This is a genomic window from Streptomyces violaceusniger Tu 4113 (assembly GCF_000147815.2).
Taxonomy (GTDB): domain Bacteria; phylum Actinomycetota; class Actinomycetes; order Streptomycetales; family Streptomycetaceae; genus Streptomyces; species Streptomyces violaceusniger_A.
The window spans coordinates 7905546-8017412 of the sequence record NC_015957.1 but is presented as its reverse complement, the minus strand read 5'-3'; the positions used below and the strand labels follow the sequence as shown (position 1 = coordinate 8017412).

The following is a 111867-nucleotide window of genomic DNA, read 5'->3' as shown; positions in this document are numbered from 1 at the left end:
TTCCGTCTACGCTGGGGTCCGGGCCGTGCCGTGGCGCCCGTGCCCGTACACCCGCATATCCGTACCCCCATGGCTCCACAGCGGGGTCCTGAGACCCGTAGCCTCATAGCTCCATAGCCCCCGCACAGCCCCATAGCCCTATAGCCCCACAGCCCCGCGACTTCCGCGCCCCGAGGAGTGACGTCCGCCCATGCCAGAAGAGCGCCCCACCATGCCGCCCGTGCGGCTTCGCACCGACGCGGAACTCGCGCGGGACGCACTCGCCGCGCCGCTCCTCGCCCGCGCGGTCCGGCTCGCCCGCTGGGCCGAGCCGGGGAAGCCGGTGGCGTCGGGCGGCGTGCTGCCGGAGGGCGAGCTGCGGGCGGCGATCGAGCTGCTGGGGCTCGCGGGGGACGAGGACGGGCCCGAGCACACGGCGCAGGCGTGGCAGCTCGCCGTCGACACCGGGCTGGTCGAGATCGACGAATCCGAGGAGGCGTCGGGCGCCGCGGCGGCTACGGAGTCCGACGGCGACGGCGACGGTGACGGTAAGGGTGACGGCGACCGCGCGGACGGCGAGGCGCCGCTCGGGGACGAGTTCTCCGCCCTCGCGATCAGCGGCGAGGAACTGCGGCTGATCACCGAGGGCGGCCCCCGCGACATCCTGGACATCTGGCTCGACGGCTTCGAGACCGTGCTGGCCGACGCCGCCGCCCCCGACCTGGGCGACATCGCCGCCCAGATCAGCGAGGGCGCTGAACTCGACCTCGACTCGATCGACTGGAACCCGGAGGAGGAGGCCGAGTTCCTCGACGGGGTGCTGGGCAACCTCTATCTGCTCACCGCCCTGGACGAGGAGGCCGCCGCGGCCTCCGTACCGCTGCCCGCGCTGGCCGCCTCCATGATCGTCCCGGAGGACATGGACGAGCCCACCGACGACATCCTGGAAGAGGTCTCCGAGGCGATGGTGCGGCTGGACGACCAGTTCCGGCTGCTCGCCCCGACCGGCCTGATCGACTACCAGCCGGTGGACGAGGCGCTGATCCAGGAGGTCGACGGCGAGGGCCGGATCCAGGAGCCCGAGACGGCCGAGGAGCTCGAGGACGAGGACGTCTCCCGCTACGGCATGGTGCGGCTCACCCCGCTCGGCGTCTACGCCGTACGGGCCCGGATGATCGAGGCGGGCATCGACGCCCCGGCCGTCGGCGACCTGGCCGACAAGGGCGCCGACATCCTGCTCGACGCCCTCCCCAGCCACCCTGAGCCCGCCGCCCAGGCCGAGGCCGAGCAGTGGCTGGCCAGCCGCACGCCCGAGGAGGCCGCCCGCGAGCTGCTGGCCGCCGCCCGCGGCGACGACGAGGGCGCACCGCTGCGCCGCCTCACCTGCCAGCAGACCCTCTCGCTGGTCGGAACCGAGGCCGAGCCCGCGCTGCGCGAGGTGCTCGACGACCGCCACCTGGGCGGACTGGCCCGGGTCTGGCTGGCCGAGCACGAGGTGGCGGGCGTCCCGGAGCCGTCGGAGGCGATGGTCTTCTGGCTGACCGTGGACACCCTCGCGGCCCAGCTCGCCACCGAGGGCGACTCGGCGGAGCTACGGGATCTGGTGCGCGGCCTGGTCGACCAGTCCGGAAGCTTCTTCGACTCGGCCTGGCGAGTGGACCACCCGGCGACCGCGGAGGTGCTGGAGGCGATGGGCCGCCTGCACCCGGACAAGCAGGCCGCCAAGGAGGCCCGCAAGGCCGCCTTCAAGGCCCGCTCAAGGGCATAGCCACGCGGGTCTTGGCCCGACCCGCGGCCCGGGCCGACCCGTGGCCCGGGCCGACCCGTGGCCCGGGCCGACCCGTGGCCCGGGCCGACCCGTGGCGTTTTCCCGGAACGCCCGCCCGGCCCGGTGCGGATATCCGCCGGATCGTGCCGCTTGCGACGGGGCTGTTCCCCTCCCCGCCCCTTCCCGAAACTGGGGCTCCGCCCCAGACCCCAGACGCCGGGGTCCAGGGGCGAAGCCCTGGTAACGGGCGCGGTCGGGCAGGGTGTTCCCGTCCCTGTGCCTTCCTGCGGCATCGGTGTGCGGCTCCGCCGCGTGGTGGGGCTCTGTCCTGGACTCCGGGGTTCGGGGGCGGAGCCCTGGTGGCGGGCGGGGTCGGGTCGGCTGTTGCCGTCCCTGTGCCTTCCTGTGGCATCGGTGTGCGGCTCCGTCGTGTGGTGGGGCTCTGTCCTGGACTCCGGGGTTCGGGGGCGGAGCCCTGGTGGCGGGCGGGGTCGGGTCGGCTGTTGCCGTCCCTGTGCCTTCCTGTGGCATCGGTGTGCGGCTCCGTCGTGTGGTGGGGCTCTGTCCTGGACTCCGGGGTTCGGGGGCGGAGCCCTGGTGGCGGGCGGGGTCGGGTCGGCTGTTGCCGTCCCTGTGCCTTCCTGCGGCATCGGTGTGCGGCTCCGCCGCGTGGTGGGGCTTCGCCCCAGAGTCGGGGGTCCAGGGGCGGAGCCCTTGGTATCGGGAAGGGGCGGGGAGGGGAAAGATCCGTCGGGCGCACCCCGACGCGGGCGCGGACGTGGGCGGGGCTGGCCCCGTCCCGGGGCCCGCGTGGCGCTTGCGTGTCGCGGCCCGGTGCGGGCGTCTGCCCGCTGGACGGGCGTGCCGCCGGGCGGCACGCCCGTCCGCCGCGCCGGACCCCTCGTAGGGCGCCGGGCCCGCGAGGGGCCCGCCCCCGCCGCGTGGCCGGAAAGTTGAGCGCTGCCCAGAGCCGTATCGGCCTACGCTCCGTATAAGGGGTCGGCGGTCATTCGTCCCTTGATGTCGCGCTCCGTTCAACTGATGTTCGGGCTGGGACGGGAACGTATGGCCGCAGTCGGAGGACACCATCCTGCGTTCAGGAGAAGACATGTCGCTCAGCCGAAGAGACTTCGCGAAGCGTTCCGCGTCCGCCGGGGCCGGGGTAGCCCTGGTCGGAAGCGCGGGGGTGCTCGCCACCGCCCCCGGCGCGCTCGCCGCTGAGGCGACCGACGCGGGCGACGCGGGCGTCGCGGGCCACCATGGTCACGGCGGCGCGTCGCTCGGCTACGGTCCGCTCGTCGAGGACCCCAAGGGCATCCTGGCGCTGCCCAAGGGGTTCCGCTACAAGATCATCACCCGCACCGGTGAGACGAAGCTGGAGTCCGGCGAGTCCACCCCGTCCAACCACGACGGCACCGCCACCTTCGAGGGCTCGCGCGGTGCGACGCTGCTGGTCAACAACCACGAGCTGGCCGGTCCCCGCAGCGACTGGCCGCACCCGGTCCCGCTGATCGAGGGGCTGGTCTACGACCCGGCGGCCTCCGGTGGCTGCACCGTCGTCGAGGTCTCCAAGCACGGCGACCATGTCACCGAGTGGGTCGGCATCGCGGGCACCGCCACCAACTGCGCCGGTGGCCGCACCCCCTGGGGCACCTGGCTGACCTGCGAGGAGACCGAGGACAAGGCCGGCCAGCACGGCATGACCAAGGACCACGGCTACGTCTTCGAGGTCGACCCGCACGACCGTAAGGCCAACCGCGACCCGAAGCCGATCAAGGCTCTGGGCCGGTACGCCCACGAGGCCGTCGTCGTGGACCCCAAGCGCGGTCACCTCTACCTCACCGAGGACGCCTCCGGCCCGAACGGGCTCCTCTACCGCTGGGCGCCGCCGCACGGCTTCGAGCACGGCCGCGGCAAGCTCCACACGCTCAAGGACGACGCGGGCGTGCTCCAGGCGCCCAAGTGCTACGACTCGGGCGGCAACTTCGTGGACGACCTGTCCCGCGCCACCAAGACCGGCACGGTCTACGGCGTGGACTGGGAGCCGGTGCCGGACCGCGACGCGAAGTCCGTGTCGGTGCGCAAGCAGTTCAAGGACGGCGAGATCACCCGGGCGCGCAAGCTCGAGGGCATGTGGTGGGCCGACGGCGGCGCGTACATCGTCTCCTCGTTCGCCCGTGAGGAGAGCCCGGTCCAGCACGACGGCCAGGTCTGGTTCTACGACCCCAAGCGCCGCACCCTCACCCTCAAGGTGCTGCTCGGCGTCAACCCCGACCCGTCGAAGGACGGCGCCTTCGACGGCCCGGACAACATCACCGTCTCGCCGTACGGCGGTCTGGTCATCGCCGAGGACGGCGAGGGCATCCAGCACCTCTTCGGCGCCACCGAGGACGGCCGGACGTACCCGATCGCGCGCAACGACCTGAACATCGGCACGGCGGAGAAGCCGGAGTTCAGCGAGTTCACCGGCGTGGTCTTCTCGCCCGACGGATCGACGCTGTTCGCCAACATCCAGGTGCCGGGCATCATGCTCGCGATCACCGGCCCCTGGCGCCGCCAGCGCTGACGCAGGTCGATCAGGCCGAAGTGACGACAGGGCCGGGGGGAATCCTCCCGGCCGGGGGATGCGTTGACGTGAGGGTGACCTCACGCCTGCGCACCACCCCCTTCTCCATCCTGGACCGCTCCCGCACCCGCCAGGGCCGGGAGCGGTCGCAGGCGCTGCGCGACACCGTACGGTTCGCCCAGCAGGCCGAGGCTCTCGGCTATCACCGCTTCTGGGTCTCCGAGCACCACAGCGTGCCCGGCGTCGCCGGTTCGGCGCCCACGGTGCTGGCGTCCGCCGTCGCGGCGGCGACGGTCCGCATCCGGGTGGGCACGGGCGGCGTGATGCTGCCGAACCACCGCCCGCTGGTGGTGGCGGAGCAGTTCGGGGTGCTCGAATCCCTCTTCCCGGGCCGGATCGACATGGGCCTGGGCCGCTCCGTCGGCTTCACCGACGGCATCCGCCGCGCCCTGGGCACCGAGAAGGACGCCGCGCAGGACTTCGGCGCCCAACTGGACGAGCTGCTCGGCTGGTTCACCGGCGAGCAGGGCGCCTACCCCCAGGTCCACGCCCACCCGGCGGAGGGGCTGCGGCTGCCAGTCTTCGTCCTGGCCACCGGCGCGGGCGCGGAGCTGGCGGCGCGGGCCGGGCTGTCCCTGGTGATCGGCGATCTGCGGGGCCGGGACGAGATGCTGCGCGCGATCGACCGCTACCGCGCGGGCTTCCGCCCCTCGGCGTGGTCCTCCGCCCCGTACGTCGTCGTCTCGGGCAATGTCGCGGTCGCCGGCACGGCGGAAGAGGCCCGCAGGCTGCTGCTCCCCGAGGCATGGGCGATGGCCTACTCCCGCACCCACGGCGCCTTCCCGCCGCTGGCTCCCGCTTCGGAGATCGAGGCCCGGGAGATGACCGAGAAGGAGCGCGGCTTCTACGAGCGGGGCCTGCGCGGCCAGTTGTACGGCACGGAGGACGAGGTCGCCGCCGCGCTCGACGAGCTGATCGAGCGCAGCGACGCCGACGAGGTGCTGATCACGACGAGCACCTACGACCGCGAGGCCCTGCTGGATTCCTACCGGCGCCTGGCCCGCGTGATGGGGCTGTCCACCGCATCCACAGAGGCGGAGCCGTGCGCGGCGGGCTCAGACCTTGACGATGCGTACGCGGCCCTCGCAGAGCATGCGCATGTCCTCGGGATCCGAGGTGAGCATCACCTGAGGTGAGGGGGCGCGCCGTGTGGTGGCGGCCACCACCGCGTCGATGGCGTACTTGTGCCCGTGCAGACCTGCTTCCGCGAGGAGATCGATCGCTCCCCGGCCGATGTCCTCGGTGACCGGCTCGACCGTGAGCCGGGACACAACCCACCGGAAGCGCGCGCCGTTCACTCGGCGGTGGTGAGCTTCCACGAGAGTCAGGACGCTCACCACCACTCTCATGTCTTCTTCCTCGGCGCCACGGATGAGCGCCATCACGCGATCGTCGTTGAGGACGGCTTTGGACAGCCCCTCGCTGTCCAGTACCAGGGTGCCGCCTTGTCCCATCAGGCGGCGGTCTTGGAGGCGGGCTCATCCCCGCGGAGGAGTGCCCGCGCCGTGTCGACCTCGGCACGGCTCAGCGGCCCGTGTTCGGCCTCATATGCCGCAGTCAGCTCGGCGAGATTGTCCCTTTCAATCTGCCGTTGTACGGCTGCGTCGACGTAGGCGGAGAATCCGCGCTTGCCGACCCGCGCACGCACGGCCGCGATGTTGCCCGCGTGCAGACTCACCGAGACGTTCGAGGCCGGCCCTTCGCCGACTCCGTAAGTGGCTTCCTCGTTCATGTCTCCATTCTAATACAAGAACTAATAGAACAGTGGGTCGCCTTTCGGCGCTCCGAGCGATCCTCAGAGGGCCTTGCCAGCGGGCTTGGCCATGCCGCGCACGGTGCGTGAATCCACGTACTCACCCATCGCGGTCATCTCCCACTCGCCCGAGAACTGCTTGATCAGCTTCGCCATCATCACGCCCGTGCGCGGCTCGGCGTGGGTGAGGTCGAAGCGGACCAGCTCCTCGCCGGACTGGGCGTCGAGCAGGCGGCAGTACGCCTTGGCCACATCGGTGAACTTCTGGCCGGAGAAGGAGTTGACCGTGAAGACCAGGGCGGTGACCTCGGGCGGGAGGCCGCCGAGGTGGACGGTGATGGACTCGTCGTCGCCTCCGCCCTCACCGGTGAGGTTGTCGCCGGAGTGCTGAATGGCGCCGTTGAGGATGGCCAGCTTGCCGAAGAAGCAGGCGTCGATCTTCTTACGGTCGACACCGAAGGCGATCACGGACGCGTCCAGGTCGATGTCCTTGCCGCGGAAGGCGGGCTCCCAGCCCAGGCCCATCCTCACGGAGCTGAGCAACGGGCGGCCGCCCTTGACCAGGGACACCGTCTGGTTCTTCTGCAGGCTGACGCGGCCCTTGTCCAGGTTGATCTTCCCGGTGGCCGGGGCCGGGGCGGCGGCGGGCGGCGCGGCCGGTGCGGCGGCCGGCGGGGCGGTCGGCATGGGCGGCGGGGGCTGGAAACCGGCGGGCGGGCCGCTCGGCGGGGCCGGCGCCTGGGCGGCGGGGGCGGCAGGCGCGGCGGGCTCCTCGACCGACACCCCGAAGTCGGTGGCGATGCCCGCCAGACCGTTGGCATACCCCTGTCCGACCGCGCGCACCTTCCACGCCCCATTGCGCCGGTAGACCTCCACGATCACCAGCGCGGTCTCGTTGCCCAGCTGCGGCGGGGTGAAGGAGGCGATCACCGCGCCGTCGTCGGCGCCGCGCACGGTGGCGGTCGGCTCGGTGCCCGCGAACGTCGCTCCCGCGGCGTCCAGGCTCGCGGTCACCACGATCTTCTCGATGTCGGCGGGGACGGCGGCGGTGTCCACCGTGATGGTGTCGCCCGCGCCCGCCGCCCCGGCGCGATGGGTCACCCCGGGTCCTGCGGGCTGGTTGTAGAAGACGAAGTCGTCGTCGGAGCGCACCTTGCCGTTGGCGGTGAGCAGCAGGCCCGATACGTCGAGCCGCACCGGAGCGGTGACGTCAACCGCCACGCGCGCGACGGAGAGGGGGAGGTTCGAGCCGGGTGTCATAGCGGTCATGCCCGGGGTAACGAACGTCCCCGCTTTACGGTTCCTTGACCTGCGTCTGACTTCCGTCAAGACCTGCCCTGCCGCGATCGCCCGTGAGGTCTGCCGGACGCGTCGCGCCGCGCGCTACTCGGCCTGTTCGGCCTGTTCGGCCTATTCGGCCCATTCGGCCGGGACCCGCGGCACCGCCCGATCGCGGACCGGCTCCTCCGCGAGTCGCGCCGACCGATCGGGGCGGCGGCGCACGGTGGCGGCCGTCACGCCGATCACGCACACCGCCATGCCCGCGAGGGCGGTCCACCCGGGGGCGTCCCCGAACATCGCGTAGGCCCACACCAGAGTGGTCGGGGGCGTGAGGTAGATCAGCGCGCTGGTGCCGGTGACGCCGTTGCGGCGCAGGCTCAGCCAGTAGAAGCCGTACCCGCCGACCGTGGAGAGCAGCACCGTCCACGCCACCGCGGCCCAGAAGCCCCCGCCCGTCGGGGGCGCGGCATGGCCCCCGACGAGGGCGACCCCGGTGAACAGTACGGCGCTGACGAGGCAGTGGAGCGGTATGGCGTCCACGGGGGCGAGCGGCGCCCGCGCCCTGCGTTCGAGGAAGCTCGCGGCCAGCAGCGCCGCCATGGCGGCGAAGGGCAGCCCGTACGCCCAGGTCGGCGCGGCGGTCGGGCCCGCCGACAGATCGCCCTGGACGACCAGCGCGACCCCGCCGAGCCCGATGGTCAGCCCCGCCCACTGGCGCGGGCTGACCGTCTCCCCGAGCAGCCGCCCGGCCAGCGCGCCGGCCGCGAGCGGCTGCAACGCGGCGATCAGCGCGGCGGTGCCGGACGGCACGCCGAGCCCGACCGCCCAGACGATCCCGCCGAGATAGCCGCCCTGCGAGAGCGCCCCGATCGCCGCCTGCTCGGCCAGGGCGCGTGGGCGCAATCGGCGGCGCCTGAACAGCGCCCAGGCGCCCCCCAAGATCGCCGCCGCGGCGAGGAAGCGCCACATCAGCAGGGTGTCGGCGGGGGCCTCCCGGGTGCCGAGCTCGGCTCCGATGAAGCCGGAGCTCCACATGACGACGAGGCCGATGGCGGTGACGGCGGCGCTGACGGGCATGGGATGTCCTCGTTCCGGTTGGGGTCTGCTCCGGGTATACCGATCTGTTTAGTCCCTCATCCACTAGACTAAACAGATCGGTATATACGTCAACCCCGACCCGGAGGTGATCACGGCATGGAAGCGCCCACGGGAGTGCTCACCCCGGCCGCGCGCCGCATCCTCGACGCCGCCGCCGAGCTGTTCTACGGGCAGGGGATCAACGCGGTCGGCGTGGATCTCATCGCCAAGCGCTCCGGCGTCACGAAGAAGACGCTGTACGACCGGTTCGGCTCCAAGGAGGCCCTGGTCGCCGCGTATCTGCGGGAGCGCGATGAGCGGTGGCGGGCGTGGCTCACCGCCGAGGTCGAGAAGTCGCCCCCGGCGGACCGCGCCCTGGCCACGTTCGACGCGCTCGCGCTTTGGGTGGCCCGCGAGAACCCGCGCGGCTGCGGTTTCGTGAACGCGGCGGCCGAACTGCCGGACGCCGGGCATCCGGCCCGGCAGGTGATCGCCGACCAGAAACGATGGCTGCGCGGATATCTGCGGCAACTGTGCGAGGAGGCGGGCGTGACGGCCCCCGACGAACTTGCGGACGAGCTGCTGCTGCTCCACGAGGGCGCCACGGTGCTGAACGGGCTGTCGGTGGTCGCCGACGCGGTAGGCATCGCGCGGCGGCTAGCCGTGCGGGCGCTGGAGCGGGCCCGGGTCTGACCCGGGTTTGTGCTCGGTCGCGATCTCGGCCCACACGGTCTTCCCGGGCCCGCCGCCGGACCGGGGTCCGACCGCCCAGCGCTCGGCGAGCCGCGAGACGAGATACAGACCGCGTCCGGTTTCGGCGTCGGGTGCGGCGGCGGTGAGCGTGGGCCGCTTCTCGGTACGCGTGTCCGACACCTCGATACGGATCGTCCCGGGGGCGTCGTCCAAGGGTGCCGTCAGCCGTACGTGGAAGTCCCGCCCCGGGACGCGGCCGTGGCGTACGGCATTGGCGGCCAGCTCGCTGGCGATCAGGGTCGTGGTCTCGTTGGGGCCGGAATCGTACGGGTAGCCCCACTGGGCGAGCCGGTGCGACACGAGCCGCCGAGCGAGGCGCGCACCGCGCGGAGTCGAGGTGAAGCGCATGGCGAACTCACCGGGTGCGGGCGTTGGTTGTCCCTGCGGCGTACCTCGTGAGAGGGCATTTTCGCTCGTCATGGGCACGAGCCTTGCGGGGACGTGCCTAGCCTGACCAGGAAGCGCGCAACCACGGAGCGTGTCTGTAGGGGCGCGGCGGGTTTGGTGTCGGGGTTGTCGGCCGTGACCTGCGGTCGGCGCGGCGGAGGTGATGGGACATGGCGAGTGCGGGGCGGCCGGAGTTACCGGACGGTGAGGGGCTCGGGGGAGTTCATCAAGAGCTTCGGCGTGCAGGTCAAGCGGTAGCGGTCGCCGTCGGCGTTGCGCAGGGTCCAGCCTTCCAGGCTGATGCCGCGGCGGGACGTGTTGGTGACCTCGACCCACTCGGCGTTCAGCGAGCGGTTGGAGCCGTCGTCCCAGCCGGGGCTGTCGGCCTGCACGCCACTGATCACGACCGCGGAGTGGTGGGGCCAGTGGCGGTGACGGCCCAGGTGGTCGTCGGCTGAGGCGGAAACGCTGACGGCGCCGACCAGGGCGCCGGCGGCGAGCGCGGCGGCCGTCATGCGACGGGTGATGGCAGAAGCAGACATGTGACGCTCCCTCAAGACATGCAGGCCGCGCCCTTTTCCGGAATCGGCCGTGCGGTGCGGTTCCCGGCCCCAGCGGGCCGAGGACCATCACTGTGGAGCACTCCTGCGCCCGCACCCAGGACTGCCGCTTCATGTTACTAAAGGCGGATATTTCCGTAACTGTCCGCTGTGTATGGCATGCATCCGCGTTCGACGTGGCTCTGCCATTCGCTGACCGATACACCGACCCGTTGAACAAGTAGACAACAAGCCCTTACTGGCATCGACGCGCACTCCCCGCGCCAACCGGTGCACACCCCGTCGCGCCGGGGCCGAGTCCCTAACAGCAGTTCAGAGAGCGACTCCGCATAATACATGCTAATGGGATAGATGCTCGATAAGCGGCCACATCATCTCGTAGAGCTGTTTCGCCGCCACTTGGCGCGACCACAGGGCACCGGCAGCCCGGGCTTCGAGAGGGATTGCCGCAGCAGTACCAGTGCACGTTGCCGTGCTCGCAGTCGTGCCGTTGCTGGTGCTCCGGGCGGTGGACGTAGTCCTTCCGCAGACGCACGCATGTGGAACCGGCGGCCGCCCCCACGGCTCACTCGGCAGGACACGGTCCGAATCACCACGGCCGGACCGAGTCACGCCGAGTGCAACCTGACCGTCAGTCTGGAATCAGCCGCCGCTCTTGCGCCGGAACGATCGCTGACTCGCAGCCGGGCCGTGAGCGCCGTGGACCTTCGACGTTGTGTTCGCGGCGCCTGCGGCGACGTCCGTCTGCGTGCCGCGCTTGCGCGCCAGAGCTTCCCGGAACTTGCGCTTCAGGTCGTACTGGCCGTCATCGCCGGGCGCCAGGGAAGGGCTCTCGGCATCGGCCGGCTCAGAACCCTCGTGCGGTTGAGACTCTGCAGTCATGGTGACCTCCTGGACTCGAATGGTGGACACAGCTTGTCACGCCCAGCACAGCGAGGGACGGCCGTGGTGCGGGCATGTGCGCGGTGAAGATCAGGGCATTCACAGCAGGAGGACACTGACCGTATGTCCCTGCCCCAAGGGCATCGGTGCCCCGTTGACAGTCTTTTGCCCGGTGGCCCAGGCGGCTGGGAACTGAAACGGGACGGCGTGGCCGGATCCGGGGAAGCCTCGCTGGTCCTGCCGGTGCTGAGCAAGGACGGCACCCCCGCGGTTCGGAAACTCCAGATGCCCAGAGAGGAGACCACCGCCGCACTGATCGGGCTGCGCGCCTGAAACGGCAAGGGGATGGTGCGGTTACTCGACCACGATCCCGAGAGCAGCACCATGCTCATGGAGCGGCTGGGCGCTGCCCGCACGCCGGCCTCGGGCGAGGACGACGACGTCGCGATGGGCATCCTCGCCGAGCTCCAGGCGCGGCAGGTGTCCGTTCCCGCGCCGCAGGGGCTGCGGAGCCTCGGTGAGGTTGGCGACGGCGGTTTTGAGGGACGAGACGGGATCCGATGCTGGCGACAATGGTGTTCGGGATGCTGACTGAGAAGGAGCCGACGTGCTGGTCACAGAGTTCTCTACGAGCCACTTGCCTGCGGCGGAACGATTCGACCACTGGTGCGGTCTGACGGCCGACACGCTGATCCCCAATACACTGGGCAGTGATCACGCCTCGCATTTCGAGGCGGAGCTGAGGCTGCTGGACCTCGGCTTGGTGCAGATCTCCGCGCTGAGGTATCCGCCGCTGGAGACGCACCGACCCGCGAAGCTGATCCGGCGCTCCGATCCCGAGGTCTGCCAACTCATGCTGAACCTGCGCGGAGGCCACCGGCTCGTCCAGGCAGGCCTCGACACGACAAGCTCTGCGGGCGAGCTGATGCTCTACGACACCTCGCGGCCCTGGCACGGCTGGGCAACAGCGGCGACGGGCAGCGTGGAGGGCATCATGGTGCAGTTTCCCCGGCAACTCCTCCCGTTGCCGCAGGGCAAGATCCGCTCCCTGACCGCCGCCCGGTTGTCCGGCCGCGAGGGCATGGGCGCGCTGCTGGCCGGTTTCCTCAGGCAGATGGCCGCCGATGCAGCCTCGTACACCGTGGCGGACACCTCACGGTTGGCGACCATCACCATCGACCTGCTGGCCGCCGTGTGCGCTCACCATCTCGACACGGAACGACATCTGCCGCCCGAGACCCATCACCACGTCCTGCTTTTGCGCATCCGCGCGTTCATCGAACAGCACCTCGGCAAGCCCGGCCTCACCCCGGCTATGGTCGCCGCCGCCCACAACATCTCCACCCGTCACCTGCACCGCCTCTTCCAGACGCAGGGTCTGACTGTCGCCGGCTTGATACGCCAACGCCGACTGGAGAACTGCCACCGAGAGCTGACCGACCCCCACCACAACCACCGCACGATCCAGGCCATCGCCGCCGGCTGGGGTTTTGCTGACAAGGCCCATTTCAGCCGCCTATTCCTCGCCACCTTCGGCATGGCTCCCAGCCATTACCGGCACCTGCACAAGGCGAGTGGGACGGCGGCCATCGTCAACCGCAGGGCGCTGACGGACAACGACATCTCTTGAGGTTCCCGACATGCTCGCTGAGTCAGGATCACCACGGCATGCGAAGCGGGGCAGGCGTCTCGCAGCCGTGGACAGCAGCATGGCCCGGGGTGGTTCGCGCGCTCGAAATCTGTGCGAGGACCTGTGGCGACAAGGGCCCGGATCAAGATCGGAACAGCACGCAAGCACGCTGCGGTGGCCCGGAAGCCCGCGACCCTGGGCCACCGCACCGCCGCTGCACCCTGTGACGGTGTTCCCTGCACCGACAACTCTGATGCCGTGGAGAAATTGAGTCAGCCCGGAGGAGCGCCCCCAGGGCCTGTGCCCCAGGGGGGTGGTCGCCAGGCCGACCATCGCCTGACCTTCGACGCCGCATCAGTGGCACGACAAATGACCGTGTTCCAAGGAGAAATGACCCAATGTCAACAGACCTGGTCCGGCCGCGAGTGGCCGCCGCCGCGCAGGAACGGGGGCTGGGCCGCGAGATCGCAGCCCGGGAGGTCCCGGGGCGCCCCGTCTCCCTGGCCCGGGGGCTGATCCTCACGGGTCTGGCTGCCCTGCCCCTGAGTGGATTGCTGATGTGGGTCGTTGGGACGACCGGCCTGAGGTTCCTCATCATCGTCCCGCTGGCCGTGCTGGCCTACGGCTTCGTCGCGCCGGTGATCGGCGTGAGGACGCTGATCCGGCAGCCGCAGAGCTGGTACGTCTTCGATGGCGGCTTGGTGAGATACAAGGGGGACAAGTTGCTGGTACTGCCCTGGGGGGACATTGCCGCGCTCACGAGGCGGCGGGTGGGCCGGGAGGTCAAGCTTCTCGATGTGAAGGCCGACAACCTCAAGGGCTACCACGTCAGGACCCGCACCGGCGACAAGGCCGTGATAGATGCCTACGACCACGTGGAGGAGCAGGCCCGGTTCTGCGCCGCGCTGGAACAGACCGCGCAGCTGGCCCGTATCACGATCACGAGCTGACGGGCCGCGGGCCGCGTCGACTGGACGCCGGGCCGGAGCCGCGCGGGGCGCCCTTCTCGTTTCGGGCTCTCATGTGAGGACCGATTGCCGGGAGTGTGGTGGTCCGCGTGCCGATGAGGAGGGGGGGTCCGGTTCCTCCTCGCGGCGGGCGCGATCGGCATGTTCGTCAGGGAATGCTTCCATCTCCGGTGCCGAGGCCGGCTGCCGGGGCGAGGTCGGCTCCGCCTGCTCCATGGGCGCCGGCGGCCTCGCCGAGGTCCTGGGCGGCTCCCCGAACAGGTCGAGAACGCCGCCGAGCTCGGCATGGAGCACAACCTCGGCTCACCTGCGACCCGGCCGGCGGCCTCGTCCGGATTCCCTGTGGCGAGCGCAATGGCATGGCCTCGGTCAAGGCGGTCACGGCCGCTCGGATGGCCCCGCACGGCGACGGCCCCCACCGTGGCTCCCTCGAAGGTCATCAAGACCTGAAGGAGACGGGCGCCGATACGAAGGTCACGTACAAGACGGCCCGCGGCGGACACGTGGTCCGTCATTCAGTGCTGTGCGGATAGGCCCCTGAACCGCTCCGGGAGGTTCCCGGGGGGTGCACGCAAATGCCTTGGAGGTACGAAGATGAAAGCACGGACGATCGCGGGGAGTGTGCTGACGGCGGGGTCCTTGCTCCTCGTCAGCGCCTGCGGAGGCGGTTCGGACGGTGGCTCGGGAGGCTCTGCGGGCGGGGATGGCACGGGAAAGAGCCACAGCCCGGCCGCGTCGACGGCGTCCCCCTCGGTTTCGGCGTCGCCCGCTCGCCCGATGGCGAAGATGCCGGTGGGCACCGAGCTGGCGCTGGCTCACAAGGGCCGGCTGACGGTCTGCAGGGGGCCGGCCCAGGCGCCCTTCCTTGAGACCACCGACACCTCGCAGAGCGTCGACGGCAGCGAGATCGGCCGTATCAAGGGCTTCGACGTCGAGATGCTCTCGCGGATCGGTGACCGGATCAGCATCCCGCCCGAGTTCGACAGCACCCTCCCGATCGACCAGGTGCTCGACGGGACCGTGCTGAACAGGAAGGCGTGTGACGTGGTCGGCGGCATCTCGCCGGACTCGCCGTCGGCGTTTCCTCAGATGTCGTTCAGTGTCCCCTACTTCACGAAGAAGACGGCGATCCTCGTCAAGGGCGACAAGCGCTACACCTCGCTCGACCAGCTGGCCGGCAAGCAGGTCGGCACGACGACCTCGTCCGGACTTCCGGACGATCTGGACACCTACAACACCAAGCACAGCAAGAAGATCGTGGTGAAGCGCATCGAGGTCCCCGAGGCAGTGGTCAGCATGCTGCTCGCCGGGCAGGTCGACGCGGTCGTCATCGGCAACGGGGTGGCGAAGAACGCCGTGGCGGAGCACAAGGACCAGGACCTGCACGTCACCGCCGAGTTCGGCAAGGCGTACCAGGCCCGGTTCGCGGTGCGGAAGGGCAATACGGCGCTGTTGCGGCAGATCAACGCGGCGCTGGCTGACGCGGGCCGCAACGGCCAGTATGCGAAGTCGTACCGGCTCTGGTTCGGTGAGGAACCACCATCGGTCCCGACCGCAGGCTGAGCCGCCGACCGGGGCAGCAGGCTGAGGCCGCTGCCCGGCGCGGCGCGCGGCAGGCCCGCGACGAACGCGGTACTCGGAGCCGCCCGCGTATGCGCCGCCTGCTCCCCTGCACCCGCGGCCGAGCTCGAGGTGCAGTTGCGCGCCTTTCGGCACACCAACGCCGACCGTGAACGCCTCATCAGCCGGGCCCTGGCCGGCGGCATCCCCGTCCACCGCATCGCCGAACTGACCGGGCTGGATTCCACAGAGATCGCCGAGGGTGGCCGGTCCCTGACGGTGGTGGTACCGCTCGTGACAGCGGTGCCGTTCCTGTCGGGCGGTCCCGTGGCGTCCGGTGGCGCGGCACCGGCCCGTGGGACGGCCTACCGGTTACGGGGGGCGACCGCCGCGGTCTACCGCCGTGGTCCGAGGTGCGGAAACCGCAGTATAAGGCTCTGCTCGCTGGTGAGCAGACTCCACCTCCGCCCAGCAGCTGGTGCGCTCCGGAAACAGCTTCTGCGAGCCGGCGGGGGAGGTGCTATGAATGGAAAGGCGGGCGGCCGCGGCGGCCCGACCGCAGCCACAGCGAAGGGACGCGCCATGGCCAAGCCACCGTCCTATGCCCTGTTCGTCGTCTCCGCAGCCTCCTACTGGACACTCAAGGACGGCACAAGGCACCCGACGGGCTTCTGGGCCGAGGAGCTGGTCGTACCGCACCGGATCCTCAGTGATGCGGGCTACGACATCACCATCTCGACGCCGGGCGGCGTTCCGCCGACGGCGGACCGGGCAAGCCTGATGCTGGAATTCAACGACGGCGACAAGGACAAGGTCGACGCCCTGACCGACTATCTCGCCTCGATCGGCGCTCCCCTTGAGAGCCCTGCCCGTCTGGAGGACGTGGCGGCGGACGAGAGCATCTACGACGTGATCTTCTATCCCGGCGGCCACGGCCCCATGGAGGACTTGGCCGTCAACGAGACGTCCGGGGACCTGCTGACGCGTCGACTGGATTCGGGGCGCCTGCTCGCGCTGCTGTGCCACGCGCCCGCTGCGCTGCTCCCCGCCAAGCGTCCCAACGGCGACTGGCCGTTCCGGGGCTATCTGATGACCGCGTTCACCAATGCTGAGGAGGAGGCTGTGGGCCTGGCCTCCAAGGCGAAGTGGCTGCTCCAGGACCGCCTGGTGGAGAAGGGTGCGGATTTCGACGAAGGGGCGCCCTGGCTTGGCCACGTCGTCGACGATCGCAACCTGCACACCGGACAGAACCCGGCCTCCTCCGAACTCATCGCCAACAAACTGGTCCGGGTGCTGGAGCAGAGCCGCTGACGTCCGCGCAAGGCCACCGTCCGCTGACTTCCCGGAGATGCGCCGTCTCAACCAGGGCAGCTGAGCCCGCCACCCGAGCCGTTCCTCCCGGGCCCGCCCCGCCCCGCGAACCTGCGGCCGGACGGGCCCGTCGCCTATACCTGACGTTGCCCGGATGGCCCTGCCCCGCGTCTTGGTCCGTCCGGCGCCGCCAGCACGTCGTACGGGATGCCGCACGAGGCGGCCATCCCGTGCAGCCCCATGTTCGTGGAGAGCCCGATCAGGCAGGCGATCAGATCCCTTTTCAGCTGCGGTGAGCGGGCCTGCTTGCCGCCAGCGTGGGTGAAGCAGTCCAGGAAACCGGTGTGCCGGTCCATCAGCAGCGAGGCGATCGGCACGTTCGGCAGCATCCGCTCCAGCTCGCCGTGCAGCTCCTCGGCCTCCGACGGGATGTCCTCCGCGGTCAGCGGCGAGATGACCAGCTCCCCGTCGTCGTTCAGGCGGACCGGCCCGTCGCCGCGCTTAAGCGTCTCCTCCAGGTCGGCGAGCGCCTCGTCGAGTTCGTCCATCACCAGAGAGGCCCTCTGGGGTGAGGAACCGGGCCGCCTGGCCGGCACCGAGCCTGGCGTCGAGCAACAGGAGTGTGCCGAGGGCGGCTGCCTGGTCGTAGTAGAGGTCGGGGCGGGGCAGGTAGCGGTCGAGGTAAGCGACCAGGAGGTCGGCGTCGGCAGAGGTGCCGAAGGTGGCGAGGGCGACACAGTAGGCCTGCCCTGCGTAGGGCCCTTCGCTGGCGAGCAGGAGTTCGCCGAGGCGTCCGCGGAACTCGGTCCTGCCGGCAACGGTGATGAGCCAGGCTGCCGTCTTGCGCTCGCGCCACCCTCTATCGAGCAGAATGCCCAGTTCACGGGGGCCGATCTGGCTGGCGGCCTCGCCCAGCTTTCGCGTGAACTTGCCGCGTTCGCGCCCACGCATGCCGAGAAGGCTGCCACCGAGCTTGAGGTACCGCCGATCGGGCGTGACGTAGCGGCGGATCAACTTGGGCAGCTCGGACTCTTCGTCAGCGTGACGCATAGCGGCATCCTGTCGTGGACGAGGCCGCCCGACCAGCAACGGCTTCGATCTGCGCCCCCGGCAGGCCGACCAGCGCAGCGAGTACGACGAGGCGTTCCTCGACTGGATCTTCTGCTGGTATCTGGCCACGGTTGAGCTGACCAACCAGCTGATCGCGTCCCGCAATCTCGGCGCCGGAAACTGACCTCCGTGAGTTCCGCCTTTGATCGCTACTGAGGCACTCGCGGCCGGACTTGACGCCCCGGCGCTGGCCGGTCTGCTCTCTCAGCCGTTTGCGGGGACGCGCCCTGCCCGGCATTTGCGGCTGCGGCCGCTTCCGGGCACGCCAGGAATGTGCTGGCGCCAAGCGTTCTGAAACTAGTTGTTTAGTTGACTATTAAATAACGCGTTATGACGGGAGCGTGCCGGGCTCACACAGGCCCGAGTTCGTACGGTTCACCGCACGCGCACCCGCAAGCGCCTAGCTAAACAGCCCAGCCTGTTCAGTTTGAACTGGACAGGCTGGACTGAAGAAATTACCGTGAGGGGCATGGCAGAGACCCCTGGCGGCATGTCCGCGTCCGCCGTGCGCGCCGCGCATGAGATCCGTGTGGTGATCGGCCGGCTGCGGCGGCGGATCAAGGAGACGTACGACAACGAGGAACTCACCCCCTCGCAGACGTCCGTGCTCAGCAGGCTCAGCAAGGAGGGCCCCGCCTCGGCCAGCGCCCTGGCGGCGGCCGAGCGCGTACGGCCGCAGTCGATGGCGGCCACGCTCGCCGTGCTGGAGGAGCACGGGCTGATCCAGCGGCGCCCCGATCCCCATGACGGGCGGCGGCAGTTGGTCTCGACGAGCGACACCGGCAGCGCGTACCTGGACGACAAGCGGCGGGCGGGCGAGGAATGGCTCGCCCAAGCCCTGGAGACCGGCTATACGGAAGCGGAACGGGAGACCATCCTCGAGGCGCTGGCCCTGCTGGACCGGCTCAGCCGCGCATGATCGAGCGGCTCACCCGACGCAAGACCAAAACCGCCGCGCGGGGATCCTTCGACCGTAAGCTCCTCGCGCCGATGATGCTGGGTTCGATCCTGAACCCGGTCAACTCCTCCATCATCTCCGTGTCGTTGGTGCCGATCGGCGCCGCGTTCGGGGCGCCGCCGTCACAGACGGCCTGGCTGGTCTCCGCGCTCTATGTGGCCACCGCGATAGGCCAGCCGGTCGTGGGCCGGCTGATCGATCTCTACGGGCCGCGCCACCTCTTCCTCGCCGGGGCGACGCTGACCGGGATCGCGGGGCTGATCGGTCTGCTGGCCCCGAACCTGGGGGCGCTGATCGTCTCGCGGGTGGTGCTCGGGTTCGGCACCTGCGCGGGCTATCCGGCGGCGATGTCCCTCATCCGCAGCGAGGCCCGGCGGACCGGCCAGGACAGCCCCGCCGGGATCCTCGCCACGCTCGCGGTCACCGGCCAGACCGTAGCGGTCATCGGACCACCCCTGGGCGGACTGCTCATCGGGCTGGGCGGCTGGCGCACCACGTTCGCCGTCAACATCCCCCTCGCGGTGGCCGGTCTGCTCCTCGGCGCCCGGCGGCTGCCCAAGACGCCCCGGGAGGCGCGCGCGGCGAAGGAGATCCGGCTGGACCTGCCGGGCATGGCGCTGTTCGCCGCGATGCTCGTCTCGCTGCTGCTCTTCCTGATGGAGCCCCGGGCCGACCGCTGGTATCTGCCCGTGCTGATGGCGGTGGCGGCGGCCGGGTTCGCGGTGCGGGAACTGCGGGTGGCGGAGCCGTTCATCGATCTGCGGGTGTTCGGCGGCAACGCACCCCTGCTGCTCACCTACGCCCGCGCCCTCCTCGTCTCCGTCGTCTCGTACGTCTTCCTGTACGGCTACACCCAGTGGCTCCAGGACGGGCGGGGGCTGACGGCCTCGCAGGCGGGCCTCGCTCAACTGCCGATGTTCCTCACCGGGATCGCGGTGTCCACCCTCACCGGCCGCCGCACCGCCGTGCGCGGCAAGCTGCTCGTAGGCGCCGTGGGGCAGATCGCCGGCTGCTCCCTGCTGCTTCTGCTCCAGCCGCACAGCGCGATAGGGCTGCTGCTCACCGTGGCGCTCGTCTTCGGCATACCGCAGGGGCTGATCAGCCTCGCCCTGCAGAACGCGGTGTACCACCAGGCCGATCCGGAACGGATGGGCTCCTCGGCGGGGCTGCTCCGTACCTTCCTCTACCTCGGCGCGATGGTCGCCTCCAGTGCCAACGGCGCCTTCTTCGGCGCCCGCGCCGACACCGGCGGGCTGCACGGCCTGGCCTGGTTCATGCTCGCCGTCACCGGCCTGTTTGCGGCGCTGACGGTCGTGGACCGCTCGCTGGGCCGTATCGGATCCGGCGCTTCCTCCTCCGGCGCTTCCTCCTCCGGCGCTTCCTCCTCCGCTCGACAACCGCAGCAGCGAAAGGCTTGATGAACGTGATGAACAACACGGCTCTGCTCGTGATGGACGTCCAAGAGGGCATCGTGGCCCGGGTCCAGGACCCCGACTACGTGCCGCGCGTGAGCCGGGCGATCGACGCCGCCCGCAGTGCCGGGATCCCCGTCGTGTACGTCGTCATCGGCTTCCGGTCCGGCCGTCCCGAGGCGTCGCCCCGCAACAAGGTGTTCACCACCCTGCCGCCGGGTCTCTACACCGAGGACGACCCCAAGATCGCCATCCACGACGGTGTCACGCCCCGGCCGGGCGAGGTCGTGGTCACCAAGCGGCGGGCCAGCGCGTTCACCGGCAGCGACCTGGATGTGGTGCTGCGGGCCGGGGACATCGGCCACCTCGTCCTGACCGGCGTCGCGACCAGCGGCGTCGTCCTGTCCACGCTGCGGCAGGCCGCCGACCTCGACTTCCGGCTCACGGTGCTGTCCGACGCCTGCTACGACCCGGACCCGGAGATCCACCGGCTGCTCATCGAGAAGGTGTTCCCGTCGCAGGCCGAGGTCACGACGGTGGGGGAGTGGGCGGAGACCACGGGCTGAGCGGCGGGCGCCGAGCGGCGGGGGCCCAGCGGCTCGGTCGGGTGCGGCGCCGTCTCGCGCCAGTGGCTGATGAGGTCGGTTCGTCTTCGGCCAGCATGGCGAGCAGGTCAGCGGGGCCAGATGGGCGGGTTGGTGCAGAACGCGCCGCCGAGGTTCTCGTGGTCGGGGTTGCCCGGCTCCAGCTCGCCCTGTTCGGCGATCAGCTTCGCGGCGTACGGCTCGGAGTCGTCCTGGGGCTCGTAGCCCAGGGCGCGGGCCGAGGAGAGGTCCCACCACAGGCGGGTGTTGGCCGAGCTGCCGTAGACCGCGGTGTAGCCCACGTTCTCCGCCGTAAGGGCGGCGTGGAGCAGTCGGGCGCCGTCCGCCGGGCTCATCCAGATCGACAGCATGCGGACCGTCGTCGGCTCGGGGAAGCAGGAGCCGATGCGGATGGCGACCGTCTCGATGCCGTACTTGTCCCAGTAGAACGAGGCCAGGTCCTCGCCGAACGACTTCGACAGCCCGTAGAAGGTGTCGGGGCGGCGCGGGGTGTCGAGCGGGATGAGCGGATCGTCCCCGACCGGACGCGGGGTGAAGCCCACGGAGTGGTTGCTGGAGGCGAAGACGACGCGGCGGACTCCCGCCTCGCGGGCCGCCTCGTACATGTTGTACGTGCCCTCGATATTGGCCCGCAGGATCTTCTCGAATGGGGCTTCCAGGGAGATGCCCGCGAGATGGATGATCGCGTCGACGCCCCGCGCGGCCTCGCGCAGGGCGTCCCGGTCGGACAGATCCGCGGTGATCGCGTCCGGCTCGCCCTCGATGGGGAGCTGGTCGAGCAGCCGGAGCTGGTATCCGTACGACGGCAGCAGCTCGCGCATCAACGTGCCCATGCCGCCTGCGGCGCCGGTGAGGAGGACGGTGCGGGGAGCGGGCATGGGCGGATCTCCTCCGTGGGGGAATCACGTATGGGGTTTTTATATGTGGTTTTTATTCATGTATGCGATTCAGATTCATGGCCACCGTAAGGATCGGCGCAGGAGTCGTCAAGGGTGGCGCGATGCCGCGGAATTCACCGCCGGGTGAGGGGTGTCACCCCGTTGGCACCCTTGACCGGTGACCGATGGCTGCCTTACGGTGAGCGTGTTCACGAATGTAGATGACGATCAGAAACGTGCACACTGCGTCGGTGGGTGACGGCGGGTCGGTGTACACGACAGGGAGAAGCCCGTGACCTCAGCCTCACTCGCCGAGCGCCTTGACGGACTGCTGTTCTTCCCCGTGACCGCCTACGGTCCCGATGGCGCCCTGGACCTGGAGATCTACCGCGCGCATGTCCGCGCCGGGATCGAAGCGGGGGCGGGCGCCGTCTTCGCGTGCTGCGGCACGGGCGAGTTCCACGCCCTGACGCCGGAGGAGTTCCACGACTGCGTCGTGGCCGCCGTGGAGGAGTCCGCCGGGCGGGTCCCGGTGGTCGCGGGCGCCGGGTACGGGACCGCGCTGGCGATCCAGTACGCCAAGCTGGCCGAGCGGGCCGGTGCGGACGGGCTGCTCGCCATGCCGCCGTATCTGGTCGTGGCCGATCAGGAGGGGCTGATCCGCCACTACAGCGCCCTCGCGGGCGCGACCGACCTCGACATCATCGTCTATCAGCGGGACAACGCCGTCCTGGCCCCGGAGTCCGTGGCCCGGCTCGCCAAGGTGCCCGGCATCATCGGCCTCAAGGACGGCCTCGGCGACCTCGACCTGATGCAGCGCATCGTCAGCGCGGTGCGGGCGGAGGGCGGAAACGAGGGCTTCCGCTACTTCAACGGGCTGCCGACCGCCGAGCTCACCGGCCTCGCCTACCGCGGCATCGGCGTGACGCTCTACTCCTCCGCCGTCTTCTGCTTCGTTCCCGAGCTCGCCCTCGCCTTCCACAAGGCGCTCATGACGGGCGACGACGAGACCGTCAACAAGCTGCTCGACGGCTTCTACCGGCCGCTGGTCGAGCTCCGCAACCAGGGCCGCGGCTATGCGGTGTCGCTGGTCAAGGCGGGCGTCCGGCTGCGCGGGCTGGACGTGGGCGAGGTGCGGCCGCCGCTGAGCGAGCCCAGCCCCGCCCACGTCAAGGAGCTGGCCGAGCTGATCGAGCGCGGTATGGCGCTGGTCGGGGATGTGGACGGGGACGGGGAGGCGCGGTGAGAGCCTCCGCCTTCGTCTACCCCTGGGACGTCGTCGGAGACCCGGACGCCGCGCGCCGCATCGCCGATCTCGGCGTCCAGCAGGTGACGCTGGCCTCCGCCTACCACTCCACCCGGGCCCTGACCCCGCGTCACCCCGACCACCGCATCGTCACCGCCCGCCACGCGGCCGTGCTCTATCCGCCGGACGCCGAGCGCTGGCAGGGGCGCGAGCTGCGCCCCTACGAGCAGTCGTGGGTGGCGGGCGACGACCCGTACGGTGAGGCGGCAGCCGCCCTGGCCGACGCGGGGCTCGACGTCCACGCCTGGGTGGTGCTCGCGCACAACACCCGGCTGGGCGAGGAGCATCCGCGGATCGCCGTGCGCAACGCCTATGGCGACCGCTACCCGTGGGCGCCGTGCATCGCCCGCCCCGAGGTGCGTGCCTATCTGGTGGACCTGGCCGCCGAGGCGGCCGTACGGCCCGGCACCCGCGGCACCGAGCTGGAGTCCTGCGGCTGGTACGGGCTGGCCCATCTGCACGCCCACGACAAGATCGGCGGGGTGCCGCTGGGCGGCGCCGGCCAGTATCTGATGTCGCTGTGTTTCTGCGAGAGCTGCCGCGCGGGCTATGCGGAACTCGGGGCCGACGCCGAGGAGCTGCGCCAGGCGGTCGTGCGCGCCCTGCGGCCGGTGTGGACGGGTGAGACGACCGCGGACGGCGGTGACCGCGCGGGGGAGTGGGCCGAGGTCGAGAAGCTGCTCGGCGCTGACCACGCCGCCCTCTTCGCGGCCTGGCGCAACCGGGTCGCCAGCAGTCTGCGGGGCGAGGCCGTGGCCGCCGTAAGGAGCGCGGCGGAAGCGGACTTCCGGGTTCTGCTGCACGCCGACCCGGCCCCGCACCGGCTCGGCGCCAACGTCGGCGTGCACCCGGCCGATGTGCTGGCACAGGCCGACGGGGTGGTGCTGCCCTGCACAGGGGGCGAGGCAGCGCGCTCCGCGGTCCTGTCTCCCTTCGTCCCGCACCAGACCGAGAGCACCGTGCTCGCCGCCAACTTCACGGTGGTGGCGGGAATGGGCGGCAGCCCGGCGACGCTGGCGCAGGACGCGGCCCACGCGGTGGAGCTGGGCGCCGACGAACTCCGCCTGTACCACGCCGGTCTGGCCTCGGACCAGGACCTCGCGGCTGTTCGCAGGGCCCTCGCCGAGCTGGGTTGAGCTGAGCTGAGCCTGATTCTGGCTCTGAGCCGAAGCTGAGTCTGAGTCGAAGTTGAGCCTGAGTCGAGCTGAGTCTGAGTCGAGCTGAGCCCTGAGACCCGGCCCGGGGCCCGCCTTTGTGGCGGGTTTCCGGGACGGGTCGGCGGATTATCGGAAGCGCGACACTCGGTGGCATCGCCACGATCGAAGGGTGCCGACGAAACGGACCACCCCACACCGCAGAGCCATCGCGCTGATGTCCCTGGGCCACTCCTGCGTGGACATCTACCAGGGAGCGGTGGCCGCGCTCGTGCCGTTCTTCGTCTCCGAGCGGGCTTACAGCTACGCCGCCGCCTCCGGTGTCGTGCTGGCGGCCTCGCTGCTGTCGTCCGTGGTGCAGCCGCTGTTCGGGGCGCTCACCGACCGGTGGGCCATGCCGTGGCTGCTGCCGGTGAGCACGCTGGTGGGCGGAGCCGGAGTGGCGCTGAGCGGGGTCACCGGCTCCTACGCGCTGACCCTGGTGGTGGTCGCCGTCTCCGGGATCGGCGTCGCCGCGTACCACCCCGAGTCCGCCCGGGTGGCCCGGCTCGCCAGCCGGGGCAGCCACACCGCGATGAGCTGGTTCTCCCTCGGCGGCAACATCGGCTTCGCCGCCGCGCCGCTCGCGGTCGCCGCCGTCATCGCCACCGGGGGTCTGCGCGCCTCCCCGCTGCTGGCCGTCCCCGCCGTCGCCGGAGCCGCCCTGTGCGCGGCCACGCTACGGGTGCTCAGGGCCCCGGGCGCGGCGACCGGGCCCGCGCGGGCGAGCCGTGGGGGAGGGCGACGGGACGACTGGCCCTCCTTCCTCCGGTTGTCGGGGGCCATCATGTGCCGCTCGATCGTCTTCGTCGGGCTGAGCGCGTTCCTCTCGCTGTATGTGCGCGAGCGCGTCGGCGGTGGCGAACCGGCCGGTACGGCGGCCCTGTTCGTGCTCTACGTCGGCGGCGCGGCGGGCACGGTGGCCGGAGGCGGGCTCGCCGCCCGTTACGGCCGTATCCCGGTCGTCCAGTGGTCGTACGCCCTGACCGTCCTCGCCGTCGCGGGCGTCGTCCTCGTCCCCGGCCCGGCGCTCTACCTCTGCGTGGCGCTGGCGTCGGCCGGGCTGTACGTGCCCTTCTCCCTGCACATCACGCTCGGCCAGGACTATCTGCCCCGCCGTGTGGGCACCGCGAGCGGCGTCACCCTGGGTCTGACCGTCAGCGTCGGCGGCCTCGCGAGCCCGCTCATCGGCGGCCTCGCCGACGCCACGACCCTGCGCACCGCCCTCGCCCCCCTGATCGCCCTCCCCGCCCTCGGCTGGCTCCTCCTGCGCCCCCTGCACGAGCCCACCCTCCCCGAAGCCCTCACCGGCCACCCCCACCCGACGGAGGCCGAGGCGCCCGAGCGGGCATAGGGGCGGCAGACGGCGGTCCTTGGGCCTCGGCGCCGTCGGTCTCGGGCGGCGCCGCGCACCCCGCATCACCCGTTCCACCGTCTCCGCCAGCGCGCTCGTCGCCGGGATCACCGTCTCGCCCCCGCCCGGCAGCAGGTCCAGCGGCCGGTACCAGTCGCGCATCTCCGGCTCGCCGTACTCGTCCGCCTGCGGCTTGGTGGCGTGCCGCCGCAGCGTCTCGGCGTACGGGACGTCGAGGTAGTAGGCGTGGGTGCGGCCCAGGTGGTCGCGGCGCAGGGCGTCCAGCATCCGGCCGTAGTACGCGGCGTAGAGGATGCCTGCGACCACGACGTGGAAGCCGTGGTCGAGGGCGTAGCGGGCCACGGTGTCGATGAGGCCGATGTTCGCCGCGTCCGGGGTGTCCCGCTCCCGCAGCACGACCCGGCGCAGATTGTCCTGGCCCACCAGCGCGAGGCCGCGTCCGTAGCGGGCGCGCAGCCCGGCGGCGACGGAGGACTTGCCGGACGCGGAGTTGCCGCGCAGCACGATCAGCCGCGTCGTCGCGGAACCCATCCTCATCCGGGCCACGCTAGCGGCGTCGGGGGCGAGTTGCGGGGCGTAGGCGGGTGATTGCCCGCCGTGCGCGAATTTCGCCGGAACCGTTGACGAACCCCTGGGGCCGCCCTAACTTCATCGCGTCGTACTTCATACGTCATATATGAGACGCGCTATGTGAGATCTGAGAGCAGCCATGGACATCGCCCCGAGCCCGATCCCCTCCCGCACCCAGTACGTGCTGGAGGCGGTCAAGCACGCGATCCTCACCGGGCGGCTGCGCCCCGGGCAGGCTTTGGTGGAGGCCGAGTTGGCCGCGCAGTTCGGGGTGTCCAAGACGCCCGTACGGGAGGCGCTCAAGACTCTCGCGGGGCGGGGGCTCGTGGTGATGAGCGAGTACAAGGGGGCCACCGTCAGGACCGTCGACACCGCGATGGCGCATGCCGTCTACGATGTGCGGCTGCTCCTGGAGCCCGAAGCGCTGCGGCGGACCGTCGCCGCGCGGGCCGGGCTGGAGGCCGCCGGTGCCGCGTTGGAGCGGTCGGACGCGGCCGACGATCCGGCCGGGCGGTCGCTGGCCAACCGCGACTTCCACCGGGCGCTCTATCTGCCCTGCGGCAACCCCCTGCTGACCCGGATGCTCGACGAACTGCGGGACCAGGCCGCGCTGGTGTCCGCCGTCGCCTGGCAGGCGGTGCCCTCCTGGGAGCAGGAGGCCCATGAGCACCGGGAGATCCTGGCCCGCGCGCTCGGCGGCGACGCCGACGGGGCGGGCCGCGCCCTGCACGACCACATCGCCTCCTTCGTCCAGCGCGCCTTCCCGGACCGGGAGTCTCCGGGTGGGGAGCCCCCTGACGGGGAGTCCCCTGACGGGGAGTCCCCTGACCGGGAGTAACGCCCGGCGGCCCCGGGTGTCCGACCCCAGCACCATCCGAACAGCCCGCCCGATGCCGAACATCGAGAGAAAGGGTTCGTATGGACTACTCACCGCTGAGGACGGCGCTCGCGGATGTCGTGGCGATCCCGGTGACTCCGTACGACGCCGACGGCGCCGTGGACCGCACCGCCTACCGCGCCCTGCTCCGCAGGCTCCTCGACGGCGGAGTCAAGGCCGTCACCCCGAACGGCAACACCGGCGAGTTCTACGCCCTCACCCTCGAAGAGCGGCGGCTGGTCACCGAGTTGACCGTCGAGGAGGCCGCCGGGCGGGCCGCCGTCCTCGTCGGCGTCGGCCATGACGCGGCCACCGCCGTCGAGGCCGCCCGCCACGCCCGCGCGGCCGGGGCCGACATGGTGATGGTCCATCAGCCGGTGCATCCGTACGTCGCCCAGGACGGCTGGATCGACTACCACCGCACCATCGCCGAGGCCGTCCCCGAGCTGGGCGTGGTGCCGTATCTGCGCAATCCGCTCATCGAGGGCGCGGCGATCGCCCGGCTCGGCGAGGAGTGCCCCCAGGTCATCGGGGTCAAGTACGCGGTCCACGACGCCACCCGCTTCGCCGCCGTGGCGCGCGACGCCGGGCTGGACCGGTTCGTCTGGGTGGCCGGGCTCGCCGAGCTGTACGCGCCCGCCTACTGGGCGGTCGGCGCCACCGGCTTCACCTCGGGCCTGGTCAACGTGGCCCCCAACGTCTCGCTCAACATGCTGGGCGCGCTGCGCGCGGGGGACTATCCGGGCGCGATGAAGGTGTGGGAACAGATCCGGCGGTTCGAGGACCTCAGAGCCGAGCGGCAGTCCGCCAACAACGTCACGGTCGTCAAGGAAGCGCTTGCCGCGATGGGTCTGTGCCGCCGCGATGTCCGCGCCCCGAGCAAGCCGCTGCCCGAGCCGAGGCGCGCGGAAGTCGCCGCGATCGTCGAGGGGTGGTCGGCATGAGCGCCCCGCGAGTTGGTGTGAGCGCCCGTCGCATCGATGCGGGCACCCCGCCGAGACCGCGCAAGCGCCCCGAGGAACTGCGCAGCCACCAGTGGTACGGCACCGAGGGCCTGCGCTCCTTCAGCCACCGGGCCCGCACCCGCCAGCTCGGCTATCTCCCCGAGGAACACCTGGGCAAGCCGGTCATCGCGATCCTCAACACCTGGAGCGACATCAACCCCTGCCACGTCCACTTGCGCGACCGTGCCCAGGCGGTCAAGCGCGGGGTCTGGCAGGCGGGCGGCTTCCCCCTGGAGTTCCCGGTCTCCACGCTCTCCGAGACCTTCCAGAAGCCCACCCCCATGCTCTACCGCAACCTCCTCGCCATGGAGACCGAGGAGCTCTGCCGTTCCTATCCGGTCGACGGCGCCGTGCTGCTGGGCGGCTGCGACAAGTCCACCCCGGCGCTGCTGATGGGCGCGGCCAGTGCCGACCTTCCGGCGGTCTTCGTCCCGGCCGGGCCGATGCTGCCGGGGCACTGGCGCAATGAGGTGCTGGGCTCGGGCACCGACATGTGGAAGTACTGGGACGACAAGCGGGCCGGGCTGATCGGCGACTGCGAGATGTCCGAGCTGGAGCGGGGGCTGGCCCGTTCGCCCGGCCACTGCATGACGATGGGCACCGCCTCCACGCTGACGGCCGCCGCCGAGGCGCTGGGCGTGACCGTCCCCGGCGCCTCGTCCATCCCGGCCGTGGACTCCGGGCACGACCGGATGGCCGCCGCCTCCGGATTACGCGTGGTCGAGCTGGTCTGGCAGGACCTCAGGCTCTCGGAGATCCTCACCCGGGAGGCGTACGAGGACGCGGTCGCGACCGTGCTCGCCCTCGGCGGCTCCACCAACGCGGTGATCCATCTGATCGCCATGGCGGGCCGGTCCGGGGTGCGGCTCACCCTCGACGACTTCGACCGCATCGCCCGTACCGTCCCCGTGCTCGCCGATCTGCGGCCCGGCGGCCGGTATCTGATGGAGGACTTCCACTTCGCCGGCGGGCTCCCGGGCTTCCTCTCTCGCCTTACGGACGTTCTGCACCTGGACCGCCCCACCGTCGCCCACCCCACGCTGCGCGAACAGCTCGACGGCGCCCTGGTGCACAACCCCGAGGTGATCCGGCCCCGCGACAACCCGCTGGCCGAGGAGGGCGGAGTGGCAGTGCTGCGCGGCAATCTGTGCCCCGACGGCGCGGTCATCAAGCACATCGCGGCCGAGCCCCGGCTGCTGGAGCACACCGGCCCCGCCGTGGTCTTCGACGACTACAAGGCGATGCAGGCCACCATCAACGACCCCGGTCTCGGCATCACCGAGGACAGTGTGCTGGTGCTGCGCAACGCCGGCCCGCTCGGCGGCCCCGGAATGCCCGAGTACGGGATGCTGCCGATCCCCGACCATCTGCTCAAGCAGGGGGTGCGGGACATGGTGCGGATCTCCGACGCCCGGATGAGCGGCACCAGTTACGGGGCCTGTGTGCTGCACATCGCGCCCGAGTCGTATGTGGGCGGCCCGCTCGCCCTCGTCCGCGACGGCGATCAGATCACCCTCGACGTGGCGGCGCGGGTGCTGCGGCTGGAGGTGGACGACGCCGAGCTGGCGCGGCGCAGGGCGGGGTGGACGGCCCCGCGGCCCCGCTACGAGCGCGGCTACGGCGCGCTCTACCAGGAGCAGATGACCCAGGCGGACACCGGCTGCGACTTCCGCTTCCTGGCCCGCCCCGGGGCGGTGCCCGAACCCCACGCGGGCTGACGCCTCCTCTTCAGCGCCGGATTTTTTTGTACGAGATGCCGAACAACATTCGGTAAGCGCTTCACGGAAGCGCTTCACCGACCCCGTACACCGTCGACTCCGAGAACGGAGAAGCAGTCATGGCCGACGCCGTGGCGAAACCGCCCCGGGTCACCCGGCGGCGCCGTACGGGAGGGCCGGCCCGCCGCCTCCCGTATCTGCTGATCGCCCCCGCCGGGCTGCTGATGCTGGGCTTCATCGCCTATCCGATGCTCAGCGTCCTCTACTACAGCCTGCGGAACTACAACGTCACCAAGCCCTGGCGGAACGGCTACGCGGGCTTCGGCAACTTCACCCGGATCCTCACCGACGACCCGCAGTTCTGGGACACGCTCGTCTTCAGCGGCAAATGGGTCGTCACCGAGGTGCTGCTGCAGCTCCTGCTCGGCCTCGCGCTCGCCCTGCTGGTCCACCAGACCTTCCTCGGCCGCGGCCTCGCCCGCGCCCTGGTCTTCTCGCCCTGGGCCGTGTCCGGGGTGCTGACCACCACCATCTGGATGCTGCTCTACAACCCCTCGACCGGCATCAGCCGCTATCTCGCGGACGCCGGGATCGGCACGTACGGCACCTCGGTGCTCTCCGACACCGGAACCGTCTTCTGGGCCGCCGTCGTCGCCGAACTCTGGCGCGGCGTCCCGTTCTTCGCGATCCTCATCCTCGCCGACCTCCAGTCCATCCCGCAGGACCTCTACGAGGCGGCCTCGGTCGACGGCGCGGGCCGGGCGCGGCGGTTCTTCCACATCACCCTGCCGCATCTGAAGGACGCGATCATCCTCTCCACGCTGCTGCGCGGCGTATGGGAGTTCAACAACGTCGATCTGCTCTACACCCTCACCGGCGGCGGACCGGCCGGGCAGACCACCACCCTTCCGCTGTACGTCGCCAACACCGGGATCAACGGCCATGACTTCGGCTACGCCTCCGCGCTGACCACCGTCGCCTTCGTGATCCTCCTCTTCTGCTCGATCCTCTATCTGCGCCTGAGCAAGTTCGGAGGCGACGCCAAGTGACCGCCGCACTCGCCGAGCAGGGCACCCGGCCCGCCCCCGCGGCCGCCCCGCCGCCCACCGCCCGCGGGAGGCGCCGGCGCAGGCTCGACCGGGGCGTACCGCGCTGGCAGATCTATCTGCCGCTGTGCCTGTATCTGCTGTTCACCCTCGTCCCCTTCTACTGGATGCTGCTGTTCGCGCTGCGCCCCGCGGGCTCGAACGCGCTGGTGCCCTGGCCGATCACCGGCGAGCACTTCCAGAAGGTGTGGAACGAGCGCAGCTTCGGGATCTTCTTCCAGAACAGCATGATCGTCGGCGTCGCCTCGCTGGTGATGACGACGGCGGTCGCGCTGGCCGGCGGCTATGCCCTCGCGCGCTTCGACTTCCGGATCAAAAAGGGCTTCATGCTGGCGCTGCTGGCCTCGCAGTTCATCCCGGGCGCGCTGATGCTGGTGCCGCTCTTCGAGATCTTCAAGAACCTGCAGATGATCAACTCGCTGGGGAGCGTGGTCATCGCGGAGACCGTCTTCCAGCTCCCCCTGTCGATCATCCTCATCAGCGGCTTCATCAAGAACGTGCCGGTGTCGCTCGAGGAACAGGCGTGGGTCGACGGCTGCGGCCGCTTCCGGGCCTTCTGCGCGGTGGTGCTGCCGCTGCTGCGCCCCGGGCTGATCGCGGTCGGCTCCTTCGCCTTCGTCCATAGCTGGAACCACTTCCTGTTCGCGCTGATGTTCCTCAGCTCCCAGGACAAACAGACCATCCCGGTCGGCCTCAACACCCTCATCGGCGCGGACAGCGTCGACCTGGGCGCGCTCGCGGCGGGCGGGGTGATCGCCGCGGTGCCCGTCGTCATCGTCTTCGCCTTCATCCAGAAATGGCTGATTACCGGCTTCAGCGCGGGGGCGGTCAAGGGCTGACCGAAACGGTCGGCGACACCACGTATTCGGCGGCACACCGTATGCGGACAAGGAGGTCCGAGCATGGGCATGGCGTACCCCCGGGGACGAGGGGAAGCCCCGGCCGAGGAACCGATACCCGTCGTCCTCGCGGGCGCCCGAGGCCATGGGCGCCGGCACCTGGACAACATCCGCCGACTGACCGCCGAGGGAACGGTCCGGCTCGCCGGGGTGTGCGAACTTCAGCCGCTCACCGTCAAGGAGCTGGGCGACGGGCTCGGCGAACCCGAGCAGTCCGCCGACCTGGCCGGACTGGTGACCCGGACCGGCGCCCGGATCGCCGTCATCTGCACCCCGATCCACACCCACGCCGACCTCGCCCTCGCCGCCGCCGAACGCGGTGCGCACCTTCTGCTGGAGAAGCCGCCCACACCCTCGTACGCCGAATTCGCCCGGATGAGCGAAGGACTGCGCGGTTATGGAACCGTCTGCCAGATCGGCTTCCAGTCGCACGGCTCCCACGCCCTGCCCGCCATCCGGAGCCTCGTCGCCGAGGGCCGCATAGGGGCGATCCGCGGCATCGGCGCGGCCGGGGCATGGGCCCGCGACGAGGACTACTACGCCCGCGCCCCCTGGGCCGGACACCGCACCCTGGACGGCCGCGATGTCGTCGACGGTGTCCTCACCAACCCCCTCGCCCACGCCGTCGTCACCGCCCTGCACCTCGGCGGCGCCGACCGGGCCGAGGACGTGGCCGGTATCGAGCTGGAGCTGTACCGGGCCAACGCCATCGAGGCCGACGACACCTCCTGCGTACGGATCCGCACCAGTCGCGGTGCCACCGTCGCCGCCGCCGTCACCCTGTGCGCGGAGGAGCCCGGTGAACCGTATGTCGTCGTCCACGGCGACCGGGGCCGGATCACCTTCTGGTACAAGCTGGACCGGGTCCGCGTCGAACGCGACGGAGCGCCGCCCGAGACCACCGACCACGCGCGCACCGATCTGCTGGACAACCTCGTCGCCCGTCTGCGCGACGGCACCGAACTGCTCGTCCCACCGGACCGCACCGGCGCGTTCATGCGCGTCGTCGAGGCGGTCCGCACCGCCCCCGCACCGGTCCCGCTGCCCGCCGACGCCTGGCGCACCGAGCCCGGTGCGGGCGTCGCCTCGCGAGCCGCCAAGCGGCGCGTGGTGACCGGCATCGACCGACTGGTCACCGCCGGCGCCGAGCGCCTCGCCCTGTACTCGGAACTGCGCGCCCCCTGGGCCGCACGCCCCGCGGAGGTCCCGCACCCATGACACCCCTGACCCCCTCCAACCCGCTGACCCCCTCCCTCACCCGCCGTCCCCCCTGCACCGTGCTGCGCCATGAGAACCGGGTCGTCGGGTCGTATGTGCACCGCCCCCAACTGCCCGGCATGCTCGCGCCGCGCCCGTATCTGCACCCCGTACGCACCCTCGGCGGCGTCACCGTCACCGGGCTGCGGCCTACCGAGGACCCGGCCCACCTGGGTGTGTCCATGGCCATCCCGGAGGTGGCGGGATACGACTTCCGGGGCGGCCAGGGCCGCCTGGACCACCAGGGCAGCCAGCGCCACCTGAGCTGGCTGCTGCGCGATCCCGACGGTTTCGTGGAGGAGCTGTCGTGGGCGGCCGGAGGGCGGCAACTGCTGCTGGAGCGGCGCACGGTGGCCGTACGGTCCCTGGGAATGGCGTGCTGGGCGCTGGACTTCACCTCCGCCCTCACCAATGTGACGGGCCAGGAGCTCGCCCTCGGCGGGGCGGGCCACGGAGGCGGCTTCTTCTGGCGCCTCCCGCGGCGCCCCGAGCCCGCGCAGGTCTTCAGCGCCGGCGGCGAGGGCGCGGCGGCGGTGCACGGACGGCCCGCGGACTGGCTGGCGCTGGCCACCGACGAGTGGACGCTGGTCTTCGCCGGCGCGACCGGCGACACCCGGGCCGACCCGTGGTGTGTGCGCACCGGGGAACACGCGGGCGTCGGCTCGTCCCTCGCCTCGGACCGGCCACTGCCCCTCGCCCCCGCCGGCACGGTCACCCGACGCATCGTCACCGCGATAACCGACGGCCGCCTGACTCCCGAAACCGCAGCCCGCAGAGCAGCCCAACTCTCCGACAGGGGAGCGGCCGTATGAGCAGAGTTGTGGGCAATCGTTCCTCCCCGGCTACCGCTGGGAGGTGCCCCCTGGCGGAACGGGTGGGCACAAGCCGGCCCGCACATGGCCACCGCCCCCAGCCACGACGCCACGCCCCTCAACGACCAGCAACCGCCGGCGAACGCAACCCACAAGGAGACGGACACGTGAAATCCACGCGCCGCAGAGCACCCCACATCGCAGCCGCCCTGGCGGCATTGCTCACCCTGACCGCCACCGCCTGCGGCGACGACGGCTCGACCACCGGCGAGGAGGGCTCCGGCAAGGGCACCATCACCTTCTGGGACAACAACGGCGGCCCCCGCACCAAGGTCTGGAAGCGGATCATCGCCAAGTTCGAGGACAAGTACCCCGACATCACGGTCAAGTACGTCCCGATCCCGATCACCAATGTGCAGTCGAAGTACGACACCGCCATCCAGAGCGGCGGCGACAGTCTGCCCGACGTCGGCGGCGTGGGCACCGCGTATCTGGCCAATCTGGTCGCCCAGGGCGCCCTCGACCCCGTGACCGACCGCATCGACGACAGCGCCCTCAAGGGCAAGCTGATCAAGAACATGGTCGACAGCGTCCGCGCGGCCGGCGGTGAGGACCAGGAGCTGTACTCCGTCCCGACCTCCGCCAACCAGGGCACCCTCTGGTACCGCACCGACCTCTTCAAGGCGGCGAAGCTGCCGGCGCCGGACAGTTGGGAGAGGTTCTACAAGGCCGCCGACGAGCTGACCGACAAGGGCGGGAACAAGTTCGGCTTCACCCTGCGCGGCGGCGCGGGCTCGATCGCCCAGGCGCTGGACATGATGTACGCCCAGTCCGGCATCGCGTCCTTCTGGGACGGCGACAAGACCACCCTCAACGACCCCAGGAACGTCGCGGCGCTGGAGAAGTACATCGCCCTCTTCAAGAGGGTCACGCCCGCCGCGGACCTCAACAACGACTTCGCCAAGATGGTCGCCCAGTTCGACCAGGGCGACATCGGGATGCTGCAGCACAACCTCGGCAGCTATGTCGACCACGTACGGCTGCTCGGCAAGGAGAAGATCGCGGGCATACCGCTGCCGCCCTCCCGGGCCGGGGCGGCGCGCACCATCGTCTCCAACCCGGTCGACGGCCTCGGGCTGTTCAAGGCGGGCAAGAACAAGGCGGCGGCCTGGAAGTTCATCGAGTTCGCGGCCTCCCCGGAGATGAACAGCCTCTGGAACGAGGACGTGGGCGCGATCCCCGCCAACGTCGGCGCCGCGGACGACGGCTGGATCGCCGAGGCCCCGCCGACCAAGGCCGCGCTGGAGTCGCTCAACGATCCGCGGACCAAGGTCGTCCAGTTGCCCTACTACCTCCCGGACTGGAACAACATCAGCAAGGCCGACAACGAGCCCGGCTTCCAGAAGGTGCTGCTCGGCCGGATGACCGCCAAGGCGTTCTGCGACAAGGTCGCGGACGAGCTCAACGCGGCACAGGCGGACTGGAAGAAGCACCAGGGCTAGCCGCGCTCGATCACCACATCGCTCCACGGTCCCGGGCCCGCGGGCCTCTATGAACCCCGCGTATACGTCGCGTGTATAGTGCTCGCAGTTTATGCCGCCAACAGTACGCAGTTGTATGCCTGTTGGCGGCATAGCGACCACTAATGGCAACAAAAGGACTTCGGGGATATCAATGGGGCGAAAAGGTCGAATATCCGGACTGCTCGTGAGTGCCGTCTGTCTGACACTGGGCCTCACCGGCTGCGGAGCGTCCTACGACACCACCTCACCGCACAGCGCCCGGGAGCACGCGGTGAAGGACGCCGGGCACGCGACACCGGCCGCCTCGAAGCCGGACGTGCTGAAGAAGGGCGACGGGGCGAACGGTTCGGTCGACTGCTCCCGCGCCAAATGCGTCGCCCTCACCTTCGACGCGGGCCCCAGCGAGAACACGCCCCGGCTGCTGGAGATCCTCAAGCGCGAGAAGGCCCACGCGACCTTCTTCATGCTCGGCAAGAAGCACATCGACAAACACCCCGACCTGGTGCGCCGCATCGCGGACGAGGGGCATGAGCTGGCCAACCACACCTGGTCGCACAAGATCCTCACCAAGAGCGACGACGACGTGGTCCGCTCGGAGATCAACCGGGTCCAGAGCGCCGTCAAGAAGCTCACCGGCCGTACGCCGCTGCTGATGCGGCCGCCGCAGGGGCGTACCGACGAGCGGGTCTCCAAGATCTGCCGGGAGCTGGGCGTGGCACAGGTGCTGTGGAGCGTGACGGCGAAGGACTACCAGACGACCGACTCCGCGCTGATCGAGAAGCGGGTGCTGGAGCAGACGAAGCGCGATGGGATCATCCTGCTGCACGACATCTACAAGGGCACGGTGCCGGCGGTGCCGGGGATCCTGGCGAAGCTGAAGAAGGACGGCTATACGGTGGTGACGGTCTCCCAGTTGATGGCCCCGGCCACCCCGGAACCGGGCAAGGTCTATCGCCCATGAGGCAACAGACCAACAGGACCTTCCGTTTCCGAACATCCTCGGCCACAAAACGATCAAGACTTGTCGCAAGCTATCGCGAGGCGATCGGAATTTCGTAATCTAAGAATTCTCGGGTGCCCGGCAACCTAATCTGGACTGGCGGCAACTACGACATGGGACGGGCCGGTCCGGATCCTCCGGCCCGTTCTCTCGACGCGGAACAGGAGTTGCCATGGGGCTGAGGCGTAAGCGGGGCCGCCACCGTCGCCGTAAGGACCGCACGCTGCCGCTCGGCAGCGCCGTGATCGTGGCGTCGGCCGTGGCCGGGGTGTATCTGACGGCTTCGCCGGAGGGTGCGAGCGCCGTGCCCACCACCGTGTACGTGGCCACCAACGGCAGCGACGGCGACAGCGGCACCCTCAAGTCCCCCTACCGAAGCCTCGAAAAGGCGATATCGGCCGCCAAGGCGGGCACGACCATCGAGGTGCGCGGCGGCACGTACTACCCCGCCAGGACGCTGCGCAGTTCCGCCAGCGGCACTCCCCGCGAGCGCGTCCAACTGCGGCCCTACAGGGCGGAGAAGGTCCGGCTCGACGGCTCCCGGCTGGGCCAGGGCTCCTCCCTGGTCTCCCTCAGGGCCGACTACTGGACGGTCTCCGGGATCGAGCTGCGCAACGCCCCGGGCGGCGGTCTGGTCTGCACCTCCTGTGCGCGAAACGTCTTCCAGAACCTCAGCACCCACGGCAACGGCGACACCGGACTCACCCTCCGCGGCGATGACACCAACGGCAACGTCATCCGGAACCTGGACTCCTACGGCAACCACGACGACGCCACCGGCGGCCAGAGAGCCGACGGCATGGCCCTCACCCACGGCTCCGGCACCGGCAACGTGGTCACCGGATCCCGGCTGTTCCGCAACAGCGACGACGGCGTCGACCTGTGGATGTGGGCGAGCCCCGTCACCATCGAGCACTCCTGGGCCTTCGAAAACGGCCGGAACCGCTGGCACATCCCCTACTTCAAGGGCGACGGCAGCGGCTTCCAGCTCGGCGCCGACCGCCGCGGTGCCCCCTCGCCCGCCCATGTCGTACGGACCTCCGCCGCCTGGGCCAACACCAAGAGCGGCTTCGAGGCGGGCGGCAACACCGGAGCCCTCCATCTCCAGCGCACCACCGCCTTCGACAACTGGGGCAAGGGCTACTCCTTCGCCGGCTCCCGCGCCCTCCTGACCCGCAACCTCGCGGTCTCCAACGGCCGTGGCAGCGCCGACACCGGAGCCCTCGCCGCCTCCCGGGACAACAGTTGGACGCCGGGCGGCCCGGCCACCCCGCCGCTGGTCACCACCGACCCCACCACGGCCCTCGGCCCCCGGCGGCAGGACGGCTCCCTTCCGGTCACCAGCTTCCTCGTCGTCATGGACCGCACCGAGATCGGCTCGACGATGAACTGAAGCCCCGGGAGATCCGGGGTTCCCCCGGGAGCCGTCCCGCCCCGTCAGCTATGGCCCATGATGGGGCGCGGGCGGTAGGGGGCCTCCAGGCGGGCCACCTCCGCCTCGTCGAGCGTCAGCCCGACCGCCGCGACCGCGTCCTCCAGATGGCCGATCTTCGTGGCCCCGACGATCGGCGCGGTGACCGCGGGCCTGCTGAGCAGCCACGCCAGCGCGACCCGCGCGGGGGATACTCCGCGCTTCTCGGCGATCTCGCGGGTGGCGTCCACGATGGAGAACTCCGCGGCCGCGTACCACTTCTCCACCAGCGGATCGTTGCCCGCCCGGACCGTGGTCCCGGTGCGGTCCCGGTCGCGGGTGCCCGCCAGCAGTCCGCGCGCCAGCGGGCTCCAGGGGATGACGCCGACGCCCTGGTCCAGGCAGAGCGGGTTCATCTCCCGCTCCTCCTCCCGGTAGAGCAGGTTGTAGTGGTTCTGCATGGAGACGAACCGGGTCCAGCCGTGTGCCTCGGCCGTGTGCTGGGCCTTGGCGAACTGCCAGGCGAACATGGAGGACGCGCCGATGTACCGGGCCTTTCCGGCCCGCACCACATCGTGGAGCGCCTCCATCGTCTCCTCGATGGGCGTCCCGGGGTCGAAGCGGTGGATCTGGTAGAGATCCACATGGTCGGTGCCCAGCCGCCGCAGCGAGGCGTCGATGCCCGCCAGGATGTGCTTACGGGAGAGCCCGCGGTCGTTGGGGCCCTCTCCCATCGGGGAGTAGACCTTCGTGGCGAGGACATAGTCGTCGCGGCCGGGGAAGAGCTCCCGCAGCAGCTCGCCGGTGATCTCCTCGCTCCGGCCCAACGAGTACATGTCGGCGGTGTCGAAGAAGGTCACCCCCTCCTCGACCGCGCGCCGTACGATCGGCCGCGCGTCGTCGATGTCCAACTGCCAGGGCCGGTGTTCGGGGCTGCCGTAGCTCATCATGCCGAGGCAGATCCGCGACACCTTGATGCCCGACGCGCCCAGCCGTGCGTACTCCATGCGCCTGCTCCTCCCGCCCGTTCGGCCGACCCGTCACAGCAGACCACCCCGGCCGCCGGATGTCAGCCCGGCGTGACGAAACCGCTCTCGTACGCGGCGATCACCGCCTGGGTGCGGTCCCGCACCCCCAACTTGGTGAGCACCGCCCCCACATGCGTCTTGACCGTGGCCGGTCCCACCGCCATCCGGGCCGCGATCTCGGAGTTGGACAGCCCGTCGGTCATCAGCCGCAGCACCACGGCCTCCCGCTCGGAGAGCCGCTCGCCCAGCGCCCGCGCGCTCGCCTCGCGGTCCGGGCCCCGGGCGGCGGCGTGCTCGGCGGCCAGTGCCCGCACCGCGGCCGGGAACAGCAGCGAATCGCTCCGCGCCACCAGCCGCACCGCCTGCACCAGATCCTCCGCACGGGCCCGCTTGAGCAGAAAGCCGCTGGCCCCGGCGCGCAGCGCGTCGTACACATAGCTGTCGTTCTCGAACGTCGTCACCACGATGACGCGCGGCGGGTCCGCCATGGTGCTCAGGATCCGCTCGGTGGCGCGGATGCCGTCGACATCGGGCATCCGGACGTCCATCAGCACGACGTCCGGGCGCAGTTCACGGACCACCGGTACGGCCTCGGCGCCGCTTCCGGCCTCGCCGACGACCTCCAGGTCCGGTTCGCTGGAGAGGATCGCGCGCAGCGCGGTGCGCACCATCCGCTCGTCGTCGACGAGCACGATGCGCAGCGGGGACGGCGGGGCGCTCACCGGCGACGGCGGGGTGCTCATCGGGACGCCTCCAGCGGGAGCCGGACCGTCAGCCGCCAGACGCCGTCCACGGTGTCCCACGCACAGGTGCCGCGCAGCAGGGTGGCCCGCTCGGCGATGCCGCGCAGCCCGCGGCCGCCGGTGGGCCGTGCCCGGGCCGCTCCGTTCACCGGGTTCTCCATCGTGATCTCCACCTTCTTCGGGTCCTCGGCGATCCGGAGCCGCACCGGCACCCGGCCCGCGTGGCGCAGCGCGTTGGTGAGCCCCTCCTGGACGATGCGGTACGCCTCGCGGGAGACGACGGGCGGCAGCCGGTCCAGCGCGCCCGGGGCCGTCAGCTCGACGGCGACGCCCGCGGCCCGGGTGCGGGCCAGCAGCCCGTCCAGATCCATGAGGGTGGGGGAGGGGGCGGGGGCCGGACGGTCCTCCCCTTCGCGTAACAGGCCGAGCACGCTGTCGAGTTCGCCGACCGCGTCCCGGGTGGTCTCCTCGATGGCCGCCAGCGCCTCCCGGGCGAAGTCCGGATCGGTGTCGAGGACCTTACGGGCCGCGCTCGCCTGGAGGGTCACCGCGCTCAGCGCATGGCCGACCGAGTCGTGCAGCTCGCGGGCGAGCCGGTTGCGGGCGGCCAGCCGGGTGGCCCGCTGCTCGGCGGCGGCGAGCCGCTCGGCGGGGGCCGGGCCGAGCAGCGCGGGCGCACAGCGGGCCAGCAGCGCCCCGGCGGCCGCGGCGATCCCCATGATCACGCCCAGCAGCAGCACCCCGGCCAAGGGCGCCAGCGCGGAGGGGGCCGAGGCGAAGGCGTGCGGCCAGCCCTCGTCGACGTACGAACCGTCGGTGAACGGCAGGGCGATCAGCATCGCCGAGGCGGGCAGCAGGGACAGGGTGAGCCCGCTGACCAGCCCGCCGATGGCCAGATGCAGCCCGTACCAGAGCAAGGTGCGGGCGCGCGCGTCCCACGATCCGGCGGGCCCGGCCGCGAGCTCCGCGGACTCCGGAAGCCCGCACAGCGAGCGCGCGGCGGTGGCCTCCAGGGGGCGTACGAGCGGCAGCAGCGCGGTCGGCGCGGCCAGCGGCAGGGCCAGGCCGAAGGTGCCCAGTTGCCACACCAGGGAGGTGAAGGGAACCGCGTCCCGCAGGAGCATCGCGAAGACGACGCTGGTCAGCAGGTAATACGGCATCAACAGGGCGCCGCCGAGCACCAGATGGATCCAGCGCAACTGGGCCCGGCGGCCGGCCACCGCACGGATCGCCCGCCGCCACCACGCCCCGGTCACGGGGCCCGGTGCGCTGCCGCGCCCCCGGCGGAGCCGCGCCGTCGGAAGAGGCGCCCGCCGGCCGTGAGGACGGGTGATCCGACGGTCATCCGCACAGCGTAGGTCAGATTCATCGGCGCGGTCGGCTCCTTGGCGGGCGGGCGGGTGCCGGACGCGTCCGCCCGCCGGAAAGGGTGTGGGTCACGGGGACCAGCCTCGCGGCGCGGCGGGCGCCGCGCCTCACCCTGCCCGACGATCCGCCTCCGCCGCGCGGCGGAGGGGGCCGTCCTCCCATGGGTCAAAGACGTCGCGTCGCGAGGGTGAGCCGGTCCCGGGCGTCGAACAGGGCGTCCTTGATCATCTGCTCATGGGTGGGGGTGAGCCGGGCCACCGGCACCGAGCAGCTTATGGCGTCGCGCGAGGGGGTGCGGTACGGGATGGCGATACCGAAGCAGCGCAGGCCCAGGGTGTTCTCCTCGCGGTCCACCGCGTACCCCTGCTCCCGGATCAGGTGCAGCTCCTCGATCAGCTTCTCGCGGTCGGTGATGGTGTGCTCGGTGAGCTGGCCCAGCGTCTCCGGCAGCAGCTTGCGCACCTGCTCGTCGGAGTACGTGGCCAGCAGCGCCTTGCCCAGCGAGGTGGAGTGGGCGGGCAGCCGGCGGCCGACGCGGGTGAAGGGGCGCAGATAGTGCTGCGACTGCCGGGTGGCGAGATAGACGACGTTGGTGCCGTCGAGGCGGGCGAGGTGGATGGTCTCGGTGGTGTCGTCCGAGAGCCGGTCCAGGGTGGGGCGGGCGGCGGCCACGACCTCGTCGCCGTCGATGTAGGAGGTGCCGACGAGCAGGGCGCGCACCCCGATGCCGTAGCGGGTGCCGGTGGCGTCCGTCTCCACCCAGCCGAGCTCCACCAGGGTGCGCAGCAGCATGTAGAGGCTCGACTTGGGATAGCCCACGGCCTCCTGGACCGCGGCGAGGCTGTGCATTCCGGGCCGCCCGGCGAAGAACTCCAGCAGTTCGACCGTGCGGACAGCCGATTTGACCTGGGCCCCGCCCGTCTCGGTAGCTGACATCGCCTTGACCCCTCTGTTCGACCAGCCATAGAGTCCCGAGGGAAATTCATCACCCGGGACAGCGTTCAGCATATCGAACACCGTCGATGTGTGGGACGCAAGCAGCGGTAACACCACAGCAGGAGGAATCCGCGGTGTCAGCACCAGTGTGGAGCGTCGACCCCCGAACCGGAAAGCAGCGGGAGCAGGTAGCGGTCGAAGCCACGGCGGAGGAGGTCGACCGCGTGGTGCGCGCGGCCCACGCCGCCCGCGGCTCCCTGGCCGACCGTACGGTGCGCGCCGCCCTGCTGCGCACCGCCGCCGATCTCCTCGACGAGGCCCGTGACCAGCTTGTCGAGGCCGCCGACGCGGAGACCGCGCTCGGCCCCGCCCGGCTCACCGGCGAACTCGCCCGCACCACCTACCAACTGCGGGCCTTCGCGACCATCGTGGACGAGGGCGCCTTCCTCGACGTCCGCGTCGACCACGCCGACGCCACCCAGACCCCGCCCTGGCCCGATCTGCGCCGCTACAAGCTGCCGCTCGGCGTCGTCGCCGTCTACGCCGCCAGCAACTTCCCGCTCGCCTTCTCCGTGCCCGGCGGCGACACCGCGAGCGCCCTCGCCGCGGGCTGCCCGGTCGTCGTCAAGGCCCACCCCGACCACCCCGCCACCTCCGAGGTGGCCGCCTCCGCGCTGCGCCGCGCCGCCGAGCGGGTCGGGGTGCCCGCCAATGTGATCGCGGTGGTGCACGGTTTCGAGGCGGGCATCGAGCTGGTCAAGCATCCGCTGATCGCCGCCGCCGGCTTCACCGGATCGGTTCGCGGCGGCCGCGCCCTGCACGACGCGGCGGCCTCCCGGCCGGTGCCGATCCCCTTCCACGGCGAGCTGGGCAGCCTCAACCCGGTCGTGGTCACCGAGGCCGCGGCCGCCGAGCGCGGCGACCAGATCGGCGCGGGGCTCGCGGGCTCCATGACGCTGGGCGTGGGCCAGTTCTGCACCAAGCCCGGCTTTGTGCTGGCCCCGGCAGGACCGGCGGGCGACGGCCTGGTGAAGTCCCTCACCGAGGCGGTCAGCAATACCGACGCGAGCGTCCTGCTCGACCACCGGATGCGGGACAACTTCGTCGCCGGGGTCAAGGAGCGCGCCGAACTGGCGGACGTGGACGCCCCGGTCACCCCCGGCTCCGGCGGTGAGCACACGGTCAGCGCGGGCTTCCTGACCGTCCCGGCGCGGCGGCTCACCGAGGACGGCCCGCACGACGTGCTGCTGGAGGAGTGCTTCGGCCCGGTGACCGTCGTGGCGCGCTACGAGAGCGACGACGAGATCAGCGCGGTGCTCGGCCGGCTCCCGGGCAATCTCACCGCCACCGTCCAGATCTCCGCCGCCGAGGGCGAGGGTACCGAGGGCCGGGCCGGTGCGCTGATCGCCGAGCTCACCCCGCTGGCCGGACGGGTCCTGGTCAACGGCTGGCCGACCGGCGTCGCCGTCGCCCCGGCCCAGCACCACGGCGGCCCCTACCCGGCCACCACCTCCACCTCCACCTCGGTCGGCGGCACCGCCATCGAGCGCTGGCTGCGGCCGGTCGCCTACCAGGACACCCCGGCCGCCCTGCTGCCGCCGGAGCTGCGGGACGAGAACCCGCTGGAGCTGCCCCGGCGGATCAACGGCATCCGGGAGCAGCGCGGCTGAATCCCCGGAGCGACCTCCGGGAGCCCCCGGAACGCACTCCGGGAGCAGCACCGCTGAAGCCCGGACCGACGGCGCGGCCGCCGGACCCGCGGACCTGACCCGCGGTTCCGGCGGCCGTGTCGGCATGCCCGCGGTCAGCTAGGGCTCCCGGGGGTCTCTTTCGGCCGATCTGTCGGCACTTTCACCCGGGCGCCGCGCCAGGCATGGGAATCGCCGCAGGTCAGCGGGGATCCATAAGGTTCACTTGAAGGCATCCGACAGGGAAACGCGATGGACGCCGGGGTGAGCCGGTTCCATAGTGGTTGGACATGGAGAGCCTGGCGGGCGCCGAATTCGCGCCACACACGACGTATCTCACCACCGCGTCCAGCGGTCTGATCCCCGCACGCTCCGTGGCCGCCGTGAAGGCGGTCCTCGACGGCTCGGCCGCCGGACGGCCCGTTGTCGATGTGGCCTTCGAGGCGGTCGAGGAGAGCCGGGCCGTCTACGCCCGGCTCGTCGGCGTACCGGCGCGGCGGGTCGCGGCGGGCAGCTCGGTCGCCGTCTACGCGGGGATGATCGCCACCTCGCTGCCGCCCGGGGCCGAAGTCATCGTCGCCGAGGGCGACTTCAGCTCCCTGGTCAACCCGTTCGCCGTCCGCGGCGACCTCAAGCTGCGCATCGTGCCGCTGGAGGAGATCGCGGAGGCCGTACGGCCCGGTACGGCGCTGGTGGCCGTGAGCGCGGTCCAGTCCGCGGACGGGCGGATCGCCGATCTCGACGCCATCGGGGAGGCGGCCCGGGCCCACGGGGCCCGCACCCTGGTGGACACCAGCCAGGCGGCCGGCTGGTTCCCGGTCAACGCCGGCGAGGCCGACTACACCGTCTGCGTGGCCTACAAGTGGCTGATGTGCCCGCGCGGGGCCGCCTTCCTGACCGTCCCCGAGGATCTCGGCGAACTCACCCCCGTCTTCGCGGGCTGGGTCGCGGGCGAGAAGCCCTGGGAGAGCTCCTACGGGCCGGTGGCCGAACTCGCCCACTCCGCCCGCCGCTTCGACGAGAGCCCGAGCGTGTACTCCTACGTCGCGGCCCGGCACTCCCTCGCGCTGATCGAGGAGCTGGGCACCGAGGCCATCGCCGCCCATGACCGCGCGCTCGCCGACCGCTTCCGGGCCGGGGTCACCGGGCTCGGCCACCAGCCCGTGGCCGCCCCCGGCTCGGCCATCGTCTCCGTACCGGGGCTGGGGGACGCCGCGTCCCGGCTGGCGGAGGCGGAGGTGCATGTCTCGGCGCGGGCCGGCAACCTCCGCGCCTCCTTCCACCTGTACAACACGGCGGCCGATGTGGACCGGCTCTTGGAGGAGCTGACCCGCTGAGACCGTCTCCCGGGGCACAGAGAAAACCCGCTCCCGGGCCAGAACGGGGCCGGAAAAAAATCTGAGGGAAGCCGGGGCACCCCGGCTTCCCTCAGATCACGGACGTCAGCTCAGCGCACGGCGGTGATCACCGTACGGGCGTGAAGTCCCTTGCCCCGATGAATGCCGGCCGGGGGACCGGTGCCGCGAACGGCTCCACCGCGGTGTTCTCCACGCTGTTGAACACGATGAAGACGTTGCTGCGCCAGTAGGGCGTGATGTTGTCGCCCGAGCCGTGCATGCAGTTGCAGTCGAACCACGTCGCCGAACCGGCCTTGCCGGTGAACAGCTTGATGCCGTGCTTGTCGGCGAAACCGGCGAGCGCCTCGTCGGACGGGGTGCCCGCGTCCTGCATCTGCAGCGACTTCTTGTAGTTGTCCTTCGGTGTCTCGCCCGAGCAGCCGAGGAACGTACGGTGCGACCCCGGCATGATCATGAGGCCGCCGTTGGTGTCGTAGTTCTCGGTCAGCGCGATCGAGACCGACACGGTCCGCATGTTCGGCAGCCCGTCCTCGGCGTGCCAGGTCTCGAAGTCCGAGTGCCAGTAGAAGCCCGAGGCGCCGAAACCCGGTTTGACGTTGATCCGGCTCTGGTGGACGTAGACGTCCGAGCCGAGGATCTGCCGTGCGCGGCCCACCACTCGCGGGTCGCGCACCAGGTTCGCGAACACCTCGCTGATCCGGTGCACCTCGAACACCGACCGTACGTCCTGCGACTTCGACTCGATGATCGAGCGTTCGTCGGCGCGCACGTCCGGGTCGGCGACCAGCCGGTCCAGCTCGGCGCGGTAGACCGCGACCTCGTCCGGAGTGATCAGCTCGTCGATTGCCAGGAAGCCGTCGCGATCGAAATCGCTCAGCTCGGACGGTTGCAGCGGCCCGGGGGCGCCGGGGTCGGACCACACCACGGGGTCCACGCGCGGCGTAGCGACCTCCATGGCCCCACGGGTCGGGTACAGGTCAGTGACCGCGGTCATCGGATCATGCCTCCTCGGTCTCGGTGATCAGCGGGTATACGCCGTTCTCATCATGGTCCTCCCGTCCCGTGATCGGCGGGTTGAATACACAGACGCACCGGAAATCCGTTTTGGGGCGCATCGTGTGCTTCTCGTGCCCGTTCAGCAGGTACATGGTGCCGGGCGTGATCCAGTGCTTCTCACCGGTCTCGTCGTTGGTGAGCTCGGCCTCACCCTCGACGCACAGCACCGCCTCGATGTGGTTGGCGTACCACATCGAGGTCTCGGTGCCCGCGTAGAGGATGGTCTCGTGCAGCGAGAAGCCGACGCCTTCACGGGCGAGCACGATGCGCTTGCTCTCCCAGGTGCCGGTCTTGGCCTTCACATGCCTCTCGGTGTCCTCGATGTCCTTGAAGGATCGGACGATCACGGTGAGTTCTTGCCTTTCTCTTCTCTGCGGTACGGGAGGGTTATGCGGTCTCGCGGACCGCGCGGGCGAGGGTCCGCAGCCCCTCGTCCAGGTCATCGGGGGAGATGGTCAGCGCGGGCAGCAGCTTGACGACCTCGCTCTCGGGGCCGGAGGTCTCCACCAGCAGCCCCAGCTCGAAGGCGCGGCGGCAGACCGCCGAGGCGCGCGGCTTGTCCTCGAACTCCAGGCCCCACACCAGGCCACGGCCGCGGTAGTGGGTGCCGGACTGCTCCTCGCAGATGGCGCGCAGGGCCTGCTCGACCTGCTCGCCGCGGGCCAGGGTCTGCTTCTCCATCTGGCTGTCGGCCCAGTAGGTGTCCAGGGTCGCGGCGGCGGTGACGAAGGCGGGGTTGTTGCCGCGGAAGGTGCCGTTGTGCTCGCCGGGCTCCCAGATGTCCAGCTCGGGCTTGAAGAGCGCGAGCGACATCGGCATGCCGTAGCCGCTGATGGACTTCGACACGGTCACGATGTCCGGGGTGATGCCCGACTCCTCGAAGGAGAAGAAGGCGCCGGTGCGGCCGCAGCCCATCTGGATGTCGTCGACGATCAGCAGCATGTCCTGCCGCTCGCACAGCTCGGCCAGGGCGCGCAGCCACTCGGGCCGGGCCACGTTGATACCGCCCTCGCCCTGCACGGTCTCGACGATCACGGCAGCGGGCTGGTTGAGGCCGGAACCCTGGTCGCCCAGCAGCCGCTCGAACCACAGGAAGTCCGGGATCGTGCCGTCGAAGTAGTTGTCGAACGGCATCGGGGTGCCGTGGACCAGCGGGATGCCCGCACCGGCGCGCTTGAAGGCGTTGCCGGTCACGGCCAGCGAGCCCAACGACATGCCGTGGAAGGCATTGGTGAAGGAGACGATGGACTCGCGGCCCTTGACCTTACGGGCCAGCTTCAGCGCGGCCTCGACGGCGTTGGTGCCGGTCGGGCCCGGGAACATGACCTTGTAGGGCAGATCGCGCGGGCGCAGGATGTTGTTCTGGAACGACTCGAGGAACGCGCGCTTGGCCGTGGTGGACATGTCCAGGCCGTGGGTGACGCCGTCACGCTCGATGTAGTCGATCAGCGCCCGTTTCAGTACCGGGTTGTTGTGGCCGTAGTTGAGCGACCCGGCTCCGGCGAAGAAGTCGAGGTAGGTGTGGCCGTCCTCGTCGAACATGTGGCTGCCCTGCGCACGGTCGAAGACGGCGGGCCAGCCACGGCAGTAGCTGCGCACCTCCGACTCCAGGGCCTCGAAGACGCTCAGGGCGGGCGGGGTGATGGTCACAGCGTTCTCCTGGGAGAGGGGTGTGAGGGGGGTGAGGGGGGTGAGGGGTGTGAGGAGGGGTGATCGGGGTGTGATCAGGGGAGATCAGGTCCGGTCCGCGCGCGGCCCGAGCGGACCGATGCGGTAGAGCACCTCGGGCTCGTGCCCACCGTCGGGGAAGAGACCGCTGTGGAAGAGCACCTCACGCTCGAGCGGCGCTTCGTGCCGTTCGGCGAACGAGGTGAACAGCCGGTTCGAGGCGGTGTTGTCAGGGGTGATCGTCGTCTCGATGCCGCGGACGCCCGCCGTGGCGACCCGCGCGACCAGCCCGTCCAGCAGGGTGGCGGCCAGTTTGCGGCCACGCCAGGCGTGGTCGACGGCAACCTGCCAGACGACGAGGGTCTCGGGGCGCTCGGGACGGACGTAGCCGGTGATGAAGCCGACCGGTCCGCCGTCGGCGTCGCGCGCCACAACGGATGTGGCGGCGAAGTCGCGGCACCACAGGAGGTAGCTGTAGGAGGAGTTGAGGTCCAGGGCTTTGGAGTCGCGAGCGATTCGCCAGATCGCGGCTCCATCCTCGACGCGCGGTGTGTCGAGGGTGAGGCCCTCCGGCAAATCCAATTCGCTACGGACTAGGTCTGCTTGTGCGGCGGTCATGCAAATTCAATTTACCCAGCAGAATCAGAAAATGCATCGCGGTGGGGGGTTACGTGGAGGGGGGTCGATGTGTTATCACGCGGGAGCGCGCGTGCGCGCGGCCGTTGGCCGAAAGGCGGTAATTTGTAGGGGAGTTACTCGGGCAAAGTGGATCCCATGTGGGGTCCGTCACATATATGTAATCGGCCGGTGACCGTCTTGAATTACGGGATCAGGAACCCGTGAAAAATTTTTTGTTTAGGAATCACAATGGCGGGCAGACGAATGTGGAAGCAGTAGCGGAAAAACGCGGAGAATTTCTGGCCACGCCGCCATGAATTCAATCCCCCACGGTGAACCGAGGGAAGTCGCCCCGCACCGCGAAGGCCCCGGAGGCGCCGTTGCCCGAGGCCGAGTACGCGTCCCGGCCGGTGTCCCGGTCCCCCTCGGCGTGGTTGTACTGCCCCGCGAAGACATACCGGCCCGCGCGCACGGTCGCGCCCTTACGGAGCGTCCAGCGGTAGACCAGCACACCGTCCTCGACGCGGGTGGCGCTGGCCACATCGCCGGTCGGCAGCGAGCTCCAGGACCCGGTGGACAGCACATCCCCGGTGTCCGCGACCCGCAGCTCCACCGTCAGCGAGGTCAGCGGCCTACCGATGGTGAGCGTGATGTCACTCTGTGCCCAGTACGGATTGGAATGGGTGTTGATGGCGCCCTTGGACCGAACGGTCGGCTCGGCGAGATGGTTTGGACCGGCCGCGGTGGGATAGGCGCTCGGTGTGTGCCGCTCAGCATCGCTCTGCGACCCGGCGCCCGGCTCCTCCCCGGGCCGCCTGTCCGCGCCCGCGCCCGCCGGAGGCGCGGCAGGCTCGCTCGAGGTGCGCACCGTCTGCGGCCGCTCGGCACCGTCCGTGGCCACCACCGCGATCCCCGTCGCCGCGACCGCCGCGGCCAGCCCGGCGACCGGGCCCACCAGCCGGGGCGCCCAGGGCCGGCGCGGGCTCGTCCGCGCGCCCCGGCTCCGGTCCCGGCCGTCGGCCGCCATGCCCGCCGTGACCCGGGCCAGCATCCGGATCCGGTCCGGCTCATGGGAGGCGGCGGCCGTACGCAGCTCGGCGACGACATCGCGGCCCTCGAGGCGCTCGCGATGCTCGATCATCAACTGCCCCCTCCTGCGTGCCCGGCGTGGCCCATGTGACCTGAGTGACGAGCGGGTCCTGTGTGGCCTGTGTGCCCTGTGTTCCCAGAGTGGAGCGTTCGTACCGTCTGCTCGGCCTCCGTCGCCCCGGGCAGCTCGCCCTCGCCGTCCGGAGGGCCGAGCAGCCGCTCCAGCTCGGCGATGCCGCGCGAGGTCTGGCTCTTGACCGTGCCCACCGAAATGCCCAGCGTACGGGCCGTCTCCCGCTCGGAGAGGTCGAAGGCGTGCCGCAGCACCACACATGCGCGCTTGCGGAACGGCAGCCGGACCAGCGCGGCCTGCACATCCACCACGGCGGAGACGTCCGGGTCGTCCACACGGTCGGAGCGCTGCGAGGAGAAGAGCGCCACCCGCCGCCGCTCACGCACCAGACTGCGGATCCGGGAGCGGGCCAGGTTGGCGACCACGCCCCGGGCGTACGCCGCCGGATGGTCGGCGGCCCGTACCCGGTCCCACTGGTGCCAGACCGCCACCAGCGCATCGGCCGCCAGGTCGTCCGCCCCATCGGAGCTGCCGAGCAACAGGTGGGCGAGGCGGGCCAGTTCGGCGTGGTGCCGCTCGAAGAAGTCCCGGAATTCGGCCTGTGGGTCGGCGGGGTGCGGGGTGGGCTGTGGGCCGGTGTGCGCGTTGGCCTGTGAGCCGGTGTGCGGGCGAGTCCGGGCGTCGGCCGATAAGCCATCGGGGTCCTCCGGTGCGCCGGGCGCTCGCGCGGTGCCCGCGGCGGCCGCGTCATCGGCGGGAGCGTTCACGAGGACCTCCTCACTGCCGCTCCTCCGGTGGGGTGCGTGAGCGTAGCAGCGCTGCGCATGTTGTTCGAGTGGCGCCGTTCCAGCTCCTGGGAATTGGCCGGTCAACGCCCTGCCCCGGTCTCGTACAGTGCGTTGCATGAGGGATAGCGCGGTGCTCCACATCAAGGGCCGGGTCCTGGTCGGACCGGATGCCGGCGACGCTGCCGGGGACGTCCGGGACGAACTGTGGGTGGTCGACGGCAGGGTCACGTTCGAGGGGCCGGCCGGGGCCAGGGACATCCGGCTGGTCGAGGGCTGGGTGCTGCCCGGCCTCGTCGACGCCCACTGCCATGTCGGACTCGACGCCCATGGGGCGGTGGACGATTCGACGAGCGAGAAACAGGCGCTGACCGACCGCGACGCCGGGGCGCTGCTGCTGCGGGACGCCGGATCGCCGGCCGACACCCGCTGGATCGACGACCGCGAGGATCTGCCCCGCATCATCCGGGCCGGCCGCCATATCGCCCGCACCAAGCGGTACATCCGCAACTACGCGCATGAGATCGAGCCGGAGGACCTGGTCGCCTATGTGGCCGCGGAGGCGCGGCGCGGCGACGGCTGGGTCAAGCTGGTCGGCGACTGGATCGACCGGGAGACCGGCGACCTGGGCGCCTGCTGGCCGCCCGGCGCGGTCGAGGCGGCCATCGCGGAGGCGCACCGGCTGGGCGCGCGGGTCACGGCGCACTGTTTCGCCGAGGAGAGCCTCGCGCCGCTGGTCGAGGCGGGGATCGACTGCATCGAGCACGCCACCGGGCTCACCGAGGAGACCATCCCGCTGTTCGCCGAGCGGGGCGTGGCGATCGTCCCGACCCTGGTCAACATCGCCACGTTCCCCCGGCTGGCGCTGGGCGGCGAGGTGAGGTTCCCGCGCTGGGCGGACCATATGCGGCGGCTGCACGCGCGCCGCTACGAGACGGTACGGGCGGCCTACGACGCGGGCATCCCGATCTACACCGGCACCGACGCGGGCGGCGGCCTGGCCCATGGGCTGGTCGGGCAGGAGGTGGCCGAGCTGGTGAAGGCGGGCATCCCGGCGCGGGACGCGCTCTCGGCGGCGACCTGGGGGGCGCGGACCTGGCTCGGACGGCCGGGGCTCACCGAAGGGGCCTCCGCCGATCTCGTCGTTTACGACGCGGATCCGCGTGCCGATGTGCGGGTGCTGACGACGCCACGACGGGTGGTGCTGCGAGGCCGCGTGGTCGGCTGACGGGGCACGGAAACGGGCTGACAGGCCATGAGGCCCAGGCCGAGGGGGCGCGGGAACGGGTGGGGCAGGGGGTCCTGAGGGGGTTCCTGAAGGGAACGCGGCTCGAACGCGGCGGCGAACCACACCCTTTGGGATGAACGGACATCATGTGTCTGCCTGTTTACCCTCAGTGCGCAAATATGGCGTGGTCGAGGCCGTCGGCGCCCGTGGAGTCCCCCGCGGCAGGCGCCGGCGGCTCCATGTCTCCTGTGGGGGTCAACTCACGTGTCCTGTTCCAGTAACACCTACTTCGGCATGCCCACCCGCCGGCTGGCGGCCGCCCCTGCCGCTGCCGCGGTCTCCGTCCTGGGCCTGCTGCCCGCGGTGACCGCGCAGGCCGACACCGGTGCGACCACCGGTAAGGCGGGTGCGGTCGTGCTCCGCACCGATCTCGATGTCTCCCTGCTCAACAAGACCGTCACGGCTCCGCTCTCGGTGGTGCTGAACGAGGTGCACGCACCCGCGACGGCCAGCAAGACGGCGCTCACCGCGACTCTGGACGGCGTGGACGGGGGCCGGCCGTTCAGTGTGCTGCGGGCGGACGTGGCCACCGCCCGGGCCGCCGTGGACAAGCAGCGCGCCGAGGGGTACTCCAACCTCGTCAACGCCAAGGTCCATCTGCCGGGTCTGGCCGGGGTGCCGCTGATCTCGGTCGAGCAGGTGACCTCGAAGGCGGTGTGCGCCGCCGGGAAGCGGCCGACCGCCCAGTCCAACCTGCTCGGCAGCGTCAGCGTGCTCGGCAGGAAGGTCACCCTGAGCACGAGCGGCACCACCACGGTGGATGTGCCGACGCTCGGCCAGGTCCGGCTCGACCTGTCACGGACGGCCACCACCTCGCGCACCGCGGCGGCCACGGCCCTCAACCTGAAGGTCTCCGTGAATCCGCTCAAGCTCAACGTCTCCGAGGTCGAGGGTCAGGTCACCCTCGCCCGGGCGACCTGCGAGGCGCCCGTCGCCGCGGCGGTCCAGCCCAGCCCGAGCGTGGGCCCGCAGACCACGCCCGAGCCGAAGCCGGAGCACCTGGCCGAGACCGGTGGCAGCTCGGCCACGCCGTATCTGGTGGGCGGCGGCGCTCTGCTGCTCGCCGTGGGCGGCGGGGCTGTCGTCCTGGCCCGCCGCCGGCGCGCCGGCGCCAGCGGCGACGCCGGCTGACGCCGAACGCCTGACGGATGACCTGACCTGGCCCGCTGGGTCCGGTGCCCGTGCCGTGCCCAACGGCTCGGGTGCCGGACCTGGGGCGGGTGCCCGGGGTGCGGCATTGCGCCGGGCCGCGGGTCTTGGGCCGGGGTACGACATCGGGCCCCGGGCTTGGGCGTTGGGCCGTGCCGCGGGCGCCGGGCCAGGGCGCGGCTTACGGGCCGGGGCTCCGGTGTTGGGCTTGGGCGCATGATCGGCGCCCAGCTCAACGTTACCCAGGCCCGCCACCGCCTCGCCCGGAAGATCTTCTTCGGACAGCGCGGCGAACTGCGCCAGCACTACCGCGAGGGCATGGAGGACCAGCTCGGTGCCCTCGGACTGGCCCTCAACTGCGTAGTCCTGTTCAACAGCCTCTACATCGACGCCGCCGTCAAGCAGCTGGCCGCCGACGGCTTCCCCGTCACCGACGAACTGCTCGCCCGGCTCTCCCCACTCCAGTACGACCACATCAACTTCCTCGGCCGCTACGCCTTCACCCGGCCGGCCGCGCCGGGCCTGCGGCAGCTGCGTGACCCGCACACCGATGACGAGGACGACGACGGCGAGCAGGACTGAGCGTCACCGACCCGAAGGCTGATCAGAGTGCCCGCCACCGCCTTTGTCAGCCGCTTCGCGGCGGTCACAGCCGGTACGTGGCAGGTGCGTTTGCGCCGATCACGCCCTCACCCGGCTTGTGGTGCGCTTTAGGGGGACTTGCACCCGGCGAAGTCGGCGACGTGGACATACCCAATGCGCTGGTAGAGGGTGTTGCTGGTGGGGTTGTCCGGGTCCGTGAACGGGACGACGTCCGTCGCGTCCGCGGCCAGCGCTGCCCGGCTCGCCTCGACCGTCACGGCGCCCGCGTAGCCGCGGCCGCGGAGGTGGGCCGGGGTGCAGACGGGGTCGATCCGGACCATGCCGCCGATGACCGAGGTCGCGGCCGCCGAGCGGGCCGCGCTTGACCAGGGGATGACCGTGCGGCGCGGCCAGGGCTACATCCTGCGCGTCAGCACCACCCAGGCGATCCACCGCCAGCCCCTCAACCGCTGCCGGCCCCTCGACGGCGCCCAGGGCGTCCCGGCGGTCCCGGCCCAGCGCAAGGCGCGCCGCGACTACGAGAACCGGGTCAGCACACTCGCACCGTCCGGAGCGTGATCGTTCTCACCGCCAACTGCTGTACCGATTTCCCCGAGGCCGTGATCGAGGACATTCGGCCGTGTCCAGGTAGTCCGTGACGGCCCCGTGAGGGTGTCAGACCTGGCCGTAACCGCCGTCGACCTGGTAGTCGGCGCCGTTGACGTGGGAGGCTGCGTCCGAGGCGACGAAGGCGATGACGGCGGCGACCTCTTCCGCGGTACCGGCCCGGGTCATCGGGGTCCCGGTGCCCATCGTGGCGATGAGCGCCTCGCGTTCCTCGGCGGTGGCGGCCAGCTGTGCGATACCGGGCGTGTCCGTCGGACCCGGGCTCACCACGTTCACTCGGATCCCGCGTGGGGTCAGCTCAAGGGCCCAGGTACGGGCGAGGGCACGGACCCCGGCCTTGGAAGCCGCGTAGAGACTCCGCCCGCGCGACGCCTTGTGCGCGGCCATCGAGCCGGTGAGGACGATGACGCCACCGTCCGCCAGCAGCGGCAGCGCCTTCTGGACGGTCATGATCGTGCCGGTGATGTTGACGTCGAAGACCGACCTGATGACGTCCTCGGTGATGGTTCCCAGCGGTGCGGTCGCGAGCGCCGCCGCGTTGACGACCAGCACGTCCAGCCGACCGCTGCGCCGCTCCACCTGCGCGAAGAGCCGGTCGAGGTCGTCGGCCGAGCGCGAGTCGGCCCGCACCCCGACGACATCACCCGGTAGATCCGCGGCCGCCGCCGTCAGGGCGTCCTGGTCCCGGCCCGTGATGTAGACGGTGCCGCCCCCTTCGGCGATCTTCCGCGCGGTGACGTGGCCGATACCGGCACTCCCGCCCGTCACGACCGCGACCTTGTTGTGAAACGCGTTGCTCATGGAACTCGTCGTCCGTTCATCCGGGTAGCCGTTCCGAAGGGAACGTCCTGGGGAACACAGGCGGTACGAGCCTGCGCCCTGTGCGGGCACCGGTGCCAGAAGCCTGCTGATACTGGTACTGGCAGCACCAGGCCGACGCCTCCCGGCTCTGGCACAGTGGACAGGTGCCGACGACCACGAACCGGACCGAACTGCGGGAGTTCCTGCGCTCACGACGCGCGCGGGTCTCACCCGAGGAAGTCGGCATACGCCCGGGAGCCCGTCGGCGCACCCCCGGACTGCGCCGCGAGGAGGTCGCCCAGCTGGCCGGTGTCGGCATCACCTGGTACACGTGGCTGGAGCAGGGGCGGCCGATCAACGTCAGCTCCCAGGTGCTCGACGCGGTGGCCCGCACGCTGCTTCTGGGTGCCGCCGAGCGTGACCACCTCTACCGTCTGGCCGAGGTCCCCCAGGCCCCGGTCATCAGCGATCCGCCGACCGAGTTCCCCGGCCACCTCGACACCGTCCTGGGAGCCCTGGACCCGTTGCCCGCCATGTTGGTCGACGCCCGCACCGACGTGCTGCGCTGGAACCGCGCATACGCGGCCCTGCACCCTGCTCTGGTCAGTGCTCCGCCCGGCAAGCGCAACACCCTCTGGCACCTCTTCACGGCACCGGAGGGGCAGCACCACATCGTCAACCGCGACGAGCAGGCGCCCGAGGCCGTGGCAGGGTTCCGCTATCGCTACAGCCAGAACGCGGGCGACCCGCAATGGCAGGACTTCGTCACCCGTCTGCGCACCGCCAGCCCGCTGTTCTCTCGGCTCTGGGCCACGCACGACGTCGCTCCACCGCACCTGTGCGACAAGCGCTACGACATCACGGGGATCGGCGAAGTCAGCCTGCGTGCCACCGGCATGGAACTGACCGACCACCCCGGCGTCCGCCTCGTCGTTCAGACTCCCACCGACAGGCGCAGCCGCGAGAACATCGACCGCCTGCTGCGCCGGGCGACGCACCTGTGACGAATGGACCGAGGCCCGGGTATGGGCCAAGCTCCACCGCCTTGGTCCTGGACGAACTCGGTGCCCGCAGCGGACTGGACTGGTCGCGGTGCGCGATCGACTTCGTCAGCGTCCGGACCCTCAAAGAGGCGTGAACGCCGTCGTCTGCGGCAGCGGATCACCACACTCCCGGCAGTACCGCCGAGCCGTACCGTCACCACCCGCACGCCAGACCATCCAGCCAGGCACACCGCACAGCCAGGGGAGCAGGCCGCGCTCGACCACGGCGTCACCGTGCGGCGCGGCCAGGGCTACACCCTGCGCGTCAGCACCACCCAGGCGATCCACCGCCAGCCCCTCAACCGCTGCCGGCCCCTCGACGGCGCCCAGGGCGTCCCGGCGGTCCCGGCCCAGCGCAAGGCCCGCCGCGAGTACGAGAACCGCGTCAGCACACTCTTCTCGACCAGACCATGATCCGGGTCAGCGGCTACCGCTAATTTCCGTTCGGATACTCCCTGAGGGCCAAGGGCTCCCGCAAGCCGTACGTGACCGCGCGCCGCTCCGCGCGGTGCGCGGTCAGGCGGCGCGGTCGAACGGCGTGGTCAGGCGTCCGATTCGGCGATGGCCTTCGCCAAGGCGATGACGAAGCGGTCCGTCGTGGCGCGGTCGCGGACGGCGATCCGGAGCCAGTCCGGGCCGAGGCCCGGGAACGTGTCACCGCGGCGGACGGCGAAGCCCAGCTCGCGCAGCCGGGTGCGGATCGCCGCCGCGCCCGGCAGATGGATCAGCAGAAAGGGCCCGGCCGCCGGGCCGCACACCCGCACCTCCGCCAACTCGGCCAGCCGGTCGGCCAGATGGGCCCGGTCGGCGGCCGTACGGTCGGCGGCCCGCGCGGCCTCGGCGAGGGCGGGCGGGGCGCAGCACGCCTCGGCCGCCGTCAGGGCCGGGCTGGACACCGGCCACAGCGGCTGGACCCGCTCCAGCGCCGTGACGGTGTCCGGCTCCGCCAGTACATAGCCGATCCGCAGCCCCGCCAGACCCCAGGTCTTGGTGAGGCTGCGCAGCACCACGAGCCCCGGCACATCGGTGCGGGCCGCCAGCGATTCGCGCTCGCCCGGGACGGCGTCCATGAAGGCCTCGTCCACCACCAGCGTCCGTCCCGGCCGGGCGAGACCGGCCAGGGCATCGGCCGGGTGCAGCACGGATGTGGGGTTGGTGGGGTTTCCGATCACCACCAGATCGGCGTCCTCCGGCACCGCGTCCGGGGCCAGCCGGAAGCCGTTCCGCTCATCGAGGATCACACGCTCCACCGTGTGCCCCGCGTCCCGCAGTGCCGCCTCCGGTTCGGTGAACTGCGGATGCACCACCACCGGCCGTTGGGCCGCGACGGCACGGGCGAGCAGGACGAACGCCTCCGCGGCGCCCGCCGTCAGCAGCACCCGGCCGACCGGAAGCCCATGGCACGCGGCGACCGCCTCCCGCGCCGCCCGCCCGTCCGGATAGGCGGCCAGCCCGTCGAGGGAGGCGGCGATACGGGCCTTGAGCCAGTCCGGAGGCGTACCGGCCCGGACATTGACCGCGAGGTCCGTCAGGTCGGCATCGGCCCCCCGCACCTCCGCGTCCCCGTGATGCCGCAGATCGAACCCGGCGCAGACGCCATCGGCGGCAGGGGCGGCGGACCCGCTCATGGGCAGGCCCGCCGGTGGATCAGTGGACATCGGCGTGGGTATCGGGATGCGCGAAGGCATGGGCCTCATCGCCGAACCCGGCGCGCCCGGCGGTGTCGGCCACCTCCTCATAGCGCTCCATGACGAGGTCGGCCAACTCCTTTGCCGGGCCGATGACATCGGCGGAGACCACCTCGACCTCGGGGTAGGCGAGCCCCCAGCCCTCCGCCTGCTGCCGCACCCGCTCCAGGGTGTCACCGGCGAACAGGAAGTACGGCAGCACCACGACCCGACTCGCCCCCAGCTTGGCGCAGCGGTCCAGCCCCGAGGCGACATCCGGTGCGGCGAGCGAGGAGAAGGCCACCTCGACGCCCGCGAAGCCACGGCCCTCCCACAGCAGCCGGGCGGCGCGGTGCACCTCGGCGTTGGCCTCGGGGAGCGGCGAACCGTCGCCCACCAGCAGCACGGTGGTCTCCGCGCGGTCCGAGGGCAGCCGGGGCCGGTTGCCCAGCGCCTCGTCGAGCCGCCGCTCCAGCACGCTCAGCAGCGTGCGGTGCGGGCCGAGCGGCCGGGCGCAGGCGAACGAGGCGTCGGCATGCCGCTCCGCCTCCTGGGCCAGCGCGGCCGCGATGCCGTCTCTGGGGGGAGCCGCCGGGATCAGCGTCAGCGGGACGACCGCGAAGCGGCTCACTCCCTCGCCGACGAGCCGGGTGACCGCATCGGACAGCGGGTGGCTGCCCGGTCCGGTGAGGCCACCCGCCACGGGCAGATCCGGATGGCGTGCGGCCAACTCCCTTACGAATGCGTGAAAGGCGGTGGCATGCCTTTCGTCTCGCGTGCCGATGCCTGCGAGGAGCAGGGCGGGCGGGGTCGTCACGAGGTCTCCTTGGTGCAGGTGGTGCGGGTGTCACGGTCAGCAGGGGGCGGCGGGCTGTTCCGCCCCGAGACGTTACTGACCTGTGTCGGGACGGTCGACGGCAGGTCTTCGCGGCCCGTCCTGCCCGGTTTTGACCGCCGCCGGGCGGCGAGCGACGGCGCAGGTGGCCATCCCGGGGCGGCCGTGCTGCGTGGACTTCCGCTTGGCGACCAGGAGTTCGCCGCCGGGACCGGCGGCCAGCAGCGCGGCCGCCTCTGCGACCCCGGCCGTGCCCACTGCGGTGAGCGGCGCCGCGGACGGGTTCGGCACCTCCACCGAGGCCAGCACCTCCGCCGGGTATCCGCACAGGGGCACCCCCAGCCGCTCGGCCGCCGTCAGCAGCCCGGCCTCCCCGGCCTTGGCCTCCACGGTCGCCAACTCGGCCACGCCGCTCGGCGAAAGGCCCGCCTCCGCCAGGGCCGTCTCGACCAGCCCGATCACCTCGGCGACGGACACACCCCGGCTGGCCCCGACCCCGACGACAAGCGGCGCCCCGGGCAGGGGACACGCCGTGCCCCGGTCGATGACCTCCACGTCAGCTCACCGCCTCGGCTCAACCGGCAGGGGACACACATCTGTCGGCGAACCGGGCCGCCGCCCCTGGGACCGAGGCCCAGTGCACATGCAGATAGGAGGCATGCACATTTCCCTGTGCGAACCCTTCGGTACGACGCTCCGGGTGGACGAGCCCCCAGGCGGGCTCCGCCCCCGCTCCGGGCACGATGGTCGTGCGGTGGAACTCATGGCCGTGCACCCGCGTCCCCGCGGCGGCGAGTGCGGTGTCGGTGATGGCCACGGCCTCACGGTAGCCCAGCGTCAGACGTTCCGACATCTGTGCCTCGGCGGCCAGCACCCCGCACATCGGCTCTCCGTCCAGCGAGCGCGCCAGATACAGCAGTCCGGCACATTCGGCGGCGATGGGCGCGCCGGACGCGGCGAGCTTTGCGACGGCTGCCCGGAGCGGCTCGTTCGCGGACAGCTCGGGGGCGTAGACCTCCGGGAACCCGCCGCCGATCACCAGACCGCCGGTGCCTTCCGGGAGGCGCTCGTCCCGCAGCGGATCGAAGGGGACAACCTGGGCCCCGGCCGCCGTGAGCAGCTCGGTGTGCTCCGCGTACGAGAAGGTGAACGCGGCCCCGCCGGCCACGGCGACCACCGGCCGTGCCGCGCGCCCTTCCCGGCCCCCGGCACCGGGGACGGCCTCCACCGCCCGGCGCATCTCCTCCTCCGGATCCCAGACCGGCTCGGACAGGGGCGGTGCGCTGCGCCCAAGCGCCAGCAGCCCGTCGAGATCGCAGCTCTCCCGCACCCGCGCTGCCAGCGCGGCCGTCGAATCGACCGCCTCCGCCTGGCGCTCGGCCACCGGCACCAGACCCAGATGGCGGCTCGGCGCCCGCACCTCCCGCGTCCGGCGCAGCGCGCCGAACACCGGCACTCCGCAGCCCTCCAGCGCCTCGCGCAGCATCACCTCGTGACGGTCCGAACCGACCTTGTTGAGGATCACCCCCGCGACCCGCACCTCGGGGTCCCAGGACGCGAAGCCATGCACCAGCGCGGCCACCGAACGCGACTGCGACGACGCGTCCACCACCAGCACCACCGGCGCCCGCAGCAGCTTGGCCACATGCGCCGTCGAGGCCAGCTCGCCCTGCCCGGCCGCCCCGTCGAACAGCCCCATCACCCCTTCGACCAGGGCCAGATCGCAGCCCGCCGCCCCATGCAGGAACAGCGGGGCGATGCGCTGCGGACCGCACAGATAAGCGTCCAGATTCCGGCCCGGGCGCGCGCCCCCGGCCCGGGACCGCCCGGCCGAGGAGGCGGCCGAGGAGATCGCGAGCGCGTGATAGCCAGGGTCGATGTAGTCCGGTCCGACCTTGTGCGGGGACACGTCCAGACCGCGCTCCGCGAAGGCGGCCATGAGCCCCGCGGTGACCGTCGTCTTCCCGCTCCCGGAGGCGGGCGCCGCGATCACCAGACGCGGGACACTCACCACTCGATGCCTCGCTGGCCCTTCTGACCGGTGTCCATCGGATGCTTGACCTTGGACATGTCGGTGACCAGGTCGGCGAAGTCCACGAGCTGCGCCGGTGCGTTACGCCCCGTGATGACGACGTGCTGCGTCCCGGGCCGGTCCCGCAGCACCGACACCACCTCGTCGGGGTCCACCCAGCCCCAGTGCATCGGATACGCGAATTCGTCCAGCACATAGAGCCGGTATGTCTCCGCCGCGAGATCGCGCTTGACCTGCTCCCAGCCCTCGCGTGCGGCCTCCTCGCTGGAAGCCATGTCGCGCTGGACCCACGACCAGCCCTCGCCCATCTTGTGCCATGCGACGGTCCCCCCTTCGCCCGAGTCGCCGAGGACGCGCAGCGCACGCTCCTCACCGACCCGCCATTTCGCGGACTTTACAAATTGGAATACACCGACCGGCCAGTTTTGGTTCCATGCCCGCAGCGCCAGCCCGAACGCCGCGGTCGACTTGCCCTTGCCCTGACCGGTGTGGACGAACACGAGCGGACGGTTGCGGCGCTGGCGGGTGGTCAGCCCGTCGTCCGGGACGACGGTCGGTTGTCCTTGCGGCATCAGGCGGCCCTCCGAGGGTTCGATACGGTTCGTACATCGCGCACCAGTGCGGTCACGCTGTCCGCGCGCAGCTCGTCGAGCGTCACCGGCGTGGCCCGCAGTTCGCGGGCGAGCGCGCCCGCCAGTCCCAGCCGCACCGGCCCCGACTCGCAGTCCACCACCACCGAGGCGACCCCGTCGCCCGCGAGCATCCGCGCCGCGCGCCCGGCCCGCTCGACCGGCGTGGGCCCGCCGGCCCGCTTCGCCTCCGTGGCCCGCCCGTCGGTCACCACGACCAGCAGCGGGCGGCGTGAGGGATCCCGTAGCCGCTCCACCCGCAGCACCTCCCGGGCCTTCAACAGCCCGGCCGCCAGGGGCGTACGGCCGCCGGTCGGCAGCCGTTCCAGCCGCACGGCGGCCGCGTCGACCGACGAGGTGGGCGGCAGCGCGAGCTCGGCGTCCGCGCCCCGGAAGGTGATCAGCCCGACCTTGTCCCGCCGCTGGTAGGCGTCCAGCAGCAGCGACAGCACCGCGCCCTTGATCGCGCTCATCCGTGTCCGCGCGGCCATCGAGCCCGACGCGTCCACCACGAACAGCACGAGATTGCCCTCCCGGCCCTCGCGCACCGCCTCGCGCAGATCGTCCCGGCGCACCAGAAGCCCGGGACCGCGCCGCCCGCGCGCCCGCTGATGCGGGGCGGCCGCCCGGACGGTCGCCGTCAGATGCAGCGCGGAGAGCGTCCCCCGCGGGCGCCGCGCCCCGGTGGTGCGGCCATGCGCGCTGCGGGCGCGCGACCGGCGCCCGGCCGCGCCCTCGCCCAGACCGGGGACGTCGAGCCGCCGGGTGCGGAACGGGGCGGCGGCGCCCACGGCCGCCCGCTCACCGCCGGATCCGCCAGTACCTTCGGCCGATTCCCCCGCCCCGCCGTCGCCATCGGCCCGGGCGGAGTCGGTCTCGCGGTCGGCCGTCTCGTGCTCACCCGTGCGCTGGTCGGGGACGGACGGCTCGGGCGCGGCGGGCGGCGCCTGCTCCCCTGCCCCGTCGCCCGCGCCCTCCTGGGGCCCGCCGCCGGGGTTCTCGGGGCCGCCCGGGCCGTCCGGCCCGTCGTCCGGGCTGTCGGGGCCCTCCGGGCCCGCGTCCGGATCCGGCTCCGGCTCGTCCTCCTCGAACTGCCGCAGGATCTCGTCGAGTTTGTCCTCGTCGAGCCCCGGCGCGTCGAACGGAGCCCGCCGCCGGCGGTGGGGGAGCGACAGCAGCGCCGCCCCCCGTACGTCCTCGGTCCGCACATCGGTCCGGTCCGCCCAGGCGGCCAGCGCGGTCGCCGTACGGGCCGTCACGATGTCCGCGCGCATCCCGTCCACCTCGAACCCGGCGCACACCGCCGCGATCTGGCGCAGCGCGCGGTCGCCCAGCCCCACCCGCGGCAGCAGGGCGCGCGCCGCCGCGATGCGCTCCCGCAGGGCGGCCTCGTCCGCCGCCCAGCGCGCCGCGAACCCCTCGGGGTCCTCGTCGTAGGCCAGCCGCCGCCGCACCACCTCGACCCGCTCATCGGTGTCCCGGGACGCCGCGACCTCCACTGTGAGACCGAAGCGGTCCAGCAACTGCGGCCGCAGCTCGCCCTCTTCCGGGTTCATGGTGCCCACCAGCAGGAAGCGCGCCGCATGCCGTACGGACACCCCCTCGCGCTCCACGTAGGAGGCGCCCATGGCGGCCGCGTCGAGCAGCAGGTCGATCAGATGGTCGTGGAGCAGGTTGACCTCGTCGACGTAGAGCACCCCGCGGTGGGCGTCCGCGAGCAGTCCGGGCTCGAACGCCTTCACCCCGTCCGACAGCGCCCGCTCGATGTCGAGGGCGCCGACCAGCCGGTCCTCGGAGGCGCCCACGGGCAGTTCGACCATGCGCGCGGGGCGCGCCTCGCCGGTGTCCGGCTCATGGGGGCCGTCCGGGCAGGACGGGTCGGGCGCTGCCGGATCGCAGGAGAACCGGCACCCGGCCACCACGTCGACCGCGGGCAGCAGCGCCGCGATCGCTCTTACGGCGGTGCTCTTGGCCGTGCCCTTCTCCCCGCGCACCAGGACGCCGCCCACGGCGGGTGAGACGGCGTTGAGGAGCAGGGCGAGCCGCAGACCGTCCATGCCGACGATCGCGCTGAAGGGGTAGGTGGTGGTCACGCGGCGGTACCTCCTGGTTTGCGTGGGCGTCCCGGTCCGGTGTCGGTGTGGGGGGCAGGGTGCATCACGACGTCCCCGCCGGCGCCCCCGGAGGGACGAACGGCAGCCCCTGCGGGACGCCCTTCTCAATGAGCCGCAGCAGTGCGTCGGTGTCGGCGTGCTCCTCGATCAGGTCGCCGAGCCGGTCGAGCTGCTCCTCGCGCAGCTCGCCGAAGCGGGTGTCCGGCGCCGGTACGAACGCCCGGCCCGCCGCGGCGGCCACCCGGCGCAGAAACGCCCGCCGGAAGCCGTCGCTCTCCAGCGAGCCGTGCCAGTGGGTGCCCCACACCGAGCCCACCCGGCAGCCGTCCAGGAAGGGCTCCTCGGCCCCGTCGAGCAACTCGGCGACCCCGTGGTGGATCTCGTAGCCCTCCACCCGCTCACCGAGCGCCTCGCCCACCGGCCGGGCCAGGGTCTTCTCCGCCGCGAACCGCATCCGCACCGGCAGCAGCCCGAGCCCGGCGACGGTCCCGGCCTTCGACTCGACCTCGTCCTCGATGCGCTCCCCCAGCACCTGGAAGCCGCCGCAGACGCCCAGCACCGGACGGCCCTCGGCGGCCCGCCGGGCGATCGCGTCGGCGAGCCCGCGCTCACGCAGCCACTCCAGCGCCCTTACGGTGCCCCGGGTGCCCGGCAGCACCACCAGATCGGCGTCGGCCAGCTCCTCGGGCCGGTCCACGAACCGCACGACCACGCCCGGTTCGGCCGCCAGCGCGTCCACGTCCGTGAAGTTGGACATCAGCGGCACGGCGGCCACCGCGATCCGCAGGACGTCCGCGCCGTAAGGGGGCGCCACGACGCTCTCCCGCACCGTGCCGCGCAGCGACACCCGCAGCCCGTCCTCCTCGTCGATCCCCAGCCCGTGGGCGAACGGGAGCACACCGACGGTCGGGCGCCCGGTGAGGTCGCGCAGCATCTCCAGACCGGGCTCCAGAAGGCTCACATCGCCGCGGAACTTGTTCACCAGATAGGCGGCCACATGCCGTTGGTCCGCCGCCGACAGCAGCGCGGTGGTGCCGAAGAAGGACGCGAAGACGCCTCCGCGGTCGATGTCCCCGACCACCACGACCGGAAGCCGGGCGGCGCGCGCCAGCCCCATGTTGACGATGTCGGTGCGGCGCAGATTGATCTCGGCCGGACTGCCCGCGCCCTCGCAGATCACTGCGTCATGGGTGCGCCGCAGCTCCTCCAGGCACTCCGTGACGGTCCCCAGCAGCGCCTCCCGCCCCGAGTACCGCGTCCGCCCGGGGGAAGCCGCGCCCGACGGCGGGTGCGCCGCGGGCCCCGACCGCCCGAAGTACCCGCGCGCGCTCAGCTCGCCCACCGGCTTGCCCAGCAGCACCACTTGGCTGCTGCGGTCGCTGCCCGGCTTCAGCAGGACCGGGTTCATCAGCGCGCTCGGCTCGACGCGCGCGGCGGCGGCCTGCATGGCCTGCGCCCGCCCGATCTCCGCCCCCTCCCGGGTGACGAAGGAGTTGAGCGACATGTTCTGCGCCTTGAAAGGCGCCACGCTGACGCCCTTACGGGCGAGCCATCGGCAGATCCCGGCCGTCACGACGCTCTTGCCCGCGTCGGAGGTCGTGCCCGCGACGAGCAGCCCCCCGCCCCGCGCCCCGGAACCGTCCATGCCGCCCTTACCGCGTATCCCGCTCATCCGCCGCCCCTTCCGGCGGCCCGGGGCCGCCCCGTCAACGCCCTGAGGACCGGCCGGGCCGCTACGGACACCCCGAGCGCCAGGACACCGACGCGCCGCGACAGCCGTATCGCCCGCTCGATGTCGGCCGACTCCACCGGCCGCCCGCCGGAGTTGAGCACCGGCCGGTGCTCGACCCGGCCGCCGTACGTGAGGGTGCCGCCCAGCCGTACGCCGAGCGCGCCCGCGAACGACGCTTCCACGGGGCCCGCGTTGGGGCTCGGATGGCGCCGGCCGTCGCGCCGCCAGGCGCGCCGCGCACCGCGCGGATCGGGGCCGGAGAGGGTCGCCAGGGCCGCCGTAAGGCGCGCACCGGGCCAGCCGGCCACATCGTCCAGACGGGCCGCCGCCCAGCCGAACCGCCGGTAGCGCGGCGACTTGTGGCCCACCATGGCGTCCAGGGTGTTGACGGCGCGGAAGCCGATGAGCCCCGGCACGCCGCCCACGGCCCCCCACACCAGCGCGCCCACGACGGCGTCGGAGGTGTTCTCGGCGACCGACTCGACGACCGCGCGGGCGATCTGCGGCCCGTCCAGCGCCTGCGGATCGCGCCCGCACAGATGCGGCAGCCGCTCCCGGGCGACGTCGAGGTCCCCCACGGCCAGGGCTCCGCCGACGGCCCGTGCCTCCCGGCCCAGCGTCGTGCCGCCCAGCACGGCCCAGGTGGCGGCGGCGGTCAGCGCGACCTCCGCGCCACCGCGCCCGCCGAGGGCCCGTACGGCGCGGGTCAGCAGCGCGGCACCGGCGGCCGCGCCGCCCGCGCACAACGCGGTGTGCAGGGCCCCGTAACCGCGGTGGTCACGCCACAGCCGGCGTTCGGCGGCCGCGGCGGCGCGCCCGAACGCGGCGACCGGATGGCCGCGGCGCGGATCGCCGGTGGCGAGATCACCGAGGAAGCCGAGGGCCGCGCCGCACGCGAACGAGGCGTGATCGGCACGCATCCCTCAGGCCGCCGTCACGCCTCGGCGCGACGACACGTAACCAAAGGGGCCAGGGGGGCCGAAGGGGCCGGAAGAGCCAGTGGGGGCAGAGGAGGCTGGCGGCGTGGCGGTGCCGGGCATGGCGGTATGTCCTCACTCAGGGTCCGCGCCCTGGTTCGACGTGACCGGCGGTGAAAGTCTCCTGGCTCCCGGATCCGCGCCCCTCCCGGTCTTCCAGCCCCGCGTACGAAAGCAACCGTACGGTCGAGCCGTGACCCCATACAGGCGATGGGAGAGTGCTCCCCGGTGACAGTGGCGGGACCGCGCCGGATTCTCACCGGCTTCCTCTCCTGCCGCCGTTTGGCTCGGGAAGTCCACCATGGGCCGCGAATGGCCGTCAACTCGCATATGACCCATGACGCCCGAGTGTGCCGAGCCCCACAGACGCGGCCGCACACGAGGCGGCCGCCGGACGGTCGGCGCTGGTCAGCGCCACCATCCGGCGGCCGGTGGGTCGATGAGGACGCGAGCCTCAGGCGACGATCAGATAGATGCCGTACGCCACGGCCGCGGCGCACAGCCCGAAGCAGGTGTACGCCCCGGTGCGCGCGAGCGCGGAGGCGCCCACCGCGCCACCGGACACGACGGCCGCGCCGCCCTGCTCCGGCGCCGCCTTACGGGACGTCCCGAGGATGCCCAGGGTGAAGACGCCCACCATGCCGACCGTCACCACGAGGCTGACGCCGAAGACCTGGCCGAGTGCCGCCCAGTCGATGCTCATGTTCCGTGGCTCCTTAGCGGGTGGTGCTGCTCGCGGCGGCGGGGGTGGGGGTCTGCTCGGGTGTGTGCTCGGCGATGCCGCTCTCAGGGGCGGCCTCGGCCGCCCTCTCGGGGGCGGAAGGCTTCGCACCCGCGGGCGGCGGGGCCACGGACCGCAGGGCGGCCGTGACGGCGCCCACCGGCTCCTGCGCGCCGACCTCGTTGACGTTGGTGTGGTCCACGGGCTTGCGGCGCGACAGCGCCCAGATCGCCCCGCAGGCCAGGACGGCGAGCACGGCCACCGCCGTGATCCCCGCGTTCCCCTGGTCGGCCAGCAGCGCGGCGCCGCCCGCCACCAGGCCCGCGGCCGGGAGGGTCAGCACCCAGGCGACCACCATGCGGCCCGCGGTCGACCAGCGCATCACCGCGCCCTTACGGCCGATACCCGCACCCATGACGGCGCCGGAGCAGACCTGGGTGGTGGACAGCGCGAAGCCGATGTGGGAGGAGGCGAGGATGACGGTCGCGGCGCCGGTCTGGGCGGCGAAGCCCTGCGGCGGCTGGATGTCGGTGATGCCCTTGCCCATGGTGCGGATGATGCGCCAGCCGCCCAGGTAGGTGCCGAGCGCGATGGCCATGCCCGCCGAGACGATGACCCACAGCGGCGGGTCGGAGTCGGGTGCCACCACGCCCCCGGTCACCAGCGCCAGGGTGATCACGCCCATCGTCTTCTGGGCGTCGTTGGTGCCGTGGGCCAGGGAGACCAGGGCGGCCGACGCGATCTGCCCCGCGCGGTAGCCCTTCGCGGTGTCCTCCGAAGAGCGGCCGCGGCCGAGCCGGTAGGTGAGCCGGGTGGCGGCCACCGTGGCGATGCCGGCCACGACCGGCGCGGCGACGGCGGGGATCAGGACCTTCATGACGATCGCGTCGCCGTTGACCCCGTCCAGGCCGACGGAGACCACTGTGGCGCCGATCAGGCCGCCGAACAGGGCGTGCGATGAGCTGGAGGGGAGCCCGGCGAGCCAGGTCACCAGATTCCACAGGATCGCTCCGACCAGCCCCGCGAAGATCACTTCTGGTCGGATACCGGAGTCCTCGTCGATGATCCCGCCGGAGATGGTCTTGGCCACCTCCACGGACAGGAACGCGCCGACGAGATTGAGGACGGCCGACATCGCCACCGCCACCCTGGGACCGAGTGCTCCCGTGGAGATGGTGGTGGCCATGGCGTTAGCCGTGTCGTGGAAGCCGTTCGTGAAGTCGAACACCAAGGCCGTGACGATCACGATCCCGATGAGAAGCGTGATGTGTTCCATACACCCGGTCAATCAGTTCGAAGGTCGTTAGTGGCACGGTGAACGTAAGGAAACAGGATGAACGGGAGATGAACTGAGTGGGGCATCAGGGTGACGTGGTTGCGGGAGTGCTAAAGCCTGATGAATTCAAGTCTACTTTCCCATGTCGTACGGGAGTTGCGCCTCGATCGAGGACCGCCGGAGGAGGCCCCAGGACCGGCCCCGCAGCCGCCCGCCGTTCACCCTCGTTCACCCGCACGGGGGCGGCTGCCCACGAGGCGCGGCCGTAGACAAGAGCCGCCCCCTTCCGGTCCCGCCATCGCCCGGCCGCCGGACGCCTGGGAGGATCGGGCCTCGGAGGTGAGGGCAGGTGACCCAGTCGCGAACCACGCGGCAGCCGCAGCCGCGGCTGACCCATCCCCTGCGGCAGGCATGGACGCAGGTGGTGAGAACGGCCCGCAGAACCACCGCGGACGGCCTGGTCGTCGGCACCTCGGGCAATGTCTCGGCCCGGGTCGGCGACACCGTCCTGGTGACCCCGAGCGGCGTCCCCTACGACCGGCTCGGCCCACGGGACGCCGTCGCCGTCGACCTCGACGGACAACAGGTCCTCGGCACGCTCGAGCCCACCAGCGAGCTGCCCATGCACCTGGCCGTCTACCGGGAGACCGACGCCGAGGCCGTGGTCCATACCCACGCCGTCCACGCCACGGCCGTCTCCACGCTCGTCGACGAGCTCCCCGCGATCCACTACATGACCGCGGCCCTCGGCGGACCGATCCGCGTCGCGGCCTACGCGCTCTACGGAACGGACGAACTGGCCGACGCCATGGTCGAGGCGCTGCGCGACCGCAGCGCCTGTCTGCTGCGCAACCACGGCACCGTCGTCCACGGCGCCACCCTGGACCAGGCGTTTGACCGCACCGCCCAGCTCGAATGGATGTGCCGGGTCTGGCTCACCGCGGTCTCCGTCCCCGGCCGCACCCCCACCCTGATCCCGCCGGACGAGCTGCGGCGCGCCGCGGACAAGCTCAGCGGCTACGGCCAGCCGAGCTGATCCCGCCGGGCACCCGCCCGGCCCCGCGCCGCACGCGCCCGGCCCCGCGCCGCCGCACCGCACGCGCCCGGGCCCCGGCCGGACGGTCACCCGGCCGGGCACGCCCGCTGGCCGGGGGCCGCCTCCCCGCCCACACTGGGGGGATGCGTCTGCGGACAACGGCGGTCGCGGCCGCCACCACTTTGCTCAGTGCCGGCGTGGCCGCGGTGGCGGCCGGACGGTACGCCACCGACGCGGCGCTGAAACCGGCCCCCGACCGTCCGCTGCCGAACGAGCCCCCGCTCACCGTGCACGCGACCGCGGCCGGCCAGATCACCCTGACCCGCTCGCTCGCCTCGCTGCGCCCCGGCGTCTACGGCCTTACCGGCCGCTCCTGCCACGCCGTCGTCGGCCCCGTCATCGAGGACGCCCCGCACCCCGCCGACTGCGTGGTGCGCCGCCTGGAGCGGGTCACCCACGGCGACCTCACCCCCGGCACCCGGGTGCGGCTGACCCCCCAGGTGTACATCGGCGATCCGCGGGACGCGCTCGGCATCGACCACGCCGACGTCGACGTGCCCGGCGAACTCGGCCCGCTGCCCGCCTGGTTCATCCCCGGCGAACGCTCCACATGGGTGATCACCATCCATGGCCTCGGCACCACCCGTGAGCACCCTATGGTCGTCATGCCCTTCCTGCGGAAGCTGCGGGTGCCGGTGCTCGACCTCGCCTACCGCGGGGACCCCGGCGCCCCCCGGCCCGAGGACGGTATCTCCCACCTCGGCGACACCGAGTGGCGCGACCTGGACGCGGCCCTCCGCTACGCGGTGGCGTACGGGGCGACCGGGATCGTGCTGCACGGCTGGTCCATCGGCGCCTCGATGGCCCTCCACGCCGCCGCGAACTCCGCGCTGCGCCACCGCGTCCTCGGCCTCGTCCTGGACTCCCCGGTGCTCGACTGGCAGGCCACCCTGCGCGCCCTCGCCGCGGCCCGCGGCATTCCCGCGCCGCTGCTCCCACTCGCGCTGCGGGCCGCCGAGGGGCGCACCGGGCTCCACGACAGCGTGCTTCCGGAGGTGGCCGATCCCGAGCGGTTGTCCGTGCCCACGCTCGTCGCCCATGGCCCCGACGACACCCTCGCGCCCTGGCACGCCTCGCGCGAATTCGCCGACCGCAGACGCGACCTGGTCACCCTTCACACGGTACGGCGGGCCCCCCACGCGGCCATGTGGAACGCGGACCCCAAGGGGTACGAGGAGGCTCTGCGGCGCTTTCTGATACCGCTCCTGTAGCGCCCGTAAGGCGATCGCGGAAGCGCGTGCGAGACGGCGCGGGAAGCGTTCGCGGGGCGGCGGCGCAAGCGTCCGTAAGATGGCGCGAACCGTTCGCGGCGACCGCCGGACGGGTGCCGATTGGGCTTTCGGGCCGTCAACGGCGAGACTGCTTCCGTGACGTCCCGTACTCCGCGCGACTCCCGGCTCCGACTCGTCCGCAACCGGCCGATGGCCACCGCCCGCCGGCCCGCGGTGAACCGCGGCTCAAGACCGGCGCCCCGCCCGCCGGAGGGCACTCCGCCCCCGGCGGAGCTGGCCCGGCGGGCCAGGGCGGGGCTCACCGGGGCCGTGGCGGTCGCCCACTGGGCCGCGGCCGAGCACGGCGCTCCCGGCGCACTGTCCGACGAGGCCGCCGCCCGCGCCGCCGCCGCGCTCGGGCTGAGCGAACCGGAGGTGCGCAGCGACTGGGACCGCGCCCGCCTCATCGGCCTCATCGAGCACCACGCGGGCACCACCCGCCCCGGCTGGCGGCTGCAGGCGTGGGACCGGGACGACAGCGCTGTGCTGCGCGGCTGGGTCGCGCTCCTCGACGCATGGTCCCTGGCCTGCCCCGCCCCGGCGGCGGCCGAGCCGACGGCGGTCGCGGAGGTCGTCGAGGCCGTACCGCAGTTGCTCTCGCTGCTGCAGCTCTCGGCCGGCCCCATGCAGATCTCCGCCCTGCTGGACATGCTCCGGCAGCGGGTCGCCGAGCTGCGCACCGAGCGGTGCGAGGTCCCCCAGGACGCCACGGAGCTCCGGGACGCCACGGAGCCGCAGGAGCCCGTGCAGGGCGCCCGGGGTGCCGGGAGCCCCGACGACGCCGAGGACACCGCCACGCTGGAGGGGCTGCTCGACTGGGTCCTGGACGCCCTCTCGTCCGTCGGGGCGCTCACCGTACGGGAGGAGCCGCAGGACGGGTCGGCGGGACCGGAGAGCGCCGGGAGCGCGGCCGACGACGCCAAGGACGCCAAGGGCGACAGCCGGGAGGCCGAGCTGTCCGCGCTCGGCAACTGGGCGGTGTGGGTCAAGCTGGAGCAGATCTGCGTCGCCGCCCAGAGCCCGGCCGGGAACATCGAGCAGCCCGCCCCCGACATGCTGCGCGGCTGTGCGGGCCTGACCCCGGGCCCCGCCCGCGCCGAGTACCGGGCCTGGCTGGCCGCCCGCCCCGTCGGCAGCGCCGTCACCGAGCTGATCGAGGCGGCGCGCGGCGACGACGCGCTGCTGCGCGGGCTCGCCTTCGAGGCGCTGCGCGTCGTCGGAGCGCCCGCCGAGCCCGCCGTACGGGCCGTCGTCGACGAATCGTGCCTGCGGCCGTACGCGCTTCTGTGGCTCGCCGAGCACGAGGGTGCCGACCCGGACGAGGCGCTGGACGCGCTGACCCGCGAGGAGGCCACCTGGCTGTGGGTGGACACCGCCGCGGCCATCTCCGATCACGGCGAGAGCCCGCTGCTCGTCCGCCACCTGGAGTCCGCCGTCCAGGGCACCGTGCCCGCGCTGCTGGAGGAGGTACGGGCCGTGGGGCATCCCCGTACCGTGCAGGTCCTGGTGGCGCTGGCCGCCGCCCACCCCGATCCGGCCCTGGCCAAGGCGGTGCGCCGGGCGGCCTTCCAGGTGCACACGGGCGGGGCTTGACAGGTTCACACGGGCCGGGCCCGAGGGGGAGCGGCCGCCGCGGGAGACCCGCGGGAGACCATGGGGGAGGCCGTAAGGTCGCGGCGAGGGCCGTAAGGCCGGGGGAAAACGACTTGCCCGCACCGCTAAACTAGCCGTATGGCAATTCTCCTCGTGCATTAGACGGCGTCGGCCGCTCCCCTCCGTCCCGTCCGCCGTCCACCCTGCCCAGGAGTAATTCCCGTGATCACCGCCTCCGGCGTCGAGCTGCGTGCCGGCGCTCGCGTCCTCATCGAGTCCGCTTCCTTCCGCATCGCCAAGGGCGACCGCATCGGCCTGGTCGGCCGCAACGGCGCGGGCAAGACCACGCTCACCAAGTGTCTGGCCGGTGAGGGCATCCCGACCGCCGGCACCATCACCCGCTCCGGTCAGGTCGGCTACCTCCCGCAGGACCCGCGCACCGGCGATCTCGACGTCCTCGCCCGCGACCGCATCCTCTCGGCCCGCGACCTCGACTCCGTGCTCCGCAAGATGCGCGAGAACGAGGACCGGATGGCCAACGGCAAGGGCGCCACCCGCGAGCGCGCGATGAAGAAGTACGAGCGCCTGGAGACCGAGTTCCTCACCAAGGGCGGCTACGCCGCCGAGGCGGAGGCCGCGACCTTCGCGGCCAGCCTCGGCCTGCCCGACCGGGTGCTCGGCCAGCCGCTCCATACGCTCTCCGGCGGTCAGCGGCGCCGGGTCGAGCTGGCCCGGATCCTCTTCTCGGATTCCGACATCATGCTGCTGGACGAGCCCACCAACCACCTCGACGCCGACTCGATCACCTGGCTGCGGGACTACCTCAAGACCTACAGCGGCGGCTTCATCGTGATCTCCCACGATGTCGACCTCGTCGAGACGGTCGTCAACAAGGTCTTCTACCTGGACGCCAACCGCTCGGTGATCGACATCTACAACATGGGCTGGAAGCTCTACCAGGCCCAGCGCGAGGCGGATGAGAAGCGCCGCAAGCGCGAGCGCGCCAACGCCGAGAAGAAGGCCGCGGCGCTCAACTCGCAGGCCGACAAGATGCGCGCCAAGGCGACCAAGACCGTGGCCGCGCAGAACATGGCCCGCCGCGCCGAGCGGCTGCTGGCCGGTCTGGACGACGTCCGGCAGAGCGACAAGGTCGCCAAGCTCCGCTTCCCCGACCCGGCCCCGTGCGGCAAGACCCCGCTGACCGCCGAGGGGCTGTCGAAGTCGTACGGCTCGCTGGAGATCTTCACCGATGTGGACCTGGCCGTCGACAAGGGGTCCCGGGTCGTCATCCTGGGGCTGAACGGCGCCGGTAAGACGACCCTGCTGCGGCTGCTGGCCGGGGTCGAGAAGCCCGACACCGGCGAGGTGACCCCCGGCCACGGGCTGAAGCTGGGCTACTACGCGCAGGAGCACGAGACGCTCGACCCGGACCGCACCGTCCTGGAGAACATGCGCTCCGCCGCCCCGGATCTGGACCTGGTCGACATCCGTAAGACGCTCGGGTCGTTCCTGTTCTCCGGCGACGACGTGGACAAGCCGGCCGGAGTGCTCTCCGGCGGTGAGAAGACCCGGCTCGCGCTGGCCACCCTGGTGGTCTCCTCGGCCAATGTGCTGCTCCTGGACGAGCCCACCAACAACCTCGACCCGGCCAGCCGCGAGGAGATCCTCGGCGCGCTGCGCACCTTCGCCGGTGCGGTGGTGCTGGTGACCCACGACGAGGGCGCCGTCGACGCGCTGCAGCCGGAGCGGATCATTCTGCTTCCGGACGGTGTCGAGGATCTGTGGGGCGAGGCCTACGCGGACCTCGTCGCGCTCGCCTGACGAGGGCCGATGGCGGCGCCGGGGCGGCGTTCCGGCTGCCGCCCCGAGAGTCCGGTTCCTCCGCTCCGACGCCCTTCTCATAGATCATTCGGCCTAGGCGTGATCCATCATCTGAGTGAGAGCGGCTGGTATCGCGGCGCGTCGTGGGCCACCGGCGCACGCGACGTGCCGTGCGCCGGTCCGGACCTCTGCGACGTTGCTCACGTATGCCCTGACCTGCCTCTTCGCCGATGAACACGAAAGAGTGTCAGGTTGAACAGCGCCGGAATCCTTGATTCCGAAGGCCGTCGCGCCGCGATCTCCCGCAATCCTTCATCCACAGACCTTGCCGAATGGGTGGCCAGGAAGCTCTGTAGGGGTGATCATGAGAGTCCAGAGCGCACTTCCCATGAGGAGGCACGGGTGGCCGAGACTCTGAAGAAGGGCAGCCGGGTGACCGGCGCCGCGCGCGAAAAGCTCGCGGCAGACCTGAAGAAGAAGTACGACTCCGGGGCGAGCATCCGGGCGCTGGCCGAGGAGACCGGCCGTTCCTATGGATTCGTTCACCGGATGCTCAGTGAGTCCGGAGTTTCCCTACGGGGACGCGGCGGCGCGACGCGAGGCAAGAAGGCCGCCACGGCCTGATCGCACGCGCTGTGCTCCGTCATCATCAGCAGTCATGGACAGGGGTGCCACCCGGCTGATCGTCGGTTCGGCCGGGTGGTTACTGTGCAGTCACTTGTACTGACCGCACTCGACCGGAGGCCCCTGTGACCCTGCTCGACAAGGACGGCGTTCAGCTCACCGTCGATGACACGGTCGCCACGGTGACCCTGACCAACCCGGCGAAGCGCAACGCCCAGTCGCCCGCCTTGTGGCGGGCGCTGGCCGAGGCGGGGAAGCTGGTGCCGGGCACCGTGCGCATCGTGGTGCTGCGCGCCGAGGGCAAGTCCTTCTCGGCGGGCCTGGACCGCCAGGCGTTCACGCCCGAGGGGTTCGACGGCGAGCCGTCGTTCCTCGAGCTGGGGCGCGGCTCAGACAGTGAACTGGACGCCGCCATTGCCGAGTACCAGGAGGCGTTCACCTGGTGGCGGCGGAACGACATCGTGTCGATCGCCGCCGTCCAGGGTCATGCCATCGGGGCCGGTTTCCAGCTCGCGCTCGCCTGTGATCTGCGGGTCTGCGCGGAGGACGCACAGTTCGCCATGCGCGAGACCAGCCTCGGGCTGGTGCCGGACCTCACCGGCACCCATCCGCTGGTCGGCCTCGTGGGATATGCCCGGGCGCTGGAGATCTGCGCGACCGGGCGCTTCGTCCATGCCGAGGAGGCCGTGCGGACCGGGCTCGCCAATCTCGTGGTGCCCGCCGCCGAGCTCGACGGCGCGGTCCAGGACCTGGCGGCGGCCCTTCTCGCCGCGCCCCGCGACGCCGTGATCGAGACCAAGGCGCTGCTGCGGGGGGCCGTGGACCGCACCTACGAGGACCAGCGCGTCGCCGAGCGCGCCGCCCAGGCCCGCCGGCTGCGCGACCTGGCGGGGCTGACGGACTAGACGGCCCCGTTACGGACCAAGTTGCGCTGGTGTGGACCGCTAGCGCCGCTTCCCGGTGGGGCCGCCCGCGCCGTCAGTAGCGCCCGCGCCGCCAACAGTGCCCGCGCCGCCAACAGTGCCCGCGCCGCCAACAGTGCCCGCGCCGTCACGGCATCGGCATCCGCGCCGTCATGGCGCTCGCGGCGGCTCCACCGTCGGCACCGCCTCCAGTACCAGCACGGCGAGGTCGTCGTCGATCGGCTCGGGGCTGAAGTCATACGTGGCGCGCCGCACCCGCTCCGCGACCGCCTTGGCCCCCAGCCCGACGCAGTTCCGCAGGATGTCCGAGAGGCCGTCGTCGTCATCGAGCTGACGGACGCCGTTGCGCCGCTCGGTCACCCCGTCGGTGACGCACAGCAGCGTCTCGCCGGGCGCCAGGTTCAGCGTGTCGGCGTGGAAGTCCGGGTTCTCGTCGATGCCGAGCAGCATCTGGGGGCTGGCGGCGGGCGCGACCGTACCGTCGGTGGTCAGCCGCAGCGGCAGCGGATGGCCGGCGCTCGCCAGGGTGCAGCGGGCGCTGCCCCCTTCCGGGTCGGGCTCCAGCTCCCCGTACAGCAGGCTCAGGAAGCGCGGCCGGGACTGTTCGCCGTCGATCTCGGCCGCCTCCGCGTCCTCCTCCACCAGCGCCTGGTTCAGCCGGTTGAGCACCGACTCGACACCATGGCCCTCACGGGCCAGCAGCCGGACCAGATGGCGGGCCAGCCCCGTGACCGACATCGCCTCCGGATCGCTGCCCTGGACGTCGCCCAGCAGGAAGCACCAGCGGCGGTCGCCCATGGGGAACAGGTCGTAGAAGTCGCCGCCGACGGTCTGTCCCTCGCCGTGCGGCTCGTAGACGATCGCCGAGTCCACCCCCGGGATGTGGGCGAGCGACATGGGTAGCTGCCGGCGCTGCAGTGCCCGGCTGATCGTCGCCTGCCGGGTGTACTGCCGGGCCGTGGCCACTGCCTGGGCCACCCGTCGCGCCACGTCCTCCGAGAGCCGCACCACGACCTCCGCCATCCGTGGCACGCCCGCCCGGCCGATGAGCAGAGCGCCATGGCTGCGGCCGTGTGCGATCAGCGGGAAGCACACCGCCGATCCGCCCTGGCTGTCCGCGATCCCGGGCCAGGGCCAGGAGGTGCCCGCCGAACCGAGCCCGGTGGGCGGCGGATGCCGCTCCAGCGACAGGCGGAGCGCGCCGATACGGTGCTCATCGCTGTGCCAGACGCGGGCGAGCTGCAGCCCGCCGCCCGGGGTGGTCAGCCAGACCGCGCACCAGTCGGCCAGCCGGGGCACCAGAAGCTGCCCGGCGAGGGCGGCGACCATGTTCTCGTCGAGTTGGCCGGTGAGCAGTTCGCTGGCCTCGGCGAGGAAGGACGGCCCGCCGCGGTCGACCCAATCGGCGGTCGGATCGCGCTGCTCGCGCGGCGTCACGGGGGCGAGGGTCTCGGCGAACCGCAGCTCACGCCCGAGCGCGCTGGTGGGGACGGCGTCGGACTCGGGCACCGCGCGCTCGGCGTCCAGCCGGAACCAGACCGCCTTACGGGTGCGGTGGTAGGTCACGCCCCAGGCTTCGGCGAGTGCCCCGATCAGTTGGAGTCCGCGGCCGCGGCCCCGGCGCTGGGTCTCGGGCCCTCCGTAGACGGTGCTGGCGGGGTGGAGGTCCGCCACCTCCACGACGATCCCCGGCCGTCTCGGCGGGTCGGCCGGGGCGGGCGTCTCGTCGGGCTGCCCCATGGTGTCGCCCTCGTCGGCGGTGGCGGCACCGGGCTGGAGCCGGCAGACCACCTCGACCCGGGTGCCCGCGTGCAGAACCGCGTTGGTGACCAGCTCGCTCACCAGCAGCACCGCGTCGTCGATCGACCGCTCGTCGAGGGCGACCGGCTCGAACGCCTCCGCGGCGCTCCGTCCCGTAAGTGCCGTACGGACGAAGGTGCGCGCTGCGCCGGGTGCGCGCACGCTTCCGGGCAGCGTTGTCCGTGAGACGGACTCACGCGCGAGAGGAAACAAAGCTCCCACGTGCGGCTCCAGGGCGATATGGGCGGTTTAGGCCATCTAGGTGCCATATTATGACAGACAGGGGGAATTGAATGATCTTTAAGGGACGACGCCATGGCACTCGACCCGATCACCACCGACACTTCCCCGGCGCGGCCCGCGGACAGTGCGGATTCCGCTGGGCCGTCCGGCCCGGCGTGCAATGCGGAGACCACGTCCGAGCTGCGTTCCCTGCTCGCGGCGATGAACGCACTGTGCGACGGTGACTTCACTGTCCGTGCGGACCCCTCGGCCGAGGGTGTGGTCGGCGAGATGGCCGGGGTCTTCAACCAGCTCGTGCTGCGCAACGCGCATCTGGCCGGGGAACTGCAGCGGGTGCGCCGAGAGGTGGTGCGCCAGGGCAGGCTGGACGAGCGGATCGCCGCGAGCCCCGGTCAGGGGGCCTGGACGACCAGCGTGGACGCGGCCAATCACCTGCTGGACGCCCTGGTCGGCCCGGTGTCCAACGCCACGCGGGTGCTCGACGCGATCGCGTCGGGCGACCTGACCCAGCGGGTGGATCTGCACGACGGCAACCGCCAGCTCCGCGGCGATCTGCGGCGGCTGGGGCGCGGAGTGAACCGCACGGTGGACCAGCTCTCGCTGTTCACCGGCGAGCTGACCCGGATCGCCCGCGAGGTCGGCACCGAGGGCCGGCTGGGCGGCCGGGCCAAGGTGCAGGGGCTCTCCGGCGACTGGCGCATGGTGACGGAGGCCGTCAACACCATGGCCTCCCGGCTGACCGCACAGGTCCGCGACATCGCCGAGGTGACCACCGGGGTCGCCCGCGGTGACCTCACCCGCCAGGTGACCGTCGAGGCCACCGGTGAGCTGCTGGAGCTCAAGCTCACCGTGAACACCATGGTCGACCAGCTCGGGGCGTTCGCCGACGAGGTGACGCGGGTGGCCCGCGAGGTGGGCACCGAGGGCGAGCTGGGCGGCCGGGCCGGAGTGCCGGGCGTCTCCGGGGTCTGGAAGGACCTTACGGACAACGTCAACTTCATGGCGTCCAACCTGACCTCGCAGGTCCGCAACATCGCCCAGGTGACCACGGCGGTCGCCAACGGCGATCTCTCGCAGAAGATCACCGTGGATGCGCGGGGCGAGATCCTGCAGCTCAAGTCGACGATCAACACCATGGTGGACCAGCTCTCCGCCTTCGCCGACGAGGTGACGCGGGTGGCCCGCGAGGTGGGCACCGAGGGTGAGCTGGGCGGCCGGGCCCAGGTCAGGGGCGTCTCCGGGGTCTGGAAGGACCTTACGGAGAACGTCAACTTCATGGCCGACAACCTGACCTCGCAGGTCCGCAACATCGCCCAGGTCGCCACCGCCGTGGCGGAGGGCGATCTGAGCAAGACGATCACGGTGGAGGCGAAGGGCGAGATCCTGGAGCTGAAGTCGACGATCAACACCATGGTGGACCGGCTGTCGTCCTTCGCCGACGAGGTGACCCGGGTGGCCCGCGAGGTGGGCACCGAGGGCAACCTCGGCGGCCAGGCCCAGGTCCGCGACGTGTCCGGGGTCTGGAAGGACCTTACGGAGAACGTCAACTCCATGGCCCTGAACCTGACCTCCCAGGTCCGCAACATCGCCCAGGTCACCACGGCGGTCGCCAACGGCGATCTCTCGAAGAAGATCACGGTCGATGCCCGGGGCGAGATCCTGGAGCTCAAGGAGACCGTGAACACCATGGTCCAGCAGTTGCGCTCGTTCGCCGACGAGGTCACCCGGGTGGCCCGCGACGTCGGCACCGAGGGCCAACTGGGCGGCCGGGCCGGAGTGCCGGGCGTCTCCGGGGTCTGGAAGGACCTTACGGACAACGTCAACTTCATGGCGTCCAACCTGACCTCGCAGGTCCGCAACATCGCCCAGGTCGCCACCGCCGTGGCCGAGGGCGATCTGAGCAAGAAGATCGACGTTGACGCGCGCGGCGAGATCCTCGAGCTGAAGACCACCATCAACACCATGGTCGACACGCTCTCCTCGTTCTCCGACGAGGTGACCCGGGTGGCCCGCGAGGTCGGCAGCGAGGGCCGCCTGGGCGGCCAGGCCCGGGTCGAGGGCGTCTACGGCACCTGGAAGCGGCTGACCACCGGCGTCAATGAGCTCGCCCTCAACCTCACCACCCAGGTGCGCGCGATCGCCGAGGTCGCCTCCGCCGTCGCCCAGGGTGATATGTCCGGGTCCATCTCGGTCGAGGCACAGGGCGAGGTCGCGGCGCTGAAGAACAACGTCAATCTGATGGTCGCCAACCTCCGCGAGACCACCCGCGCCAAGGACTGGCTGGAGTCCAACCTGGCCCGTATCGCGGCCCTGATGCAGGGCCACCGCGATTTGGTCGAGGTCGCCGATCTGATCCTGAGCGAGCTGACCCCGCTGGTCAACGCGCAGTTCGGGGCGTTCTTCCTGAGCGCGGCCGGTGCCAAGCCCGGTGAGGGACTCGAGCTCATCGCCGGATACGGCACCGATCAGGACGCGGTCGGCGGCGACGGCCAGACGCCGCGGACCGGACCCCCGGGCCGCGGGCTGGTCGCCCAGGCGGCGGTGGGGAAGAAGCGGATCCTCATCAACGACGTCCCGCCCGACTACCTCGCCATCAACTCCGGGCTCGGCTCCGCGCTCCCGGCCAGCGTGGTCATCCTGCCGATCCTCTACGAGGACCAGGTGCTCGGAGTGATCGAACTGGCCTCGTTCAGCCGGTTCAGCGAGGTCCACCTGGCCTTCGTCGACCAGTTCGTGAACACCATCGGCGTCTCGATCAACACCATCATCGCCAACGCCCGCACCGAGTCGCTGCTCTCCGAGTCCCAGCGGCTCACCACCGAGCTGCGCCAGCGCTCCAACGAGCTGCAGCGCTCCAACGCGGAGCTGGAGGAGAAGGCCGCGCTGCTGGCGACCGCCTCCCAGTACAAGTCCGAGTTCCTGGCCAATATGTCGCATGAGCTGCGCACCCCGCTGAACTCGCTGCTCATCCTGGCCCGGCTGCTCGCCGACAACCCCGAAGGGCGGCTGTCCGGCCAGGAGGTGCAGTTCGCCGCCACCATCCACCGCTCCGGTTCCGATCTGCTCCAGCTGATCAACGACATCCTGGATCTGTCGAAGATCGAGGCGGGCCGGATGGACGTCCGTCCGAAGAAGCTGCCGCTGGTCAAGATCCTGGACTATGTGAACGCCACGTTCCGGCCGCTGGCCGTCGACCGCCGGCTGTCGTTCGAGATCGCGGTGGGCGAGGACGTACCGCGCGAGATGTTCTCCGATGAGCAGCGGCTCCAGCAGATTCTGCGCAATCTGCTCTCCAACGCCCTGAAGTTCACCTCCTCGGGCGGGGTGACGCTGCGCGTCGAGCGCACCCCGGGAGCGGAGTTCGAGGAGGAGGCGCTGCGGTCCGCGGACGCCGTGATCGCCTTCGCCGTCACCGACACCGGTATCGGCATCCCGCCGGAGAAGCTGCCGGTGATCTTCGAGGCGTTCCAGCAGTCCGACGGCACGACCAGCCGCAAGTACGGCGGCACCGGCCTCGGCCTGTCCATCAGCCGGGAGATCGCCGGAATGCTCGGCGGCCGGATCGTGGCCGAGAGCGAACTGGGCGTCGGCTCCCGCTTCACCCTCTACGTCCCCGTGCACTACAGCGGCGTCGCCCCGGTCCCCGACCCCTCGGACCCCAGGGCCACCGGCTCCACCGTCCCGGCGGCGGCCCCCGCCCCGGACGAGACGCTGCCGGACACCACCGACCACGCCCCCAGCGGGGTCTTCGGCGAGGCGGAGGGCCTGGTCGCCGCCCGGGCCCTGAGCGGCGGGGCCGAGACCGGGGGCGGAGACGAGGCCAGGGACTACGACGACGGCTGGCCGGGGGCCACCCAGCTCAAGGAGTGGCAGCGCGGACGCTCCGGCCGGGTGCTGGACGGCCGCCGCATCCTGATCGTCGACGACGACATACGGAACGTCTTCGCGCTCACGCATGTGCTGGGGCGGGTCGGCATGACGGTGAAGTACGCGGAGAACGGCCGCGAGGGGCTGGAGGTACTTCATCGCAACCCCGACGTCTCGCTGGTCCTGATGGACGTGATGATGCCCGAGATGGATGGGTACGAGACGATCCGGGCCATCCGGAGCACACCCCGGCTCGCCGATATGCCGATCCTCGCCCTGACCGCGAAGGTCATGCCCGGCGACCGGGAGAAGGCCATCGACAGCGGCGCGAACGGCTATGTCCCCAAGCCCGTGGACGTCGACCGGCTGATGTCGGCGATCATCGAGCTGCTCGATCCGGTGGGGCAGGCGGGGAGCGGTGACGCTGCCGCGCCAGGTGGTGACGCTGCTGTGGATCGTGGTGACGCCGCCGCCTCCGGTGGTGACCCTGCTGTGGTTGGCGGTGACGCCGTCGCGTCTGGCGGTGACGCCTTCGACGATGCGTCGCTCGGTGTGCCGCGCGGTGTCGAGGACGGCCCTGGGGATGACGGTGAGGGCACCGGCCGGGACGGGAGCGTACCCGACGAGACCGGTCCGCCGAGGCCGAGGCAGGGGGAGTGATGACGACCGCATGCGAGAAGGCCGGAATCCTCATCGTCGACGACTTGGAAGAGAACCTGATCGCGCTGGAGGCCGTCCTCGGCCCGCTCGAACAGCAACTCGTCCGCGCCCGCTCCGGCGAGGAGGCGCTGAAGGCGATGCTGCGGCAGGACTTCGCCGTCGTTCTGCTCGATGTGCTGATGCCGGGTATGGACGGCTTCGAGACCGCCGCCAACATCAAGCGGCTCGACCAGACCAAGGACGTCCCGATCATCCTGCTGACCGGGACCGACGCCGACTCCGACTACGCCTACCGAGGCTATGCGATCGGCGCCGCGGACTTCCTCACCAAACCCTTCGACCCCTGGTTGCTGCGGACGAAGGTCAATGTGTTCCTGGAGATGCACCGCAAGAACTGCCGGCTCGAGGCGCGGACCGAGCAACTGGCCGATCGGGTCGCGGAGCTGGAGCGCACGGTCGAGGGGTTGCGGAAGTACACCGCCGAGAGTTGATCGGCGCGGGCTGACCGGTGGCCACGGTTGACCGGCCGGGTCCGGCCACGGCTGTGGTCAGGGGTCCACGGCGGTGACCAGGACGGCCACCGTGGGCGGCTGGTCTCCGGGGGCCGGGGCCGGGCCGGCCTGTGCCACCGCCGTTCGCACCGCCCGCGCCACATCCACGGCGCGGTGATCCGCCGCCACGGCCAGCTCGATCCGGATATGCGCGCCCTCGATCCGCACGGGCCGGGGCGATCCCAGCACCGACGCGAGCCGGGCGACGCCGGGGACGGATGCGGCGGCGTGGGCGGCGGCCGCGGCGGCGGGATCCGGGTCGGGGCGTTCGACCGGCGTCGGCCGTGGTGGTGGTTGGGGTCGGTGGGGTCGAGGGGCCGCCGGGGGCGGGGCCGGGAGTTCGGCCAGCACGTCCGTCACCCGTACGTCCACCGCCTCCACCAGAAGGCCCAGCCGGTCCGTCGCCGCGTCGAGGAGTACGTCGCGCAATCGGTCCGCCGTCACCGGAAGCGGTTCCTCCAGCGTCGCCCCGCACTCCGCCGCGATGCGCAGCGTTCCCGGCGGCAGCGCGCTCGGCGGGGGCGGTACCGCGGGCGTCGCGGTGGTGTCGGGGTCGGCGGGCGCGATCCGAAGCGCTCCCAGGTGCGCGTCGGGGATCTGGTCGGCGGCCCGCCGGAGCACCTCGCCCGCCGCGTGTTCGGTGATCCAGGAGCCGTCCTCCCGCCCGCCCAGGGGCAGCAGCCGTCCCAGCCGAAGCTGCTCCCTTACGGTCTGCGCGAGCCGGTCTGTGACCACCGTGTCACCCCTTGGCGCCGGACGGGACCGAGCCCTACTGGTCTCAGCCTGCCGTGTGCTCACAGCCTGCCGTATCGATCGCGCGAGTGCCGCATCTCCGAAGCGGTTCGGGGAAGGCCCCTTTAAGGTTGACAGTAGAGCGAGCGGAAACCTCTTCGACCGCTCTCCGCCTCGGAAGGGACGATCGGTGATGTCCGAGACCGCACCACGGAACCGACCCGAGAACCCCGCCACAGAGCCCGCCGCAGGCACCCCCAGGACCCTGGGCGCCAGGGGCGGCACCGCCCCGGCCGCCACCGACCGGCCACGGCGCGGCGGAGGCGACCCCGGCTCGCGGGGGCGCACCACCATCGCCGACGGCGTCGTCGAGAAGATCGCGGGTATGGCGGCCCGCGATGTGGTCGGCGTTCATGCCATGGGAGGCGGTCTCGCGCGAACCTTCGGAGTCGTACGGGACCGGGTGCCCGGCACCCGGTCGGTCGCCCGTGGGGTGAAGGCGGAGGTGGGAGAGGTACAGACGGCCCTCGACCTGGAGATCGTGGTGGACTACGGCGTCTCCATCGCCGATGTCGCACGGGCCGTGCGGGAGAACGTGATCGCGGCGGTCGAGCGGATGACCGGCCTCGAAGTGGTCGAGGTCAATATCGCGGTCAGCGATGTGAAGTTGCCGGACGAGGAAGAGGAATCGCCGGAGCCGCGGCTCCAGTAGGTCGGCAGGGTTCCGGTTGGCTCCAGCAGGGGAGCACACGATGAGCATGGCCGTGGTCGGGATGATCGCGGGGATGGCGCTGGCTTTCGCCGGTTACTTCGGTGGTTTCGGGGCCTTTCTGCTGGTGGCGGCGTTGGGCGCCGTCGGGTTTATCGTCGGCCGGTTCCTGGACGGTGATCTGGAACCGGGTGAATTCTTCCGTTCCCGTGGCCGTGATGACGGACGGCCACGGTGAACACTCTGACGACGACAGGCGCGATGACGACGGCAGGGACCGTGGCGGCAGTTGAGGCCATGGAGACAGTAAGGACGCGCCGTGGTCGAGCCGAGTGAGCGGGGCGCGACGCGGATCGCGGACCGGGTCGTCGCGAAGATCGCCTCGCAGGCGGCGCGAGAGGCGTTGCGGGCGGACGCGGCTGGCGCCGCGGATGTCATGGACGCGGCGGCCGCTGCTGATGTGGCGGATGTGGCGGATGTGGCGGACGTCGTGGATACCGCGGACGTCGGCCTTACCGATGCCGCCGCCGCGCGGCCGCACGCGGTTGCCGTGGTGCGCGGGGACGTCGCGCGCGTCCGGGTCGCCGTCGAGCTGGGCTATCCCTCGGACATCGGCGCGCACTGCGGTGCGGTGCGTCGTCAGGTGATCGAACGGGTAGGCGAGTTGACGGGCATGGAGGTGTCCGAGGTCGTGGTGACGGTCGAACGACTGCATGTGCCGCAGTGGGAGCACCCGGAGCGGAGGGTGCGTCGGGGGAGGGACAGGGTGCGATGAACGCGGACCAGAAGATGCGTCAGTCCACCTCGGCGTCGGCGTACGGCGGGAGGGCGGGCACGGGTGCCCGGGACGGCGATCCGCCCGTGCGTACGAGGCGCTTCTGGTCCGTGCGGCGGGTACCGGCCGGGATCGTCGCCCTGGTCATCGCCGCCATCAGCGGGCTGCTGCTGTACGACGTGGCGGCCGTGCGCTCGGGTCGGCCCGCCATGCGGTGGCGGGAATGGCTCGCCGATGAACTCGCCTCACGACCGCTGGACGACGCGTGGATCATGGGCGTGGCGGCGCTGTTGGCCGCGCTGGGAGTGTGGATGGTGGTCCTCGCGCTGGCGCCGGGGCTGCGTGGGCTGCTCCCGATGCGTCCGCCGGAGACGGGGATCGAGGCGGAGGCGGGGCCGGGGCCGGGGAAGGGTGTGGAGGCGGGCGCCGGGGACAGGGGGCAGGGGGCGGGGGCGGGGGCGCCGTACGGGCGGGGATCGACCGGACCTCGGCGGGTCTGGTGCTGCGGGACCGGGCGATGGAAGTGCCCGGTGTGCGGTCCGCCCGCGTGGACGTCGGCCGTCGGCGGGTCAGGGCCCGCGCGCTGGCCCACTTCCGTGACCTCGACGAGGTACGGGCGGATCTGGACGCCGCCCTCCACGAGGGCATCCGGCAACTGGGCCTGGCCCGGCGCCCCGCCCTGTCCGTCCGTGTCCGGCGCTCGGCCAAGTCGAAGGGGTGAGCGCGCCATGCTGAGGGTCGTCAACCGGGTGCTGCTGGGGGTCGTGGGTCTGGTGCTGGCCGGGGTGGGCGCGGTGGTACTGGCCGGGTGGCCGCCGTTCGACGGGCGGGGTGATGTGCTGCTGAGCCGGGCGGACCGGACGCGGTGGCGGGACGCCGGATGGTGGTGGCCGGCCGTCATCGCGGCACTGGCGGTGCTGTTCGTGCTCGCGCTGTGCTGGTTCCTGGCCCAACTGCGGCGGCGCCGGTTGCAGGAGGTGCTGGTGGAGACGGGCGACGGCGAGGGCGCCCTGCTGAGGGGGCGGGCCCTGGAGGCGGCGCTCCTGGCGGACGCGGAGTCGCTGGACGGCGTGGAGCGGGCCCACGTCCTGCTACGAGGCCGACGGACCACGCCGGAGGCGCGGATGGGTCTGGTGCTGGAGCCGCGCGCGGAACCGACGCTGACACTGGACGCGCTCCGGGCGGAGGCCCTGGAGCGCGCACGGAGCTCGGCGGGCCTGGACCAACTCCCGGCGGAGGTGCGCCTGAGGGTGGCCCGGCACGGGGCGGAGCGGGCGCGGTAGGTCTGCGGGTGCGGTGGTTGTTGCTGGGGTGCGCGGTGGGTCCGGGGGTGGGGTGCCGGGTGCGGGGCCTCCGGGGCGGGGCCCTGGACCGTATATTTACGGCGCCATTGGCCGGGGGCGTTGAGTGGGCCGGAGATCGGCGCCACAAATACACGTAAGCGTCCAGGACCCCACTCCTGCGACCCCGCCCCCTCGCGTCTCGTCGGCGTCCGCGTCCCGGTGGCACAGGCCGCCTGTCGGCCCGGCGTCCAGTCCAGGGGCCGGGTGCTGGGTGGGGGTGGGTGCGACCCCGGCCCCGCCCGCCGTCTCGCGGCTGCCCGCCGGTGGCACCGGGCGCCTGTCCGTCCCGCGTTCGGCCCGGGGCCGCTGGCGGGGGTGGGGGCGACCCCGCCCCCTCGCGTCTCGTCGGCGTCCGCGTCCTGGTGGCACGGGGCGCGTGTCGGCCCGGCGTCCAGTCCAGGGGTCGGGTGCTGGGTGGGGGTGGGTGTGACCCCGGCCCCGCCCGCCGTCTCGCGGCTGCCCGCCGGTGGCACCGGGCGCCTGTCCGTCCCGCGTTCGGCCCGGGGCCGCTGGTGGGGGTGGGAGCCGGCCCCGCCCCCTTCGCGTCTTGTCGGCGTCCGCGTCCTGGTGGCATGGGGCGTCTGTCCGTTTGGCGTTCGGCCCGGGGGTGGGGGCGGCTCCGCCCCCCTTCGCGTCTTGTCGGCGTCTGCGCCCTGGTGGCATGGGGCGTCTGCCTGTCTCGCGTTCAGCCTGGGGGTGGGAGGGACCCGCCCCCTCCCGCCTCGTCCCGGGGGCACGGGCGCCGCCTGTCTGTCCCGCGTTCGGCCGGGGGCCGTGAATTCAGCCCCTCCGGCGTTTGAGGAGCGGGGTCCGGGGCGGAGCCCCGGCGGGGTGAGGGGGCGGAGCCCCGTCCTTCGGGAAGGGGCGGGGTGGGGGACCTTCCGCCGGAGGCGCCCACGGTCCGCACTCGGCGGCTGGCCGGGTCCAGGTCTTGGGCGGAGCCCCACCCCGCGCGGGGGAGCCGCACATTGGTGTTGCGCGGAATGCCGCCGGACAGGCCCACCCGGGCCACCCCCAAGCCCCTCAGAAGTTGTGCAGGGCTCCGCCATCCACCGGCAGCATCAGCCCGGTGAGGTACGACGCCGCAGGCGAGAGCAGAAACGCGGCGGCCTTGCCGAATTCTTCGGGCGTCCCATACCGCCGCAGCGGAATCGCCGCCGCGTTCCGCTCCCGTGACGCCTCCGCGTCGCCGGAGAGGGCGTCGAGTTCGCGGACGCGGTCGGTGTCGATGCGGGCCGGGAGGAGGCCCACGACGCGGATGCCGCGGGGGCCGACCTCGAGGGAGAGGGACTTGGCGAAACCGGCGAGGCCGGGCCGCAGGCCGTTGGAGACGGTGAGGCCGGGGATCGGCTCGCGGACGGAGCCGGAGAGGACGAAGCCGATGACGCCGCCGGAGGGGAGCTGTTCGGCGGCCGTACGGGCGAAGCGGACGGCGCCGAGGAAGACGGAGTCGAAGGCGGCCTGCCACTGGGCGTCGGTGATGTCGGCCGTCAGCCCGGCCGGCGGGCCGCCGACGCTGATGAGGACGCCGTCGAAGCCGCCGAAGCGCTCGCGGGCGGTGGCGATGAGCCGGGCCGCGGTCTCGGGGTCGGCGTTGTCGGCGGCGACGCCGAGGGCGTTCGGGCCGAGGTCGGCGGCGACGGCGGCAGCCGTATCGGCGTCGCGGCCGGTGATGACGGCCTTCGCACCGTCGGCGATCAGCTCACGGGCGGCGGCGAGGCCCAGCCCGCGGGTGGCTCCGGTGACGATGTACACCCGGTCTTTGAGTCCAAGATCCATGGAGTCAGTCTGCCCTGGGCCGCTCCGCGAGGGTGAGGGCGGTCCCCACGAGGCCGATGTGGCTGAACGCCTGGGGGAAGTTGCCGAGCTGTCGGCCGGTCGCCGGATCGTACTCCTCGGCGAGCAGCCCGACGTCGTTGCGGAGCGCGAGGAGGCGTTCGAAGAGCGCGCGGGCGTCCTTGCGGCGGCCGGCCAGGTGGTGGGCGTCGGCGAGCCAGAAGGAGCAGGCGAGGAAGGCGCCCTCGGAGCCGGGGAGGCCGTCCATACCGTCGGCGGCGGTGTAGCGGCGGATCAGGCCGTCCTCGCTGAGCTCGCGGCGGACGGCGTCGATGGTGCCGATGACGCGGGGGTCGGTGGCGGGGAGGAAGCCGACGCGGGGGATGAGCAGGGTCGCGGCGTCCAGCTCGGGGGAGCCGTAGGACTGGGTGAAGGTGGACCGCTCGGGGTCGTAGCCCTTTTCGCAGACCTCGCGGTGGACGGCGTCGCGCATGGCGCGCCAGCGGTTCGCGTCGCCGCTCAGCTCGGGGGCGGCCGCCATGGCGCGGACGGCGCGGTCGGCGGCCACCCAGGCCATGACCTTGGAGTGGACGAAGTGGCGGCGGGGTCCGCGGACCTCCCACAGCCCCTCGTCGGGGTCGCGCCAGGCGGACTCCAGGAAGTCCATGAGCGCGGTCTGGATGTTCCAGGCGTGCGGTTCGGCGGGCAGTCCGGAGGCGCGGGCGAGGTGGAGGGTGTCGAGCACCTCGCCGTAGACGTCGAGCTGGCGCTGGTCGACCGCGCCGTTGCCGACCCGGACCGGGGCGGAGTGCTCGTACCCCTCCAGCCAGGGCAGCTCATGCTCAGGGAGCCGGCGCTCGCCCCCGAGGCCGTACATGATCTGCAGCTCGGCCGGGTCACCGGCGATCGCGCGCAGCAGCCAGTCGCGCCAGGCGGCGGCCTCCTCGTGGTAGCCCGCGCGGAGCAGGGCGTTCAGGGTGAGGGTGGAGTCGCGCAGCCAGCAGTAGCGGTAGTCCCAGTTGCGGACCCCGCCGAGCCGTTCGGGCAGCGAGGTGGTGGGGGCCGCGACGATGCCGCCGCTCGGGGCGTAGGTGAGCGCCTTGAGGGTGATCAGGGAGCGGATGACGGCGTCCCGGTACGGGCCCTCGTAGCGGCAGCGGGCGGCCCAGCCGCGCCAGTCCGCGAGGCTGGAGCGGAGGGAGTCGTACGGGTCGACGAGCCGGGGACGGGGCTCATGGGAGGGGTGCCAGGTGAGCACGAAGGCCACCCGGTCCCCGGTCGAGACGGTGAACTCGGAGCGGGTGCTGAAGTCCTTGCCGTAGGTGTGGACCTCGGGCTCCGAGCGCAGCCATACGGAGTCCGGTCCGGCGATCGCGATCCGGTGGCCGTCGGTGCGGCGCATCCAGGGGACGATCCGGCCGTAGTCGAAGCGCAGCCGGAGGACACCGAGCATCTCGACGCTGCCGGAGACGCCCTCGACGATGCGGACGACGTCGGGGGCGCGATCGCGCTGCGGCATGAAGTCGATGACCTTGACCGTGCCGGTCTCCGTCTCCCAGACCGACTCCAGGACGAGGGAGTCGTCGAGGTAGCCGCGGCGGGTGCAGGCGCCCGCGCCCTTGGGGGCGAGCCGCCAGTGGCCGTTGTCACGGCCGCCGAGGAGCGCGGCGAAGCAGGCCGCTGAGTCGAAGCGGGGCAGGCACAGCCAGTCGATCGAGCCATGGCGGCTGATCAGGGCCGCCGTCTGGTGGTCGCCGATGAGGGCGTAGTCGTCGATGTGCTGGACCATGTCCGGGCGCCTTCCCCCGGAAGGCGGATCCTAGGCCCGGACGGCGCTCAGTCCGCCGTGGCCGCGGCGGGGACCTTCTCCGGGGTGGCCGCCGCCTTCACGGCCTCGGCGGCGCGGTCCCGCCGCTCGCGGCGGGCCAGGACGACCCAGCCGATGGGCACACCGGCGGAGAACAGCCACCACTGGACGGCGTACGCCATGTGCGGGCCGATGTCGCTGTGGTTGGGCGCGGGGACCGGCTGGGGCTGCTTGTCGCCCTTGGGGGAGGACGAGGTGAGCTCGATATAGCCGCCGAGGACGGGCCGGGACAGCGCCTTTGCCTGCTGCTCGCTGTTGATCAGCGAGACCTGGCGGGGCGGCAGCCCCTGCTTGTCCTTGATGCCGCTGTTGCCGGTGGTCTCGTCGGCCTTCAGCCGACCGGTGACGGTGACCTTGCCGGAGGGGGCGGCGGGGACCTTGGGGAACGCGGTGAGGTCCGCACCGGCCGGGATCCAGCCCCGGTTGACCAGGACCGCGCGGTCGTCCGGGAGCAGCAGCGGGGTGAGGACGAAGTAGCCGATGGACTGCTCGTCGGAGCCGGTGCGCTGGCGGGCGACGACCTCATGGGCGGTGTCATAGGTGCCGGTGGCGGTCACCGTGCGCCAGGTGTCGTCGCGGGCGACCGTACGGCCGGGGGAGGTGAGCTTGTCGACGGCCACGGCAGGGGCGGCGAGGCTGTCCCCGATGAGCTGGTTCTGCGCGACCCGGTGCTCATGGCGGTGGAGCTGCCAGAAACCCAGCCTGATCATCGTCGGGATCAGTGCCAGGGCGATAAGTGTGAGGATCACCCACTGCCGGGTCAACAGGAAGCGGTACACGTCCTTGACCCTACTCGGCGTGGATTGTCCCTCGGCCGCTGGGGGCGGCCCAGGGACAATCCACGCAGGTGGCCGGGTTCACACATGGTCGACGATGCCCACCTTCCCTTCCGCCCGAGCGCAGTGCGCACAGCAGAAGAACTGGCCGTCCGCCTCCACGCCCTGCCCGATGATCTGGGCGCGGCAGTGTTCGCAGATGGGCGCCATGCGGTGGATGGCGCACTGGAAACAGTCGAAGACGTGCACATTGCCCTGCGCGTGCACCTCGAATGTCATCCGGTAATCGTTTCCGCATACCTCACAACGTGCCATGCGCCTCAGCGTGCGGGCCCGCGCGGTGGCGGGCGAGCGGCGGCCGGGCGCGTCGCGCCGACTTCACCTGTTTGTCGGCGGCGCTGGGGTGACGTCCTGGAGGAGCTGCATGAAGGCCGCCTCGTCGATGACGGGCGTGCCGAAGGAGCGGGCCTTGGCGGTCTTGGACGTGGGCGAGTCGGGGTCGTTGGTGACCAGCACGCTGGTGAGCCGGGAGACGCTGGTGGCCACGTGCAGCCCGGCCTCGATCGCCCGGTCCTCCAGCAGCTCGCGGTCGACGGAGGTATCCCCGGAGAACGCCACCCGCATGCCCTGGACGAGCTGCCCGCCCGGCTCGTACCGCCCGGGGTTGGGGTAGGGGCAGGCGGGGCGCTTGCGGCTGGGCCGCCAGGTCTGCCGGTACGAGCGCTGGCGGCCGATCGTCGGGCCGTCGGACCACTCGGTGAGCGGCTGGCAGGCCAGCAGCGGCAGGCGCAGCCCGGTCTCGGCGGCCCGGTGGAGGCTGGGCCGGAAGGTCTCGGCGAGCACCCGCGCGTCGTCCAGGGCGTGGTGGGCGCGCCGCTGGACCACTCCGTAGTGCGCGGCGAGAGTCTCCAGCTTGTGGTTGGGCAGCGGCAGGCCCAGCTCCTTGGAGAGGGCGATGGTGCACAGCCGCTGACGCACCGGCGCGGCGCTCTTGGAGCGGGCGTACTCCCGGGCGAGCATCGACCAGTCGAAGGCGGCGTTGTGCGCGACCAGGACGCGGTCGGCCAGGCGCTCGGCGAGCTCCCCGGCGATCTCGGGGAAGCGCGGGGCGCCCTCGAGCACCTCCTCGGTGAGGCCGTGGATCCACACCGGGCCCGGATCGCGCTGCGGATTGACCAGCGTGTACCAGTGGTCCTGCACCGCGCCCCGGGCGTCGAGCTGATAGACCGCCGCGGAGACGATCCGGTCGTCGCGGGCGAGGCCGGTGGTCTCCACGTCGACGACCGCGTAACCCTGCGGATAGGTGGCCGGCCAGGAGGACGGCGGTGCGGGGTGCGGTGCGGCTGTCGTGGGGTCTTCGAGCATGGTCAATGAGGATACGGGCCGCCGCCGACAAGCCTGACCGGCGGGCCGGTCGGGACAGGCGGCGCCCCGGGGTTGATGGGGCGTCGGGGCCGGGCGGTGGGTCAGAGCTTGGACAGGGCCAGTTGCAGATCGATGTCGCTGGTGAGGATGCGGCCGGCGCGCTTGTCCCCCGGGCGGTCGGGCACCGTGACCTTCACCCCGGGCGAATCCCCGGTGAGAACGGTCACCTTGGCGCCGTCGAAGCGCGGGGCCCGCTGCTCGATGACGGACTTCAGCCGGTCGGCGGCGCGCTCGGCGGTCCGTTTGCCGTCGGTGAGGGCGCAGATGACCCCGGATGTCTCCTTCGCGGACTTCGCGAGCTGTCCGGTGGCCGACAGGCGCACGGTGTTCTTGGCGTCCTCGGCGTTCTTCCCGCCGAAGTCGACCCGGTAGGCATCGCCCAGGCAGCGGTCCAGGGCCTGGTAATCCGGGTCGTCCGCCAGGGACTTGCCCTTGGCCGGGCGCACCGAGGAGAGGTCCTTACCGGCGAAGCCGAAGGAGAGCCCGTCCTGGGCGACCTGGAGGGTTATGCCCTCCTTCTTCCAGATGGTCTCGCCATGCCAGATGCTCCGGGCGAATCCGCCCGCCTTGAGCTTGGCGGTGATGCCGTCCGCGTCGAAGGAGCCGTCCCAGTGCCCGGCGTAGCCATTGGTCACATCCGTGTCGATCATGGCCGGATCGAGGCCGTAGGCATGGGCGTTGAAGCGGTAGCCGCTCAGCAGGGGGCTGCCCGCCTGGCCGACCGTCCGGAACCGCTGGGAGTCGCCCTTCTCCAGGGAGCGCACCCGGCCGGCGTCGAGATAGGAGACCTGGGCCCCCGTCGCGCCCGCGACCGAGATGTGCCCCACCGCGGCCATCAGAGGTGAGGAGGAGTCATCGTCGCCCGACCCGGAGGAACACCCCGTGGTGAGCGCCGACAGCAAGCAGGCAAGGGCTATGCCGCCGGTCCGGAACCGTTCTCTGGCGCTGCGCACAGGCGGGGAGCTTAATCGGCCATGCGCCCCTGGGCGACCCCTGTTGTTGACAACTCATCTACCATACTTGTTGGTAACTACCCCTAGCGGCGGCCTTACGGGCGGTTCTATGTTGCGGACATGCCGCACCTGCCCAATGCCGTGTTGTGGTCGATACCGGCCTTTGTCCTGCTCACCGTCGTGGAGATGGTGAGCTACCGCTTCCATCCCGACGACGATGCCGAGGGCTATGCGGCGAAGGACGCCGCGACCAGCGTCACCATGGGGCTCGGCAGCCTCGTCTTCGACCTTGTGTGGAAGATCCCGATTGTGGCGATCTACGCCGCCATCTACGAACTCACCCCACTGCGCGTCCCGGTGCTGTGGTGGACGCTGCCGCTGATGCTGCTCGCCCAGGACTTCTTCTACTACTGGTCGCACCGCGGGCACCATGTCATCCGCATCCTGTGGGCGTGCCATGTGGTGCACCACTCCAGCCGCAACTTCAACTTCACCACCGCCCTGCGGCAGCCCTGGACCACCTGGACCGTGTGGCCGTTCTACGTGCCGATGATCGCGCTCGGGGTGCACCCCGCGGCGGTGGCGTTCTGCTCGTCGGTGAACCTCGTCTACCAGTTCTGGATCCACACCGAGCGGATCGGCACCCTGCCGCGCCCCATCGAGTTCCTCTTCAACACCCCCTCGCACCACCGCGTCCACCACGCCTCCCAAGGCGGCTATCTGGACCGCAACTTCGGGGGCATCCTCATCGTCTGGGACCGGCTCTTCGGGTCGTTCGTCCCCGAGATCGAGCGGCCCGTCTACGGCCTGACGAAGAACATCGACACCTACAACCCGCTGCGCGTGGCCACGCACGAGTACGCGGCCATCGCCCGCGACATCGCGGCGGCGCGGGGCTGGCGGGAGCGGGCGGGCCGGGCCTTCAGGGGGCCGGGCTGGCAGCCCGGGCCGGTCCCGGAGGGCGGGTCGGCGCCGGAGCCCGGGTCGGCTACGGAGGCCGGGCCTGCTCCGGAGGCCGGGCCGCCTCCGGAGGCCGGGCCGCGGGAGCCGGTCGGTGAGAGCGTGCGGTGACGGCCGCCGCCGGGCGCGCGACGAGGGCCCTGCCCGCCCTCTTCGCGCTGCTGACCGCCGTTCACCTGGGCGCGCTGCTCATGGACGCCACCACCGTCGTCCATCTCACCAAGCCCGCCCTGATGCCCGTCCTCGCCGTCTGGGCCCTGGTGCGCGGCGGGCCGTGGCCGCTCCCCGCCGCGCTGGTGTGCGGCTGTGGCGGCGATGTGCTGCTGCAGATCGGCGGTGAGACCGCGTTCCTGGCCGGAATGGGGTGCTTCGCGGCCGGGCACCTCTGCTATCTGGCGCTGTTCACCCGTGCCGGACGGGGCGCCCTGTTCGCCCGCGCCGGGTGGCCTCGTACGGCGCCCTGGGCGGCCGCCGGGTACGGGGCCGCGTGGCTGGGCACGGTGGCGCTGCTGTGGTCCGGCCTCGCCTCGCATCTGCGGCTTCCCGTCGCGGGCTACAGCCTGCTGCTGACGGTCATGGCGCTGGCCGCGCTCGGGGCGGGCCCGTGGACCGGGCTCGGCGGGGCGCTGTTCATGCTCTCCGACACGCTGATCGCGGCCGGGCTCGCCGACTGGCCACGGCCGCCGGTGCCGCAGTTCTGGATCATGGCCACGTATATCGCCGCCCAGTGGCTGCTGATGGCGGGAGCGATGCGCGGCGCGGGCCCGCGCCCCGGGCCACAACCGGCGCTCGTCGGGCCGTGAGAGGCGCTCGTCAGGCGGGAACGGGCGCCCGTTGGGCCACAACCGGCGCTCGTCAGGCCGTGACCGGCAGCCGCCTCAGCCGGACCACCCGCAGCGGGTCCGAGGGGCGGTCATGGCTCAGCTCCCAGCCCCGGGCCCGCGCCGCCTCGATGACATAGCCCGCGCCCACACCGCGGTACTCGCGCACGGCGACGTCGTGCGGGCCCGGCGGCGGGGCCTTCTTCGCCTTCTGGGCGGCCAGCTCCTTGCTGGTCCAGGCGGCGATGCGGTTGTCGACCCGGGCCCGGTAGAAGGCCGCGTCGCCCTCGTGCCGCAGCTCCGGGAACGTCACGCACCAGGCGGGCCACACCGCCACGCTGTCCCCGAACTTGTCGATCAGGCCGAGGAACCCCTTCTCGAACCCGGGGATGACCGTAAGGATCTCGGCCACGATCCCGAAGGCGATGAAGCCGAGGAAGATCACCGCTATCAGCGCCCACCACAGCGGCAGCAGCAGCACGGTCAGCACGAACCGGATCAGCAGCCAGAAGGCCGACCGCGGGGGCAGCGGTCCCCAGGGAGCGTCGTGGTGCACGGGAACGGGATCCTCTCGCCGCTGCATGGGGGACGCATACGGGCCGCCGGGCGGCTGATCCACCCCGGCGGCCCGTGCATTGTGTCAGCCGGTCACTTCTCGACGGCGTCCAGGGCGTCCGCGAGCCCGGCGCCGTAGAAGCCGTTGTAGCGCTTACCGCCCTCGCACACCGCGTCGACCGTGCCGTCGCCGTCGATGTCGTACGGCGTCGGGCAGGCGAGGTCATCGGCCTCGGCCTTGAGCAGCGCCTTCACCTGCCAGGGGGAGGCGTGCGGATGGGTGCTCTTGACGAGCGCCGCGACACCGGCGACATGCGGCGAGGCCATCGAGGTGCCCGCCATGTAGCCGTACTGCCCGCCCGGCAGCGTGTTGTAGATCAGGCCGCTGGTCGCCGGGGGCTCCGGCTTCTGGTAGATGGTGCTGTCGCCGCCGGGGGCCGCGATGTCGATGATCCCGAGGCCGTAGTTGGAGAACGAGGACTTGAGGTTCTTGGCGCCGGTCGAGGCGACCGTCACGACACCCGGCAGTTGGGTCGGGATGTCCAGGCAGACGCTCGGGTCCACCTCCCGGTCACCGGGGGTGGTGTCGTTGGGGCTGGAGGGGTCGGTGATGGTGTCCGAGGTCAGGTCGTAGTTCTCGTTGCCCGCCGCGGCCACATTGACCACGCCCTTGCGCTCCGCGTACGACGAAGCCCGGCGCACCGCCTCGACCAGGGCCTTCTGGTCCGGGTCGGTGGTGCAGTTGAAGTACCACGGGTCGGTGTAATAGCTGTTGTTGGTGACGTCCACGCCGTGCTCGGCGGCCCAGATGAAGCCGCAGACGACCGCCTCGGTGTAGAAGAACCCGGCCGTGGTGGACACCTTGATGCCGGAGACCTTGACGCCCGGGGCCACACCGGTGACGCCGATGCCGTTCTTCGCGGCGGCGATCTCCCCCGCGACATGGGTGCCGTGCGGGGACTCCTGCGCGGTCGGCCGCCAGGCGCCGTCGGCGGTGTCCGGCTTGCCGGTCACACAGTTGACGGACGCCTTACGGTCGAAGTTCGGCGCCAGGTCGGGGTGGGTGTCGTCCACACCGGTGTCGATGACCCCGACGGTGACATTCCGGCTGCCCAGGCTCTTCTCATGCGCCTTGTCCGCCTTGATGGCCGGCAGATCCCACTGCAGCGGCTCCAGCGGGTCCTGCCCGGCCTTGGCCTTCGCCGCCACCGCCTGCCGCTCCTTCTCGCTCAGCAGCTTCGGCGTGTCGATGTCGTCGGTGGACTGGGCCGGCAGCGGGGCGGTGCGGGTGTTACCGGCGGAGGCGACGCCGCGGACCTTACGGACGCTCTTGGCGAAGTCCGGGTTGGCGGAGTGGACGACGATGACGCCGATCCGGTCGTACGACACCACGACCGTGCCGCCGGCCTGGGCGATGGCCTTGCGGATCCGGGACGGGTCCTGCCCCGGGCGGGTGTTGACGACATAGCTCAGGGACGGACCGTCGGCCGCGGTGGCCGCGGCGGCGTGGCCGTCCCGTCCGAGAGCGGTGGCGGTGGTGGGCAGGAAGGCCAGCGCGGTGGTGAGCGCCATGGCGGCGGGTATCGCGGCGGTGCGCAGCGGCAGGGAGGTGCGGCGCGGCGTCATGGGTACTCCGGTTCTCTCGAGTGGGTGAGGAGGCTCTGGGCGGACGGACCGGGCTGGATGGACAGCGTTCCGGACCGGGGGCGCGGACGCGCGCTCAGCGCGCCACTCGGGGGACGTGGAGCCCCCGGGCGCGGGCGGCGGCCCAGCGGGCCGCGTCAACGGCCGCAGTACGGCCGGGGTCATCCGCACAAGCGAATGTGCGCGCCCTCGGGGCGCGGATCCCGCCCGCCGCCTCGATGCCCCGGGACGCCGCGAGACCGGGGCAGAGACGGCGGGGAGTGGCGATGGGGTGGTGCGAAGCCGACGGACCGTCAAAAGCCCGCCGTCCGGGTCTTGGAGGAGCCGATCTCAGATGAGCCATGGGGTCTCCACTTCATCCGTACGGGCCGCCCCGACGCCGTCGGCGTCTGGGCGGGTACATGACGAAGGAAGCTATCGCTGATCAAGGTCGGACATCAATGCATTCCGGAAGAAAACCCGCCACAGTACCCGGAGTCGATCCTTCCTCCGAAGTTGTATCCGTCTTTCAATCAACCGGCCCCTGTCGTAGCGGGTCGGCGTCGCCCTACCATGCGTGATCTGGATCACCTCCGCCGCCGTATTCGTCCCCGTCGGACCCACTCACCAGGAGAGACCGTGGATACCGCCCCGGCCAATGATCGTCCCGACGATCAGCGGCAACGAGACCGTTCTTCCTACGCCGAGGTGCAAGCGAGCGCGGAGTTCGGCGAACTGCGCGGTACCCACCGCTCGTTCGCCTTCCCGCTCACCATCGCGTTCGTCAGCTGGTACCTGCTCTACGTACTGCTGTCCAACTACGCGGGCGACTTCATGGGCGCCAAGGTCGTCGGCCATGTCAACGTGGCCCTGGTGTTCGGGCTCGCCCAGTTCCTGACGACCTTCCTCATCGCCTGGTGGTACTCCCGGCACGCCGCAGCCAAGCTCGACCCCCGCGCCGAGGCGATCAAGTCCCGTATGGAGGAGCGTTCATGAGCTTCCATCTGCTCGCGGCCGAGAGCGCCTCGGACAACCGGCCGTTGATCATCACGCTCTTCACGGTCTTCGTCCTGGCGACCCTCGGCATCACCATCTGGGCGGGCCGGCAGACCAAGGACGCCAACGACTTCTACGCCGGCGGCCGCCAGTTCACCGGCTTCCAGAACGGCCTCGCCATCTCCGGCGACTACATGTCCGCCGCGTCCTTCCTCGGCATCGCCGGCGCCATCGCGCTCTCCGGCTACGACGGCTTCCTGTACTCGATCGGGTTCCTCGTCGCCTGGCTGGTCGCCCTGCTGCTGGTCGCCGAGCCGCTGCGCAACTCCGGGCGCTACACGATGGGCGACGTCCTCGCCTACCGGATGCGCCAGCGCCCGGTGCGCACCGCCGCGGGCATCTCCACCATCGTCGTCTCGATCTTCTATCTGCTGGCGCAGATGGCGGGCGCCGGTGTGCTGGTCTCCCTGCTGCTGGGCATCACCAGCGAGGCCGGGAAGATCCTCATCGTCGTCCTCGTGGGCGTCGTGATGATGCTCTACGTCACCATCGGCGGCATGAAGGGCACCACCTGGGTGCAGATGGTCAAGGCCGTGCTGCTGATCGCGGGCACCCTGCTGATCACCTTCCTGGTGCTGCTGAAGTTCAACTTCAACATCTCCGACCTGCTGGGCGAGGCGGCCAAGAACAGCGGCATCGGAGAGTCGTTCCTGGAGCCGGGGCTGAAGTACGGGCTCAACGCCACCACCAAGCTCGACTTCATCTCCCTCGGCATCGCCCTGGTCCTGGGCACCGCGGGACTGCCGCACATCCTGATCCGCTTCTACACCGTGCCCACCGCACAGGCCGCCCGTAAGTCGGTCAACTGGGCCATCGGCATCATCGGCGTCTTCTACCTGATGACCATCGCGCTGGGCTTCGGCGCCGCCGCCCTGCTCGACCACGACGCCATCATCGCCTCCAACAAATCCGGCAACACCGCGGCCCCGCTGCTCGCCGAGGAGATCGGCGGCGGAGCGGACTCCACGGGCGGCGCCATCCTGCTCGCGGTGATCTCCGCGGTGGCGTTCGCGACGATCCTCGCCGTAGTCGCCGGACTCACCCTCGCCTCCTCGTCCTCCTTCGCCCACGACCTGTACGCCAATGTCATCCGTAAGGGCCAGGCGACGCAGAAGGAGGAGATCTCGGCGGCGCGCTGGGCCACCGTCGGCATCGGCACCGTCGCCGTCGTCCTCGGGGTGTTCGCACGAGATCTCAACGTCGCCGGACTCGTGGCACTCGCCTTCGCGGTCGCCGCCTCCGCCAACCTCCCGACCATTCTCTACAGCCTGTTCTGGAAGCGCTTCACGACCCAGGGCGCGCTGTGGTCCATCTACGGCGGACTGATCTCCTCGGTCTTCCTGGTGCTCTTCTCGCCCGTCGTCTCGGGCAAGGAGACCTCGATGTTCCCGGACGTGGACTTCCACTGGTTCCCGCTGGAGAACCCCGGCCTGATCTCCATCCCGCTGGGCTTCCTGCTCGGCTGGCTGGGCACCCTCGTCTCCAAGGAGCAGCCGGACAAGGACAAGTACGCCGAGCTGGAGGTCCGCTCGCTCACCGGCCACGGCGCCCACTGATCCGCCCCGACCACCCGCGCGGCCCCTCCCTGTCACACCCGTCGCGTACGCTGCGAGACAATTGAGCACAGTGCACGCGATGTCAACCGTGGAGGGGCCGCACCATGCTGATCGACACCTACGGTCGCGTAGCCACCGACCTGCGGGTCTCCCTGACCGACCGCTGTAATCTGCGCTGCACCTATTGCATGCCGGAAGAGGGCTTGCAGTGGCTCGCCAAACCGGACCTGCTCACCGACGACGAGATAGTCCGGCTGATCGGGATCGCCGTCACCGAGCTCGGTGTCACCGAGGTGCGCTTCACCGGCGGTGAGCCACTGCTGCGCCCCGGTCTGGTCGGCATCGTGGAGCGCTGCGCGGCCCTCACCCCGCGCCCCCAGATGTCGCTCACCACCAACGGCATCGGGCTGCAGCGCACCGCCCAGGCCCTGCGCGACGCGGGCCTGGACCGGGTCAATGTCTCGCTCGACACCCTGCGCCCGGAGGTCTTTCAGGCCCTGACCCGGCGCAAGCGCCATGACGATGTGCTGCGCGGCCTTGACGCGGCGCGCACCGCCGGGCTGACCCCGGTGAAGGTCAACACCGTGCTGATGCCCGGGCTCAACGACGACGAGGCGCCCGATCTGCTCGCCTGGGCCCTGGAGAACGACTATGAGCTCCGCTTCATCGAGCAGATGCCGCTCGACGCCCAGCACGGCTGGAAGCGCGACGGCATGATCACCGCCGGGGACATCCTGACGAGTCTGCGCACCCGCTTCACCCTCACCACCGAGGGCGAGGACGAGCGCGGCTCCGCGCCCGCCGAGCGCTGGCTGGTCGACGGCGGCCCGGCCCGGGTCGGCGTCATCGCCTCGGTCACCCGGCCCTTCTGCCGCGCCTGCGACCGCACCCGGCTGACCGCCGACGGACAGGTGCGCACCTGTCTGTTCGCGCGCGAGGAGTCCGATCTGCGCGGGGCGCTGCGCTCCGGCGCCGCGGACGAGGAGATCGCCCGGCTGTGGCGGTTGGCGATGTGGGGCAAGAAGGCCGGATCCGGGCTCGACGACCCGTCGTTCCTCCAGCCCGACCGCCCGATGTCGGCGATCGGCGGATGACGGTTCGCGGGATCGGTGATCAGGGGCGGGGGGAGTGGCCGCGGTCAGTGGTCGGTGGCCGACCACTCCGCCAGCGTCACCACGTCCTTGAGGAAGCCCCGCATCCCGAGGAACTCCGAGAGATACTCGCGGTGCTCCTCGCAGGCCAGCCAGGTCTTGCGCCGCTCCGGGGTGTGAATCTTGGGATTGTTCCAGGCCAGCACCCATACGGCCGGGGCACGGCAGCCCTTGGCGGAGCAGATCACGGTGTCGGTCTCGGCGGAGGTCTCGCGGGTGTTCACACCGCAGACTCTACGGAAGGCCCGGCGGACATGGCGACGCCGGGCAGCCACGGGGGGAGCCGCCCGGCGTCGGTCCGTCGCTCCGACGGGGGATGCGGAGCGCGTACGCAGTATGTCACGCGGGATGGGGCCGGGTGCACCGGTCCCGCACTATTGATCTGAGGTTTTCTTGAGCTTGCCGAAACGCGGCAGGTCAGCCCCGCTCGCCCCGTCCAGGCTCGCTGATATGTCCGACGTCCTCCGGGACGGATTCCGCCCCCCGGGAATCGGTCGGCTCCTCGCCGCGCCCGGCGATCAGCATCGGACGGGGCGGGGTCGGAATGAAGGTGGTGGGCAGCGAAGTGGCGTTCTCCCGGCCCGCGTTGGCGATCACCACCGAGATGTAGGGCAGCACCACACCCAGCACCAGGGCCACTATGGCCACATGGCGCTCCACGTTCCACAACACTGCCGCCAGCACGACCGCGAGGGTCCGCACCGACATCGAGATCACATAGCGGCGCTGCCGGCCGCGGACGTCGTCGGCCAGCCCCTGCCGGGCTCCGGTGATCCGGAAGACCTCTGCATCGCCATGCTTCCGCATCACGTTCCACCACCTGATCGCCGAGCGGGCTTCCCCCGCTCTGGAACGTACTCAACGTTACGCCGCGTCTGCTGTCGGTTCGAGACCGGGGCGCCCTGACGGGTGCTGTCCGGGGTGCGCCAGAAGGCGTACCGGCCCTCCGGCGTGCGCCGTACCCGAAGTCGCCGAACACTGGAGGGGATGTGCATCTCCCGTGCATCCCTTCGCCGCGTGTCAGGGAGGCGACATGAACTGGCTATGGGCGATCGTCGTGGGTTTGATCCTGGGTGTGATCGCCAGGGCGATTCTGCCCGGCAAACAGGCCATTCCGCTCTGGCTGACCTGCATCTACGGCATCCTCGGCGGCATGCTGGGCAACGCGGTGGCCGGCTGGATCGGGGTCAGGACCACCGGGGGCTTCGACTGGATCCGGCATCTGCTCCAGTTGGCGTTTGCGGTGGTGATCGTGGCCCTGGGCACCCCGCTGTGGCACTCCATCCGTGGCGGCGGACGCAGACACGGTGCTGAACGGACCTGAACAAACGAACGGACCTGAGCGGACCTGAACGGAACCCCCGGGAACGCGGCGCGCCGCGCGGGGGCACCGCGCCCGGGTGCCGACACGACGGCGGCGGCCGGCGCGCGTGGTGGACGCGCACCGGCCGCCGCTTTCGTCCAGCGGTGAGGTGGGCGGGTTACACCCCGCGCACCTGGGCGATCTTCCGCCCGGCCTTGAGGTAGACCGTGCCGGAGCCCGCCGTCACCCCGGTGGACGCCAGCGTTTCCGCGACCACCTCGGCCAGCGGGCGCACCGCCTGGGCCTCGGGCAGCACCACCGACTCCTGGCCGCCCTCGGTCTCGATCACCAGCCGCAGACCGTTCTGCTTGGCGACCCGGCGGGCGGCCGAGGCGCTGGGCTGGAACTCCAGCACCTTGCTCAGCACGGTCGCGATGGACTCGGCGCCGTGCTCCCCGGCGTCGACCACCGGCAGCGTCTCGACGTCGGTGAAGCTCTTCTTGGAGAACTGGGCGACGAAGCCCGCACGGGCCGCCATCGCCTTCTCGATGCCGTACAACGCCGCCACGACCTCACCCGCCAGGACCTTCTTCAGATCCATCGGGTGCAGCGACCGGTCCTCCACCCGGGCGGTCGCGGCGGCGATCTCCGCGTCCGTCCACTCGGTCCATGCCTCCAGGTACGGCTTCATCAGCCGGTCCGGAATCGACATGATCTTGCCGAAGACATCGTCGGCGGTCGCGGACAGCGCGACGTAGTTGCCCTTGGACTTGGACATCTTGGCGCCGGTGCCGTCCGTGCCCTCGATCAGCGGCATCGTGACCACGAGCTGCGGCCGCTGCCCGCGCAGCTCCATCAGCTTGCGGCCCATCTGCAGATTGAGGAGCTGATCCGCGCCGCCCAGCTCCACATCGCACTCCAGCGCCACCGAGTCGAGGGCCTGCGCGATCGGGTAGAGCAGCTCGGACATGGTGAGCCCCGAGCCGGCGGCCAGCCGGTTGCGGAAGTCCTCGCGCTGCAGTAGCTGGGAGACCGGCACCTGGGAGAGCAGCCCCAGCAGCTCGGGGAAGGTGTACGGCGCCAGCCACTCGCTGTTCTGCCGGAAGCTGACCTTCTCGAAGTCGAAGAAGGGCCGGACCTGGTCCTGGTAGCCCGCGAGGTTCCGGGCGATGTCCTCGTCGGTCAGCGGCGGGCGCTCCGCCGTACGGCCCGACGGGTCGCCGATCTTGGCCGTGAAGTCGCCGATCAGCAGGGTGACGTCATGCCCCATGCGCTGGAAGCGGCTGAGGATGATCATCGGCACCACATGGCCCAGATGCACATCGGCGGCCGTCGGGTCGATGCCCAGCTTGATGCCCAGGCCCTGGCCCGCGCCGCGGCGCTCCTCGATCCGCTTGGCCAGCTCCGCCACGCCGGGCAGGATCTCGACCGTACGGGACGCGATCAGCTCGGCCTGCTCCGTCGGCGACAGGTCCGTCAGATCGATATAGCGCCGCGAGCCCGTCTCCTCGAGCAACTGCTCGACGGTCTTGTCGGAGGAGAGGTCCTGCGAGAGGAGCTCGGTGGCGCGGGCGACGGATTCGCCGAGGCGTGTCATGGCGTTCCTGGGGATAGACGAAACGGATACGGATCAGATCGGGCGTGGACCAGTCTATTCGGCTCGTTCACACCCCCTTGCTGACCGAGCTCATATTGAAGTCCGGGATGCGCAGCGCGGGCACCGCGGCGCGGTTGAAGTAGTCGCCCCACTCCCGCGCCAGCGTCCGCTCGGTGCGGCCCGCCTCGGTGGCGCGGGCGAGCAGATCCACCGGCGATTCATTGAACCGGAAATTGTTCACCTCGCCGACCACCTCGCCGTTCTCCACGAGATAGACGCCGTCCCTGGTCAGCCCGGTCAGCAGCAGCGTCGCCGGGTCGACCTCGCGGATGTACCACAGGCAGGTCAGCAGTAGCCCCCGCTCGGTCGAGGCGACCATCTCGTCCAGCGAGCGGGTGCCGCCCGCGTCCGCGATCAGGTTGTCGACGGGGGGAGCCAACGGCAGCCCGGTGAGTCCGGCCGTGTGCCGGGTGGTGATCAGATGCTGGAGTACGCCGTCGCGGATCCAGTCGGTGGCGGACAGCGGCAGACCGTTGTCGAAGACCGACGCGTCGTCCCCGGACGAGTGCGCGATCACGAACGGCGCCGCCTCGAGCCCTGGCTCGGCCGGGTCGCTGCGCAGCGTGAGGGGCAGCTCCGACAGCTTCTCGCCGACCCGGGTGCCACCGCCCGGCTTGCTGAAGACCGTACGGCCCTCCGCCGCGTCCCGCGCCGAGGAGGACCAGAGCTGGTCGATCAGCAGATCGGCCACGGCGCTCGGGGGCAGCAGCGTCTCGTAGCGGCCGGCCGGCAGCTCGATCCTCCGCTCGGCCCAGGCGAGCCGCCGGGCGAGCTCGGCGTCGATCGCGGCCGGGTCCACATCGGTGAAGTCGCGGGTGGCCCGCCCGGCCCAGGCCGAACGCGTCCGGTCCGGGGATTTGGCGTTGATTTCGAGCGTGCCGGTCGGCTGGTCGTGGCGCAGCCGCAGCCCGGTGGAGCTGCCCAGATAGCTGGAGACCAGCCCATGGTGGGCGAATCCGTACAGTTCCCGGCCGCCCGCGCGGGCCCGGGCGAAGGACTCGCCGAGGGCGGGGGCGAAGTCGGCGAACACCTCGGAGGACGTCACGGCGGGGGAGTCGGTGAAACCGGGGGAGACCGCCGAAACCGCATCCCGCTCCACCAGCGGCTGCGCGTCCTCGGCCGGCTCCGCCTCCCGCGCGGCCGCCTCCGCGGCCCGGACCAGCGGCTCCAGCTCGTCGGCGGTGACCGCGGAGCGGGACACCACACCCGAGGCGGTGCCCTGCCCGCCGTTCACGGTGGCCACGACGGTCAGGGTGCGGCCGCGGGTGACGCCGTTGGTCGTCAGGGCGTTGCCCGCCCAGCGCAGATTGGCCGTCGAGCTCTCGTTCGCGATCACCACACAGCCATCCGCACGGGACAGCTCCAGGGCGCGCTCGACGATTTCATGCGGCTTCACGCTCATCGTCCGGCCTCCTGGGTGGTGTTGAGGATGTTGACGCCGCGGAACAGCGCCGACGGGCAGCCGTGCGAGACGGCCGCGATCTGCCCGGGCTGGGCCTTGCCGCAGTTGAAGGCGCCGCCCAGGACATACGTCTGCGGCCCGCCGACGGCCGTCATCGAACCCCAGAAGTCGGTGGTGGTGGCCTGGTAGGCGAAGTCGCGCACCTGCCCGGCGAGAGCGCCGTTCCTGATGCGGAACGCCCTTTGCGCCGTGAACTGGAAGTTGTACCGCTGCATATCGATCGACCAGGAGCGGTCGCCGACCAGATACAGACCGTTCTCGACGTCCCCGATCAGCTCCTCCGTCGAGGGGCCGCCGGGGGCGGGCCGCAGCGATACGTTCGCCATCCGCTGCACCGGCACATGGCCCGGCGAGTCGGCGAACGCGCAGCCATTGGACCGCTCGAAACCGGTCAGCCGCGCGATCCGGCGGTCCAGCTGATACCCGACGAGCGTGCCGTCCTTCACCAGATCCCAGGACTGCGCCGCCACCCCCTCGTCGTCGTACCCGATGGTGGCCAGCCCGTGCTCGGCCGTCCGGTCCCCGGTCACGTTCATGACCTGGGAGCCGTACTTCAGCGACCCGAGCTGATCGAAGGTGGCGAAGGAGGTGCCCGCGTACGCCGCCTCGTAGCCGAGCGCACGGTCCAGCTCGGTGGCGTGGCCGATCGACTCGTGGATGGTCAGCCACAGATTGGACGGGTCCACCACCAGGTCGTACGACCCGGCCTCGACGGATGGCGCACGCATCTTCTCGGCCAGCAGCTCCGGGATCTCCGCCAACTCCGCGTCCCAGTCCCAGCCGCCCGCCCCGGGCCCGCCGGTCAGATACTCCCAACCGCGCCCGACCGGCGGGGCCAGCGTGCGCATCGAGTCGAACTCCCCGCTCGCCGGGTCCACCGCGACGGCGGTGAGCTGCGGATGGAGCCGGATGCGCTGCTGGGTGGTCGCGGTGCCCGCGGTGTCCGCGTAGAACTTGTTCTCGTGGATGGTGAGGAGCGACGCGTCCGCGTGTGCGACCCCCTCGGCGCGCAGCAGCCGCTCGCTCCACTCGGCGAGCAGCCCGGTCTTGTCGGCGTCCGGCACCTCGAACGGGTTGACCTCATACGAGGAAACCCAGGTCTTGTCGGCATGCACCGGCTCCGGCGCGAGCTCCACCCGCTCATCGGACCCGGCGGCCTCGATCACCTTGGCCGACAGCTTCGCCATCGCCACCGCCTGCGAGGCCACGCGGGCGGCGGCGTCCATGCTGAGGTCCACCCCCGAAGCGAACCCCCACGCCCCACCGTGCACCACCCGCACCGCATACCCCAGGTCGGTGGTGTCCGAGGCCCCGGACGGCCTGGCATCCCGCAACCGCCAGGCGGCACTGCGCACCCGCTCGAACCGGAAGTCGGCATGCTCAGCCCCGAGCGCGCGAGCGCGTGCGAGCGCCGCGTCGGCGAGCGCCCTCAGCGGCAGCGCGAGGAAGGACGGATCAATCTCGTGCGCCACGGGCGACTCCCCTTCGTCGGTTCTGTCGATGGTGTTGTCCGTCGGCAGTGAACCATGTTGCTGCGACATCGGGCGCGGTAATTGCCGCTGGACCGCCGGGCTTCGGGGCGGCCGTCCTCGGTCCGCTGCCGCGCCGTGCGGGTCAGGTTCGGCAGCGTGCACGATCCGGCCAGACACGACAGTGGCGCAGGCCCGCCTCTACGCGGGAATGTTCGAACTCATCACGTCCCCGCCTGTCGGCGGCTGGCATAGAGGGAAATGATCCTCGATGCGCCCCTCGCTCCGGTGCGTTCAGACAGGAACTCATCGAGTAGAGAAAAGAGTGCACTGACTGCTGTCGAGTCAGATTCTGCGTCGGCAGGGAAGTCGCCTGCCTTGGATAGGTCAGCTACCTGCAACACCAGTGAGGGCCAGGCAACGTTCGCCTCAGTTCTCGCCTTCAGGGCGAGCCATTCTGGAAATCCGACAAGAAGCCCCCAATCGTTACCGGCATCACAGCCTGTGACGAAAGCGACGTATTCCGGGTGCTCCGGGCGCTGGAAGTACAGCCGCGCCGTCCGCAGCGCCGCCCACTTCTCGCGCTCCGTCATCCGCGCGGCGGTCTCCTGGCGGACGAGGTCTGCCAGCGTCATTTTGCCGCCCTGGCCAGGCGGCCTACCGTCCCCTCCCCCAAACATGGGGGTCATCTTCGCACGGGTGACCGACACCTTCCGTAATCGATGCGCCGCTCCTCGCAGCCGCCGACCCGATGCGTTCCGGGACGTCGATGGCTTCCGTCCGCTGAGTGCTAGTCCTCCGTTTCCGCGCCCGCGTGTTCGGCGGTGGCACGTACGAGGTTCTGCTCCAGGTGCTCCAGGGTGCGCAGGGCCGCGGCGCTTTCGTCGTCCGAGAGGCCCGCCGTCGAGATCTCCTCGAGCTGACTCCAGACCCGCTCCACCTCACGGCGCAGCGCGTGGCTGGCCGCTGTGGGTTCGATGAGCGAGGCGCGCTTGTCGGTGGGGGAGGGCCGACGGCGGACGAAGCCGGCCTGTTCCAGGCGCCGGACGGTGCGGGTCATGGTGGCGGCGTCGGAGTCCATCAGCCGCACCAGGTCGGCCTGGCGCTGGGGGCCGAGTTCCCACAGGTGCATCATCACCAGCTCCTGGCCCGGGTGCAGGCCGATGCGGCGCAGCAACTGTCCCGCGAGCATGCGGTGCAGGCGGGCCAGGCGAAAGATCGCATGGCTGACCGGCCCGCCTCTGGCGGCGCCCGGCATCGGGACGGTGACCTCCTGCCCCATCCCCACGGCGCTGTTCCCGTCCTCCGGCGTGGACTGCGTCATCTCTTACTCGCCCTTCCTGCTTGGTCACCTTGATCCTACTGTCTCGCTCGATGTATTGCTGCTCGGGCAGGAATGGGTCGAGCGCTGTGATGCGCGCTCTGGTCGTACCGTACGCACCGTCTGCTGCCTGGCAGGATCGCTCGGAAGTGATGTGGCTCACGATCGATCGGGAATGCGTCATCGCGATTTACTTGTTCGGACAGTCAATGGTGTGATGGGCACCAGGACAGCGGTGCGACCGCACCTCGCGGCGGCCTCCACGTCGAACTAGGAAAGTGATCATGACGACGGCATTCGACTCGTACGACCTGGGCGGCACCCGGCTGGCCAACCGCATCGTGATGTCCCCGATGACCCGCAGCCGCGGCTACGGCCCGGGCACGAGCCCGACCGATCTGACCGCGACCTACTACGCACAGCGGGCGAGCGCCGGGCTGATCGTCACCGAGGGGATCCAGCCCTCGGTGATCGGGCAGGGCTACCCCGACACCCCGGGCCTGCACTCCGCCGAGCAGATCGCGGCCTGGCGGAAGGTGACCGACGCCGTGCACCGCGCGGGCGGGGTGATCTTCGCGCAGCTCATGCACGCCGGCCGGATCGGCCACCCCAGCCTGCTGCCGGACGGCCTGGTGCCGGTCGGCCCCTCGGCCGTGACGCCGCAGGGGAAGGTGTTCACCCACGACGGCCCCAAGGACTTCGTCACCCCCAAGGCGCTGACCGAGACCGAGATCGCGCAGACCATCGACGACTTCGCTGCCGCCGCGCGCAACGCGATCGCGGCCGGGTTCGACGGTGTGGAGATCCACGGGGCGAACGGCTACCTGGTCCACCAGTTCCTCGCCCCCAACGCCAACCGGCGCACCGACGCCTGGGGCGGCTCGGTCGACGGCCGCATCCGCTTCGGCGCCGAGGTGGCGGCCGCGGTGGCCGGGGCCATCGGCGGCGAGAAGGTCGGCTTCCGCATCTCGCCCGGGAACCCCGTCAACGACATCGCCGAGGACGACCTCCAGGAGACCTACGGCGCTCTGGTGGCCCGGCTGGCCCCGCTGGGCCTGGCCTATCTGCACCAGATGGAGGCCCCGGGCGTACGCGAGCTGACCGTACGGCTGCGCAAGGAGTGGCCCGGCACCCTCGTCCTCAACCCGTCCACCGGCGACGATCCGACCGGGCCGGGCGAGCTGACGCTGGTGGCGGACGGTACGGCGGACCTGCTCGCCTTCGGCGCGATGTTCCTGGCCAACCCCGACCTTCCGGCCCGCCTCGCCGCCGACGGCCCGTTCAACACCCCCGAACGCGCCACCTACTTCGGCGGCGACCACCGCGGCTACACCGACTACCCCGCCCTCGGCTGAGCCGCGATCCCCGTCCGCATACCTGACCGCATACGAACAGCTGAACCGCGAAAGAGGAGCGAGAACATGACCACCCACCACGACAAGCGGACCATTCTGGTCCTGGGCGCGACCGGCAACCAGGGCGGCTCCGTCGCCCGCGAGCTGCTCCGCCGGGGCCACTCGGTGCGCGGGCTGACCCGCGACCCGCGCTCGGCGAAGGCACAGGAGCTGGCCGCGGCGGGCGCCGAGGTCGTCTCGGGCGACCTCGACGACCGGCGTTCCCTGGACGCCGCGTTCAGCGGTGTGTACGGGGTCTACAGCGTGCAGACCTTCATGGGTCCCGGCGGGATCGAGGCCGAGGAGCGGCAGGGCCGTACGGTCGCCGAGGCCGCGGCACGGGCCGAGGTGGAACACCTCGTCTACGGCTCGGTCGGCGGCGCCGAGCGCGACTCCGGAGTGCCGCACTTCGACAGCAAGGCCCGTATCGAGAAGCACATCGTCGGCCTCGGGCTGCCCGCGACCATGCTGCGCCCGACCTACTTCATCAACAATTTCGCCTTCATGGGCCCCGTCCGCGACGCGGACGGGCTCGTGGTCAGCCTGGCCCTGAAGCCCGGGACGGCGCTGCAGATGATCGCCCCCGAGGACATCGGCCTGTTCGCCGCCGACGCCTTCGACAACCCCGAGGAGTACGTCGGCAGCCAGCTCGAGCTGGCCTCCGAGGAGCTCACGGGTCCGCAGATCGCCGAGGTGTTCGAGAAGGTCTCGGGCATCCCCACCCGCTTCCAGGAGCAGGATCTCGATCGGCTGCGGCAGGTCGGCTCCGAGATGGGCGCCATGTTCGCCTGGTTCAACGACCACGGCTACCGGGCGGACATCCCCGCCCTGCGCGCTCAGCACCCCGAGCTGACCACCCTGGAGACCTGGGCCCGCCGGTCATGGACCGCCCCCGCCGCCCAGTAGCCCCAGGGCTCCGGCCACCCCGGCGGACCCGGGGTGGCCGGTCCGGGGGTGACGCGCCCCGAGGGCCCGCGGCCACGGCGTTTCTGTAGGAAGTCGACAGGGAGGGACACACGCCCCTGTGGGCGCCCGATTCCTCCTCGGGCGCCTTGGACCGATAGTTTGCGGGGGTAGGAGTCGGCGCGCGCTGTGCCTCGTCCCGGCACGTCATATCGACGGACGCCGACAGACATCGACAGCCGTCGACAGAGATCGACAAGAGAAGGTGGTCCCTTGAGCCGCTCGGTTCTCGTCACCGGAGGCAACCGCGGCATCGGCCTCGCCATCGCCCGTGCCTTCGCCGATGCTGGCGACAAGGTCGCCATCACCTACCGGTCCGGCGAGCCGCCGGCCGACTTGCTCGCGGTCAAGTGCGACATCACCGAGCCGGAGCAGGTGGAGCAGGCGTACAAGGAGATCGAGGAGAAGCACGGCGCGGTCGAGGTCCTGGTGGCCAACGCCGGGGTCACCCGCGACCAACTGCTGATGCGGATGTCCGAGGAGGACTTCGCCACCGTCCTCGAGACCAACCTCACCGGCACGTTCCGCGTGGTCAAGCGGGCCAACCGCGGGATGCTGCGGGCCCGTAAGGGGCGCGTGGTGCTGATCTCGTCGGTCGTCGGGCTGATGGGTTCGGCCGGTCAGGCGAACTATGCCGCGTCCAAGGCGGGCCTGGTGGGCTTCGCCCGATCCCTCGCCCGTGAGCTGGGCTCGCGCAACATCACCGTCAATGTGGTCGCGCCCGGTTTCGTCGACACGGACATGACGCGCGCGCTCAACGACGACCAGCGCGAGAACATCGTGAAGCAGGTACCGCTCGCGCGTTACGCGCAGCCCGAGGAGATCGCCGCCTCGGTCCGCTTCCTGGCCTCCGACGAGGCCGCGTACATCACTGGAGCCGTCATCCCTGTCGACGGCGGATTGGGCATGGGTCACTGAACGTCATGAGTGGAATTCTCGCTGGTAAGCGCATCCTGGTCACAGGCGTCATCACCGAGGCGTCCATCGCCTTCCACGCCGCCAAGCTGGCCCAGGAGGAGGGCGCCGAGGTCATCCTCACCGGCTTCGGCCGGGTCTCCCTCGTCGAGCGGATCGCCAAGCGGCTGCCCAAGCCGGCCCCGGTCATCGAGCTGGACGTGCAGAACCAGGAGCAGCTCGACGGCCTGGCCGGCAAGGTGCGTGAGCACCTGGGCGAGGGTGTCGACCTCGACGGTGTGGTGCACTCCATCGCCTTCGGCCCGCAGGGCGCGTTCAACTTCCTCGAGGGAAGCTGGGAGGACGTCGGCACGGCCGTGCACGTCTCGGCCTACTCCCTCAAGGCGCTCACCATGGCGTGCCTGCCGCTGATGCCGCGCGGCGGCTCGATCGTCGGCCTGACCTTCGACGCCCAGTTCGCCTGGCCGAAGTACGACTGGATGGGCGTGGCCAAGGCCGCGCTGGAGTCCACCAGCCGCTACCTCGCCCGCGACCTCGGCGAGAAGAACGTGCGCTGCAACCTGGTCTCCGCCGGGCCGATCAAGTCCATGGCCGCGAAGTCGATCCCCGGCTTCGAGGAGCTCGCGGACGTGTGGAACCACCGGGCCCCGATCGGCTGGGACCTGACCGACCCGGAGCCGGCCGGCCGCGGCGTCGTCGCTCTGCTGTCCGACTGGTTCCCGCGCACCACGGGCGAGATCGTGCATGTCGACGGCGGTGTGCACATGATGGGTGCCTGAGCCCACGGCGTTTCCGCGCGACGGCCGCCGTCCCGCCCCCGTGAACCGGGGGTCCGGGGCGGCGGCCGTTCCGCGTGCGCGTTCACCCGTTCGGGGGAGCAGGACGCGCGTCCGGGTGGTGGGCACGCGCACTGTGGAGTCATACGACGAACCGACTCACCGAGCGCCGGCGCCAGCGGCACGGCCGAGGAGGTCACGCATGCCTACGACCCGCCGTGTCGCGGCCGCGCTGCTGCTCGTCGCCACGGTGGGTCTGGTCATCGCCGCCTCCAGCTCCGCCGCGCAGGAACGGCCCCGGAAGCGCCAGGCCGCCTGCAGCACCTCGGTCCGCGGCTCGCACGCCACGGCCAGTTGCTTCAACCCCAACCCCCGCGTGGACCGGGTGCAACTGCATGTCGAATGCGCCCGCTGGTGGGACCCGGACATGGACGCCCGCCCGGTGGAGGTCGGCCCGGCCCAGCGCGTGGACCTCGCCGAGCGCTGCTGGAAGGAGATACGGAAGGCCTGGGTGAGCCACCACGCTGAGCGCTGAAGCCGCGCGCCCGAAGGCTGCCGCCCGCGTTCGGTCGGCCGCCGGTCGCTCAGTGCTCGTCGGTCGCTCAGTGCCCGCGGATCGTTCAGTGCCCGCGGATCGTTCAGCGCGCG

Annotated in this window: 105 protein-coding genes, 6 pseudogenes and 1 riboswitch; of the genes and pseudogenes, 60 read left to right on the top strand and 51 right to left on the bottom strand. The window is 71.5% G+C overall.

Annotated features, from left to right (window positions below; translation table 11 throughout):
* The first annotated feature begins 190 nt into the window (after positions 1–190).
* From STRVI_RS32715 to STRVI_RS32705, 3 genes are all read left to right on the top strand, one after another.
* Positions 191–1747 (top strand): hypothetical protein, encoded by a 1557-nt coding sequence (locus STRVI_RS32715; protein WP_014059849.1) that lies wholly within the window; start codon positions 191–193, stop codon positions 1745–1747.
* Between the two features lie 1108 nt (positions 1748–2855).
* Complete coding sequence (locus STRVI_RS32710) at positions 2856–4313, top strand: alkaline phosphatase PhoX (protein ID WP_014059847.1); 1458 nt, start codon at positions 2856–2858, stop codon at positions 4311–4313.
* Positions 4314–4387: 74 nt separating this feature from the next.
* Positions 4388–5509 (top strand): LLM class flavin-dependent oxidoreductase, encoded by a 1122-nt coding sequence (locus tag STRVI_RS32705; protein WP_078505489.1) that lies wholly within the window; start codon positions 4388–4390, stop codon positions 5507–5509.
* On the opposite strand, the gene STRVI_RS32700 is transcribed toward STRVI_RS32705, so the two are convergent.
* The 4 genes from STRVI_RS32700 to STRVI_RS32685 form a co-directional block, all read right to left on the bottom strand.
* A complete protein-coding gene (locus tag STRVI_RS32700; protein WP_014059845.1) occupies positions 5429–5827 on the bottom strand; it encodes a DNA-binding protein in 399 nt (132 codons plus the stop codon). The two genes, STRVI_RS32705 and STRVI_RS32700, sit on opposite strands and share 81 nt — an antisense overlap.
* Positions 5827–6105 carry a hypothetical protein gene (locus STRVI_RS32695; protein WP_014059844.1) on the bottom strand — a complete coding sequence of 93 codons (279 nt, stop codon included), beginning with the start codon at positions 6103–6105 and terminating at the stop codon, positions 5827–5829. Before STRVI_RS32695 ends, STRVI_RS32700 begins: the two co-directional genes overlap by 1 nt.
* Before the next feature lie 63 nt (positions 6106–6168).
* Complete coding sequence (locus STRVI_RS32690) at positions 6169–7386, bottom strand: TerD family protein (RefSeq protein ID WP_043240580.1); 1218 nt, start codon at positions 7384–7386, stop codon at positions 6169–6171.
* Between the two features lie 150 nt (positions 7387–7536).
* On the bottom strand, positions 7537–8484 hold the full coding sequence (locus tag STRVI_RS32685; RefSeq protein WP_014059842.1) for a DMT family transporter: 948 nt from the start codon (positions 8482–8484) through the stop codon (positions 7537–7539).
* A 117-nt stretch (positions 8485–8601) separates the two neighbouring features.
* On the opposite strand from STRVI_RS32685, the gene STRVI_RS32680 reads away from it, so the two are divergent.
* Positions 8602–9177, top strand: a complete 576-nt coding sequence (locus STRVI_RS32680; RefSeq protein ID WP_014059841.1) for a TetR/AcrR family transcriptional regulator — start codon at positions 8602–8604, stop codon at positions 9175–9177.
* Here STRVI_RS32680 and STRVI_RS32675 read toward each other — a convergent pair.
* The 3 genes from STRVI_RS32675 to STRVI_RS49105 all read right to left on the bottom strand — a co-directional run bounded on the left by STRVI_RS32675 (position 9142) and on the right by STRVI_RS49105 (position 11066).
* On the bottom strand, positions 9142–9657 hold the full coding sequence (locus tag STRVI_RS32675; protein ID WP_014059840.1) for an ATP-binding protein: 516 nt from the start codon (positions 9655–9657) through the stop codon (positions 9142–9144). The genes STRVI_RS32680 and STRVI_RS32675 overlap by 36 nt on opposite strands.
* Before the next feature lie 161 nt (positions 9658–9818).
* Entirely contained in the window at positions 9819–10166 is a 348-nt protein-coding gene (locus STRVI_RS32670; RefSeq protein WP_014059839.1) for a lamin tail domain-containing protein, read from the bottom strand.
* A 660-nt stretch (positions 10167–10826) separates the two neighbouring features.
* Positions 10827–11066, bottom strand: coding sequence for a DUF5302 domain-containing protein (locus STRVI_RS49105; RefSeq protein ID WP_014059838.1), 240 nt, complete (start codon positions 11064–11066; stop codon positions 10827–10829).
* A 186-nt stretch (positions 11067–11252) separates the two neighbouring features.
* Here STRVI_RS49105 and STRVI_RS32665 point away from each other — a divergent pair.
* The 7 genes and pseudogenes from STRVI_RS32665 to STRVI_RS32645 all read left to right on the top strand — a co-directional run.
* Positions 11253–11591, top strand: a pseudogene (locus tag STRVI_RS32665) (aminoglycoside phosphotransferase family protein); the annotation flags it as partial.
* An 82-nt stretch (positions 11592–11673) separates the two neighbouring features.
* Entirely contained in the window at positions 11674–12696 is a 1023-nt protein-coding gene (locus STRVI_RS32660; RefSeq protein WP_014059837.1) for a helix-turn-helix domain-containing protein, read from the top strand.
* 398 nt (positions 12697–13094) lie between these two features.
* Complete coding sequence (locus tag STRVI_RS32655; RefSeq protein WP_014059836.1) at positions 13095–13646, top strand: hypothetical protein; 552 nt, start codon at positions 13095–13097, stop codon at positions 13644–13646.
* A 103-nt stretch (positions 13647–13749) separates the two neighbouring features.
* Positions 13750–14173, top strand: a pseudogene (locus STRVI_RS55095) (L-serine ammonia-lyase, iron-sulfur-dependent, subunit alpha); the annotation flags it as partial.
* Between the two features lie 268 nt (positions 14174–14441).
* Entirely contained in the window at positions 14442–15227 is a 786-nt protein-coding gene (locus STRVI_RS32650) for a substrate-binding periplasmic protein (protein ID WP_043236911.1), read from the top strand.
* A 21-nt stretch (positions 15228–15248) separates the two neighbouring features.
* A pseudogene (locus STRVI_RS56195) lies at positions 15249–15473 on the top strand (DUF6003 family protein); the annotation flags it as partial.
* A gap of 333 nt (positions 15474–15806) precedes the next feature.
* Positions 15807–16535 (top strand): type 1 glutamine amidotransferase domain-containing protein, encoded by a 729-nt coding sequence (locus STRVI_RS32645; RefSeq protein WP_043236909.1) that lies wholly within the window; start codon positions 15807–15809, stop codon positions 16533–16535.
* Positions 16536–16669: 134 nt separating this feature from the next.
* Here STRVI_RS32645 and STRVI_RS32640 read toward each other — a convergent pair whose 3' ends face one another.
* A complete protein-coding gene (locus tag STRVI_RS32640) occupies positions 16670–17083 on the bottom strand; it encodes a Tn3 family transposase (RefSeq protein WP_043236906.1) in 414 nt (137 codons plus the stop codon).
* Entirely contained in the window at positions 17037–17585 is a 549-nt protein-coding gene (locus STRVI_RS32635; RefSeq protein ID WP_251982786.1) for a DUF6000 family protein, read from the bottom strand. The genes STRVI_RS32640 and STRVI_RS32635 overlap by 47 nt, the downstream gene beginning before the upstream one ends.
* Before the next feature lie 550 nt (positions 17586–18135).
* Between STRVI_RS32635 and STRVI_RS32630 the strand changes: the two genes are divergently transcribed.
* From STRVI_RS32630 to STRVI_RS32620, 3 genes are read left to right on the top strand one after another with little or no spacing between them, the layout of a single operon-like run.
* On the top strand, positions 18136–18564 hold the full coding sequence (locus tag STRVI_RS32630; protein WP_014059832.1) for a MarR family winged helix-turn-helix transcriptional regulator: 429 nt from the start codon (positions 18136–18138) through the stop codon (positions 18562–18564).
* Complete coding sequence (locus STRVI_RS32625; protein WP_014059831.1) at positions 18561–20021, top strand: MFS transporter; 1461 nt, start codon at positions 18561–18563, stop codon at positions 20019–20021. The genes STRVI_RS32630 and STRVI_RS32625 overlap by 4 nt, the downstream gene beginning before the upstream one ends.
* 8 nt (positions 20022–20029) lie before the next feature.
* Positions 20030–20581: a cysteine hydrolase family protein gene (locus STRVI_RS32620; protein WP_043240564.1), complete on the top strand. Its 552-nt coding sequence runs from the start codon at positions 20030–20032 to the stop codon at positions 20579–20581.
* 107 nt (positions 20582–20688) lie between these two features.
* Here STRVI_RS32620 and STRVI_RS32615 read toward each other — a convergent pair whose 3' ends face one another.
* Complete coding sequence (locus STRVI_RS32615) at positions 20689–21498, bottom strand: NAD-dependent epimerase/dehydratase family protein (protein WP_014059829.1); 810 nt, start codon at positions 21496–21498, stop codon at positions 20689–20691.
* A gap of 292 nt (positions 21499–21790) precedes the next feature.
* Here STRVI_RS32615 and STRVI_RS32610 point away from each other — a divergent pair, with 292 nt between their 5' ends.
* From STRVI_RS32610 to STRVI_RS32600, 3 genes are all read left to right on the top strand, one after another.
* Positions 21791–22744: a 5-dehydro-4-deoxyglucarate dehydratase gene (locus STRVI_RS32610; protein WP_014059828.1), complete on the top strand. Its 954-nt coding sequence runs from the start codon at positions 21791–21793 to the stop codon at positions 22742–22744.
* On the top strand, positions 22741–23940 hold the full coding sequence (locus STRVI_RS32605) for a hypothetical protein (protein WP_014059827.1): 1200 nt from the start codon (positions 22741–22743) through the stop codon (positions 23938–23940). The genes STRVI_RS32610 and STRVI_RS32605 overlap by 4 nt, the downstream gene beginning before the upstream one ends.
* A gap of 235 nt (positions 23941–24175) precedes the next feature.
* Entirely contained in the window at positions 24176–25351 is a 1176-nt protein-coding gene (locus tag STRVI_RS32600; RefSeq protein WP_050993810.1) for an MFS transporter, read from the top strand.
* Between the two features lie 60 nt (positions 25352–25411).
* Here the strand turns inward: STRVI_RS32600 and STRVI_RS55090 are convergent.
* Positions 25412–25909 (bottom strand): annotated as a pseudogene (locus STRVI_RS55090) (AAA family ATPase); the annotation flags it as partial.
* Between the two features lie 172 nt (positions 25910–26081).
* On the opposite strand from STRVI_RS55090, the gene STRVI_RS32595 reads away from it, so the two are divergent.
* From STRVI_RS32595 to STRVI_RS32550, 10 genes are all read left to right on the top strand, one after another.
* On the top strand, positions 26082–26780 hold the full coding sequence (locus STRVI_RS32595) for a GntR family transcriptional regulator (RefSeq protein ID WP_014059825.1): 699 nt from the start codon (positions 26082–26084) through the stop codon (positions 26778–26780).
* Between the two features lie 80 nt (positions 26781–26860).
* Positions 26861–27763, top strand: coding sequence for a dihydrodipicolinate synthase family protein (locus STRVI_RS32590; protein ID WP_014059824.1), 903 nt, complete (start codon positions 26861–26863; stop codon positions 27761–27763).
* Positions 27760–29541, top strand: coding sequence for an L-arabinonate dehydratase (gene araD, locus STRVI_RS32585; RefSeq protein WP_014059823.1), 1782 nt, complete (start codon positions 27760–27762; stop codon positions 29539–29541). Before STRVI_RS32590 ends, araD begins: the two co-directional genes overlap by 4 nt.
* Before the next feature lie 119 nt (positions 29542–29660).
* Positions 29661–30590 carry a carbohydrate ABC transporter permease gene (locus STRVI_RS32580; RefSeq protein ID WP_014059822.1) on the top strand — a complete coding sequence of 310 codons (930 nt, stop codon included), beginning with the start codon at positions 29661–29663 and terminating at the stop codon, positions 30588–30590.
* The gene (locus STRVI_RS32575) at positions 30587–31486 is read left to right on the top strand and encodes a carbohydrate ABC transporter permease (protein WP_014059821.1); all 900 of its coding nucleotides are present in this window, start codon (positions 30587–30589) and stop codon (positions 31484–31486) included. Before STRVI_RS32580 ends, STRVI_RS32575 begins: the two co-directional genes overlap by 4 nt.
* 63 nt (positions 31487–31549) lie before the next feature.
* The gene (locus STRVI_RS32570) at positions 31550–32764 is read left to right on the top strand and encodes a Gfo/Idh/MocA family protein (RefSeq protein ID WP_014059820.1); all 1215 of its coding nucleotides are present in this window, start codon (positions 31550–31552) and stop codon (positions 32762–32764) included.
* Positions 32761–33615 carry a PmoA family protein gene (locus STRVI_RS32565; RefSeq protein ID WP_014059819.1) on the top strand — a complete coding sequence of 285 codons (855 nt, stop codon included), beginning with the start codon at positions 32761–32763 and terminating at the stop codon, positions 33613–33615. Before STRVI_RS32570 ends, STRVI_RS32565 begins: the two co-directional genes overlap by 4 nt.
* Positions 33616–33782: 167 nt before the next feature.
* Positions 33783–35117, top strand: coding sequence for an ABC transporter substrate-binding protein (locus tag STRVI_RS32560; RefSeq protein ID WP_014059818.1), 1335 nt, complete (start codon positions 33783–33785; stop codon positions 35115–35117).
* Between the two features lie 172 nt (positions 35118–35289).
* Positions 35290–36099, top strand: a complete 810-nt coding sequence (locus STRVI_RS32555) for a polysaccharide deacetylase family protein (protein ID WP_014059817.1) — start codon at positions 35290–35292, stop codon at positions 36097–36099.
* A 211-nt stretch (positions 36100–36310) separates the two neighbouring features.
* On the top strand, positions 36311–37531 hold the full coding sequence (locus tag STRVI_RS32550; protein ID WP_014059816.1) for a right-handed parallel beta-helix repeat-containing protein: 1221 nt from the start codon (positions 36311–36313) through the stop codon (positions 37529–37531).
* 44 nt (positions 37532–37575) lie between these two features.
* Here STRVI_RS32550 and STRVI_RS32545 read toward each other — a convergent pair whose 3' ends face one another.
* The 4 genes from STRVI_RS32545 to STRVI_RS32530 form a co-directional block, all read right to left on the bottom strand.
* Positions 37576–38556 (bottom strand): aldo/keto reductase, encoded by a 981-nt coding sequence (locus STRVI_RS32545; protein WP_014059815.1) that lies wholly within the window; start codon positions 38554–38556, stop codon positions 37576–37578.
* Between the two features lie 62 nt (positions 38557–38618).
* Positions 38619–39320: a response regulator transcription factor gene (locus STRVI_RS32540; RefSeq protein ID WP_014059814.1), complete on the bottom strand. Its 702-nt coding sequence runs from the start codon at positions 39318–39320 to the stop codon at positions 38619–38621.
* Positions 39317–40576, bottom strand: a complete 1260-nt coding sequence (locus STRVI_RS32535) for a sensor histidine kinase (RefSeq protein WP_014059813.1) — start codon at positions 40574–40576, stop codon at positions 39317–39319. The genes STRVI_RS32540 and STRVI_RS32535 overlap by 4 nt, the downstream gene beginning before the upstream one ends.
* Positions 40577–40853: 277 nt before the next feature.
* A complete protein-coding gene (locus tag STRVI_RS32530; RefSeq protein ID WP_014059811.1) occupies positions 40854–41624 on the bottom strand; it encodes an IclR family transcriptional regulator in 771 nt (256 codons plus the stop codon).
* Positions 41625–41758: 134 nt separating this feature from the next.
* On the opposite strand from STRVI_RS32530, the gene STRVI_RS32525 reads away from it, so the two are divergent.
* Together STRVI_RS32525 and STRVI_RS32520 are read left to right on the top strand one after the other, a co-directional pair.
* A complete protein-coding gene (locus tag STRVI_RS32525) occupies positions 41759–43294 on the top strand; it encodes an aldehyde dehydrogenase (NADP(+)) (protein ID WP_014059810.1) in 1536 nt (511 codons plus the stop codon).
* Positions 43295–43602: 308 nt separating this feature from the next.
* Positions 43603–44649 carry an aminotransferase class V-fold PLP-dependent enzyme gene (locus STRVI_RS32520; RefSeq protein ID WP_014059809.1) on the top strand — a complete coding sequence of 349 codons (1047 nt, stop codon included), beginning with the start codon at positions 43603–43605 and terminating at the stop codon, positions 44647–44649.
* Between the two features lie 127 nt (positions 44650–44776).
* On the opposite strand, the gene thpD is transcribed toward STRVI_RS32520, so the two are convergent.
* The 6 genes from thpD to STRVI_RS32490 form a co-directional block, all read right to left on the bottom strand.
* Positions 44777–45664 (bottom strand): ectoine hydroxylase, encoded by an 888-nt coding sequence (gene thpD, locus STRVI_RS32515; protein ID WP_014059808.1) that lies wholly within the window; start codon positions 45662–45664, stop codon positions 44777–44779.
* A gap of 4 nt (positions 45665–45668) precedes the next feature.
* A complete protein-coding gene (locus STRVI_RS32510) occupies positions 45669–46073 on the bottom strand; it encodes an ectoine synthase (RefSeq protein WP_014059807.1) in 405 nt (134 codons plus the stop codon).
* 40 nt (positions 46074–46113) lie between these two features.
* Positions 46114–47376, bottom strand: coding sequence for a diaminobutyrate--2-oxoglutarate transaminase (gene ectB, locus STRVI_RS32505; RefSeq protein ID WP_014059806.1), 1263 nt, complete (start codon positions 47374–47376; stop codon positions 46114–46116).
* Positions 47377–47460: 84 nt separating this feature from the next.
* A complete protein-coding gene (ectA, locus tag STRVI_RS32500) occupies positions 47461–48012 on the bottom strand; it encodes a diaminobutyrate acetyltransferase (RefSeq protein WP_014059805.1) in 552 nt (183 codons plus the stop codon).
* Positions 48013–48331: 319 nt separating this feature from the next.
* The gene (locus STRVI_RS32495; protein WP_014059804.1) at positions 48332–49153 is read right to left on the bottom strand and encodes a hypothetical protein; all 822 of its coding nucleotides are present in this window, start codon (positions 49151–49153) and stop codon (positions 48332–48334) included.
* Positions 49153–49941 (bottom strand): SigE family RNA polymerase sigma factor, encoded by a 789-nt coding sequence (locus tag STRVI_RS32490; protein ID WP_014059803.1) that lies wholly within the window; start codon positions 49939–49941, stop codon positions 49153–49155. The genes STRVI_RS32495 and STRVI_RS32490 overlap by 1 nt, the downstream gene beginning before the upstream one ends.
* A 136-nt stretch (positions 49942–50077) precedes the next feature.
* Between STRVI_RS32490 and STRVI_RS32485 the strand changes: the two genes are divergently transcribed.
* The 3 genes from STRVI_RS32485 to STRVI_RS32475 all read left to right on the top strand — a co-directional run bounded on the left by STRVI_RS32485 (position 50078) and on the right by STRVI_RS32475 (position 52978).
* Positions 50078–51187 carry an amidohydrolase family protein gene (locus STRVI_RS32485; protein ID WP_208949190.1) on the top strand — a complete coding sequence of 370 codons (1110 nt, stop codon included), beginning with the start codon at positions 50078–50080 and terminating at the stop codon, positions 51185–51187.
* A 294-nt stretch (positions 51188–51481) separates the two neighbouring features.
* A complete protein-coding gene (locus STRVI_RS32480) occupies positions 51482–52378 on the top strand; it encodes an SCO1860 family LAETG-anchored protein (protein ID WP_043240550.1) in 897 nt (298 codons plus the stop codon).
* A gap of 234 nt (positions 52379–52612) precedes the next feature.
* A complete protein-coding gene (locus tag STRVI_RS32475) occupies positions 52613–52978 on the top strand; it encodes a Tn3 family transposase (RefSeq protein WP_050993808.1) in 366 nt (121 codons plus the stop codon).
* A 128-nt stretch (positions 52979–53106) separates the two neighbouring features.
* Here the strand turns inward: STRVI_RS32475 and STRVI_RS32470 are convergent.
* Positions 53107–53349: pseudogene (locus STRVI_RS32470) on the bottom strand (GNAT family N-acetyltransferase); the annotation flags it as partial.
* On the opposite strand from STRVI_RS32470, the gene STRVI_RS32465 reads away from it, so the two are divergent.
* On the top strand, positions 53327–53557 hold the full coding sequence (locus STRVI_RS32465; protein WP_251982785.1) for a hypothetical protein: 231 nt from the start codon (positions 53327–53329) through the stop codon (positions 53555–53557). The pseudogene STRVI_RS32470 and the gene STRVI_RS32465 overlap by 23 nt on opposite strands.
* Positions 53558–53653: 96 nt before the next feature.
* Here the strand turns inward: STRVI_RS32465 and STRVI_RS32460 are convergent, their stop codons facing one another.
* Positions 53654–54406: an SDR family NAD(P)-dependent oxidoreductase gene (locus STRVI_RS32460; protein ID WP_014059800.1), complete on the bottom strand. Its 753-nt coding sequence runs from the start codon at positions 54404–54406 to the stop codon at positions 53654–53656.
* Positions 54407–54570: 164 nt separating this feature from the next.
* On the opposite strand from STRVI_RS32460, the gene STRVI_RS32455 reads away from it, so the two are divergent.
* The 3 genes and pseudogenes from STRVI_RS32455 (at position 54571) to STRVI_RS32445 (ending at position 55863) form a co-directional block, all read left to right on the top strand.
* Positions 54571–55410 (top strand): helix-turn-helix transcriptional regulator, encoded by an 840-nt coding sequence (locus STRVI_RS32455; protein ID WP_014059799.1) that lies wholly within the window; start codon positions 54571–54573, stop codon positions 55408–55410.
* Positions 55400–55535, top strand: a pseudogene (locus STRVI_RS51245) (IS5/IS1182 family transposase); the annotation flags it as partial. The gene STRVI_RS32455 and the pseudogene STRVI_RS51245, both read left to right, overlap by 11 nt.
* A 148-nt stretch (positions 55536–55683) precedes the next feature.
* Complete coding sequence (locus tag STRVI_RS32445; protein ID WP_251982784.1) at positions 55684–55863, top strand: hypothetical protein; 180 nt, start codon at positions 55684–55686, stop codon at positions 55861–55863.
* A 128-nt stretch (positions 55864–55991) separates the two neighbouring features.
* On the opposite strand, the gene cobC is transcribed toward STRVI_RS32445, so the two are convergent.
* From cobC to STRVI_RS32395, 10 genes are all read right to left on the bottom strand, one after another.
* Complete coding sequence (cobC, locus tag STRVI_RS32440) at positions 55992–57077, bottom strand: Rv2231c family pyridoxal phosphate-dependent protein CobC (protein WP_014059798.1); 1086 nt, start codon at positions 57075–57077, stop codon at positions 55992–55994.
* Positions 57078–57096: 19 nt separating this feature from the next.
* Positions 57097–57933 carry a sirohydrochlorin chelatase gene (locus STRVI_RS32435; protein WP_014059797.1) on the bottom strand — a complete coding sequence of 279 codons (837 nt, stop codon included), beginning with the start codon at positions 57931–57933 and terminating at the stop codon, positions 57097–57099.
* Between the two features lie 72 nt (positions 57934–58005).
* The gene (locus tag STRVI_RS32430) at positions 58006–58506 is read right to left on the bottom strand and encodes a cobalamin biosynthesis protein (protein WP_014059796.1); all 501 of its coding nucleotides are present in this window, start codon (positions 58504–58506) and stop codon (positions 58006–58008) included.
* A 19-nt stretch (positions 58507–58525) separates the two neighbouring features.
* Positions 58526–59965 carry a cobyrinate a,c-diamide synthase gene (locus tag STRVI_RS32425; protein ID WP_043236899.1) on the bottom strand — a complete coding sequence of 480 codons (1440 nt, stop codon included), beginning with the start codon at positions 59963–59965 and terminating at the stop codon, positions 58526–58528.
* Complete coding sequence (cobO, locus tag STRVI_RS32420) at positions 59959–60555, bottom strand: cob(I)yrinic acid a,c-diamide adenosyltransferase (protein WP_014059794.1); 597 nt, start codon at positions 60553–60555, stop codon at positions 59959–59961. Before cobO ends, STRVI_RS32425 begins: the two co-directional genes overlap by 7 nt.
* Entirely contained in the window at positions 60555–62705 is a 2151-nt protein-coding gene (locus STRVI_RS32415) for a putative cobaltochelatase (RefSeq protein ID WP_014059793.1), read from the bottom strand. Before STRVI_RS32415 ends, cobO begins: the two co-directional genes overlap by 1 nt.
* Before the next feature lie 64 nt (positions 62706–62769).
* Positions 62770–64398 carry a cobyric acid synthase gene (locus tag STRVI_RS32410; RefSeq protein ID WP_014059792.1) on the bottom strand — a complete coding sequence of 543 codons (1629 nt, stop codon included), beginning with the start codon at positions 64396–64398 and terminating at the stop codon, positions 62770–62772.
* Entirely contained in the window at positions 64395–65378 is a 984-nt protein-coding gene (locus tag STRVI_RS32405) for a cobalamin biosynthesis protein (RefSeq protein WP_014059791.1), read from the bottom strand. Before STRVI_RS32405 ends, STRVI_RS32410 begins: the two co-directional genes overlap by 4 nt.
* A gap of 155 nt (positions 65379–65533) precedes the next feature.
* A riboswitch (cobalamin riboswitch) is annotated at positions 65534–65751 on the bottom strand.
* A gap of 138 nt (positions 65752–65889) precedes the next feature.
* Positions 65890–66138 carry a hypothetical protein gene (locus STRVI_RS32400; RefSeq protein WP_014059790.1) on the bottom strand — a complete coding sequence of 83 codons (249 nt, stop codon included), beginning with the start codon at positions 66136–66138 and terminating at the stop codon, positions 65890–65892.
* Positions 66139–66151: 13 nt separating this feature from the next.
* Complete coding sequence (locus tag STRVI_RS32395) at positions 66152–67432, bottom strand: inorganic phosphate transporter (protein ID WP_014059789.1); 1281 nt, start codon at positions 67430–67432, stop codon at positions 66152–66154.
* Between the two features lie 349 nt (positions 67433–67781).
* Between STRVI_RS32395 and STRVI_RS32390 the strand changes: the two genes are divergently transcribed.
* From STRVI_RS32390 to STRVI_RS32365, 6 genes are all read left to right on the top strand, one after another.
* Complete coding sequence (locus tag STRVI_RS32390) at positions 67782–68468, top strand: class II aldolase/adducin family protein (RefSeq protein ID WP_014059788.1); 687 nt, start codon at positions 67782–67784, stop codon at positions 68466–68468.
* 143 nt (positions 68469–68611) lie between these two features.
* Positions 68612–69739 (top strand): alpha/beta hydrolase, encoded by a 1128-nt coding sequence (locus tag STRVI_RS32385; protein WP_014059787.1) that lies wholly within the window; start codon positions 68612–68614, stop codon positions 69737–69739.
* 210 nt (positions 69740–69949) lie between these two features.
* Positions 69950–71392 (top strand): hypothetical protein, encoded by a 1443-nt coding sequence (locus STRVI_RS32380; protein WP_014059786.1) that lies wholly within the window; start codon positions 69950–69952, stop codon positions 71390–71392.
* Positions 71393–71614: 222 nt separating this feature from the next.
* Positions 71615–73213: an ABC-F family ATP-binding cassette domain-containing protein gene (locus STRVI_RS32375; protein ID WP_014059785.1), complete on the top strand. Its 1599-nt coding sequence runs from the start codon at positions 71615–71617 to the stop codon at positions 73211–73213.
* A gap of 402 nt (positions 73214–73615) precedes the next feature.
* Positions 73616–73837 carry a helix-turn-helix domain-containing protein gene (locus tag STRVI_RS32370; protein ID WP_014059784.1) on the top strand — a complete coding sequence of 74 codons (222 nt, stop codon included), beginning with the start codon at positions 73616–73618 and terminating at the stop codon, positions 73835–73837.
* Between the two features lie 125 nt (positions 73838–73962).
* Positions 73963–74742 (top strand): enoyl-CoA hydratase/isomerase family protein, encoded by a 780-nt coding sequence (locus STRVI_RS32365; RefSeq protein ID WP_014059783.1) that lies wholly within the window; start codon positions 73963–73965, stop codon positions 74740–74742.
* A 168-nt stretch (positions 74743–74910) separates the two neighbouring features.
* Here the strand turns inward: STRVI_RS32365 and STRVI_RS32360 are convergent, their stop codons facing one another.
* Positions 74911–76782 (bottom strand): SpoIIE family protein phosphatase, encoded by a 1872-nt coding sequence (locus STRVI_RS32360; RefSeq protein ID WP_014059782.1) that lies wholly within the window; start codon positions 76780–76782, stop codon positions 74911–74913.
* 93 nt (positions 76783–76875) lie between these two features.
* Between STRVI_RS32360 and STRVI_RS32355 the strand changes: the two genes are divergently transcribed.
* Entirely contained in the window at positions 76876–81330 is a 4455-nt protein-coding gene (locus STRVI_RS32355; protein WP_014059781.1) for a HAMP domain-containing protein, read from the top strand.
* On the top strand, positions 81330–81821 hold the full coding sequence (locus STRVI_RS32350; protein ID WP_014059780.1) for a response regulator: 492 nt from the start codon (positions 81330–81332) through the stop codon (positions 81819–81821). Before STRVI_RS32355 ends, STRVI_RS32350 begins: the two co-directional genes overlap by 1 nt.
* 57 nt (positions 81822–81878) lie before the next feature.
* Here the strand turns inward: STRVI_RS32350 and STRVI_RS32345 are convergent, their stop codons facing one another.
* Positions 81879–82616, bottom strand: a complete 738-nt coding sequence (locus STRVI_RS32345; RefSeq protein ID WP_014059779.1) for a hypothetical protein — start codon at positions 82614–82616, stop codon at positions 81879–81881.
* Between the two features lie 190 nt (positions 82617–82806).
* Here STRVI_RS32345 and STRVI_RS32340 point away from each other — a divergent pair, with 190 nt between their 5' ends.
* The 3 genes from STRVI_RS32340 to STRVI_RS32330 all read left to right on the top strand — a co-directional run bounded on the left by STRVI_RS32340 (position 82807) and on the right by STRVI_RS32330 (position 84097).
* Positions 82807–83325: an Asp23/Gls24 family envelope stress response protein gene (locus STRVI_RS32340; RefSeq protein WP_014059778.1), complete on the top strand. Its 519-nt coding sequence runs from the start codon at positions 82807–82809 to the stop codon at positions 83323–83325.
* Between the two features lie 40 nt (positions 83326–83365).
* The gene (locus tag STRVI_RS32335; RefSeq protein WP_014059777.1) at positions 83366–83560 is read left to right on the top strand and encodes a hypothetical protein; all 195 of its coding nucleotides are present in this window, start codon (positions 83366–83368) and stop codon (positions 83558–83560) included.
* An 81-nt stretch (positions 83561–83641) separates the two neighbouring features.
* Positions 83642–84097 (top strand): hypothetical protein, encoded by a 456-nt coding sequence (locus STRVI_RS32330; protein WP_014059776.1) that lies wholly within the window; start codon positions 83642–83644, stop codon positions 84095–84097.
* Between the two features lie 19 nt (positions 84098–84116).
* Here STRVI_RS32330 and STRVI_RS53805 read toward each other — a convergent pair whose 3' ends face one another.
* Positions 84117–84308 carry a hypothetical protein gene (locus STRVI_RS53805; RefSeq protein WP_050993807.1) on the bottom strand — a complete coding sequence of 64 codons (192 nt, stop codon included), beginning with the start codon at positions 84306–84308 and terminating at the stop codon, positions 84117–84119.
* 306 nt (positions 84309–84614) lie between these two features.
* Between STRVI_RS53805 and STRVI_RS56190 the strand changes: the two genes are divergently transcribed.
* Positions 84615–84818: a DUF6286 domain-containing protein gene (locus STRVI_RS56190; protein ID WP_353477059.1), complete on the top strand. Its 204-nt coding sequence runs from the start codon at positions 84615–84617 to the stop codon at positions 84816–84818.
* 7 nt (positions 84819–84825) lie between these two features.
* Positions 84826–85380 carry an alkaline shock response membrane anchor protein AmaP gene (gene amaP / locus STRVI_RS32320; protein WP_043236895.1) on the top strand — a complete coding sequence of 185 codons (555 nt, stop codon included), beginning with the start codon at positions 84826–84828 and terminating at the stop codon, positions 85378–85380.
* A gap of 1083 nt (positions 85381–86463) precedes the next feature.
* Here the strand turns inward: amaP and STRVI_RS32315 are convergent.
* The 6 genes from STRVI_RS32315 to STRVI_RS32290 form a co-directional block, all read right to left on the bottom strand.
* On the bottom strand, positions 86464–87219 hold the full coding sequence (locus STRVI_RS32315; protein ID WP_014059774.1) for an SDR family oxidoreductase: 756 nt from the start codon (positions 87217–87219) through the stop codon (positions 86464–86466).
* 4 nt (positions 87220–87223) lie between these two features.
* Positions 87224–89005, bottom strand: coding sequence for a glycoside hydrolase family 15 protein (locus tag STRVI_RS32310; RefSeq protein ID WP_014059773.1), 1782 nt, complete (start codon positions 89003–89005; stop codon positions 87224–87226).
* Positions 89006–89052: 47 nt separating this feature from the next.
* A complete protein-coding gene (locus STRVI_RS32305) occupies positions 89053–89862 on the bottom strand; it encodes an SURF1 family cytochrome oxidase biogenesis protein (RefSeq protein WP_014059772.1) in 810 nt (269 codons plus the stop codon).
* Positions 89863–89940: 78 nt separating this feature from the next.
* Positions 89941–90174: a hypothetical protein gene (locus STRVI_RS32300; protein ID WP_043236893.1), complete on the bottom strand. Its 234-nt coding sequence runs from the start codon at positions 90172–90174 to the stop codon at positions 89941–89943.
* Positions 90175–90237: 63 nt separating this feature from the next.
* A complete protein-coding gene (locus tag STRVI_RS32295) occupies positions 90238–91224 on the bottom strand; it encodes a DEDDh family exonuclease (protein ID WP_014059770.1) in 987 nt (328 codons plus the stop codon).
* A 101-nt stretch (positions 91225–91325) separates the two neighbouring features.
* Positions 91326–92237, bottom strand: coding sequence for a hypothetical protein (locus STRVI_RS32290; protein WP_150112940.1), 912 nt, complete (start codon positions 92235–92237; stop codon positions 91326–91328).
* 120 nt (positions 92238–92357) lie between these two features.
* Here STRVI_RS32290 and STRVI_RS32285 point away from each other — a divergent pair, with 120 nt between their 5' ends.
* The gene (locus STRVI_RS32285) at positions 92358–93308 is read left to right on the top strand and encodes a sterol desaturase family protein (protein WP_014059768.1); all 951 of its coding nucleotides are present in this window, start codon (positions 92358–92360) and stop codon (positions 93306–93308) included.
* Entirely contained in the window at positions 93305–94000 is a 696-nt protein-coding gene (locus STRVI_RS32280) for a lysoplasmalogenase (RefSeq protein ID WP_014059767.1), read from the top strand. The genes STRVI_RS32285 and STRVI_RS32280 overlap by 4 nt, the downstream gene beginning before the upstream one ends.
* A 52-nt stretch (positions 94001–94052) precedes the next feature.
* Here STRVI_RS32280 and STRVI_RS32275 read toward each other — a convergent pair whose 3' ends face one another.
* Both STRVI_RS32275 and STRVI_RS32270 read right to left on the bottom strand, forming a co-directional pair.
* Positions 94053–94574 (bottom strand): hypothetical protein, encoded by a 522-nt coding sequence (locus STRVI_RS32275; protein ID WP_014059766.1) that lies wholly within the window; start codon positions 94572–94574, stop codon positions 94053–94055.
* A 92-nt stretch (positions 94575–94666) separates the two neighbouring features.
* Positions 94667–96199, bottom strand: coding sequence for a S8 family peptidase (locus tag STRVI_RS32270; protein WP_014059765.1), 1533 nt, complete (start codon positions 96197–96199; stop codon positions 94667–94669).
* Positions 96200–96835: 636 nt separating this feature from the next.
* On the opposite strand from STRVI_RS32270, the gene STRVI_RS32265 reads away from it, so the two are divergent.
* The 3 genes from STRVI_RS32265 (at position 96836) to moaA (ending at position 99902) form a co-directional block, all read left to right on the top strand.
* Positions 96836–97192 (top strand): DUF485 domain-containing protein, encoded by a 357-nt coding sequence (locus tag STRVI_RS32265; protein ID WP_014059764.1) that lies wholly within the window; start codon positions 96836–96838, stop codon positions 97190–97192.
* Positions 97189–98808, top strand: a complete 1620-nt coding sequence (locus STRVI_RS32260) for a solute symporter family protein (RefSeq protein ID WP_014059763.1) — start codon at positions 97189–97191, stop codon at positions 98806–98808. Before STRVI_RS32265 ends, STRVI_RS32260 begins: the two co-directional genes overlap by 4 nt.
* A gap of 104 nt (positions 98809–98912) precedes the next feature.
* Entirely contained in the window at positions 98913–99902 is a 990-nt protein-coding gene (moaA, locus tag STRVI_RS32255) for a GTP 3',8-cyclase MoaA (RefSeq protein WP_014059762.1), read from the top strand.
* A gap of 44 nt (positions 99903–99946) precedes the next feature.
* Here moaA and STRVI_RS32250 read toward each other — a convergent pair whose 3' ends face one another.
* Positions 99947–100183 carry a hypothetical protein gene (locus STRVI_RS32250; protein ID WP_014059761.1) on the bottom strand — a complete coding sequence of 79 codons (237 nt, stop codon included), beginning with the start codon at positions 100181–100183 and terminating at the stop codon, positions 99947–99949.
* A gap of 193 nt (positions 100184–100376) precedes the next feature.
* Complete coding sequence (locus STRVI_RS32245) at positions 100377–100766, bottom strand: DUF3099 domain-containing protein (RefSeq protein ID WP_014059760.1); 390 nt, start codon at positions 100764–100766, stop codon at positions 100377–100379.
* 226 nt (positions 100767–100992) lie between these two features.
* Here STRVI_RS32245 and STRVI_RS32240 point away from each other — a divergent pair, with 226 nt between their 5' ends.
* Positions 100993–101283, top strand: coding sequence for a GlsB/YeaQ/YmgE family stress response membrane protein (locus STRVI_RS32240; protein ID WP_014059759.1), 291 nt, complete (start codon positions 100993–100995; stop codon positions 101281–101283).
* Between the two features lie 157 nt (positions 101284–101440).
* Here STRVI_RS32240 and tyrS read toward each other — a convergent pair whose 3' ends face one another.
* From tyrS to STRVI_RS32220, 5 genes are all read right to left on the bottom strand, one after another.
* Positions 101441–102859, bottom strand: a complete 1419-nt coding sequence (gene tyrS, locus STRVI_RS32235) for a tyrosine--tRNA ligase (protein WP_014059758.1) — start codon at positions 102857–102859, stop codon at positions 101441–101443.
* 67 nt (positions 102860–102926) lie between these two features.
* Complete coding sequence (locus STRVI_RS32230) at positions 102927–104321, bottom strand: metallopeptidase TldD-related protein (RefSeq protein WP_014059757.1); 1395 nt, start codon at positions 104319–104321, stop codon at positions 102927–102929.
* Positions 104318–105853, bottom strand: a complete 1536-nt coding sequence (locus STRVI_RS32225) for a TldD/PmbA family protein (protein ID WP_014059756.1) — start codon at positions 105851–105853, stop codon at positions 104318–104320. The genes STRVI_RS32230 and STRVI_RS32225 overlap by 4 nt, the downstream gene beginning before the upstream one ends.
* 221 nt (positions 105854–106074) lie before the next feature.
* Positions 106075–106485 carry a hypothetical protein gene (locus STRVI_RS53800; RefSeq protein ID WP_106685761.1) on the bottom strand — a complete coding sequence of 137 codons (411 nt, stop codon included), beginning with the start codon at positions 106483–106485 and terminating at the stop codon, positions 106075–106077.
* A 155-nt stretch (positions 106486–106640) separates the two neighbouring features.
* The gene (locus tag STRVI_RS32220; protein ID WP_014059754.1) at positions 106641–107174 is read right to left on the bottom strand and encodes a MarR family winged helix-turn-helix transcriptional regulator; all 534 of its coding nucleotides are present in this window, start codon (positions 107172–107174) and stop codon (positions 106641–106643) included.
* Between the two features lie 281 nt (positions 107175–107455).
* On the opposite strand from STRVI_RS32220, the gene STRVI_RS32215 reads away from it, so the two are divergent.
* The 5 genes from STRVI_RS32215 (at position 107456) to STRVI_RS32195 (ending at position 111754) form a co-directional block, all read left to right on the top strand.
* Positions 107456–108526, top strand: coding sequence for an alkene reductase (locus STRVI_RS32215; protein WP_014059753.1), 1071 nt, complete (start codon positions 107456–107458; stop codon positions 108524–108526).
* A gap of 66 nt (positions 108527–108592) precedes the next feature.
* Positions 108593–109471: an NmrA/HSCARG family protein gene (locus STRVI_RS32210; protein ID WP_014059752.1), complete on the top strand. Its 879-nt coding sequence runs from the start codon at positions 108593–108595 to the stop codon at positions 109469–109471.
* Between the two features lie 270 nt (positions 109472–109741).
* Complete coding sequence (fabG, locus tag STRVI_RS32205) at positions 109742–110446, top strand: 3-oxoacyl-[acyl-carrier-protein] reductase (protein WP_014059751.1); 705 nt, start codon at positions 109742–109744, stop codon at positions 110444–110446.
* 5 nt (positions 110447–110451) lie between these two features.
* Positions 110452–111222: an enoyl-ACP reductase FabI gene (fabI, locus tag STRVI_RS32200; protein ID WP_014059750.1), complete on the top strand. Its 771-nt coding sequence runs from the start codon at positions 110452–110454 to the stop codon at positions 111220–111222.
* 199 nt (positions 111223–111421) lie between these two features.
* A complete protein-coding gene (locus STRVI_RS32195) occupies positions 111422–111754 on the top strand; it encodes a hypothetical protein (protein WP_014059749.1) in 333 nt (110 codons plus the stop codon).
* Positions 111755–111867: the final 113 nt, after the last annotated feature.

Bases quoted from the DNA above. Each gene is read 5' to 3' on its own strand.
- thpD (WP_014059808.1), bottom strand. From the start codon at position 45,664: ATGACCGCGGTCACTGACCTGTACCCGACCCGTGGGGCCATGGAGGTC.
- STRVI_RS32565 (WP_014059819.1), top strand. From the start codon at position 32,761: ATGACACCCCTGACCCCCTCCAACCCGCTGACCCCCTCCCTCACCCGC.
- STRVI_RS32245 (WP_014059760.1), bottom strand. From the start codon at position 100,766: ATGCGGAAGCATGGCGATGCAGAGGTCTTCCGGATCACCGGAGCCCGG.
- STRVI_RS32475 (WP_050993808.1), top strand. From the start codon at position 52,613: ATGATCGGCGCCCAGCTCAACGTTACCCAGGCCCGCCACCGCCTCGCC.
- STRVI_RS32680 (WP_014059841.1), top strand. From the start codon at position 8,602: ATGGAAGCGCCCACGGGAGTGCTCACCCCGGCCGCGCGCCGCATCCTC.
- STRVI_RS32715 (WP_014059849.1), top strand. From the start codon at position 191: ATGCCAGAAGAGCGCCCCACCATGCCGCCCGTGCGGCTTCGCACCGAC.
- STRVI_RS32295 (WP_014059770.1), bottom strand. From the start codon at position 91,224: ATGCTCGAAGACCCCACGACAGCCGCACCGCACCCCGCACCGCCGTCC.
- STRVI_RS32710 (WP_014059847.1), top strand. From the start codon at position 2,856: ATGTCGCTCAGCCGAAGAGACTTCGCGAAGCGTTCCGCGTCCGCCGGG.
- STRVI_RS32340 (WP_014059778.1), top strand. From the start codon at position 82,807: ATGTCCGAGACCGCACCACGGAACCGACCCGAGAACCCCGCCACAGAG.
- STRVI_RS32405 (WP_014059791.1), bottom strand. From the start codon at position 65,378: ATGCGTGCCGATCACGCCTCGTTCGCGTGCGGCGCGGCCCTCGGCTTC.
- STRVI_RS32385 (WP_014059787.1), top strand. From the start codon at position 68,612: ATGCGTCTGCGGACAACGGCGGTCGCGGCCGCCACCACTTTGCTCAGT.
- STRVI_RS32355 (WP_014059781.1), top strand. From the start codon at position 76,876: ATGGCACTCGACCCGATCACCACCGACACTTCCCCGGCGCGGCCCGCG.
- STRVI_RS32570 (WP_014059820.1), top strand. From the start codon at position 31,550: ATGGGCATGGCGTACCCCCGGGGACGAGGGGAAGCCCCGGCCGAGGAA.
- STRVI_RS32300 (WP_043236893.1), bottom strand. From the start codon at position 90,174: ATGGCACGTTGTGAGGTATGCGGAAACGATTACCGGATGACATTCGAG.
- STRVI_RS32645 (WP_043236909.1), top strand. From the start codon at position 15,807: ATGGCCAAGCCACCGTCCTATGCCCTGTTCGTCGTCTCCGCAGCCTCC.
- STRVI_RS32210 (WP_014059752.1), top strand. From the start codon at position 108,593: ATGACCACCCACCACGACAAGCGGACCATTCTGGTCCTGGGCGCGACC.
- STRVI_RS53805 (WP_050993807.1), bottom strand. From the start codon at position 84,308: ATGGCGGGCCGACCCGAGCGCACGGCCGCCACGTCGTACAGCAGCAGC.
- STRVI_RS32270 (WP_014059765.1), bottom strand. From the start codon at position 96,199: ATGACGCCGCGCCGCACCTCCCTGCCGCTGCGCACCGCCGCGATACCC.
- STRVI_RS32485 (WP_208949190.1), top strand. From the start codon at position 50,078: ATGAGGGATAGCGCGGTGCTCCACATCAAGGGCCGGGTCCTGGTCGGA.
- STRVI_RS32495 (WP_014059804.1), bottom strand. From the start codon at position 49,153: ATGATCGAGCATCGCGAGCGCCTCGAGGGCCGCGATGTCGTCGCCGAG.
- STRVI_RS32630 (WP_014059832.1), top strand. From the start codon at position 18,136: ATGTCCGCGTCCGCCGTGCGCGCCGCGCATGAGATCCGTGTGGTGATC.
- STRVI_RS32695 (WP_014059844.1), bottom strand. From the start codon at position 6,105: ATGAACGAGGAAGCCACTTACGGAGTCGGCGAAGGGCCGGCCTCGAAC.
- STRVI_RS32520 (WP_014059809.1), top strand. From the start codon at position 43,603: ATGGAGAGCCTGGCGGGCGCCGAATTCGCGCCACACACGACGTATCTC.
- STRVI_RS32635 (WP_251982786.1), bottom strand. From the start codon at position 17,585: ATGCGTCACGCTGACGAAGAGTCCGAGCTGCCCAAGTTGATCCGCCGC.
- STRVI_RS32480 (WP_043240550.1), top strand. From the start codon at position 51,482: ATGCCCACCCGCCGGCTGGCGGCCGCCCCTGCCGCTGCCGCGGTCTCC.
- STRVI_RS32380 (WP_014059786.1), top strand. From the start codon at position 69,950: ATGGCCACCGCCCGCCGGCCCGCGGTGAACCGCGGCTCAAGACCGGCG.
- STRVI_RS32655 (WP_014059836.1), top strand. From the start codon at position 13,095: ATGTCAACAGACCTGGTCCGGCCGCGAGTGGCCGCCGCCGCGCAGGAA.
- STRVI_RS32240 (WP_014059759.1), top strand. From the start codon at position 100,993: ATGAACTGGCTATGGGCGATCGTCGTGGGTTTGATCCTGGGTGTGATC.
- STRVI_RS32670 (WP_014059839.1), bottom strand. From the start codon at position 10,166: ATGTCTGCTTCTGCCATCACCCGTCGCATGACGGCCGCCGCGCTCGCC.
- STRVI_RS32690 (WP_043240580.1), bottom strand. From the start codon at position 7,386: ATGACACCCGGCTCGAACCTCCCCCTCTCCGTCGCGCGCGTGGCGGTT.
- STRVI_RS32615 (WP_014059829.1), bottom strand. From the start codon at position 21,498: ATGCCCGCTCCCCGCACCGTCCTCCTCACCGGCGCCGCAGGCGGCATG.
- STRVI_RS32530 (WP_014059811.1), bottom strand. From the start codon at position 41,624: ATGTCAGCTACCGAGACGGGCGGGGCCCAGGTCAAATCGGCTGTCCGC.
- STRVI_RS32220 (WP_014059754.1), bottom strand. From the start codon at position 107,174: ATGACGCAGTCCACGCCGGAGGACGGGAACAGCGCCGTGGGGATGGGG.
- ectA (WP_014059805.1), bottom strand. From the start codon at position 48,012: ATGACCGCCGCACAAGCAGACCTAGTCCGTAGCGAATTGGATTTGCCG.
- STRVI_RS32700 (WP_014059845.1), bottom strand. From the start codon at position 5,827: ATGGGACAAGGCGGCACCCTGGTACTGGACAGCGAGGGGCTGTCCAAA.
- STRVI_RS32310 (WP_014059773.1), bottom strand. From the start codon at position 89,005: ATGGTCCAGCACATCGACGACTACGCCCTCATCGGCGACCACCAGACG.
- STRVI_RS32545 (WP_014059815.1), bottom strand. From the start codon at position 38,556: ATGGAGTACGCACGGCTGGGCGCGTCGGGCATCAAGGTGTCGCGGATC.
- STRVI_RS32400 (WP_014059790.1), bottom strand. From the start codon at position 66,138: ATGAGCATCGACTGGGCGGCACTCGGCCAGGTCTTCGGCGTCAGCCTC.
- STRVI_RS32675 (WP_014059840.1), bottom strand. From the start codon at position 9,657: ATGACGAGCGAAAATGCCCTCTCACGAGGTACGCCGCAGGGACAACCA.
- cobO (WP_014059794.1), bottom strand. From the start codon at position 60,555: ATGCCGCAAGGACAACCGACCGTCGTCCCGGACGACGGGCTGACCACC.
- STRVI_RS32650 (WP_043236911.1), top strand. From the start codon at position 14,442: ATGGCGAAGATGCCGGTGGGCACCGAGCTGGCGCTGGCTCACAAGGGC.
- STRVI_RS32215 (WP_014059753.1), top strand. From the start codon at position 107,456: ATGACGACGGCATTCGACTCGTACGACCTGGGCGGCACCCGGCTGGCC.
- STRVI_RS32395 (WP_014059789.1), bottom strand. From the start codon at position 67,432: ATGGAACACATCACGCTTCTCATCGGGATCGTGATCGTCACGGCCTTG.
- STRVI_RS32685 (WP_014059842.1), bottom strand. From the start codon at position 8,484: ATGCCCGTCAGCGCCGCCGTCACCGCCATCGGCCTCGTCGTCATGTGG.
- araD (WP_014059823.1), top strand. From the start codon at position 27,760: ATGAGCGCCCCGCGAGTTGGTGTGAGCGCCCGTCGCATCGATGCGGGC.
- STRVI_RS32465 (WP_251982785.1), top strand. From the start codon at position 53,327: ATGACCGAGGTCGCGGCCGCCGAGCGGGCCGCGCTTGACCAGGGGATG.
- STRVI_RS32580 (WP_014059822.1), top strand. From the start codon at position 29,661: ATGGCCGACGCCGTGGCGAAACCGCCCCGGGTCACCCGGCGGCGCCGT.
- STRVI_RS32460 (WP_014059800.1), bottom strand. From the start codon at position 54,406: ATGAGCAACGCGTTTCACAACAAGGTCGCGGTCGTGACGGGCGGGAGT.
- fabI (WP_014059750.1), top strand. From the start codon at position 110,452: ATGAGTGGAATTCTCGCTGGTAAGCGCATCCTGGTCACAGGCGTCATC.
- STRVI_RS49105 (WP_014059838.1), bottom strand. From the start codon at position 11,066: ATGACTGCAGAGTCTCAACCGCACGAGGGTTCTGAGCCGGCCGATGCC.
- amaP (WP_043236895.1), top strand. From the start codon at position 84,826: ATGCTGAGGGTCGTCAACCGGGTGCTGCTGGGGGTCGTGGGTCTGGTG.
- moaA (WP_014059762.1), top strand. From the start codon at position 98,913: ATGCTGATCGACACCTACGGTCGCGTAGCCACCGACCTGCGGGTCTCC.
- STRVI_RS32410 (WP_014059792.1), bottom strand. From the start codon at position 64,398: ATGAGCGGGATACGCGGTAAGGGCGGCATGGACGGTTCCGGGGCGCGG.
- STRVI_RS32315 (WP_014059774.1), bottom strand. From the start codon at position 87,219: ATGGATCTTGGACTCAAAGACCGGGTGTACATCGTCACCGGAGCCACC.
- STRVI_RS32620 (WP_043240564.1), top strand. From the start codon at position 20,030: ATGAACAACACGGCTCTGCTCGTGATGGACGTCCAAGAGGGCATCGTG.
- STRVI_RS32595 (WP_014059825.1), top strand. From the start codon at position 26,082: ATGGACATCGCCCCGAGCCCGATCCCCTCCCGCACCCAGTACGTGCTG.
- STRVI_RS32285 (WP_014059768.1), top strand. From the start codon at position 92,358: ATGCCGCACCTGCCCAATGCCGTGTTGTGGTCGATACCGGCCTTTGTC.
- STRVI_RS32195 (WP_014059749.1), top strand. From the start codon at position 111,422: ATGCCTACGACCCGCCGTGTCGCGGCCGCGCTGCTGCTCGTCGCCACG.
- STRVI_RS32590 (WP_014059824.1), top strand. From the start codon at position 26,861: ATGGACTACTCACCGCTGAGGACGGCGCTCGCGGATGTCGTGGCGATC.
- STRVI_RS32625 (WP_014059831.1), top strand. From the start codon at position 18,561: ATGATCGAGCGGCTCACCCGACGCAAGACCAAAACCGCCGCGCGGGGA.
- STRVI_RS32640 (WP_043236906.1), bottom strand. From the start codon at position 17,083: ATGGACGAACTCGACGAGGCGCTCGCCGACCTGGAGGAGACGCTTAAG.
- STRVI_RS32260 (WP_014059763.1), top strand. From the start codon at position 97,189: ATGAGCTTCCATCTGCTCGCGGCCGAGAGCGCCTCGGACAACCGGCCG.
- cobC (WP_014059798.1), bottom strand. From the start codon at position 57,077: ATGAGCGGGTCCGCCGCCCCTGCCGCCGATGGCGTCTGCGCCGGGTTC.
- STRVI_RS32350 (WP_014059780.1), top strand. From the start codon at position 81,330: ATGACGACCGCATGCGAGAAGGCCGGAATCCTCATCGTCGACGACTTG.
- STRVI_RS32335 (WP_014059777.1), top strand. From the start codon at position 83,366: ATGAGCATGGCCGTGGTCGGGATGATCGCGGGGATGGCGCTGGCTTTC.
- tyrS (WP_014059758.1), bottom strand. From the start codon at position 102,859: ATGACACGCCTCGGCGAATCCGTCGCCCGCGCCACCGAGCTCCTCTCG.
- STRVI_RS32555 (WP_014059817.1), top strand. From the start codon at position 35,290: ATGGGGCGAAAAGGTCGAATATCCGGACTGCTCGTGAGTGCCGTCTGT.
- STRVI_RS32540 (WP_014059814.1), bottom strand. From the start codon at position 39,320: ATGAGCACCCCGCCGTCGCCGGTGAGCGCCCCGCCGTCCCCGCTGCGC.
- STRVI_RS32230 (WP_014059757.1), bottom strand. From the start codon at position 104,321: ATGAGCGTGAAGCCGCATGAAATCGTCGAGCGCGCCCTGGAGCTGTCC.
- STRVI_RS53800 (WP_106685761.1), bottom strand. From the start codon at position 106,485: ATGACGCTGGCAGACCTCGTCCGCCAGGAGACCGCCGCGCGGATGACG.
- STRVI_RS32550 (WP_014059816.1), top strand. From the start codon at position 36,311: ATGGGGCTGAGGCGTAAGCGGGGCCGCCACCGTCGCCGTAAGGACCGC.
- STRVI_RS56190 (WP_353477059.1), top strand. From the start codon at position 84,615: ATGGAAGTGCCCGGTGTGCGGTCCGCCCGCGTGGACGTCGGCCGTCGG.
- STRVI_RS32600 (WP_050993810.1), top strand. From the start codon at position 24,176: ATGTCCCTGGGCCACTCCTGCGTGGACATCTACCAGGGAGCGGTGGCC.